The sequence below is a fragment of the Streptomyces tropicalis genome (assembly GCF_029269835.1).
In the GTDB taxonomy this organism is placed as follows: domain Bacteria; phylum Actinomycetota; class Actinomycetes; order Streptomycetales; family Streptomycetaceae; genus Streptomyces; species Streptomyces tropicalis.
Window position 1 is genome coordinate 1 of record NZ_JARJBB010000009.1, and the last position, 115,343, is coordinate 115,343.

A 115,343-nucleotide genomic window follows, 5' to 3' on the forward strand; every position below is an offset into this window, starting at 1 on the left:
CTACCAGGTCTTGGACGCACTCCAAGACCTGCTGAGGTGCTGGACCGGCACCTGCACCACCTGCGGCCGGACCCTGCCCGGAAAAAGCCGCAGAAGCAGAAGCAGAACCTAACGAAGCACTACTAGGGCCTTTCTTTCGGATCAGGTCGGCTTCCGCCGGCGTCGCCTTGCCGTGGGTCGAGCGGGGTCCGGTGCGTGCGGCTGCAAGGCGGAGGAGGGTGGCGACGCGGAGCGTCGACAACCGACGACAACGCCGCAGACGTGCGTGCCGGACCCCGCGCCCCCGGCAAGATCCGAAAGAGAGGCCCCAGGGCCGGTCCGCACCCCGCGAGCGGACGCGAAGCCGGACATGCGGAAGGGGCCGGTGCCCGAAGGCACCGGCCCCTTTCACGCGCCGTGGCGCTTACGCGTCCTTGCTCAGGTTCGGCCCGGCTCCGCCGGCCGCCTGCTCGATCGGCGGGACGTCGGGCAGCGCCGACTTCTCCTCACCCCGGAAGGTGAAGGTCTGGGACTCGCCCTCGCCCTCGGTGTCCACGACCACGATGTGGCCGGGACGCAGCTCGCCGAAGAGGATCTTCTCCGAGAGCGTGTCCTCGACCTCCCGCTGGATGGTCCGGCGCAGCGGCCGGGCGCCCAGCACGGGGTCGTAGCCCTTCTTGGCGAGCAGCTCCTTGGCGGACTGGGAGAGCTCGATGCCCATGTCCCGGTCCTTCAGGCGCTCGTCCACCTTGCCGATCATCAGGTCGACGATCCGCAGGATGTCCTCCTGCGTCAGCTGCGGGAAGACGACCACGTCGTCGACGCGGTTGAGGAACTCGGGGCGGAAGTGCTGCTTGAGCTCGTCCGAGACCTTGTTCTTCATGCGCTCGTAGTTGGACTTCGTGTCGCCGGAGGCGGCGAAGCCCAGGTTGAAGCCCTTGGAGATGTCCCGGGTGCCGAGGTTGGTCGTCATGATGATGACCGTGTTCTTGAAGTCCACGACCCGGCCCTGGGAGTCGGTCAGGCGACCGTCCTCCAGGATCTGCAGCAGCGAGTTGAAGATGTCCGGGTGGGCCTTCTCGACCTCGTCGAAGAGGACGACGGAGAACGGCTTGCGGCGGACCTTCTCGGTGAGCTGACCGCCCTCCTCGTAGCCCACGTAGCCGGGGGGCGAACCGAAGAGGCGGGAGACCGTGTGCTTCTCGCTGAACTCCGACATGTCGAGGGAGATCAGCGCGTCCTCGTCGCCGAAGAGGAACTCCGCGAGCGCCTTGGACAGCTCCGTCTTACCGACACCGGACGGGCCGGCGAAGATGAACGAGCCGCCGGGACGCTTCGGGTCCTTCAGGCCGGCACGGGTGCGGCGGATCGCCTTCGACAGCGCCTTGACGGCGTCGACCTGGCCGATGACCCGCTTGTGCAGCTCCTCCTCCATGCGGAGCAGGCGGCTGGACTCCTCCTCGGTCAGCTTGAAGACCGGGATGCCGGTGGCCGTGGCGAGGACCTCGGCGATCAGCTCGCCGTCGACCTCGGCGACGACGTCCATGTCGCCGGCCTTCCACTCCTTCTCGCGCTTGGCCTTGGCGGCCAGGAGCTGCTTCTCCTTGTCGCGCAGGGAGGCGGCCTTCTCGAAGTCCTGCGAGTCGATCGCGGACTCCTTGTCGCGGCGGACGCCGGCGATCTTCTCGTCGAACTCGCGGAGGTCCGGCGGCGCGGTCATCCGGCGGATGCGCATCCGGGAGCCGGCCTCGTCGATCAGGTCGATCGCCTTGTCCGGCAGGAAGCGGTCAGAGATGTACCGGTCGGCTAGGGTGGCGGCCTGGACCAGGGCCTCGTCCGTGATGGAGACCCGGTGGTGGGCCTCGTAGCGGTCGCGCAGGCCCTTGAGGATCTCGATCGTGTGCGGCAGGGACGGCTCGGCGACCTGGATGGGCTGGAAGCGGCGCTCGAGGGCCGCGTCCTTCTCCAGGTGCTTGCGGTACTCGTCCAGCGTGGTCGCACCGATGGTCTGCAGCTCACCGCGGGCCAGCATCGGCTTCAGGATGGAGGCCGCGTCGATGGCGCCCTCGGCGGCACCCGCACCGACCAGCGTGTGCAGCTCGTCGATGAACAGGATGATGTCGCCGCGGGTGCGGATCTCCTTGAGGACCTTCTTCAGGCGCTCCTCGAAGTCACCGCGGTAGCGGGAGCCGGCGACCAGGGCGCCGAGGTCCAGGGTGTAGAGGTGCTTGTCCTTGAGGGTCTCGGGCACCTCGCCCTTGACGATGGCCTGGGCGAGGCCCTCGACGACGGCGGTCTTGCCGACACCGGGCTCACCGATCAGGACCGGGTTGTTCTTGGTACGGCGGGACAGCACCTGCATGACCCGCTCGATCTCCTTCTCGCGCCCGATGACCGGGTCGAGCTTGGACTCACGAGCGGCCTGGGTGAGGTTCCGGCCGAACTGGTCGAGGACCAGGGACGTCGAGGGCGTGCCCTCGGCAGGGCCGCCGGCGGCGGCGGTCTCCTTGCCCTGGTAGCCGGAGAGCAGCTGGATGACCTGCTGCCGCACCCGGTTGAGGTCGGCGCCGAGCTTCACGAGGACCTGGGCGGCGACGCCCTCGCCCTCGCGGATCAGGCCGAGCAGGATGTGCTCCGTGCCGATGTAGTTGTGGCCCAGCTGCAGGGCCTCCCGGAGCGACAGCTCCAGGACCTTCTTGGCACGGGGGGTGAAGGGGATGTGGCCGGACGGGGCCTGCTGGCCCTGGCCGATGATCTCCTCCACCTGCTGGCGGACCGCCTCGAGCGAAATCCCGAGGCTCTCAAGGGCCTTGGCGGCGACACCCTCACCCTCGTGGATCAGGCCCAGGAGGATGTGCTCGGTGCCGATGTAGTTGTGGTTGAGCATCCGGGCTTCTTCCTGAGCCAGGACGACAACCCGCCGCGCGCGGTCGGTGAACCTCTCGAACATCGTTAATCGCTCCTCAGAGCGGTCAGGCAGTGGGGGGAACTTCCCCTCCCTGTCCTTCCGCAGCTTAGTCCCGCAAGCGGGGACCGCTCATTCCAACTGCCGACACCGTCCTTGGCCTCCTGACCCCGAACGCCGACATCTGCTCCAACCCGATGGTGCGAGACGATGTTCCCGCAGGCCAGGCAGTTACCCCAGTCGCCAGTACGCCGATGGCGAACGTGAGACGCCGCCGGGCTGCGTGTCGCCCCCTCCCACTAGGGATCTCTTACCCGCAGCCACGGACACTCCATGCCGCGGGCGCCGGTTCCCTCCGCTACGGGCGAACAACTTTGCGCCCCCTCGCACCCCCGGGCGGCCCCTCCTCGAAAACCCCGCGCACACGCACGGCGACCCAGCGTAACCCTGGAGTGATTTCCGCGGTTGCACCGGGCATGGTCGGCAGCGTCCCCACGGTCCCCTCCCCCCGTCCGCCGCTCGACCCCGGCGACCGGGCGCGGCACTGGTACGAGAGCACGCTGGGCTGGCGGACGGCGCCCGGAGCGCCACTGCGCCTGCTGGTGGGCCACCGCTTCGACGTCCTGGACGTGCCGGTGGAGGCGGGCCGGGCCGCGCTGCGCCACCTGGGGCCCTCGTCGCCGGTGGCGGTGCAGGGGGGCCGGATGCGGCTGCTGGTGGCCGCGGGCAGCGCGGAGGAGCTGCCGGGGCTGCTGGACTGGCTGGAATGGGGAGCAGTGGCGCTGGACCTGACCGCTCTCGGCGCGGGCGCGCTCATGGACGCCCCGCCGCCCCCGGACAGGGGCGCGGCGGCGGCGGGCACGCACCCGGCCGGGCTCCCCGGTTCTCAGGGGGCCGCCGTGTGGCTGCGGCCCCCCGGGCCCGGGGGCGGGGCCGAGGTCTCGCTGCCGACGCTGTCGGCAGCGGGGAGCCGTGCCGGCACCCCCGATCTCGTACGACTGGTGGACACGGTGGCCACCCAGTGCCACCGGATCCGACTGCTGTGCGCGTGCGCTCAGCCGTTGGCCTTCTCGTAGGCCTCGCGGATGGACGCGGGGACACGGCCGCGGTCGTTGACCTCGTAACCGTTCTCCTTGGCCCAGGCGCGGATCTGCGCGGTGTCCTGGCTGCCGCCCGACGCGGCGCGCGCCTTTCCGCGCCCGCCCGACGCACGGCCTCCGGTACGACGACCGCTCTTGGCGTACGGCTCGAGAAGTCCACGGAGCTTGTCCGCATTGGCGGTGGTGAGATCGATCTCGTACGTCTTGCCGTCCAGCGCGAACGTCACCGTCTCGTCCGCCTCGCCGCCATCGAGGTCGTCGACAAGAAGGACCTGAACCTTCTGTGCCACCGGATTTCCTTTCATCGAAAACATGAGGGCCGGGGGTCGCGGGCGTCCGCCGTTTCGCCATCCCCTGTTATATGCAGTACTGCACCACTGCGGAAAGCAAACCGCTTTTGCGGGAAAAACACAAACCCCTGGGGAGAGGCCGACCCACCGCACCCGGCCGGAAAGATACGCGTTTCGGACATAGGGAACGCGGGCAGGGCCGCGGCGCGGAATGCGGCTTCCGCCGCCGGGGCATCCCGGACGATCACAGATGCAGAAGCATCCGGCTGTTGCCCAAGGTGTTCGGTTTCACTCGTTCGAGACCGAGGAACTCCGCGACGCCCTCGTCATAGGAACGCAGCAGCTCGGCGTAGACATCGGCGTCGACCGGCGTCTCTCCGATCTCGACGAAGCCGTGCTTGACGAAGAAGTCGACTTCGAAGGTCAGGCAGAAAACGCGGCGAACACCGAGCCGCCGCGCGGTCTCCAGCAACTTCTCCAGCAGGTGATGGCCGACCCGGGCGCCCTTCAGGCCGGGCTTCACCGCGAGAGTGCGCACTTCCGCCAGGTCTTCCCACATCACGTGCAGGGCGCCGCAGCCGACGACCTCGGCGGTGTCGCCCCGTTCGGCGACCCAGAACTCCTGGATGTCCTCGTAAAGCGTCACCGTCGCTTTGTCGAGCAGGATGCCCTCGCGGACGTAGGCGTCGAGCAGCCGGCGGACGGCCGGGACATCGCCGGTCCGGGCCCGGCGGACGGTGACGGCTTTTGCGGGGACTTCGGTGTGCTCTGCGGACATGGGCGGACGCTATCGCCCGCGGCCGTCCCGCGCGGCGCCGGGGTTCTCCTCGGTGGTTTCGACGGGGACCCTATCCGCACTCCGCGCCCCGACTTCCCCGGCGACTTCCCCCACGGTCTCGACCACTTCTTCACCCGTGCGATCGGAAGTGCCTTCACGGACCTGTTCCGGGGTGCCTTCGCCGGCCTCTCCGGCCGTCTTCACGGCCCGGTCGGTGATGCCCCCGCGCGTACCTTCGACGATCCGCACGGCATCCCGGAGGGCCTGCCGCTGTTCCTCGCTCATCATCCCGAAGAACGCGACCAGGGCAGCGGCGGCGTTGTCGCTCTGCGCCCAGGCGTCGTTCATGAGCGCGGCCGCATAGGCGGGCCGGGTGGAGACCGCCTCGTAGCGATAGGCGCGGCCCTCCGCCTCGCGGCGCACCCAGCCCTTCTGATGGAGATTGTCCAGAACGGTCATCACCGTGGTGTACGCGATGGAGCGTTCCCGCTGGAGGTCCTCCAGGACTTCCCGAACGGTCACCGGGCGGTTCCACTTCCACACCCGCGTCATGACCGCGTCTTCGAGTTCTCCCAATGGGCGAGGCACAGCTCAGAACAATAGTGGGAGATCCGCACATCGGCGTGCCGGACGTGCGCTTTCGGCGCCAACAGGCACAAAAAGGGCGTACGACCGCGGGGCACGGCCGGGCCGTGCGGGCAGTCGTACGCCGCGTGCGGGGGGTGTCGCGCCCCGTCAGGCGTCGGTGGGGGTGCCGCCGGCGGCCGGGCGGCCGCCCTCCGTGCGCGCGAGGGCGGCGTCGACGGCCGCGTCCTCCTTGGCCTTGGCCGCCCCGCCCTGGGTCTTCACGATCACCCTGACCAGGCCGATGAAGAAGACGGCCATCACGACCGGGGGCAGCAGCGCGGAGACGTAGTCCATGGCACCAGGGTAGCCAGGACCCGGGGACAAACAGGGGCGGGGTGCCCCGGAAGCGTCACACCGCGACGAGCTGCTGCGGACGGTCGTCGCGCGGCGCGGGCTTGCGGCGCGGGAAGACCTCGCCCGGAGTGGGGACGGGGCGGCGGCCCGGTTTGGGGGCCCCCGGCGCCGGGGTCGGCCCGGACGGGGCGGGGGCCGGGCGCTCGGCGGGCTTCGGCGCCGGTTTGCGGGGTTCCCCGGCGGCGTCGTCCCGGCCGGCGCGGGCGCCCGGCAGGCGGGCCGCAGCGGTCCGGAGGGGAGTGCGGGAGGCCGGGACGGCCGGGACCGCGAGGATCCGGCAGCGGTCCAGGAGCGCCGCGGCGGCCGGATCGCCACCGAGGGCCCCCAGGGCCGCGAGGTCGTCGGGGCCGGGCCGGTGGCCGGCGGCGAGCGCCTCCCTCAGGAGGGTCGTGTAGCCGGAGGCGGCGCCGGGGAGGGCCGCCCGGTAGCGGGCGAGGTCGGCCAGCAGGAAGGCGCGCAGCCGGACACCCTCGCGCATCGCCTCGTCGAGCGACTCGGCGAGGCGGAGACAGTCCCGCGCGTCCTCGGGGGAGGCGGGACGACGGGGATGGAGGGCAAGGGCGAGGGCGCGGCGGAGCACACGCAGCTCCTCCACACCGAACGCCATGCCACCGCGGGTTCCGTAGGGCGTGGGCATAGACCGACGATACGCGCTAATCAGACAAATTCGACACAAGGCGCGGGTGTGGCGTGCGGGAAGTCCCCCGCACGCCCACCCGGCACCACCCCTCCGATCAGGCACTTCGCCCGCTGGCGGCGCCATGACGGGTCAGAGGCGGGAGGCGTTCCGTTCGTACACCAGACGGAGCCCGATCAGGGTCAGCCACGGCTCGTGCTCGTCGATCACCGCGGACTCGCCGAGCACCATCGGCGCGAGCCCGCCCGTCGCGATCACCGTGACGTCCTCCGGGTCCTCGGCCAGCTCCCGGGCCATCCGGCCGACCACGCCGTCGACCTGGCCGGCGAACCCGTAGACGATGCCGGCCTGCATGGCCTCCACCGTGTTCTTGCCGATCACGCTCCGCGGCCGCGCCACCTCGATCTTCCGCAGCTGCGCGCCCTTGACGCCCAGTGCCTCCACGGAGATCTCGATGCCGGGCGCGATGACCCCGCCGACGTACTCCCCGCGCGCGGACACCGCGTCGAAGGTCGTGGCCGTGCCGAAGTCGACGACGATCGCCGGGCCGCCGTACAGCTCGACCGCGGCGGCCGCGTTGATGATGCGGTCGGCGCCGACCTCCTTGGGGTTGTCGGTCAGGATGGGCACGCCCGTCTTGACGCCCGGCTCGACGAGCACCGCGGGCACGTCGCCGTAGTAGCGCCGGGTGACCTCGCGCAGCTCGTGCTGCACCGACGGCACGGTCGCGCAGATCGCGATGCCGTCGATGCCGTCGCCCAGCTCGTCCCCGAGCAGCGGGTGCATCCCCATCAGCCCGTGCAGCAGCACCGCCAGCTCGTCCGCGGTGCGGCGGGGGTCGGTGGAGATGCGCCAGTGCTCGACGATGTCCTCCCCGTCGAACAGGCCGAGCACGGTGTGGGTGTTGCCGACGTCGATCGTCAGGAGCATGGCCGTTACTCCGCTTCGCGCAGGTCCAGGCCGATGTCCAGGATCGGCGAGGAGTGGGTCAGGGATCCCACGGCCAGGTGGTCGACCCCGGTCTGTGCGTACGCCCGTGCGGTCTCCAGGGTGAGCCGGCCGGACGCCTCCAGCATCGCCCGCCCGCCGACGACGCCCACGGCCTGCTCGCACTCGGCGGGCGTGAAGTTGTCCAGCAGGATCAGGTCGGCACCGGCCTCCAGCGCCTCGCGCAGCTGCTCCAGGGTGTCCACCTCGACCTCGATCGGCACGTCGGGGAAGGTCTCCCGGACCGCCTTGAAGGCCTGGGCGACGCCGCCCGCGGCCACCACGTGGTTGTCCTTGACCAGGGCGGCGTCGGACAGCGACATGCGGTGGTTGACCCCGCCGCCGCAGCGCACGGCGAACTTCTCCAGCGCCCTCAGGCCCGGCGTGGTCTTGCGGGTGTCGCGCACCTTGGTCGTCGTACCCTCCAGGGCGTCCGCCCACGCGCGCGTGGCGGTCGCGATGCCGGACAGCCGGCACAGCAGGTTGAGGGCGCTGCGCTCGGCGGTCAGCAGGTCGCGGGTGCGCGTGGTGACCGACAGCAGCCGCTGCCCGGCCTCGACCCGGTCCCCGTCCTCGACGTGCCGCTCGACCTCGAACTCGTCGGTGCAGACGACCGAGAGCACCGCCTCGGCGACCCGCAGACCGGCCACCGTGCCGGACTCCCGCGCGGTGAAGTCCCCGGTGGCGACCGCGTCCCCGGGAATGGTCGCGACCGACGTCACGTCCACGCCGTGGTCGAGGTCCTCCTGGACGGCCAGGTTGGCGATGTCCTCGACCTCCACGGGGTCGAGGCCGGCGTCGGCCAGGAGCTGGGCGAGCGCAGGGTCCAGCCCGCACTCCAGGTACTCCTCGTCGCCGTCCGCGCCGCAGGCGCAGCCGTCGCCGCAGCCGCCGGTCGGGGCGAGGGGAAGGTCGTCGGTGCTCACGTGTTCACTGCTCCTGGGGACGCTGGTGGTGGGAGGTCGGGGGGAAGTCTGCGGTGTCCGTGGTGTGCACGGCCAGCGACCGGTCGGGATCCAGCCGTACGACGATGTGGCGGCGCCAGTCGGCGTCGTCGCGGTCGGGGCGGTCCTCGCGCCAGTGGCAGCCGCGCGTCTCCTCGCGCAGCCGGGCGGCGGAGACCAGGACGCGTGCCACGCAGAGGAGGTTGGTGGCCTCCCAGGTGTCGACGCCCGGCTCGGCGGTCTTGCCGTTCTCGTCGAGGGCGTCGCGGGCGTCGGTGTGCAGGCGCTGGAGCCGCTCGGCGGCCTCGGCCAGGGAGCCGGCGGAGCGCAGCACGCCCGCGCCCTCCGTCATGATCCGCTGGATCGCGAACCGGGTCTCGGGGGCGAGCAGGGGGTGCGCGGGCCGGTCCGGGTGCGGCACCGGCTGGGGCACGCGCGCGTGCAGGCCCTCGGCGGTCCGGGCGGCGGCAATGTCCGCGGCGATGCGCTCCGCGTAGACCAGGCCCTCCAGGAGCGAGTTCGAGGCCAGCCGGTTGGCGCCGTGCACGCCGGTGCAGGCGACCTCGCCGCACGCGTACAGCCCGGGGACGGTCGTCCGGCCGCGGGAGTCGGTGCGGACGCCCCCGGAGGCGTAGTGGGCGGCCGGGGCGACCGGGACGGGCTCGGTGACCGGATCGATGCCGTGGGCGCGGCAGGCGGCCAGGATCGTCGGGAAGCGGTGCTCCCACATCTCGGCGCCGAAGTGGCGGGCGTCGAGGAACATGTGCTCGGCGCCCTTCTCGTGCATGCGCCGCATGATGCCCTTGGCGACGATGTCCCGGGGCGCCAGCTCGGCCAGTTCGTGCCGGCCCACCATGAAGCGCACGCCGTCCGCGTCGACCAGGTGGGCGCCCTCGCCGCGCACCGCCTCGGACACCAGCGGCTGCTGGCCCTCGGCGTCGGCGCCGAGGAAGAGCACGGTCGGGTGGAACTGCACGAACTCCAGGTCGGACACCTCCGCGCCGGCCCGCAGGGCGAGCGCCACGCCGTCGCCGGTCGACACCGACGGGTTCGTGGTCGCGGAGAAGACCTGGCCCATGCCGCCGGTGGCGAGCACCACGGCCGGGGCGTGCACGGCGCCCACGCCGTCGTGCTGGCCCTCCCCCATGACGTGCAGGGTGACGCCGGCCGTCCGGCCCTCGGCGTCCGTGAGCAGGTCGAGCACCAGGGCGTTCTCGACGGTGCGCAGGCCGCGCGCGCGGACCGCTTCCACGAGCGCCCGGGAGATCTCCGCGCCGGTGGCGTCGCCGCCCGCGTGCGCGATGCGGCGGCGGTGGTGACCGCCCTCGCGGGTGAGCTGGATGCCGCCGGCGTCGTCGGTGTCGAAGTGCGCGCCGGTGGACATCAGCCGCCGCACGGCGTCGGGGCCCTCGGTGACGAGGATCCGGACGGCCTCCTCGTCGCACAGGCCGGCGCCCGCCACCAGCGTGTCGTCCAGGTGCTGCCCGGGGGTGTCGCCCTCGCCCAGGGCCGCGGCGATGCCGCCCTGCGCCCAGCGGGTGGAGCCGTCGTCGAGGCGGGCCTTGGTGACGACGACCGTGGTCAGGCCGGCGGCCTCGCAGCGCAGCGCGGCGGTCAGCCCGGCGACGCCGGAGCCGACGACCACGACGTCCGCCGTGAGGGCCCAGCCCGGTTCGGGCGCGTGCAGTCGTATGCCTGTGCTGGTCACAAGGCGGCTCCGAAGGTGAGTGGCAGGTTGTCGATCAGCCGGGTCGTGCCGACCCGGGCGGCGACGGCGAGGACGGCCTCGCCGGTGAAGTCGTCGCCGATCTCGGTGAAGTCGGAGGGGTCGACGAGGGCCAGGTAGTCCAGTTCGAGCGGCGGGTCCAGGCGGGCGGCCTCCTCCAGGACCAGGCGGGAGGCCGCACGGACGGCGGCGGGGCCGCAGGCGGCGGGGCGCCGGGCGTCCCCCTCGGGGTCGGCGGCGGACGCCGGGAGGGACTTGGCGACGGCCGCGGCGTCGGCGGCCGCACGGGACTCGCCGAGGGCGCTGAGGGCCTCGGCACGGGCGCGCGTGGAGGGCACCTCCCGGGCCCGGGCGCGCAGCGCCTCCTGGGCGGCGTGCCGGTCGCGGCCCGCGAAGAGGGCCTGGGACAGGGCCAGCGCGGTGGCCCGCTCGGCCGGGGAGAGGTAGCGGTTGCGGCTGGACAGGGCCAGCCCGTCGTCCTCGCGCGCGGTGGGCACGCCGACGATCTCCACGCCGAAGTTCAGATCGCGCACCATGCGGCGGATCAGGGCGAGCTGCTGGGCGTCCTTCTGGCCGTACAGCGCGACGTCGGGGCGGGTGAGGTGCAGCAGCTTGGCGACGACGGTGAGCATGCCGTCGAAGTGGCCCGGGCGCACCGAGCCCTCCAGACGGGCGCCCATGGGGCCCGCGCTGATGCGGACCTGCGGCTCGCCGCCGGGGTAGACCTCCTCCACGGCGGGGGCGAACACCGCGTCGGCGCCCGCCTTCCCGGCGATCTCGAGGTCGGCGTCCAGGGTCCGGGGGTAGCGGTCGAGGTCCTCGCCGGCGCCGAACTGCAGCGGGTTCACGAAGACCGTGACGACGACCTCCCCGCCGGGGCCGGCGATGCTCCGGGCGGCGCGGATCAGGGAGGCGTGGCCGTCGTGCAGGGCGCCCATGGTCATGACGACCGCACGGCGGCCCGCGCGCACGCGGGCGTGCAGCTCGTCGGCGGTGCGCAGCAGGGCTGTGGTCATCGGGCGTTCCCTTCCGTCCCGTCGGTTCCCCCGGCGAGGACGCCCAGCAGGTCCTCGGCCAGCTCCGGCTTGAGCAGGCCGTGGGCGAGCGCGCGGTCGGCGGTGGCGCGGGCCATCGCCAGATAGCCGGAGACGGTCTGCGGCGCATGCCGGCGCAGCTCGGCGATGTGGACGGCGACGGTGCCCGCGTCCCCGCGCGCGACGGGCCCGGTGAGCGCCGCGTCGCCGGAGCGCAGCGCGTTGTCCAGGGCGGCGCCGAGCAGCGGGCCGAGCATCCGGTCGGGTGCCGTGACACCGGCCTCGCGCAGCAGGTCCATGGACTGGGCGACCAGGGTGACCAGGTGGTTGGCGCCGAGTGCGAGGGCCGCGTGGTAGAGCGGGCGCCTCTCCTCGGCGACCCACTCCGGCTCGCCGCCCATCTCGATCACGAGGGCCTCCGCGGCCAGCCGCAGCTCCTCGGGGGCGGTGACGCCGAAGGAGCATCCGGCCAGCCGCTGCACGTCCACGGGGGTGCCGGTGAAGGTCATCGCGGGGTGCAGGGCCAGCGGCAGCGCGCCCGCGCGCAGGGCCGGGTCGAGCACCCGGGCGCCGTACCGCCCGGAGGTGTGCACGAGGAGCTGGCCGGGGCGCACGGCGCCGGTGTCGGCGAGGCCCGCGACGAGGCCGGGCAGGGTGTCGTCGGGCACGGTCAGCAGCACCAGGTCGGCCCGCCCCAGCACCTCGGCGGGTGCCACCAGCGGCACGCCGGGGAGCATCAGCTCGGCCCGGCGGCGGGACGTCTCGGACACCCCGGAGACGGCGACGGGGCGGTGCCCGGCGAGTTGCAGGGACGCGGCGAGCGCGGGGCCCACCCGGCCCGCGCCGACGACACCGACGGTGAGCCGCGCGGGGCGCTCGCTGGGGTCTGGCTGTTGGCTTGTACTCACGCGACGAGTGCCCTCCCGTTCCAGTCCGCTCGGGGTACCGGACGATTTCTCGTCATGTTAACGCGATTGGTTCGGGGGGCGTCCGGTCGTCCACAGGCTGGGGGTTCCCGCGGGGCCCGGCCGAGGGCCCTCGCTGTCGGTGGCGGGGTGCACCATGTGGGCATGAGCGTGCGCATCGACATCGGGGGGCTGCGGCCGGAGCAGGTCACCGCGGTGCCCTCCGCGCTGGCCGAGCTGGGCATGGCGCTGCACGCGCTGTCCGAGCCGGGCCACCACTTCGGCCTGCGGGACTGGGCGGCGGGGGTGACCGCCCGGCTGGACCCGCACCTGGCCGACCGGATGTGCGAGGCCGACTTCCTGTGGCGGACGACGTTCTCCGACCTGTTCCTGCCCTGCGCGGGCCTGCCGGGCGACGGCACCCTCCCCGGCCGGACCCTCGCCGGGGACCTGGACCTGCTGGACGAGCTGTCCGACGAGCAGTTCGTGGACGCGGCGCTGGAGTTCACCTGCGCCCAGGCCTACGGCTCTCCCGGCCCGGGCCCGCTCGCCGACGCCGGGCTGCGCCGCCGCGCCCTGGAGCTGGCCGCCGCCCGGGGCCCGCAGCAGGTGCGTTTCAGCGAGCGGCTGCTGGCCGATCCGCCGCGGATCCGGGCCTGGCTGCGGCAGTTCCTGGAGGACTGCGACGAGGTGTTCTTCGCCCAGACCTGGTCGCGGGTGGGGCAGGGGCTCGCGGCGGACGCCCGCCACAAGACGGAGCTGCTGCGCCGCAAGGGCCTGGCCGAGGCGCTGGGCGCGGTCTCCCCGGCGGTGGCGCTGGACGAGGCCGCCGCGCGGATCACCGTGGACAAGCTCGGCGCGGGCCGCACCGCCACCGCGGACCGCGGGCTGCTGCTGGTCCCGACGAGCCTGGGCTGGCCGCACCTGATGGTGCTGCACCGGTACGGCTGGCGGCCGGTACTGCACTACCCGGTCCGGTCCCCGGAGCTCGCCGCGCCGCCCTCGGTGGAGCAGCTGGCGCTGCGGATGACGGCGCTGTCGCACCCGGTGCGGATGCGGCTGTGCCGCAGTCTGGCCCGCAGCGCGTGCACCACCGGCGAGCTGGCCCGGGGCCAGGGCATGACGGCACCGGAGATATCCCGGCACCTGGCGGTGCTGAAGAAGGCCGGCCTGCTCACCACCCGCCGCCGCGGACGCTACGTCCTGCACCAGCTGGACGCCACGGCGGTGGCGCGGCTGGGCAGCGACTTCCTGGAGGGCATCCTCCGCTAGCGGAGGCGGGGGGAGCCGCCGGCGGAGGCGGGGCGGGGCCCCGGGAAGGGGCGGTCAGCCGTGTCCGCCGGCGCGGACCAGTCCCGTCTCGTACGCCAGGACCACCACCTGCACCCGGTCGCGCAGGCCGAGCTTGGTCAGGATGCGGCCCACGTGGGTCTTCACGGTCGCCTCGGAGAGCACGAGCCGGGCCGCGATCTCGCCGTTCGACAGTCCGTGCGCGACGAGCACCATGACCTCCCGCTCGCGGTCGGTGAGCCGCTCCAGCTCCTTGTGCCGGGGCTGCTGCGGACCGGCGGGCAGCATCGGCGCGAACCGGTCGAGCAGGCGGCGGGTGGTGGAGGGGGCGACGACGGCGTCGCCGCTGTGCACGGCGCGGATGGCGGCGAGCAGGTCGCCGGGCGGCACGTCCTTGAGCATGAAGCCGGAGGCGCCGGCCTTCAGTCCGGAGAAGGCGTACTCGTCGAGGTCGAAGGTGGTCAGGATGAGCACCTTCGGCGGGTCGGCCTCCGCGCAGACGCGGCGGGTGGTCTCCACGCCGTCCAGCTTCGGCATGCGCACGTCCATCAGGATCACGTCGACCTCGGTGGTGCGCAGCGCCTGCAGGGCCTCGACCCCGTCGCCCGCCTCGGCGACGACCTCCATGTCCGGCTGGGCGGCGAGCACCATCCGGAACCCGGTGCGCAGCAGCATCTGGTCGTCGACGAGCATCACGCGGATCGTCATCGGTCCTCTTCCGTGGTCTTCAAGGTCCAGCACGGCCGCCGCCGCGTAGGAGGGACGGGTCCCCGGCGCGGGGCCGGGCAGGGGGTCAGTGCGCCGGTTTGAGCGGCAGCAGGGCGCTGATGCGGAATCCTCCGCCGGGGCGCGGGCCGGCGTCCAGGGTGCCGCCGACCATGCCGATCCGCTCGCGCATGCCGATCAGGCCGTGGCCCCGGCCGTCGGCGCCGCCCTCCTCGTACAGCTCGTGCGGGGCGCCCTTGCCGTCGTCCTCCACGAGCAGGCCGAGCCCGTCGTCGAAGTAGACCAGCCGCACGCTCGCACCCGCGTTCGGGCCGCCGTGCTTGCGGGTGTTGGTGAGCGCCTCCTGCACGATGCGGTAGGCGGTGAGCTCCACCCCGCTGGGCAGGGGCCGCGGGGTGCCCTCGACACGGAAGTCGACGGGCAGCCCGGAGCCGCGGCACTGCTCCACGAGGTCCTCGATCTGCTCGACGTCGGGCTGCGGCACGTACTCTCCGCCCTCCTGGTGCTCGCCGGTGCGCAGCACGCCCAGCAGGCGGCGCATCTCGGCGAGGGCCTGGCGGCCGGTGGAGGAGATGGTCTCCAGGGCCTTCTTGGCCTGCTCGGGCGCCGCGTCGAGGACGTAGGCGGCGCCGTCGGCCTGCACCACCATCACCGAGACGTTGTGCGCGACGACGTCGTGCAGCTCGCGGGCGATGCGGGCGCGCTCGGCGGCGACCGCCACCTTGGACTGCGCCTCGCGCTCCTTCTCGAGCCGGGCGGCGCGCTCCTCCAGCTGTGCGAAGTACGCCCGCCGGGTGCGCATGGAGTCGCCGAGCACCCACGCCAGCGCGAACGGCACCGTCTGGAAGACGGCTATCGCGATGTCGCCCCCGACGCCCGAGTGCTGCTGCGGCCAGCGCACCTGGGCCAGCGCGGCCGCGCACAGGCCGCCGACCAGCGCGAACCGGGAGGCCCAGCGGGCACCGACCGCGGCGACCGTGTAGATGATCACCAGCATGGCGAAGTTGGCGACCGTGGTCTCGATGTTGAGGACGAGCTGCGCCACGCCCGTCGCCGCCGCCAGCACCAGCATCTTCTCGGGCAGCCGGCGCCGCAGCGCGACGACCACGGCGAGCACCGCGGAGACGGCCATCGCCCCGGCGAACGACCCGTGGCGGTCCGGCGCCCCGTTGATGTTCGACACACTCACGCCGGAGATCCCGAACAGGAAGAGGGCCCAGAAGCCGTCGACCCACATCGGGTGTCTGCGGAGGAAGTCATAGAGGCGCTGCACGTAACCCAGAGTAGGGAAGCGCCGGGTGCCCGGGGGTCAACCGGAGGGCCGATCCGGGCCCGCTTCCCGTACTCCCCAAGGTGGAGGCTGTGATCACCTGTACGGCTGGCCCGCCTCTAGTCTGGCCCGATGGCGATGCACACCCCGGACACCCCGGACGTCCCGGACACCGAGTGGCGGAGCTGGGAGGAGGCCGCGCGGGCGGCGCTCTACGGACCGGACGGCTTCTACCGGCGCCCCGAGGGCCCGGCCGGGCACTTCCGTACCTCCGTGCACGCCTCCCCGCTCTTCGCGGCGGCCGTGGCCCGGTTGCTGTGCCGGATCGACGACGCGCTCGGCCGCCCCGGCGCGCTGGACTTCGTGGACATGGCGGCCGGGCGCGGCGAGCTGGCGGCGGGCGTGCTCGGCGCGCTCCCCTCGGACGTGGCGGCACGCGCGCGCGTGCGGTGCGTCGAGCTCGCCGACCGACCGGCGGGTCTCGACCCGCGCATCGCCTGGTCCGCGCGGCCGCCGGAGGAGGTCACCGGGCTGCTGTTCGCCAACGAGTGGCTGGACAACGTGCCGGTGGAGGTGGCGGAGGTGGACGCCGCGGGCGTGGCCCGGCGGGTCCTCGTCCGGCACGACGGCGCCGAGCGCCTCGGGGAGCCGGTCGACGGCGCACGGGCGCGCTGGCTGGCACGGTGGTGGCCGCTGCCGTCCGAGCCCGGCGCACGCGCGGAGATCGGACTGCCCCGCGACACCGCCTGGGCGGACACGGTCGCCCGGATGCGCCGGGGAGTGGCCGTCGCGGCCGACTACGCCCACACCGCCGGCGCCCGGCCGCCCTTCGGGACGCTCACCGGCTTCCGCCAGGGGCGGCAGACGGCGCCCGTGCCGGACGGGTCGTGCGACCTGACGGCGCACGTGGCGCTCGACGCGTGTGCCGCGGCCGCGCCGTCCGGCGGGCGGCTGCTGTCCCAGCGCGAGGCCCTGCGTGCCCTCGGCGTCAGCGGCGCACGCCCCGCGGCGGCACTGGCCGCCACCGACCCGGCCGGGTACGTCCGCGCCCTCGCGCGCGCGGGCGAGGCGGCCGAGCTGACCGCGCCCGGCGGCCTCGGCGACTTCGGCTGGCTGGTCCAGCCCGTGGGCACGGCCGACCCCTTCGGCGGCTGACCCCGGCGGCCGCCCGCGCGGGGCTGCTCGCGCAAGGCCGCGCAGGCCCGCGCGGGGCTACTTGTCGATGTCGCCGACCACGAAGAACATCGAGCCCAGGATCGCCACCATGTCCGCGACCAGCGTCCCCGGCAGCAGCTCGGTCAGGGCCTGGATGTTGTTGTACGACGCCGAGCGCAGCTTCAGCCGGTACGGGGTCTTCTCGCCCTTGCTCACCAGGTAGTAGCCGTTGATGCCGAGGGGGTTCTCGGTCCACGCGTAGGTGTGCCCCTCGGGGGCCTTGAGGACCTTCGGCAGCCGCTGGTTGACGGGGCCGGGCGGCAGACCGGCGAGGCGGTCCAGGCAGGCGTCGGCGAGGTCGAGCGCGTTGTGGGTCTGCTCCAGCAGGCACTCGAAGCGGGCCAGGCAGTCGCCCTCGCCGCGGGTGACCACCTTCAGGGTGTCCTGGAGCTGCCCGTAGGCGAGGTAGGGCTCGTCGCGCCGCAGGTCGAAGTCGACGCCCGAGCCGCGGGCGATCGGCCCGCTCACGCCGTAGGCGTGCACCGCCCCGGGCGCGAGCACGCCCACGCCCCGGGTGCGGCCGCGGAAGATCTCGTTGCCGAGCACCAGGTCGTCGAAGACGTCCATGCGCGAGCGGACCGCGGCGACGGCGGCACGCGCGCGCGTGCTCCACCCGGCCGGCAGGTCCTCCTTGAGGCCGCCGACGCGGTTGAACATGTAGTGCATCCGGCCGCCGGAGACCTCCTCCATCACGTTCTGGAGGACCTCGCGCTCGCGGAACGCGTAGAAGACCGGGGTGATCCCGCCGAGCTCCAGCGGGTAGCTGCCGAGGAACATCAGGTGGTTGAGCACCCGGTTCAGCTCGGCGAGCAGCGTGCGCGTCCACACCGCGCGCTCCGGCACCTCCATGCCGAGCATGCGCTCGACCGCGAGGACCACGCCCAGCTCGTTGGAGAAGGCCGACAGCCAGTCGTGGCGGTTGGCGAGCATGACGATCTGGCGGTAGTCGCGCGCCTCGAACAGCTTCTCCGCACCGCGGTGCATGTAGCCGATCACCGGCTCCGCATGCCGGATGCGCTCGCCGTCCAGCACGAGCTTCAGCCGCAGCACGCCGTGCGTGGAGGGGTGCTGCGGGCCGATGTTGAGCACCATGTCGGTGCTCTCCGCGGCGCCGCCGATCCCGACCGTGGTCTCCGTCGTAGGAGTCATGGGGACAGTCTCCCCCACGTACGCCGGCCCCGTGGAGACGGGGAGCGGGGAGGGAGGACGCGGGGGCGTCGAGCGGGGGCTGCTGGACCGCGCCCACGGGACGGTGCCGCCGGAGCGGGTGCAGGCGGTGCGGATCGTGGAACCGCCGACGCGGCGGCCGGGGTGGGGGCGGGTCGAGCCGGACGCCGCCGGGTCGTCCGGCACCGTGCTCCTGCCGGTTGCTCCGCGCACGGGCGCCGCGGAGGTCGTCGCCCGGGTGCTGCCGGGAGTGCGCGTGCCGGAGGCGGACCCGGGAGCGCGCCCGCCGCGACGCGCCCGGTGGTGCGTGCCGGTGTGGTGGCGGGGCCATGGACTCGTCGTCACGGACGCGGTGTTCGCCGCGCGGTACGGCCCGGTGCCGCGGCGGCTCGCGCTGGTGCCGCACGCCCGGGTGCGCCGCGCCCGGCTGGTCCAGGGGCCTGGCAGCGCCGGTGGGGCGTCGCCGACGTGCGGGGGGACCGGGGGCGGGCAGGACGGTCACGGCGCGGCTGCGGGGCGCGCGGGAGGCGGCCGCGCTGCTGCGGACCCGGGCCGAACGCTCGAGGAGGGGGCGGAGGGACGCCCGGCCGGACGGCCCGAACACGACGGGCGCGGTGCCTCACGGCACCGCGCCCGTCCTGCGTTCCCTCGTCCACCGGCGGCCCCGCCGTCCACGGCCGCCCGTCAGGAGGCCGCGCTGCGCAGCCCCTGCACGTCGATCTGCTCGGTCTCGTCGTGCTCCGTCAGGTCGATGACCTGGCCCGCCTCGCGGGCGGTCGCGGCGGCCGGCTTGTACCGGGACTCGGCCTCGGCCTTGTGCAGGGCCAGGGCCTCCTGCCCCACCACGTCGGCCAGGTCCTCGTTCTGGACGGCCTCCAGCTCGGTGGCCGCCCCGCCCTTCTGGGTGCCGAAGAAGTCGAACCCGCCCTCGACGACCGGGCGCCGCGCGGGCGCGGCCGGCACGACGGCCACCGCGGTCGGCACGGTGAAGTGGCCCGAGGGCTGCGCCGCTGCGGAGGGAGTGGTGGCGGCGACCGCGTGCTCGTGCGCGCCGGCCGCCGTGGACTTCCCCTCCGCCTCGTCCTCCTGTACGGGGGCGGCCCCGGTACCGGGACCGCCGTCCGTGGGTCCGGCGGGCACGGTGCCCTCGGGGGCCGCGGCGGGGTCCGCGGATGCGGATCGCGTCGGGGCCGTGCGGCCGGCGTCCGCGATGGAGCGGGCGTCCGTGACGTGAGCCGCCGGACCGCCGTCCCGCGCGGGGGCGGACGCCCCGGCCGGGCGGGCCGTGTCCGGACCGGCCGTCGCCGTGCCGTCGGTCCCGGGCGCCTCGTCGCCGTCCGGGTCCGGAGCGGCGTCGCGGGATCCGTCCGCGTCCGGGGCGGCACCCTGGGATCCGTCCCCACCGGTGTCCGCCCGCACGTCCGCGTCGCTGCGGGTCTTGGCGTCCTCCGGCGCTTCCGCGTCCCGGTGCGCCTCGGTCTCCGTCTCCGCGTCGGCGTCGAGGCGGGACAGCGCCGCCCCCGCGCGCAGGAACAACTGGGAGCCCTCGGGCGAGAAGACGGGGGACGTCCGGGGGGACTCCTCCGCCTCCTCCGCGCGCGCCTCCCGCGGGCCCGGCGTACCGGCTCCGGCATCGATGTCGGACCCTGCGTCCGCCGTCCCGCCGGACGCCGTGGTCCCCTCGTGGGCGGGCGTGGGGGCTGCCGCCTGCGGGTCCGCCACCTCCTCGTCGCGCGCCGGGGGCACGTCCTCGTCGACCGCCGCGGGCCGCCCGGTCCGGTCGTCCGTCCCCGGGGGCAGCGCGCGCGCATCGGTGGACGCCTCGATCTCCAGCAGGCGCCGGCCCTCCAGGGCGGTCGCCCGCTCGGTCTCCGCCGTGGCGTACCGCCTCAGCAGCGAGGCGTGCTCGTTGCGCAGGCCCGCCAGCTCCGCACGCTTCGCGCGGAGCTTCTGCTCCAGGCGGCCGCGCAGTTCGCGGGACTCCTCCAGGTCGGTCTCCAGTTCGGCGACCCGCTCCTCGAAGCGCCACTCGTCACCCGCCCGCGCGCGCGTGAGGTCGGCGACCTGCTTGCCCGCCTGCACGTCCCAGCGGCGCATGACGAACGCGCCGAGCGCCGCCGTCGCCGCGCCGGCCGCCGCCAGGGAGCGCAGCACCATCGGTGCCGCGAACACCCAGGGGCCGAGGGCGCAGACGAGCGCGACACCGGCGATCGCCGAAGGAGGCAGAAGCCTGTGCAAGGGCGGGGAATGGCGGTGACGTCCACGTGGCATGGCCAGAAACTTACCGCGCGTAGGCGAATCGCGGAGCCCCGGGCCGCAAAAAGGCAGCCCTACCGAGTCCTTCACGCGACATCAGGAGTTCCGCGTGCATTTCCCCTCCCCAATCAAGATCATTTCAGAGGTCGCTCAGCCGTCCGCTCATCCACTGCAGCGCACCGGGGATCTCGCGCCGCCACGTGTTGAAGTTGTGGCCGCCGCTGGCGAGGATGATCGACGCGATCCGCGTCTTATTCGTGGCCCGCACCGCGTTGATGAAGGCCAGCGTCGCCTTGTAGTTGGTTTCGCCGAGACGGCTGCTGGTGACCAGCAGCGACGTGTTCGGAGCCGGCAGGTGCCTGATGCTCCATGCCAGGTCGGCGCGATTCTGCAGGGCCTTGTTCCGGTGGAAGAGATCGCCGGTCGTGGGGTCGATCGGCGCCTTGTAGTAAGGGGAAAGGCCGACGCCCGCGGCATACACCTCGGGATGGTGCACGGCGAGTTTCAACGCGCAGTAACCGCCGGTGGAATCACCGATGATGCCCCAGCTGCCGGGCTTCCTGCCGATCCGGTAGTGGGCGAGCAGCGCGTCGGGCAGGTCGCGGGCGAAGAACGACTCGGTGTGCGGGCCGCCGGGAATGTCGACGCACTCGGTGTCCCGCGGCGGCGCCACCGTCGGACGCAGCATCACCAGGATCATCGGCTGCATCCGGCCGTCCTTGGCGAGGTTCTGCGCCGTCTCCGGGTACTTGAGCTTCGACACCAGCGCCTGCGTCGTCCCCGGGTAGCCGGTGAGGACCACGGCCGCGGGGAACGTGCGGTTGCGGTACTGCGGCTGGAAGTACTCCGGCGGCAGGTAGACGGACGCGGGCGACGCTATGTGCGTCGTGCGGCCCACGATGTCGACCTTCTGGATCTGGCCGGACAGCTGCGGCCGCCCACCCCCCGACAACGACATCTGCTGCGTGCCGACCACCTGGAGCGGGCCGCCGGTGGAGCCGCCGTTGTTGTCGACGACGACGCCCTGGTCCGTCTCCTCGCCGAGGAGGTCCGCCCAGCTGGCGTAGAAGCCGAAGCTCTGGTTGGCGACCAGGCCCGCGCAGGCGAAGAGCGCGACCTGGGTGGCCAGCAGCATGCCGACGCGCCCGCTGACGGCCTGCCAGGTGCGGCGCGCCAGGTGTGGCCAAAGCCACACCGTGCCCGCAAACAGCAGCACGGCCAACAGGACCGCCAGTACCAGCACTTTGTTGCTCGTGAGACCCATGGGCCCTTCCCTGCCTGCACTTCCCGGCCGCTCCGCCGACGCTCCTTCGCGTGGACTTGCCCCGGCCTTTCCCTTGCCTTTGTCCCGACTTTCCGGTGGGGAGTGAACCTTCCTCCCCGAGACACCGTCCTAGAGGGCGCAATGTCGCCGGATGCCCGGATCGGCACCGGATTCAAGGTCTCTCGCAGAACTACGGGATGCGATGTCTGTCAGGATAGATGGGGAAATGTCTGACCGGGTTCCGAGCCGATCAACCCAAGTGCGGCGCGTACTGCGCGGTCCGCGCCCCGAAGCCGTTCCGGCACTGGTCGGCACCGCCTGCGCGGTCGTGGGTCTCCTCGACATCGCCGCGGGCGTCTTCCCGCGCTTCCGGCACAGCCGCATGCACGAGATCGCCGAGGTGCTGCCGGGCTCGTTCGGCCCGTTCGCCGCGGCGCTCTCACTCAGCGCGGGTGTCCTCCTGCTGCTGCTCGCGCACGGCCTGAAGCGCCGCAAGCGCCGGGCCTGGCGGGCGGCCGTGGCCCTGCTGCCGGCCGGCGCCGCCGCGGAGTTCGTCTACCGGCACTCCGTCATCGGCGTGGTCATCGCACTGGCGCTGCTCGCGCCCCTGCTGATCCACCGATCGGAGTTCGCCGCCCTGCCGGACCCGCGCAGCCGCTGGAAGGCACTGGCCAACTTCGTCCTCATGAGCGCCGGTTCGCTCGTCCTCGGGATGATCATCGTCAGCGTCCACCCGCACCGCATGGTGGGCAACCCGAGCGTCGCCGACCGCCTCACCCACGTCGTCTACGGCCTGTTCGGCTTCGAGGGCCCCGTCTACTACCAGGGCGCCACCTCCTGGACCGTCGCCATGTCCCTCGGCGCCCTCGGCTGGCTGACCGCGGTGACCACCGTCTACCTCGCCTTCCGGCCCGAGCACCCGGCCGCCCGCCTGACGGAGGAGGACGAGTCCCGGCTGCGCGCCCTGCTCGACAAGCACGGCGCCCGCGACTCCCTCGGCCACTTCGCGCTCCGCCGCGACAAGGCCGTCGTCTTCTCCCCCAGCGGCAAGGCCGCCGTGACCTACCGCGTCGTCTCCGGCGTGATGCTCGCCAGCGGCGACCCGATCGGCGACGTCGAGGCGTGGCCGGGCGCCATCGAGCGCTTCATGGACGAGGCCAAGGCCCACTCCTGGACGCCCGCGGTCGTGGGCTGCTCCGAGACCGGCGGCGAGGTGTGGACCCGGGAGACCGGCCTGGACGCCCTGGAACTGGGCGACGAGGCGGTGGTGGACGTCGCGGATTTCTCCCTCGCCGGACGCGCGATGCGCAACGTCCGTCAGATGGTCAAGCGCATCGAGCGGGCCGGCTACGAAACCCGGGTACGGCGCACCCGTGACATCGGCGAGGCCGAGCTGGACCGGATCCGGCACGCCGCGGAGGACTGGCGCGGCACCGACACCGAGCGCGGCTTCTCCATGGCCCTCGGCCGCATCGGCGACCCCGCCGACCAGGACTGCCTCATCGCCACCGCGCACAAGGCGGACGACGCGGCCGGCCCCTACGGCGACCTGAAGGCGGTCCTGCACTTCGTGCCCTGGGGCACGGACGGCGTCTCCCTGGACCTGATGCGCCGCGACCGCTCCGCCGACCCCGGCATGAACGAGCTGCTGATCGTCGCCGCGCTCCAGGCCTCGCCCAAGCTCGGCATCCAGCGCATCTCGCTGAACTTCGCGATGTTCCGCTCGGCCCTGGCCCGCGGCGAGAAGATCGGCGCCGGCCCGGTGCTGCGCGCCTGGCGCGGACTGCTGGTCTTCCTCTCCCGCTGGTTCCAGATCGAGTCGCTGTACAAGTTCAACGCCAAGTTCCAGCCCCGCTGGGAACCGCGGTTCGTGGTCTACCGGGCCTCCGCCGACCTGCCCCGCATCGGCTTCGCCGCCATGCAGGCCGAGGGCTTCGTCGACATCGCCCTGCCGCTGCCGCGCTTCCTGCGCCGCCGCTCCGCCGCCGCCCGCCCCTGCACCCACACGGTCGCCGAGCACGACATGCGCGCGGCCTGACCCCGGAGCCGGACCGCACGGCCGGCCTCCCCCCACAGCGCGAAGCCCCCGGTCCCCGGCCGGGGGCTTCGCGCTGGCCCCGGGATCGCGGCGGCACCCGGAACAGACCCTAGGCTGAACGTATGAGCAATCACAGCGCACGCGGCCGCGTGGCGGGCCTCCCTGCGTGGGACCGCTGCGCGGTCATGGGGGTGGTCAACGTCACCCCCGACTCCTTCTCCGACGGCGGCCGCTGGTTCGACACCACCGCGGCCGTCAAGCACGGCCTGCACCTGGTCGCGCAGGGCGCCGACCTCGTCGACGTGGGAGGCGAGTCCACCCGCCCCGGCGCCACCCGCGTGGACGAGGCCGAGGAGCTGCGGCGGGTCGTCCCCGTGGTCCGCGGGCTGGCCTCCGAGGGCGTCGCGGTCTCCGTGGACACCATGCGCGCCTCCGTCGCCGCCCAGGCGCTCGCCGCGGGCGCCGCGCTCGTCAACGACGTCAGCGGCGGCCTCGCCGACCCCGCCATGGTCCCCGTCGTCGCCGAGGCGGGCGCCCCCTTCGTCGTCATGCACTGGCGCGGCTTCCTGCAGGGCGGCGCCGTGCAGGGCGTGTACGAGGACGTCGTCACCGAGGTCGCCGACGAGCTGCGCGCACGCGTGGAGGCCGTCCTGGACGGCGGCGTCGCCCCGGAGCGGATCGTCGTCGACCCCGGCCTCGGCTTCTCCAAGGAGGCCGAGCACGACCTGGCGCTCCTGGCCCACCTCGACCGCCTGCTCGGCCTCGGCCACCCCGTGCTGGTCGCCGCCTCCCGCAAGCGGTTCCTCGGCCGGGTCCTGGCCGGCCCCGAGGGCGCCCCGCCACCGGCCCGGGAGCGCGACGCCGCCACGGCCGCCGTGTCCGCACTCGCGGCGCACGCCGGCGCGTGGGCGGTGCGCGTCCACGAGGTCCGCGCCACGGCGGACGCCGTACGGGTCGCACAGGCCGTGGAGGAGGCACGCGGCCATGCACACACGCCGGGCGGAATCACGCCGGGCGGGAGCACCCCGGAAGAGGCCCGGTGAGCGCGCCCCACACCGACGTCGAAGAGGTCGAGGCGGCCAACACCGCGTTCTACGAAGCACTGGAGCGGGGCGACTTCGACGCGCTGTCCTCGCTCTGGCTCACCCCCTCCGACCTGGGCGTCGACGAGGAGTGGCACGACCCCGCCGACACCGGCGTGATCTCCTGCGTGCACCCCGGCTGGCCGGTGCTCACCGGCCGCGGCGAGGTCCTCAGGTCGTACGCGCTGATCATGGCGAACACCGACTACATCCAGTTCTTCCTCACCGACGTCCATGTGTCCGTCACCGGCGACACCGCCCTGGTGACCTGCACCGAGAACATCCTCAGCGGCGGGCCCCCGCCGCAGGGCGAGGACGAGCTCGGCCCACTGGTGGGACAGCTCGTGGTCGCCACGAACGTGTTCCGGCGCACCGGCGCGGGCTGGAAGCTCTGGTCGCACCACGCCTCACCGGTTCTGGCCGAAAACAGCGGGGACGAGGACGACGAGACACCCACCTGAGTGGGTAGGCACCTCCGCAGGAGCGAAGAAGTGGTTGGAATCACGGTCTCGGGGTAGGGGCGGCTACCGAGCCGTGGCAGCCGGGTTCTCCAGGGGAAACGCACCGTGAACCCTTCCGGTCCGGGTGCCGGCCCGCCTCCCCGCGTCCCGGCTCTGTCCGTGCCCGCAGGTAGATTCGTTCGAGGCCGGTGCACCGCCCGCACGCGGTGACCACCGGTCGCCACCGACGATTGCAGGAGTGATTCGCGTGGATCGTGTCGCGCTGCGCGGCCTGAAGGCCCGCGGGCACCACGGAGTGTTCCCCAAGGAACGCGAAGAGGGGCAGACCTTCATCGTGGACCTGGTGCTGGGCCTGGACACCCGCCCGGCCGCGGCCGGCGACGACCTGGCGAAGACCGTCCACTACGGCATCGTGGCCGAGGAGGTCGTGGCCGCCGTCGAGGGCGAGCCCGTGAACCTCATCGAGACCCTGGCCGAGCGCATCGCCCAGGTGTGCCTGAAGCACGAGGGGGTCGAGGAGGTCGAGGTCTGCGTGCACAAGCCCGACGCGCCGATCACCGTCCCCTTCGACGACGTGACCGTCACCATCACCCGGAGCCGAGTATGACCGCACCGTTCACCAAGGGTCCCCACGACCCGACCGTCCAGCCGGTCCCCGCCTCCGTCGTCGACCAGGTCGACGCCGCCGACACGACGCTGTCCAACCCCAAACGCGCAGTGGTCTCCCTCGGCTCGAACCTCGGCAACCGCCTGGAGACCCTCCAGGGGGCCGTCGACGCCCTCGAGGACACCCCCGGGGTCCGCATCAAGGCCGTCTCCCCCGTCTACGAGACGGAGCCCTGGGGCGTCGAGCCCGGCACCCAGCCGTCGTACTTCAACGCGGTCGTGGTGCTGAAGACGACCCTCCCGCCGTCCTCGCTCCTGGAGCGCGCACACGCCATCGAGGAGGCCTTCAACCGGGTCCGGGACGAGCACTGGGGCCCGCGCACCATCGACGTCGACATCGTCTCCTACGCCGACGTCGTCTCCGACGACCCGCAGCTGACCCTCCCCCACCCGCGGGCCCACGAGCGCGCCTTCGTCCTGGCCCCCTGGCACGACGTCGACGTGGAGGCGCAGCTCCCCGGCCGCGGCCCCGTGGCCCACCTCCTCGGCACCGTCACCCGGTCCGGCGTCGCGCCGCGCGCCGACCTGGAACTCCGGCTGCCCGAGTAGTCGTTAAGGTCTAGGGCGTGCGCGCCGCACCGCCGGGCAGGCGGGACCTGCGCGCCACGCCCTGACGCCGGAGACACGTCACGGCACCAGACGACGCCCGCTCCGACCGGGTCGCGACCGGACCGGGACGAGCCGCCGACCCACAGTCCGGGGGAGCTGAAGGAAGACCGTGAAAGAGCTGCGCATCAGGGTGCTGGCCGGCGTGTTCGTCGTCGCCGGCGTGCTGTCGTGGGCGGGCGCCCGCCTGTGGAACTCCGTGGGGACCCTCCCCAGCGTCCCCCTGGCCGCCCCCATCGTCCTCGCACTGATCGCCGTGGTCCTGCTGTCCACGGCGCTCTCCCTGCGCGCCCGCCTGCGGGCCCAGCGCGAGCGCCGCCCCGGCGCCAAGGGCGTCGACCCGCTGATGGCCGCCCGCGCGGTCGTCTTCGGCCAGGCCAGCGCCCTGGTGGCCGCCCTGGTCGCCGGCATGTACGGCGGCACGGGCGTCTTCCTGCTCGAACTGCTGGACATCCCCGCCCGCCGCGACCAGGCCTTCTACGCCGGCTTCTCCGTCCTCGCGGGCATCGCCGTGATAGCGGCCGCCCTCTTCCTGGAGCGCGTCTGCAAACTCCCCGAGGACGACGACGAGGACCACAACGGCACGGAGCCGGCGGCCTGACCACCAGGGCCCGCGCACCGGACGGCCGGCCACCAGGAGTCCCGGGCAGGGGTCGAGGCGGCAGCCGTAGGGAGTGAGGGCTCGGGCCTATCGCGCCATGATCAGGCTCATCGCCTCGTTGCGCGTGGCAGAGTCCCGCAGCTGGCCGCGCACCGCCGACGTGATGGTCTTCGCACCCGGCTTCCGGACGCCCCGCATCGTCATGCACATGTGCTCGCACTCGATGACGACGATCACTCCGCGCGGCTCGAGGATCTTCATCAGCGAGTCGGCGATCTGCGTGGTGAGCCGCTCCTGCACCTGCGGGCGGCGCGCGTAGACGTCCACGAGCCGGGCGAGCTTCGAAAGGCCCGTGATCTTGCCGTCCACGGACGGGATGTAGCCGACGTGGGCCACGCCGACGAACGGCACGAGGTGATGTTCGCAGGAACTCAGCACCTCGATGTCCTTCACCAGCACCATCTCGTCGTGGCCCAGGTCGAAGGTCGTGGTCAGGACGTCCTCGGGCTGCTGGCGCAGGCCGGCGAATATCTCCTGGTAGGCCCGGGCCACCCGGGCGGGGGTCTCGCGCAGGCCCTCGCGGTCCGGGTCCTCGCCGACCGCGATCAGCAGCTCGCGGACGGCGTTCTCGGCGCGCTTCTCGTCGAACTCGCCGATGGTCCCCTCGCCGTCCAGCGTCACGGGGTCGGTCATCTGAAGCCTCGTTCCTGTGCGTGTCACGCGTGTGGGCCACGCGCCTCATCTGCGGACATACGGACATGCCGCGCCCCCCAAGGCTAGAACCTCGGGGGGCGCGGCATTCATTCCGGGGCCGGTAAGGGCCGGTCAGGTGTCCCGGCGGTCCTCCGGAGCCTGCTCGGTCGCCGGGCCGGGCTCCGTCGCCGTCGACTTCACGGTGCTGATCGCCGGGGAGGCGCCGTTCGCACCGTTGGTCAGTGCCAGCTCCTTGGGGGAGAGCACCGGCGGGCGGGTGGACGGCGTGCGCCGGGAGGAACCGGTCCAGGCGGGCCGGGGCGGGCGCTTGACGATCTGGGCGAAGATCTCGGCGATCTCCTCCTTGCCCAGGGTCTCCTTCTCCAGGAGGGCCAGGACGAGGTTGTCGAGGACGTCGCGGTTCTCGACCAGGATCTCCCAGGCCTCGTTGTGCGCATTCTCGATGAGCTTCTTGACTTCCTCGTCCACCAGGGCGGCGACCTCTTCCGAGTAGTCGCGCTGGTGGGCCATCTCACGGCCGAGGAAGGGCTCGGTGTTGTCGCCGCCGAACTTGATGGCGCCGAGCCGCTCGGTCATGCCGTACTGCGTGACCATCGCGCGGGCCGTGGAGGTGGCCTTCTCGATGTCGTTGGCCGCGCCGGTGGTCGGGTCGTGGAAGACGAGCTCCTCCGCCGCGCGCCCGCCCAGCATGTAGGCCAGCTGGTCGAGCATCTCGTTGCGGGTGGTGGAGTACTTGTCCTCGTCCGGCAGGACCATCGTGTAGCCGAGGGCACGGCCGCGCGAGAGGATCGTGATCTTGTGGACCGGGTCGGAGTTCGGCGAGGCCGCCGCGACCAGGGCGTGACCGCCCTCGTGGTACGCGGTGATCTTCTTCTCCTTGTCCGACATGATCCGGGTCCGCTTCTGCGGGCCCGCGACCACGCGGTCGATCGCCTCGTCCAGCATCTGGTTGTCGATCAGCTTCTTGTCCGAGCGGGCCGTCAGCAGCGCGGCCTCGTTCAGCACGTTGGAGAGATCGGCACCCGTGAAGCCGGGGGTACGACGGGCGACGGCGCTCAGGTCGACGTCGGGCGCGACCGGCTTGCCCTTCTGGTGGACCTTGAGGATCTCCAGGCGGCCCTGCATGTCCGGGCGGTCGACCGCGATCTGCCGGTCGAAGCGGCCGGGACGCAGCAGCGCCGGGTCCAGGATGTCCGGGCGGTTGGTCGCGGCGATGAGGATCACGCCGCCCTTGACGTCGAAGCCGTCCATCTCGACGAGCAGCTGGTTCAGCGTCTGCTCGCGCTCGTCGTGACCGCCGCCGAGGCCGGCGCCGCGGTGGCGGCCGACCGCGTCGATCTCGTCGACGAAGACGATGGCGGGCGCGTTGGCCTTGGCCTGCTCGAAGAGGTCACGGACCCGGGAGGCACCGACACCGACGAACATCTCGACGAAGTCGGAACCGGAGATCGAGTAGAAGGGGACGCCGGCCTCGCCCGCGACGGCGCGCGCGAGCAGGGTCTTGCCGGTGCCGGGCGGGCCGTACAGCAGCACACCCTTGGGGATCTTGGCGCCGACGGCCTGGAACTTGGCCGGCTCCTGCAGGAACTCCTTGATCTCGTGGAGCTCCTCGACGGCCTCGTCCGCGCCGGCGACGTCGGTGAACGTCGTCTTCGGGGTGTCCTTGGTGATGAGCTTGGCCTTGGACTTGCCGAAGTTCATGACCCGGGAGCCGCCGCCCTGCATCTGATTCATCAGGAACAGGAAGACGACGACGATGAGGACGAAGGGGAGCAGGGAGAGCAGGACGCCGACGAACGGGTTCTGCTTGGACGGCGAGACCGTGTAGCCGTCCGGGATCTGCTTGTCCTGGTACTTGGTCTGCAGCATGTTGGCGACGGTCACGCCCTGGTCGCCGATGTAGCTCGCCTGGATCTTCGAGCTGCCCTCGACCTTCTGCCCGTCCTTGAGCTCGACCTTGATGGTCTGCTCGTCGCCGGTGGTCAGCTTGGCCGACTGGGCCCTGTTGTCGTTGATCGCTGCAACGACCTGGCCGGTGTCAACCGTCTTGTAGCCGCCGGACGAGCCGACGACCTGCATCAACACGACCACGGCAAGGACGGCCAGCACGATCCACATGACCGGCCCACGGAAGTATCGCTTCACGTCCATCCATACGGAGCGGTGCCGCCCCGTCCCTCCTGCCACAGTGAGTTTGATAAGACAGTTCTTCTGACGGTACCCCAGCATGGTGACCCGAAGCCGCACGGGCGGCCCGGCGTTCCCGTCTGCATGCTCCAACGGCCGCAGGCCCCCCGAGGTTCCCGATCACCGTACGGCTCTTGGGCCCTCCGAGGGTCAGCCGCCGTACACGTGGGGCGCGAGCGTACCGACGAACGGCAGGTTCCGGTACTTCTCGGCGTAGTCCAGCCCGTAGCCGACGACGAACTCGTTGGGGATGTCGAAGCCCACCCACTCCACGTCGATGGCGACCTTGGCGGCCTCGGGCTTGCGCAGCAGCGTGCAGACCTTCAGCGAGGCGGGCTCGCGCGAGCCGAGGTTGGAGATCAGCCAGGACAGGGTCAGGCCCGAGTCGATGATGTCCTCGACGATCAGGACGTGGCGGCCCTTGATGTCGGTGTCGAGGTCCTTGAGGATCCGCACCACGCCGGAGGACTGGGTGCCCGCCCCGTAGGAGGACACCGCCATCCAGTCCATGGTGAGCGGGGTGGACAGCGCCCGGGCGAGGTCGGCCATGACCATCACCGCGCCCTTGAGGACGCCGACGATCAGCAGGTCCTTGCCCGCGTACTCCGCGTCGATCTTCGCGGCCAGCTCGGCCAGCTTGGCGTCGATCTCTTCCTTGGTGATGAGTACCTGCTGGAGGTCGGCACCCATGTCTTTCGCGTCCACCCGCATCACTTTCGGTCGTCCCACCGGCTGTCCCGGCCTCTCCCGCAGGAGGGGCCGACCGTCCGGACCGGCCCCCTCGGGGGCCGACCGGGCGCCTCCCGAGGGGGAGGGATTCAGCCTTGCCGGATCACCAGTCTGCCACCCTGCCGCTGGGCGACGACCCGGCCCGGCAGGTTGATGGCCCCCTGACCGCGCCAGCCGGTGATCAGCCGGTCGACTTCCTCGATGTGCCGGGCGAAGAGGGAACCGGCCGGAGCGCCGGCGTCGATGGCGGCACGGCGCAGGATCCGGCGGCGCACGGCGGGCGGCAGGGCGAAGAGCTTGTCGCACTGCAGGCGGCCGGCGGCGTCGCGGACGGATGCCTCGGCCTGGCCGGCCCAGATGTCGAGCGCGTCGGCGTCGTCGCGGGAGAGCTGGGCGGTGCGGGCCAGGGCCTCGACGACACCCTTGCCCAGGGCCTTCTCCAGGGCCGGCAGCCCTTCGTGGCGGAGGCGGGACCGGGTGTAGGCGGGGTCGGCGTTGTGCGGGTCGTCCCAGACGGGCAGGGACTGGACCATGCAGGCCTTGCGGGCGGTCTGCCGGTCGATGTGCAGGAAGGGGCGGCGGTAGCGGCCGCCGGTCCCCGAGACCGCGGCCATGCCCGACAGGGAGCGGATGCCGGATCCGCGGGCGAGGCCGAGCAGGACGGTCTCAGCCTGGTCGTCGCGGGTGTGGCCGAGCAGGACCGCGGCGGCGCCGTGGCGTTCGGCGGTGGCGTCGAGGGCCGCGTAGCGGGCGTCCCGGGCGGCGGCCTCGGGGCCGCCCTCGCGGCCGACGGCCACGGCGACCGACTCGACCGGGTCCAGGCCGAGCTCGCGCAGGCGCAGGGCGACTTCCTCGGCGCGCAGGTCCGAGCCGGGCTGCAGGCCGTGGTCGACGGTGATGCCGCCCGCGCGCAGACCCAGCTTGGGGGCTTCGAAGGCGAGGGCGGAGGCGAGCGCCATGGAGTCGGCGCCGCCGGAGCAGGCGACGAGCACGAGCGGTGCCGGTGGGCGCCCGGGCGGGGCGGGCCGGCGTCCGGGCCCGGCGCTCTGCGGCGCGGGCAGGACGCCGCGCGCGGGCTGTTCGCGCCGGGGGGCGTGCAGGGCGCCCTGCGCGGTGCGCGCGGGCGGCAGCGGCTCGGCGGCGTGGCCCGAGGTCTGCTCGTTGAGGATGTCGTGGAGGACGCGGCGTACCGCCAGGCGTATCGCCGCGACCGCAGGATGGGGACCCATGTCCGGTTCCCTTCACGGAGTTTTCGGGGGGTGAGCCCGAGGATCGGTCACTCAGAGTGTGTCGATGGTGACAGAAACGGGCCGTTCCCCGAGCATTGCACGCCTACGCATGGCCCACGGTCCCTCGGACGGGTGAATGGAGCGACGTTTACCTGCCGTCGGCCGGATCCGGTTCATGGCGCGCACGGGTCGCTCACGGCTCCGGGCGGCGGTGCACGCGGGCGATCCAGTCGGCGGGCTTGGCGATCTCCGCCTTGGTGGGGAGGGTGTTGGGCGAGGTCCAGACGCGGTTGAAGCCGTCCATGCCGACCTGGTCCACGACGGCGCGGACGAAGCGTTCGCCGTCCCGGTACTGGCGCAGCTTGGCGTCGAGGCCGAGCAGTTTGCGCAGGGCCGCGTCGAGGCGGGAGGCGCCCTTGGCGCGCCGCTGCTGGAACTTCTCGCGGATCTCCGCGACGCTCGGCACGACGTCGGGGCCGACGCCGTCCATGACGAAGTCGGCGTGTCCCTCCAGGAGGGACATGACGGCGGTGAGGCGGCCGAGGATCTCGCGCTGCGCCGGGCTCTGGACCAGTTCGACCAGGGAGCGGCCGCCGTCGCTCTCCTCGCCCTCGGGGCGGCCTCCGGCGAGCGACTGGGCGGCCTCACGGATGCGCTCCAGGAAGGCACCGGGGTCGACGTCGGTCTCGGCGAGGAAAGACTGGATCTCGCCCTCGAGGTGGTCGCGGAGCCAGGGCACCGCGGTGAACTGCGTGCGGTGGGTCTCCTCGTGCAGACACACCCAGAGGCGGAAGTCGTGCGGCTGCACGTCGAGTTCGCGCTCGATGTGGACGATGTTGGGGGCGACGAGCAGCAGCCGTCCCCCGCCGCCGTCACCGGCGGGCAGGTCGCGGGTGGAGGGGGCGAAGGTCTCGTACTGGCCGAGGACCCGGGAGGCGAGGAACGACAGCAGCATGCCCAGTTCGACGCCGGTGACCTTGCCGCCGACGGCGCCGAGGACCGAGCCGCCGGGGGTGGCACCGCGCCGTTCCTGCATCTTCTCCAGCAGCGGGCGGAGGATCTCGCGGAACCCGGCGACGTTGGCCCGCACCCAGCCCGGCCGGTCGACGACCAGGACGGGGGTGTCGTGGACGTCGCCGGTGCCCAGCCGGGTGAAGCCCCTCACGTGCTGCTCCGAGGCCTTGGCGTGCCGGCGCAGTTCGGCGACGACGGCCCCGGCCTCGTCGCGGCTGATCTCGGGGCCGGGCCGTACGAGCCGGGTCGCGGTCGCGACCGCGAGATTCCAGTCGACCATCCCGGAAGAGGCAGCACCACCGATGCTCGTCATGCGTCAACGGTACGTGAGCAGCGCCGCCCGGGGCAGGGCCCGCGGGTCCTGCACCGCCCGGACCGGCCGGTGCGCCGGAGGGCGCTGGGCCGGTGCGGGGCGGTGGGCGGCGCGGCGTGCGGGAGCCGCCGGGGGTCAGCGGCAGCCGCAGCCGGCGAGGGCGGTCGCGGTGCGGTCCAGGGCCGCCTGGGCGGTGTCGGGGCCGGTGGTGTCCTGGGCGAGGAAGGCGAAGGCGAGCAGCCGGCCGTCGCGGTCCACGACCGTGCCCGCGAGCGTGTTCACGCCGGTCAGGGTGCCCGTCTTGGCCCGGACGACCCCGGCGGCACCGCCCTTGTAGCGGCCGCTGAGGGTGCCGGTGAAGTGGGCGACGGGCAGGCCGGTGAGGACGGGGCGCAGCTCGGGGTGGGCGGGGTCGCCGGCCTTGGTCAGCAGGGCGGTGAGCAGGTCGGCCGTGAGCCGGTCGGAGCGGTCGAGTCCGCTGCCGTCGTGGAAGGCCGCGCCGGCGAGGGGCAGGTGGAGCCGGGCGAGCCGGTCGGCGATCGCGGCGGCGCCGCCCTGGAAGTCGGGGCGGCGCCCCGTCGCGGCGGCGGTCTGGCGGGCGAGGGCCTCGGCGATGTCGTTGTCGCTGTTGGTGAGCATCCGCTCGACCAGGGCGGACAGCGGCGGTGAGGACACGGCGGCCAGGGTGGTGGCGCGGGCGGTGGCCTTGGAGGGGCCGGGGGCCGTGGTCGTGATGCCCTGCGCGTTGAGGAACCGGCCGAAGCTGCGGGCGGCGTCGGCGGCCGGGTCGGCCGCGCGGGGGGCGGGACCGCTGGTGGAGCCGTCGGTGCGGGCCTCGTCGGCCGTCAGGGCGCTGACCGCGGCGAGGTTGTCGTTGACGCCGATGGGGTGGAGGCCGGTCCCGGCGTAGAGGGTGGTGTCGTAGGACAGGGTCACGCGGGACGTGCCGCGCTTCTTGAGGGCGGCGGCGGTGTTCGCGGCGAGGGTGCGCAGGGACGCCCAGCCCCGGGCGTCCTTCCGGGCGGTGAGCGTGGGGTCGCCGCCGCCGACGAGGACCAGCTCCCCGGTGCCGGGCTCCAGGGCGGCGCGGGTGGTGAGGCGGTGGTCGGCGCCGAGCGCGGACAGCGCGGCGGTCGCGGTGGCGATCTTGGTGGTGGAGGCGGGGGTGAGGGCGTCGTCCGTGCCCTCGCCGAAGAGCCGCCGGCCCGTGGCGATGTCGACGACGGCCGCGCCGTGGCGGGCGCCGAGCGCCGGGTCGGCGAGCAGCGGGCCGAGGACGTCGGCGAGCGCGGGGCCGCCCGAGGCGGACCTGACGGTGTTCGCCGACCGGCCGAGGCCGACCAGCACCGGGGCGGCGCTGATCGCGGTCTGCGGATCCCCGGCTCCGGACGAATCGGACCCGTCGCCGTGATCTGCGCCACCCGCGGGCCCCTGGGCGGCGGCCCGGTCCCGCTCGGCCGTACGCTGACCGGAGGAGTCCCAGGGACCGGCGACGGCGGCCACACCGGCGGCCAGCGCCAGCCCCGCGGAGACGGCACCCGCGGTGTACCGCCAGGCCCCCCGCCCGGCGGGCCGCGGCCGCACCGCGCGCGTCCACCGTGCGAGGCGCGGCCGGACGGTCCGTGCGGCCCGTACGACATGCGGCCGAGCGGTCCGCGCGACCCGCGCCAGGCGCGGCCTCGCGGCACGCCATGCCTTCAGCTCCGGCACGACCACCAGCCCCTTTCGCGATCACACACGTGCGTGAGGGACACTTAACCACCAGAACTATGTGTTGATCATGGAGGAGCCACCGGTGGAGTTCGACGTCACGATCGAGATCCCGAAGGGTTCGCGGAACAAGTACGAGGTGGACCACGAGACCGGTCGGATCCGCCTGGACCGTCGACTCTTCACCTCGACCAGCTACCCGGCCGACTACGGCTTCGTCGAGAACACGCTCGGCGAGGACGGCGACCCGCTGGACGCGCTGGTGATCCTGGACGAGCCGACGTTCCCCGGCTGCCTCATCAAGTGCCGTGCGATCGGCATGTTCCGGATGACGGACGAGGCCGGCGGCGACGACAAGCTGCTGTGCGTGCCGGCGTCCGACCCGCGCGTGGAGCACCTGCGGGACATCCACCACGTGTCGGAGTTCGACCGCCTGGAGATCCAGCACTTCTTCGAGGTCTACAAGGACCTGGAGCCCGGCAAGTCGGTCGAGGGCGCCAACTGGGTGGGCCGGACCGAGGCCGAGGCCGAGATCGAGCGGTCGATCAAGCGCGCCCAGGAGCACGGTCACTGATCCGTCCGGCGTCCGGGGCCGCGCGCACCTCTTGATCACGGGGGGCGACGCGGCCCTTTCGCGTTCCGGTGCGCATACTGAGGCTTACGGAAGGTGTCGTTCAGGGAGCGTTGCTCAGTGACGGATGCGGAGGACCGCAAGCCGCAGTCGGACGAGGCGAGGAGTGCGTTCCGGCCTCCCGCCCGGGCGGCCGTGGCGTCCTCGGTCGACGGCGAGTCGTCCACGACCTCGGAGTTCGCGCTCCCCCAGGGGCTGGTCGTCCCCAGAACCGGGGGGGAGTCGCCGGAGACGACCTCGGAGTTCGCGGTCCCGGACGGGCTCGACGTCTCCTCTCACGCCGCGGAGAGCGAGGGGTCGGCGTTCAGCACGCCGAGCCTGTACAGCAGCAGCGGGGCGCCCGCCGCCTTCACTCCGCCGAACGGCATCCCCCTGGTCAGCCTGACCAAGGACGCCCCCTGGCAGGACCGGATGCGCACGATGCTGCGCATGCCGGTCACCGAGCGTCCGGCGCTGGAGCCGGTGCAGAAGGCGGAGGAGGAGGGCCCGGCCGTCCCGCGCGTGCTGGACCTGACGCTGCGTATCGGCGAGCTGCTGCTCGCGGGCGGCGAGGGCGCCGAGGACGTGGAGGCGGCGATGTTCGCGGTCTGCCGCTCCTACGGCCTGGACCGCTGCGAGCCGACCGTCACCTTCACGCTGCTGTCGATCTCCTACCAGCCGTCGCTGGTGGACGACCCGGTGACGGCGGCGCGCACGGTCCGCCGCCGCGGCACCGACTACACCCGCCTCGCGGCCGTGTTCCGGCTCGTCGACGACCTGAGCGACCCGGAGAACCACCTGTCGCTGGAGGAGTCCTACCGGCGGCTCGCGGAGATCCGCCGAAACCGTCACCCGTACCCGGGCTGGGCCCTCACCGCTGCCGCCGGGCTGCTGGCCGGTGCGGCCTCGGTGCTGGTCGGCGGCGATCTGATCGTGTTCGTCGCGGCCGCGCTCGGCGCGATGCTCGGCGACCGGCTGGCGTGGCTGTGCGCGGGGCGCGGACTTCCGGAGTTCTACCAGTTCACGGTCGCGGCGATGCCCCCGGCGGCGCTCGGGGTCGCGCTGACGGTGGCGCACGTCGAGGTGAACGCGTCCGCGGTCATCACCGGTGGGCTGTTCGCGCTGCTGCCCGGCCGGGCGCTGGTGGCGGGCGTGCAGGACGGCCTGACCGGCTTCTACATCACCGCCTCCGCGCGTCTGCTGGAGGTCATGTACTTCTTCGTCGGCATCGTCGCCGGCGTGCTGCTGGTGCTGTACTTCGGCGTGAAGGTGGGCGCCCAGCTCGACCCGGACGTGGCGCTGAGCGTCAGCGAGCGGCCGGTGCTGCAGATCGTGGCGTCGATGCTGCTGTCGCTGACCTTCGCGGTGCTGCTCCAGCAGGAGCGCTCCACGGTCCTGTGGGTGACCCTCAACGGCGGCGTCGCCTGGACGGTGTACGGCGCGATGCACTACGTCGGCGATCTGTCGCCGGTGGCCTCCACGGCGGCGGCCGCGGGCCTGGTGGGCCTCTTCGGGCAGTTGCTGTCGCGCTACCGCTTCGCGTCCGCGCTGCCGTTCACCACGGCGGCGATCGGTCCGCTGCTGCCCGGTTCGGCGACCTACTTCGGGCTGCTGTCCATCGCGCAGAACAACGTGGACAAGGGGCTCGTGTCGCTGGCCAAGGCGGTGTCGCTGGCCATGGCGATCGCGATCGGCGTGAACCTCGGGTCGGAGATCTCCCGGCTGTTCCTCAGGCTGCCCGGCGGTTCGGCCGAGGGGCGGCGGGCGGCCAAGCGCACCAGGGGTTTCTGACCGCCCGCGCCGGTCTCACGTCCGGTAGGGGTCCTGGCCGTGCGGGTGGGGCCGGCCGCCCCGCCCGTCGCCGTCCTGGCCGCCGTACGGCTGCCGGGGGTACTGCTGCTGCGGATACGCCTGCTCCGGGGGCTGCGGGTACGCCTGCTGCGGGCTCTGCCGGTCCGGGTGCTGCCCCTGCGTGTACGACGGGTCTCCGCCGTGCCGGCCCGGGTACTGCGGCCGGGCGTACGCCTGCGGGTCCGCGTACTGCGGGTCCGCGTGTCCCCGGTCCGCGTACTGCGGGTCCGCGTACCCCTGGCCGGCGTGTCCCCGGTCCGCGTGCTGCGGGTCCGCGTACCCCTGGCCGGCGTGGCCCTGGTCCGCGTACTGCTGCCCGGGGTACTGCGGCCGCGCGTACCGGCCGCCTTCGTGGTGCTGCCGGTCGCCGTACCCCTGATCGCCGTAGGCCCGGTCCCCGTAGGCCTGATTTCCGTAGGCCTGATTCCCGTGGGTGCGGTCTCCGTACGCCTGGTCCGGGTACGCCCGGTCCCCGTAAGCCTGGCCGGGACCGCCGTACGGCTGCTGCTCCTGGCGCGGGTACGGGCGGGCGCCGCCGCGGGGCGCGCCGGGGGCCTGCGCGGGATCCGGGGAGGCCGGCTCGACGCGGCGCAGCCGGGTCGTCGCGTCGTCCAGGGTGGGCTGCTGCGGCCCTGCGGGGGCGGCCGGCTCCTCCCGAGGGGCCTTGGCGGCCTTGGAGCGGGCCCGCAGGACCTCGATGGCGACCGGGACCACCGAGACGAGGACGATCAGGATCAGGATCGCCTCGATGTTGTCCTTCACGACCGCGATGTTGCCGAGCCAGGAGCCGAGCAGGGTGACGCCCGCGCCCCACAGGGCACCGCCGATGACGTTGAAGATCAGGAACGAGCGGTACTTCATGCCGCTGACGCCGGCGATGATCGGCGTGAAGGTGCGCACGATGGGCACGAATCGGGCCAGGATCAGGGACTTCGGGCCGTACTTCTCGAAGAACTCGTGCGCCTTGACCACGTTCTCCTGCTTGAAGAGGCGTGAGTCGGGGCGGGAGAAGAGGGACGGGCCGACCTTCCTGCCGAACATGTAGCCCGCCTGGTCGCCCAGGACCGCGGCGAGGCAGATCAGGGCGATGGCACCCCACAGCGGGAAGTGCAGCTGGCCCGAGGTGATCAGCAGGCCGCAGGTGAAGAGCAGGGAGTCGCCCGGCAGGAAGAAGCCGACGAGCAGGCCCGACTCGGCGAAGACCACCAGGAGCAGGCCCCATATGCCGAACGATTGGAGGAGGTGGTTCGGATCGAGCCAGCTCGGGCCGAGGGCAAGCGTCGTCACGGTTCCGGGCTCCTGGGGGTGGGCTGGTGCGGTGTCGGGGGGTGGGGCCGCACAAAGCTATCAACGCTCGGTGTACGGCCCGGGTTCCACGGGTGCCGACAGGATGCACGGCGGGCTGCGGGGGCCCAGGCTGTGAGCCATGGGTATCGAGGACTACGGCGGCGGGCAGGGCCCGCGCGCGGACGTGCTGGTCGTGACGACGAACGACGTGCCCGGCTACCGGGTGGAGCAGGTCGTGGGCGAGGTCTTCGGGCTGACCGTGCGCTCGCGGCACCTGGGCAGCCAGATCGGCGCGGGCCTGAAGGCGATGATCGGCGGCGAGCTCAAGGGGCTCACCAAGACCCTGGTGGAGACCCGCAACCAGGCCATGGAGCGGCTGGTGGAGCAGGCACGCGCGCGGGGCGCCAACGCGGTGCTGGCCTTCCGCTTCGACGTGAGCGAGGCGGCGGACGTGGGCACGGAGGTGTGCGCGTACGGCACGGCGGTGGTCCTGGCCCGGGAGTGACGTCCGCCACACCCGGGCCGGGGCGTCAGGCGCCGTGCCGGGCGGCGTTGGCGAGGATCGCGTCCCTGAGGTGCGCGGCCAGGCCCGGCGCCAGGGCGTCGTAGTGGGCCGTGAAGCGCGCGTCGGCGACGTACATCTCCCCCAGGCAGCGGTGCATGGCGTGGGGGCAGTCGTAGAACCACCGGCCCATGTGCCGCCGGTGCTCCTCGGCGAGGTCCATGGCCTCCTCGCCGGCCGCCGGGTGCCCGGCGGTCACCAGGGCGGCGTAACGGGCGTTCCAGTCGTCCGTCTCCGCCTGGATGCGCTTCCAGTCGTCCTTCGTGTACCGGGCGGCGCGGCGCTGCGACTCGGCGTACGCCTCCGTGCCGCCCCAGCGCTGCCGCGCCTCGTCGGCGTACTGCTCCGGGTCCTGGTCGCCGAAGACCTCGAACCGCTCCTCGGGGGTGAGGTTGATGCCCATCCTGCGTGCCTCCATGGCGTGTTCCACGGCCGCGGCCATCTTCTGCAGCTTCTCGATCCGGGTGCTCAGCAGGTCGTGCTGGCGGCGCAGGTGGACCTGCGGGTCCGCGTCCGGATCGTCGAGCAGGGCCGCGACCTCCTCGAGCGGGAAGCCGAGCTCCCGGTAGAACAGGATCTGCTGAAGCCGCTCCAGGTCGGCGTCGGTGTACCGCCGGTGGCCCGCGTGGCTGCGCCCGCCGGGGACGAGCAGTCCGATGCCGTCCCAGTGGTGCAGCGCGCGCACCGTCACCCCGGCGAAACGGGCGACCTGTCCCACGGAGTAGCCCATGTCCGCTCCTTTCTCTCCGTCGCCGTCCACCGTCGGCCCTGACGCCGCGTGAGGTGCAAGCCCGGCTCCCCCGGCCCCGGGCCGGGCACTCCCGGGGGGCAAGCGCGTCCCGCCTTCCGGATGTTGTGTCGCTTTTGCCCGTTTATCGTGAGCGGGTGGCCCAGGACACCGCTCAGGAGGCCGCCGGCACCCCCGCGGCCCCGGCGCGCGTCCTGCTGCCGCTGATCGTGCCCGCCGTCGCTGTCGGCGTCGGCGCCAGTCTGCTCTATCTGCTGGTGAGCGGGCTGGCCGAGCGGCTGCAGCGGGTGCTGTGGGGCACCCTGCCCGAGGCCCTCGGGATCGGCCCGTACTCGGCCGCCTGGATCATGATCATGCTCACCGCGACCGGCGTCGCGGTGGGCCTGGTGGTCTGGAAGGCCCCGGGGCACGCGGGCCCCGACCCGGCCACCATGGGACTGGCCGCGCCCCCCATGCCCCCGCGCGTGCTGCCCGGGCTGCTGGTGGCGGCCGCGCTGATGCTGGCGGGCGGCCCCAGCCTGGGCCCGGAGAACCCCGTCATCGCCGTCAACGTGGGACTCGCCTTCTGGCTGGGCCGGAAGCTGCTGCCCCGGCTGCCGGGCGGGGTGTGGTCGTCGCTGGCGGAGGCGGCCACCATCGGCGCGCTGTTCGGTACCCCGGTGGCGGCGGCGCTGGTCATCTCCGAGGCGCTGGCCGGCAAGCCCCTGAAGGGGGCCCTGTGGGACAACGTCTTCGCACCGCTGGCCGCCGCGGCGGTCGGGTCCGTGACCGCCACCCTGGTGGCCCATCCGACCTTCGACCTGCACCTGCCCGAACCGGGAAGGCCGCACTGGGTCGACCTGCTGGCCGTGCTGGTGGTCGCGCCCCTGGCCGCCCTGCTCGGCATGTGCGCGGTGCGCGCCTTCCCGCACGTGCACCGGGCCTTCGGGCGGCTGGGCCACCCGATGCTGGCACTGCCGCTCGGCGGCGTGGCGCTGGGCCTGCTGGGGGTGCTGGGCGGCCGCCTGACGCTCTTCAAGGGACTGTCCGAGGTGGAGGAGCTGGCCCGCGACCCCGGCGGCTGGTCGGCGGGCCAGTTCGCCGCCATGACGGTGGTCAAGCTGGCCGCGCTCGTCGTCGCCGCGTCCTGCGGCTTCCGCGGCGGCCGGATCTTCCCGTCCGTCTTCATCGGCACCGCCTTCGGTCTGTGCGCGCACGCCCTGGTGCCCGCGGTGGACCCCGCTCTGGGCGTGGCGGCGGGCGTGCTGGGACTCCTCCTCGCCATCACCCGGCAGGGTTGGCTGAGCCTGTTCACGGCCGCGGTCCTGGTGGCCTCGCCGACGATCCTCACCCTGCTGTGCGTGGCCACGCTGCCGGCCTGGCTGCTGGTGACGGGGCGGCCGCAGATGCAGCTGAAGGAGGACGGAACGTCGGTGCGATGAGACCCGGCGGGCCGCCGGCGGCCCGCCCACCGCCGCGGGACGGCATCCCGCACCGGGCCGGTGCGCCCGGCCGCGGCCCCGGCCGTCCCTTCCGGCCGGGCACCGGGACGCAGTAGGACGACACCAGCCGAGAACGCCGATCCGCCAGGAGGCCCGTTCATGCCGCTCCACCAAGGACCCCGCAAGCCCGACGAACGCCCCGCGTCCGTCAACCCCTTCTACGGGGAGGCGAACCCGGCCGTCGAGATGACCGAGGCCCCGCCCAAGCACCGGCTCCCGGACGGGCCCCTGCCGCCCACCGCGGCGGCGCAGCTCGTGCACGACGAGCTGATGCTGGACGGCAATTCCCGCCTGAACCTGGCCACCTTCGTCACCACCTGGATGGAGCCGCAGGCCGGGGTGCTGATGAACGAGTGCCGCGACAAGAACATGATCGACAAGGACGAGTACCCGCGCACCGCCGAGCTGGAGAAGCGCTGCGTGGCGATGCTCGCCGACCTGTGGAACGCCCCGGACCCGTCCGCCGCCGTGGGCTGTTCCACGACCGGTTCGAGCGAGGCGTGCATGCTTGCGGGGATGGCCCTGAAGCGGCGCTGGACGCGGCGCAACGCGGACCGCTACCCCGGGCGCGACGCACGGCCGAACCTGGTGATGGGCGTCAACGTCCAGGTCTGCTGGGAGAAGTTCTGCAACTTCTGGGAGGTGGAGGCCCGCCAGGTCCCGATGGAGGGCGACCGGTACCACCTCGACCCGCAGGCCGCGGCGGAGCTGTGCGACGAGAACACCATCGGGGTCGTCGGCATCCTCGGGTCCACCTTCGACGGCTCCTACGAGCCGATCGCGGAGCTGTGCGCGGCCCTGGACGCGCTCCAGGAGCGGACCGGGCTCGACATCCCCGTGCACGTGGACGGCGCCTCCGGCGCCATGGTCGCGCCGTTCCTCGACCCGGACCTGGTCTGGGACTTCCGCCTGCCGCGGGTGGCGTCCGTCAACACCTCCGGGCACAAGTACGGCCTCGTCTACCCCGGCGTCGGCTGGGCGCTGTGGCGCGACGCGGACGCCCTGCCCGAGGAGCTGGTGTTCCGGGTCAACTACCTGGGCGGCGACATGCCGACCTTCGCGCTCAACTTCTCCCGGCCGGGCGCCCAGGTCGTCGCGCAGTACTACACGTTCCTGCGGCTGGGCCGCGAGGGCTACCGGATGGTGCAGCAGACCACGCGGGACGTGGCGGGCGGGCTCGCCGAACGGGTGGAGGCGCTGGGCGACTTCCGGCTGCTGACCCGCGGCGACGAGCTGCCCGTGTTCGCCTTCACCACCGGCCCGGACGTCTCGGCGTACGACGTCTTCGACGTCTCCCGGCGGATGCGCGAGAACGGGTGGCTGCTGCCCGCCTACACCTTCCCGCCGAACCGGGAGGACCTGTCGGTGCTGCGGGTGGTCTGCCGCAACGGGTTCTCGTCGGACCTCGCCGAGCTGTTCCTGGAGGACCTCAACCGGCTGCTGCCCGAGCTGCGCCGGCAGCCGCATCCGCTGACCCGGGACCGGCAGGCGGCGACCGGCTTCCACCACTGACGGGGTGCGGGCCGCCGGCGGCGGCCCGCTCCCGGCCGGGTCCTCCCGGTCAGCCCCAGGGGCTGCCCTGCTCCTCCGCCACCAGCTCGAACGCCGTTTTCCCGTCCAGCGACTCCCGGATGACGTCGGCGTGGCCGGCGTGCCGGGCGGTCTCGCGGATCAGGTGCAGGCAGAGCCAGCGCACGGAGACCTGCTCGTCCGGCGGGAACCAGGGGTCGTTCGGCAGCGGGAAGGTGTCGTCGAGGCTGGGCACCGAGCGGACGTACGCCTCCGTCTCGGCGGCGATCTTCTCCCAGTGGGCGAGCTGCCCGGCGAGCGTCTCGTCGCCGACGAGCCGGAAGCACTCGTGCCAGTTCGCCTGGGTGCGCTGCACCGCGGGCGGCTCCTGCCGGGCCCGGGCCAGCCACGCCTGCTCGACCTCGGCGCAGTGCTTGACCAGCCCCGCCAGGGTCAGCTCGCTGGCGCTGGGGCGGCTGCGCGCCTGCTCCTCGGTCAGCCCGAGCACCGCCCGGCGGACGCCGCCGCGCTGCTCGGCGATGAAGGCGAGCAGCGCTCCCCGCTCGTCGCCCGGGGCCTCGGCTCGCACGTGCATGACCATGACCGGCCGCCTTTCGTCGGAAGTCCACGGGGCGGGGATCAGGCCCCCGCCTCCACACCGACGACGCTACGGCCCCTTGAGGACAGATTCTGTCCTCAAGGGGCCGCCGGCAGGTCGATCCGCGATCCGCCGGATCCTCAGAAGGGGAACGCGCTCCGGCCGTGCTGCACCGAGACCCACTTCACGGTCGTGAAGGCCTCCAGGGTGGTCTCGCCGTTCAGCCGGCCGAGGCCGGAGTGCTTCTCACCGCCGAAGGGCACCAGCGGCTCGTCGTGCACGGTGCCGTCGTTCACGTGGAACATGCCCGTGTCGATCTGCCGGGCGAAGCGCACACCCCGCTCCACGTCGCCGGTGTGGACGGCCCCGCTCAGGCCGTACGGGGTGTCGTTGACGATCCGGACGGCCTCCTCCTCGCCGTCGAACGGGACGACGAAGGCGACGGGGCCGAAGATCTCCTGCCGCAGCAGGGCGGAGTCCGCCGGGAGCCCCGTCAGCACGGACGGGGCGACCAGGTTGTCGGTCGCGGTGCCGTGCAGCAGCGCCGTGGCCCCCTCGGCGAGCGCCTGCTCGACGGCGGCCGAGACGGCGTCCGCCTGCGAGGAGTTGATCAGCGGGCCGATGACCGTCTCCGGGTCGCGGGGGTCGCCGACCTTCAGGGACGCGACCTTGGCGACGAACCTCGCGGTGAACTCCTCGGCGACCGAGCGGTCCACGAGCACCCGGTTCGCGGCCATGCAGACCTGGCCCTGGTGGACGTAGCGGCTGAAGACCGCCGCGTCCACGGCGTAGTCGACGTCCGCGTCGTCCAGCACCACCAGCGCGCTGTTGCCGCCCAGTTCGAGCACCGAGCGCTTGAACTGCGCCGCGCACACGGTGGCGACGTGCCGGCCGACCTGGTCGGAGCCGGTGAAGGAGATGACCTTGGGGACGGGGTGCTCGATGAAGGCGTCGCCGATCTCCGCGATGTCGGTGATCACCACGTTCAGCAGGCCGCCCGGGAGTCCCGCGTCCTCGAAGATCTTCGCGATCAGGGAGCCGCCGGTGACCGGCGTGTTCTGGTGCGGCTTGAGCACCACGGCGTTGCCGAGCGCGAGCGCCGGGGCGACCGACTTGATCGACAGCAGGAAGGGGAAGTTGAAGGGGCTGATCACACCCACCACGCCGACCGGCTCGCGGTAGACGCGGTTCTCCTTGCCGTCGACCGGGGACGGGAGGATCCGGCCCTCGGGGCGCAGCGCCAGGTGGACCGACTCCCGCAGGAACTCCTTGGCGAGGTGCAGCTCGAAGCCGGCCTTCAGCCGGGTGCCGCCCAGCTCGGCGGTGATCGCGTCGGCGATCTCCTGCTCGCGCTCCTCGATCAGGCGCAGCGCCCGCTCGAAGACGCCCCGCCGGGTGTAGGGGTTGGTGGCGGCCCACTCCTTCTGCGCGCGGGCGGCGGCCCGGTAGGCCTCGTCGACCTCGTCGACCGTGGCTATCGTGATCGAGGCGAGCTTCTCGCTGTCGTACGGATTGAAGTCGATGATGTCCCAGGAGCCGGTACCCGGACGCCACGCGCCGTCGATGTACTGCTGTGCCAGGTCGGTGAAGTAGGACGACATGTGCTCCCTTTCCCCCTGCTGCCGAGGCGGTCGAAGCAGTCGGAACGCGGTCGACTCCCGATCACTTCACGGTCTGATCAGGCGTCATCGTACTTGTGTGACACGTGGGTTGGACCGTGCGTACGCCGGAAAGGACCACCTGCGCCGTGCCGGGGCGGTGCCGAGGGGGCGGGTCAGGACAGGGTGAGCAGACCGCGCAGCAGGTCGCGGCTCTCGTCCGGGCCCGGGCTGTCCTGCTGGAGCTCCTTGAGCGCCCGCTCGTACAGCGCGACGTCCTCGCGCTTGTCCAGGTAGAGCGCGCTGGTGAGCTGCTCCAGGTAGACGACGTCCGAGAGGTCGGACTCCGGGAAGCTCAGGATCGTGAAGGCGCCGGACTCGCCGGAGTGCCCGCCGAAGCCGAACGGCATGACCTGCAGCCGCACGTTGGGCCGCTCGGAGACGTCGATCAGGTGCTGGAGCTGGCCGCGCATGACATCGCGGTCGCCGTACGGCCGGCGCAGCGCGGCCTCGTCCAGGACGATGTGGAGCTCCGGGGCGTTCTCCGAGACGAGGTACTTCTGCCGCTCCAGGCGCAGCGCCACGCGCCGCTCCACGTCCGCCTCGCTCGCGCCCTGCATGCCCCGCCGGACGACCGCGCGCGCGTACTCCTCGGTCTGGAGCAGGCCGTGCACGAACTGCACCTCGTAGACCCGGATCAGCGACGCGGCGCCCTCCAGGCCCACATAGGTGGGGAACCAGCTGGGCAGGACGTCGGAGTAACTGTGCCACCAGCCGGCGACGTTGGCCTCCTTGGCGAGGGAGAGAAGCGAGGTGCGCTCCGCCTCGTCCGTGATGCCGTACAGCGTCAGCAGGTCCTCCACGTCCCTGGTCTTGAAGCTCACCCGGCCCAGCTCCATACGGCTGATCTTGGATTCCGAGGCGCGGATCGAGTAGCCCGCCGCCTCACGCGTGATCCCCCGGGCCTCACGCAGTCGCCTGAGTTGCGAGCCGAGCAGCATGCGCCGCACCACCGATCCGGGCTCTCCCGCGCTCACGTTCGCCAGCCTCCCCAACCGTCTTCAGGGGCCGCAGTCTGCCACTAAATCACTCCGAGCAGTACTCGTGCGATTACGGAAACGAAAAGAGATCGCGGACTTCGGGCAGCGGACGGCAAGAAGCAGGCATGCGGCAGGCGAGAAGATGGCGGAAAAAATGGCCAGTAAGCGGTACGGGAGGGTCCAATTCGGTCGCGTGCACGTGCATCTGCCCTTGCATCTGCTGTACGCATCCGAAACCATGGTCCCGCGCCACCGCTGCATCGCAACGACCGCGAATTCCCGGGAGTGCCTCGCATGGGGACGAATGGATCGACCATGCTCGAGCCGTTACGGCAGGGCCTTCCGCCGCTCGACCCCGCGGCCGTGTCCAACGCCGCCTCCTGCGCCCTGCCGGCCCGCTACGAGGCCGTGGGCGAGGCGCGCAGGTTCACCCGCAGGACACTCGACCAGTGGGACACCGGCGACCGCTTCGACGACGCCTGCCTGGTGGTCTCCGAGCTGGTGACCAACGCCCTGCGGCACGCGCTGCCCGCGGCCGCGCCCCAGGATCCCGCACAGGGGCCGCCCGTGCGCCTGCATCTGCTGCGCTGGACCGAGCGGCTGGTGTGCGCGGTGCGCGACCCCAGTCAGGACAGCCCGGTCGCCCGCGACCCCGACGACTGCTCCGCGGAGTCCGGACGCGGCCTGTTCCTGGTCGACTCCTTCAGCGACAGCTGGGGCTGGCACCCGCTGTCGGGCACGTTCGGCGGCAAGGTCGTCTGGGCGCTGTTCCGGCTCCGAACCTCCACATGAGAGGACCGCGGCTCTCAGCGACGCCCAGGTTCTACGCGCGTCACACGCGCGGACGCGGTTCCGGGTCCGGGCCGGCGCCCGACCCGGCCGGCCTCAGCCGGCGATCAGGTGGTCGAACTCGCCGTCCTTGATGCCGAGCAGCATCGCCTCGATCTCCGCCCGCGTGTAGACGAGCGCGGGGCCGTCGGGGAAGCGCGAGTTGCGCACCGCCACCTCCCCGCCCGGCAGCCGGGCGAACTCCACGCAGGATCCCTGCGAGTTGCTGTGCCGGCTCTTCTGCCAGGCCGCCCCGCTCAGTCGCGTGGCCGCCATGCCGTTGTGCACGTCGTCTCCCCCGTGCACGGCCTCAACGTCGTGGTCCACAGGTCGCTCCCCGGTGGTGCACTGGCTGGTGTGGCCATTGATGCATCGGTCAACTGACCCGGATCATAACCCCGTCCATGTGCAGATGCATGAGCAGATGCACGTGCACGCGCAGTGGTGCGACAGTCACAGCCGCGGTTCCCGGCTCGTCGCCGATCGGAACCGCTTCGACGTCCGGCTGCCCGGACTGTTCCCTCGCCTGCCCCGGAACCCGCAGGACATGCGGCCCTCCGCCCCCGTTCGCGATCCCGGCCACCGCCTGCCGCGAGAGCCCGCCCTCCCGTGGTCCCGGCGGGCCGGGGCCGACGGGCACGCACCCTTCGCCGGGCTGAACGCGCCGTCCGCCGTGCAGGCTTCGGACGCGCGCGGGCCCTCCGCCCTGCACGGGACGTCCGGCCCGGAGCGGCCGTGCACGAGGAAGAGACGCACGCCGGGGCGTTCCTGTTCCAGGGATCCGGAAATTGCCCGGCGCGTCGGCGCGACGGACGGCGTCCGGTGGCTCGTGGGACCCCGGGCCCGGGACGCCTCCCGGTACTCCTGGTAGCTTGCTGCGGTCGTCTCGGCCAAAGCTTGGGAGCTTCCTGTGACTTCGGCGTCCTCCTCGTGTGCCCCCCGTACCGCTGCCCGCCGCCGTCTGCGCGTCGGGGCCGCGGCGGCCGGCGTGGCCTGCGCGTTCGCGCTGTCCGCGTGCAGCAACAGCGGCGGCGGTTCCGGGGACGGCGCCTCGTCCGCGCCCAGCGGATCCTCGACCGCCGGCACGGGCAGCGGCTCCGGCAGCGCGCCGACCGCGTCCGCCCTGGCGGGCAGCTGGCTCGCCACCACCGACGGCAAGGCCGTCGCGCTGGTGATCACCGGCACCAAGGCGGGGCTCTTCGCCACCGGCGGCACCGTGTGCAGCGGGACCGCGGGCGAGGAGGCCGGAATGCAGATGCTCCACCTGAAGTGCACGGACGGAAGCCAGAAGCGCAGCACCGGCATGGTGGAGTCCGTCAACAAGACCACGCTCAAGGTGACCTGGGAGGGTGGTCTCGGCAAGGAGACGTACACCCGGTCGGAGGGCGGGACGCTTCCGTCCGGCCTGCCCACGGCGAGCCTCGGCTCCTGACGTTCGCTGAGGTCGGCGTGGTGCCGCGGCCCCCGGCCGCCGCGCCACGGCCGCACCGGCCGTGCGGGGCTCCGGCCCGGCGGCGGGAAGTGGCCGCGCGTCGCACCCTCATGCGTGATGATCCTTGAGCATCGTCACGACCCCAAGGAACCACCTCATGCGCGCCATTCCCCTCAGCGTCACCGCCGCCACCGCCGTCGCGGCGGCCCTCGTGCTCACCGCCTGCAGCAGCGGCGGGGGCGACGGCAAGGAGACCGGAAACAAGAACACCGACCGCACCGCCTGCCGGATCGGCCAGGTCGGGGTGCAGGTCGGCCCCGCCAACGCGGCCCCCTCCGCGGGCGACAACGGCGACGTGCCCGTCACGATCACCAACCGCGGCGCCCAGTGCACCCTGGACGGCTTCCCCGGCGTCGTCCTGGCCGCCGGCGGCAGCACGGCGACCGTGCCCGCGGACAAGGCCGGCACGCCGCAGAAGCTGACCCTGCCGAAGGACGGCACCGCGACCTTCACGCTCAGCTACGTGCGGGGCAAGGACGGCGACGCGGCGAGCCTCCCGGCGAAGACGCTCCGGCTCAGCCTGCCCGGCGCGTCCGACAGCCAGAACTTCACCTGGTCCTACGGTCCCGTCCAGGGCAAGAAGGACGCGAAGGACCCGAACGCGTCCGTGACCGCCTTCACCCAGGCCGGGGACTGACGGGCGGCATCGGGCGGCTCGGGCCGCTCGGGTGACTCGGGCGGCTCGGGCCGCTGGGGCCGCTGGGGCGCGAACGCCCAGGCCCGGTGGCTCCGGGGTGCCGGCTTCGGCGCGGCGGCTCGGGGCGGTGACCCCGGCACGGCGGCCCCGGTACAGCGACTCCGGGCAGCAGCCCCGGCACGGTGGATCCTGGGCGGCAGCCGCCGTCGCGGTGGCCCCGGGCCGCAGCCCGGCGGTCGGCCGCGGGGGCGTCAGCCCAGCCGGGGACGGGACCGGACCTGCGCCCGGTCCGCGGCCCGGGAGCCCTCGGTCCAGCCCGCCGCGTCGCTGACGCCGCGCATCCGCGTGGTGGTCGTCTCCGGGAACATGCGGTCCAGGTGGTCGGTGACCGCGACGTCCCGGGTCGCCAGCACCGGCAGCAGGTCCTCGGCGACCTGGGCCTGGGCGACGGCCGTGAGACGGGTGCCGATCCGGTGGGCGTAGGCGGCGAGGAAGGACTGCCGGAAGGTCTTCGTCCGTCTGCGGCCGCCGGCCCTCTGCGCCGGCTCGGCGCGGGTCATCGCGGTCGACGCCTGGACGAGCAGCGAGGTGTGGAGGAGCTCGACCGCCTCCAGGTCGGCCTCGAAGCCGACGACGGTCGAGAAGCCGAGGGGTTCGTTCCACACGGCGCGGCAGTGGTTGGCCGTCGCGACCGCGTCGAGCAGGACGGCCTTGGCCTGCTCGTACGGCGGTTCCACGCCGATGCGGCAGGCTCCGGGGGCGTCCGCTGCCGGGGCGCCGGCCGCGAGCAGCGCCTCGTCGACGCTGTGCCGGGCCATCAGCTCCTGGGCCTTGGCACTGAGCGCCTCGGCCTCCTCCGGGTAAGCGGTCGCCTCCGCCTTGGCGAGCAGCGCCCGGATCCGGGTGAGCGTGCGGGACTCGGCCCGGGGTGCCCGCGCGGGCTCGTCCAGCGGCTCCAGCGCGGGCAGGCGGAGCAGCAGCCGGTACAGCTCCAGGACGGCGGTGGCGTGCGAGAAGCGGTCGGTCCCGCCGGGCGCCTCGACGGGCAGCGCGGCGAGCTGGGCCGCCCAGCGCGGACCGCGCGGCCGGTCGTCCGGGACCTGCGCCCGGATCAGCGCGGCCACGAGGTTCAGGTGCGGCCCGTCCAGCTCACGGCGCACGAACCGGGCGAGGTCGGCGGGCTGCCAGCCGCGCCGCCATGCCGCGGCCACGAAGTCGCGCCCGCGCCGGTCCCGTTCGGCGTCGGCCGCCGGATCGGCCGCGAGTATCGAGGCGCCGGTGTCGAGGGCGTCGTCGGCCGGGGCGTACAGCGCGGCCGCGAAGGCGCGGTCGACCGTCCCGGCGGTGCTGGGGTCGCTCACCCGTCGATGGTGCCATGCGGGGCGCGCGGGCCGGCCGTCCGTCCACACCCTGTGGACAGTCGCCGGCTCGACGGCCCGGACCTCGGCGCCCGACTTCGCGACTCAAGTGTCAACTTCCAGTTGACACCCTCCGATCGTCAACCTATGGTTGACGCATGACGCATCCTGCCATCAGGTCGACCGTCCGTCTGGACGACCTCGTCTCGGCCATCAAGACGGTCCACGAAGAGCCCCTCCAGCAGCTCCAGGACGCCGTGCTCGCCGCCGAGCACCTCGACGAGGTGGCGGACCACCTCATCGGGCACTTCGTCGACCAGGCGAGGCGGTCGGGCGCCTCCTGGACCGACATCGGCAGGAGCATGGGCGTCACCCGGCAGGCCGCGCAGAAGCGGTTCGTGCCGAAGGAGTCGCCCGACCTCGACCTCTCCCAGGGGTTCAGCCGGTACACGCCCCGCGCGCGGAGCGTCGTCATGGCCGCCCACGAGGAGGCCAAGGCGGCCCACAGCCCCGAGGGCGCCCCCGCCCACCTCGTGCTCGGACTGCTCGCCGAACCGGGGGGCCTGGCCGTGAAGGCGATCGAGGAGCAGGGCGTCGGCCGGGACGCGGTCCGCGCGGCCGCCACCGCCGCGCTGCCCCCGGCCGCCGCGGACGCCCCCGAGCTCGTCCCGTACGGCCCGGCCGCGAAGAAGGCACTGGAGCTGACCTTCCGGGAGGCCCTGCGGCTCGGCCACCATTACATCGGCACCGAGCACATCCTGCTGGCCCTGCTGGAGCAGGAGAACGGCGAGGGCGTCCTGAGCGGCCTCGGCCTCGAGAAGGCGCGCACCGAGGAGTACGTCGCCACGGTCCTCGCGCAACTCTCCGGGACCTCCGCGCAGGACGACGCTCCCCGGGCCGGCGAATCCGGCACCTGACGTCCGGCGGCCGCGCGCACACCGGCAGGGGCCGGTGCGCGCGCCGCCTCGACACGGGCCGGCTCGACGCACATCGAGCGACGCGTGTCGGGCGGCGCGGACGGCGGGGCCGCCGCACGATGCGGGCCGGGGCGACGCGCATCGAGCGACGCGCATCGGGCAGCGGGGATCGGGGCACCGCGGGCCGGGACCCGCGCCGTGACCCGGGCCGTTGTCGTACCCGGCTGCGAGACTCGCGGTGTGACCGACCGGTGGGCGCTGGCTCCGACCGAGGACGGCGGCGCGGAGGTCGCCCCCCTCGGTCCGGACGGGCTGCCCGCCGGGCCGGAGCGCAGGGAGGCGGACCTCGCCGAGGCGGTGCGCGCCCGCCCGGGCGTCACCCGGTGGGTGTGGCGGTCCACCGCCGAGGTGTATCCGCGCCTGCTCGCCGCGGGCGTGCGCGTGGAGCGGTGCTACGACGTCGAGGACGCCGAGACCCTCCTGCTCGGCCACGAGGGCCGCTCGGGCCTGCCCCGATCGGCGGCGGCCGCCCTGGCCCGGCTGCGCGGCGGGCCCGTACCCCCCGATCCGCCGCCGCGGTCCACCGCGCCCGGTGCGCAGTCGGCGCTCTTCGAGACGCAGGGCGTGCGCCTGCCGCTGGCCGACCTCCTCGCGGTCTACGCCGAGCAGCAGCGGCGGCACGACCGGGCCGCCCATCCCGACCGGATGCGCCTGCTGACGGCCGCCGAGTCGGCGGGGATGCTGATCGCCGCCGAGATGAACCGTGCGGGCCTGCCCTGGCGCGCGGACGTGCACCGCGAGGTGCTCCGGGAACTGCTCGGCGAGCGGTACGCGGGCGGCGGCGAGCCCCGCCGTCTGGCCGAGCTCGCCGACGAGGTCTCGGCCGCCTTCGGCCACCGGGTGCGGCCCGACCTGCCCGCCGAGGTGGTCCGGGCCTTCGCGCGGGCCGGGATCAGGGTCGGGTCCACCCGCCGCTGGGAGCTGGAGTCCGTCGACCATCCGGCGGTCGCCCCCCTGCTCGCGTACAAGCGGCTGTACCGCATCTGGGTCGCGCACGGCTGGTCCTGGCTGCAGGACTGGGTGCGCGAGGGCCGCTTCCGGCCGGAGTTCCTGGCCGGCGGCACGGTCACCGGGCGCTGGGTGACCCACGGCGGGGGCGCCCTGCAGATCCCCAAGGTCATCCGCCGCGCCGTGGTCGCCGACCCCGGGTGGCGGCTCGTCGTCGCCGACGCCGACCAGATGGAGCCGCGCGTGCTCGCCGCGATCTCCCGCGACCCCGGCCTGATGGAGGTGGCCGGCCGGGACACCGACCTGTACCAGTCGGTGTCGGACCGCGCCTTCTCCGGGGACCGCGGCCAGGCCAAGCTCGCCGTCCTCGGCGCGGTCTACGGCCAGACCTCCGGCGACGGCCTGAAGAACCTCGCCGCGCTCAGACGCCGTTTCCCGCTGGCGGTGGCGTACGTCGACGAGGCGGCACGGGCGGGCGAGGAGGGGCGCCTCGTGCGGACCTGGCTGGGCCGCACCTGCCCGCCGGCCGCCGAAGCGGGCGACGACGGCGAGGCGGGCCTGCCGCAGGAGGACCCCGGCGACACCTCCGCCGACCGGGGCCGGGTGCCGGGCCGCGCCTCGACCGACGCCCGCGCCCGGGGCCGTTTCGCGCGGAACTTCGTCGTCCAGGGCAGCGCGGCCGACTGGGCCCTGCTGATGCTCGCGGCGCTGCGCCGGTCCTGCCGGGACATGGCGGCCGAGCTGGTCTTCTTCCAGCACGACGAGGTGATCGTGCACTGCCCGCGGGACGAGGCCGACGCGGTCGTCGAGGCGATCCGGGAGGCGGCGGAGCTGGCCGGGCGGCTGACCTTCGGGCGGACGCCGGTGCGCTTTCCGTTCACCACGGCGGTGGTGGAGTGCTACGCGGACGCGAAGTGAACGGATCCGTCGGCCCGGGGCGTTCGCCTCGCGGGTCGCCACGGGCCCTCGCCGGGGTGCGGGGCCGCCGCGCCCACCGCCCCGCGGCGCACCCGGAGGCGGCCGCCCGCCGGGGCCGCGATCCCCGGCCCGCCCGTCACCCGGTGCCGGACCCCGCCTCCAGGAGCTCCCGCAGCTCCCCCGCCACCGCCCTCTCGTCCGTCCCGTCCAGCGCCACCAGCGCCGCGCGCCACTGGGTGCGCGCCTCGTCCAGGTCCCCCCGGTCCCGCAGCACCAGGCCGAGTTGGTGCCGGGCGAGGCCGCCCGTGTAGCGGTCCGCCCGGGTGTCGGCGCGGTGCAGCAGGACGCCGCACTCGTGGTGGGCGCGGTCGGGGCGGCCCAGTTCCCGCAGGGCGCGCACCAGGCCGAGCCGGGTCTGGGACTCCCCGTGCCAGTCGCCGTGGGCGCCGAGGATGCCGAGGCTCTCCTCGAAGTGCCCGGCGGCCGCCTCCGGTTCGCCGAGGGTGAGATGCGCGTAGCCGATGTTGCAGTGCGCGGTGTGCTGCACGATGACGGCGCCGATCTCGTGGCCGATGGCGAGGGAGCGCCGGTGCTGCCCGATGGCGGCCCGGGGGTCGGTGTGCTCGTAGAGGTTGCCGAGGTGGCTGTGGGTGACGGCCTCGCCGTAGGGGTCGTTGAGCTGCCGGGAGCACTCCAGGCTCTGCCGCAGTGCGTCGCCGGACTCGTCGTGCCGGCCGAGGCTCTGCAGCAGCAGGCCCCGGTTGTTGAGGCAGCGCCGGATGCGGGAGGGGACGCCGAGCCGCCGCCAGATCTCCAGTGAGCGGTCGTTGAGGGCGAGGGCCTCGTTCTGGCGGCCGGTGAGGAAGTGCAGTCCGGCCAGGTCGCCCAGCGCATACGCCTCGGCGCCCTCGTCGCCCAGGGCGCGCGCCGCTTCGAGCCCGGCCCCGCCGAGCACCTCCATCTCGGCGACCCGCCCGCTGCGCTGGGCGTAGGGGAAGAAGAGCCGGATCAGCGTGGACAGGTGGGCGGTCCTGCGGTCGCCGGCCGCCGTCCCGCCGTCCTCCCGGGCGGAGGGCGCCGCGCCGCAGCGCCCGGCGAGCGCGACGACGTTCTCCAGCTCGACGTCGCCCCACGCGAAGGCCTCCTCCGCACCGGCGAACGGCGCGACGGAACGCACGTCCGCGGTGTGCTCCGGCGGCTGCGCCACCGTGGGACGCAACCGGTCCTCCCGGTCGAGCCCCGGTTCCACGATCGCGGCCAGCGCGTGCTCGGCGACGGCCGCGTACCAGCGCAGCGCGGCCTCGGCGGCGTCCGCGCCCGGCGCCGTCTCGGCGAGTTCGCGGGCGAAGTCGCGCACCAGGTCGTGCGGGACGTACCGGCCGTACGCCGACTCCTCCAGGAGCGCCACGTCGACGAGGCGGTCGAGGGCGGCCTCGGCGCGCGGCTCGTCGGTGCCGGTGAGGCGGGCGAGCAGGGCGGCCCCGTACACGGGCAGGTCGAGCGCGCCGATGCGGTTCAGGGCGTGGGCCGCGTCCCGGTCGGCCTCGCGGTCGGAGGCGCCGAGGGCGTCGTGGGCGACGGCGAGGGAGCGGCGCACGCTCAGGTCGTCGTACTCCAGGTGCCGCAACCGCCCTCCGGTCGCGGTCAGCTGGCCGGCGAGCACGTCGGGGGCGAGGGCCCGGCGGGCGGCCAGCCGGGCGGCGACGACCCGCAGCGCCAGCGGCAGCCGGCCGGTGAGCTCGACGAGCGGATGCCCGGCGTCGAGCCCGTCGCGCCCGGAGACCGCCCGCAGCAGCGCCGCGCTGTCCTCCCCGGACAGCGGGGCGAGCGGGAAGCGGCGGGCGCCGTCGAGCGCGGTCAGCGGCGAACGGCTGGTGACGATCACCGCGCAGCCGGCCCCGGCGGGCAGCAGCGGCCGCACCTGCGCCGCGCTCTCGGCGTCGTCGAGGACGAGGAGCGTGCGCGTCGGAGCGAGCAGGGTCCGCAGCAGGGCGGCGGCCGCGTCCGGGTGCTCGGGGATCCGGCGGGGCTCGGCGCCGAGGTCCCGGAGCAGGGCGCGCAGCGCGGCACCGGGGGTGAGCGGGGTCATGCCGGGGGTGGCGCCGTGCAGGTGGACGTAGAGCTGACCGTCGGGGAAACGTTCCCGCAGCCCGTGCGCCGCATGCAGGGCCAGCGCGCTCTTGCCGACCCCGGCCATGCCGCTCACCACGGCGACCGGGGTGCTTTTGCCGGGCGGGCCGGCCAGCGTCCGGCGCAGCGCCCGCACCTCCTCGCCCCGTCCGGTGAAGTGCGCCGGGGGCGGCGGCAGCTGGGCCGGGCTGGGCTGCGCCGTCATGTCGTCCTCCGGTGCCGGGGACTGACCGTGGACGGCCGGTTCCCCGCCCTCGGCGGCCGGTCCCCGGAGCACCTCCAGATGGGCCTCCCGCACGGCCGGGCCCGGCTCGACGCCGAGCTCCCCGACCAGCCGGGCCCGCAGGTCCCGGTGGACCGCCAGCGCCTCGGCCCGGCGTCCGGTGCGGTGCAGGGCGAGCATCAGCTGACGGTGGTACGCCTCCCGCAGCGGGTACTCGGCGGCCAGCGCCGCCAGTTCCGGGACCAGCCCGCCGAGCCGGGGGCCGCCGAGGGCCAGTTCGGCGTCGTAGCGCCACTCCAGGAGGAGCAGTCGCGCCTCGTCCAGGCGCTGCACGACGGCGTAGCCGCCGAGTTCGGCGGGCAGCCCGCTCAGCGGCTCGCCCCGCCACAGCGCGAGCGCCGCCGTGCAGGCGCGCAGCACCCGCGCCCACGCGCCGTCGGAGTGCGCGGCGCGCGCCTCGGTGAGCCGGTCCTCGAAGACATGGAGGTCGAGTTCGCCCCGGTCGACCCGGAGCACGTAGCCGGTCGGCACGGCGCGCAGCCGGTCCGGGTCGTCGAGGAGGCGGCGCAGCCTGGCCACGTGGTTGTGCAGCGAGGCCTGCGCGGAGACCGGCGGCGCGCCGCCCCACAGCGCGTCCTTGAGCGTCTCGACCGGGACCACGCGGCCGGCCTCCAGGAGCAGGGCGGCCAGCAGGGCACGCACCTTGGGGCTGCCGATCGGGCGCACGGGGGGCAGGGGGCAACCGGCCTCGGCGCAGGGTGTCCGGTCGGCCTCGGCGGAGGATGCCCTTCCGGCCCCGGTGGATGTCCGCCCGGCCTCGGCGCCGGACGTGCGGCCCGCCCCGGCCCCGGGCGGCCGCTCCCCCTCGGTCCCTGCCGCCCGGTACAGCACGGGCGGCCCCAGCAGTCCGAACCGCAGCTCGCACCGCATCACGCGCCCACTGCCCTTCCGTACGCCCACTGCCTTCCCGCGCGGCCACCCGCCGGCCGCACCGTCCGACGGAGGCCGCCGCCGGGGCGGATCACCGCTCCGTGCACAGCAGCCGGCCGCCCTGGACGACGACTTCACGCCATCACGCCGGCGACCGCCGGGAAAAGCGTTCGCCACATGTTAGCGATCCGTTGGCGTGGCCTGATGTGATCACTGCATCGGATACGGCCCGTCGGTGCGCGCGTACGACGCGCAACTCGGGGGAGTGTCGCCGCCGGCCGGATCCGGGGACGCGAGGGGCTCCGGTCGGCAGAGGTGAACGACCGGGGCCCTCGTCCGCGTTCCCTTCGGTGCCTCCCGCCCGGTCTCGCCGGGGCGAGGCGGCCCGCCGTACGGCTCTCGGAGGTCAGATGACCGGGGGCCGGCCCAGCCGGGTGAGCCGCCAGACCGTGCGCCAGCGCATCGGCCGCCGCTCACCGGCCGGCTCCCGCAGCCCCTCCGCGAAACCGCCGCACCAGGCCCGGAGCCCGGCGAGCGACCGGGTGCGCAGCAGGGTGAGCAGCGCCCAGACCCCCAGATGCACCGGGACGAGCAGCAGCGGCAGCCGCCGCCGGACCAGCCACACCCGGTTGCGGGCGGTGACCCGGTAGTAGATCGCGTGCCGGGCGGGCGAGGTCTTCGGGTGCTGGAGCAGCAGCTCGGGCGCGTAGAGGATGCGCCAGCCCGCGTCGGCGGCCCGCCAGGCGAGGTCGGTCTCCTCGTGCGCGAAGAAGAACTCGGCGGGCCAGTCGCCGGTCTGCTCCAGCATCGCCATGCGCAGCGCGTGCCCGCCGCCCAGGAACCCGGTCACGTAGCCGCCGCGCATCGGATCGGACGCGCCGACCCGGGGCACGTGCCGCTGCTGGGTCTCGCCCAGCTCGTCGGCGATGCGGAATCCGACGATCCCGAGCCGGGGATCGGCCGCGTACAGGTCCCGGACCCGGCGCAGCACGTCCGGGTCGACGAGCAGCCCGTCGTCGTCGAGCTCCACGACGACGTCGACGTCGCCGAACTCCCGCAGCCGGGCGAGGGCGACGTTGCGCCCGCCGGGGCAGCCGAGGTTCTCGTCGACGTCGACGGTGGTGACCTCGCCGGGCAGGGAGAGTCTGCGGGCGAACTCGGGAAGCCGGCAGCCGTTGCCGACGATCACGATGCGGGCCGGCGCGACGTCCTGCTTGGCCACGGACTCCAGCAGCGCGTCGACCTCGACGGGCCGGTTGCCCATGGTCACCACGGCGACGGCGATCCTCGGCTGCACCGGTTCGACCACGGCTTCCCTCACCTCATCCGGCGACTGCGGCGTCCCGCTCCGATCGCGCGGCGCCCCTCGTTCACCAAGATGTTGCCCCAGCCTCCCGGGTTGTCCGACCGCGGACGCACTTTGCACCCTCTTTGCGGCCGATATCCCCACGCCGCCCCCGCGCGGGGCGTCACTCCGGGGCGCGGCCGCCCGTATGCCTCCAGCGCCCCCCGGCGCACCCGTGCGGCGGAGACCACGGGGTGCCGATCACATCGGGGTCACGGGTACCGGGAACGGTCCCGGCCCTGGCCGGGAACCGCCGCACCGTCCCTTACCGCTCCTCCCCCGGGCCACGCACCCCCTGTGGACCGGAAGGGCCTCGCCGGCGGGCTGCCCCGGCGCCGGCCGGACGGGCCTCCGGCTCGGTGCCGGGGGCGAAAGCGCCGCCGGCGCATCCAGCGCCCCGGCATCCGGGACGGCCCGGGGCACGCATGCGTACCCCGCTCCCGGAGGGGCGCCCGCCCGATCCCCCCGGTTCCGCGCGACGGACCTGCCCTCCGGCCGCGTAGAGCAGACGAACGGATTCACCCACGGAGGGGATGCACAGTGACAGCGCGTGCACTCGAAGGGGCGCTGAAGGGTGCCAGGGGTACGGCGATCGCGGTGGCGGTGACGGCCGTGCTGACCGCGTCGCAGGCGCCGAGCGCGGTCTCGGCCGGAGTGGAGTCGGCGCGGAGGGCGGCACCCGCCGCGCACCCCCTCAGCGTGTCCGGCGACACCCCGTATCGCATCGGCCTTCCCCCGCTGCGGACGCGGAGGAAGGGCTCGGCACGGGGAGTGACGGACGGTGGTGGTGTCCTGCCCGTGAGCGTGTTCGCCGCGTACCGGCGTGCGGAGGAGGAGTTGGCGCGTAGCGCGCCGCGCTGCGGGCTGCGTTGGCAGGTGCTGGCCGCGATCGGGCAGGTGGAGTCCGGGCAGGCACGGGGCGGCCGGGTGACCGGGGACGGTACGACCGTGACGCCCATTCTCGGCCCGCGGCTGACCGGCGGTGCCTTCGCCGTCGTGGCGGACACCGACGGCGGTGCGTACGACGGGGACGCGGCGTACGACCGTGCGGTCGGCCCGATGCAGTTCATCCCGTCCACCTGGGCGCGCTGGGGAGCGGACGGCAACGGCGACGGACGGGCGGACCCGAACAACGTCTACGACGCGGCGCTCGCCGCCGGCCGATACCTGTGCGCGGGAGGCCGGGACCTGTCGAACCCCGCCGACCTGGACGCGGCGATCCTGGGCTACAACCACTCGGACGCCTATCTCCGCACCGTCGAGGCGTGGTACGCGTACTACCTGACCGGACACCGCGTGGTGCCGGACGCGTCCGGCGGATCCGGGTCGGAGCGGCCGAAGCCGTCCCGCCCGAAGCGGCCTCACCCGTCGCCGCCGAAGCGGTCGGAGAACCGGACGCCGGGCCCCGGTCGTTCGCGTGCGCCGTCGGAGCCCTCCCCCTCCTCCTCCCCCGGCCCGTCCCCCACGGCCGGCCTCGCGAAGGGGTCCGGAACGCCGCCGATTCCGGTCCCCAAAGCGACCCTCACGCTGCCGGGCGGTGGTCTGCTGCCCCACGCGGGGCCGCTGACCACGGGCAACGGCTGGAACACGATGGGCGTCTCCCCCTCCACAACTGCCACTACTCGGCGGTAATGTCGCCCCCGTCGGAAGCACAAAACCGGCGGGTGAGTGCGAAGGGGCCCTCATGGCGACGGACATGCCTGCGGACACAGCGGTCGCCGACGAGCGTTGGCGGCGCATGTGGAGCCATCGCGAGCAGCTGCTCAAGGTGGCCCGGCGGCGATCCATGAGCCGGGAGGACGCCGAGGACGCCGTTCACGAGGCGATGCTCCGAGCCGCGGAGCGCCCGGACCTCGACGACGAGCGGCTGGGCGCCTGGTTGACGACGGTGACGATGCGGCTGTGCGTCGACCGGTACCGGCAGGTCAACCGCGAGGCCGAGGTGGGCAGTCGTCCCACACTCGTCGCACCGGGCCCGGTACCCGTCGAGGAGGCGGTGTGCGACCGGGCCGAGGCGAGGTGGCTCGCCGTGCGCAGCGGCGAGTTGCCCGCCCGGCAGGCGGAGGCGCTTCGGCTGAGGTCCGAGGACCTGGACGTGAGCCAGGTCGCGGTGCGGATGGGGCTCAGCTACCGGACCGTCGAGTCGCTGCTCGCCCGGGCCCGGCGGACGCTGCGCGCCTCGCTGGCCGGGACGCTCGGGCTGGTGCTGTTCCTGGTCGGGCGCGGGCGGCTGCGCGGGAGCGGCAACGTCCAGGCGGTCGCGGTCACCTCGACGGCGGCGACCCTGGTGGTGGCGGTGTTCGTACTGCCGTACGCGTTCGACGGGGGCGGGGGCGGTCCGGTGCCGCGGCCGGCCGTCTCCGGTCACCAGCGGGTCCTGGACGGCGAGGCCACGGGCCGGGGGAGCGTCCCCAGGACGCCCCCGTCCTCGCGCCCGGCGCCCCGGACCCGGAGTCGGACGCCCTCGTCCACCGGGAAGACGTCCCTGCCACTGCGGGTGCCGTCCCTGCCGAACGTGTCCGCGTCCGCGCTCTCGGACCTGTCGGTGCCACAGGTGCCCGAGGCGCCGAAGGTGCCGGTGCTTCCGGCCGCCGTTCCGGGCGCGCCGGCCGCCGTGCCGGGCCTGCCGACGAAGGCGGCCCCCTCGGCGATCCCGTCGCTCCCCCCGGCCCCGGCCCCGACTCCGGCCCTGCCGTCCGCCCCGCCGTCCGTCCCCGCCCCGCCGGCGCCTTCGCGCACACCGTCGCCGCAGCTGCCGTAGCGCCCCGAACACGCGTCCGCAAAGAATTCTGCGTCCGCCGCGACGGACGCCCCTCCCCTCCCCGTAGAGCAGATGTCGCAGCTGCTCCACGGGCGAAGGGCGGAACCGGATGGGTGTCGAGATCTGTGTGGAAGGGCTGACCAAGTCCTTCGGCCACCAGGTCATCTGGCAGGACGTCTCGCTGACGCTGCCCGCCGGGGAGGTCTCGGTGATGCTCGGCCCCTCGGGGACGGGCAAGTCGGTGTTCCTCAAGACGCTCGTGGGACTGCTGAAGCCGGATCGGGGCTCGGTGAAGATCGCGGGCCGGGACATCACCCGCCTGCGCGAGCACGACCTGTACGAGGTGCGGAAGCTGTTCGGCGTGCTGTTCCAGGACGGCGCGCTGTTCGGCTCGATGAACCTCTACGACAACATCGCCTTCCCGCTCCGCGAGCACACCCGCAAGTCCGAGAGCGAGATCAAGCGGATCGTCCTCGAGAAGATGGACATGGTCGGGCTGATCGGCGCCGAGGGGAAGCTGCCCGGCGAGATCTCCGGCGGTATGCGCAAGCGGGCCGGGCTCGCCCGTGCCCTGGTCCTCGACCCGGAAATCATCCTGTTCGACGAACCGGACTCGGGCCTGGACCCGGTCCGCGTGGCCTACCTCAATCAGCTCATCGTCGATCTCAACGCACAGATCGACGCGACCTTCCTGATCGTCACCCACGACATCGCCTCGGCCCGCCAGGTCCCGGACAACATCGGGCTGCTGTTCCGGCGCGAGCTGGTGATGTTCGGGCCCCGCGAGGAGCTGCTGGCCAGTGACGAGCCCGTCGTACGGCAGTTCCTGAACGGCCGGATGCAGGGGCCGATCGGCATGGCGGAGGAGAAGGACGCGGCCCAGGTCGAGCAGGAGCTGGCCCAGATCGACGAGGGCGGCCCGGCCGATGCGCTGACTCCCCGCCTGCTCCCCGGCGCCGGCATCGCCCGCCCGCCCCGCTGGGAGGTGATCGCGAGGCGCGAGGCAGAGCGGCACGGGACGGGGGTGACGAGCGCATGAGGATCTCCCCGACGGGTGCGCTCCGGCAGTCGGGCAACCTCTTCGCGATGGCGCTGGACGTCGTCCGGTCCCTCCCCCGCCGGCCTTTCCAGGCACGGGAGTTCATCCAGCAGGCGTGGTTCGTCGCGAGCGTCACGATCCTGCCGACGGCCTTGGTGTCGATCCCCTTCGGAGCGGTCATCGCGCTGCAGATCGGCAGCCTGACACGGCAGTTGGGCGCGCAGTCCTTCTCCGGTGCCGCGTCCGTGCTCGCCGTGCTGCGGGAGGCCTCGCCGATCGTCACCGCGCTGCTGATCGCGGGCGCGGGTGGCACGGCGATCTGCGCGGACCTCGGGGCGCGCAAGATCCGGGACGAGATCGACGCGATGCAGGTGCTCGGCATCGACCCGATCCACCGGCTCGTCGTACCGCGGGTGCTGGCCTCGATGGTCGTGGCCGTGCTCCTCAACGGCCTGGTCTCGGTGGTCGGCGTCGCGGGCGGCTACTTCTTCAACGTCGTCCTCCAGCACGGCACGCCCGGCGCCTACCTGGCGTCCTTCACCACCCTCGCCCAGTTGTCCGACCTGTGGGCGGCGGAGATCAAGGCGCTGGTGTTCGGGGCCATCGCAGCGATCGTCGCCTCCTACAAGGGGCTGACGGCGCAGGGCGGGCCGAAGGGCGTGGGCGATGCCGTCAACCAGTCCGTGGTGATCACCTTCATGCTGCTGTTCGTGACCAACTTCGTGATGACCGCCGTGTACTTCCAGGTCGTCCCGCAGAGGGGTTAGCCGATGAGACCGCACAAACTCCTCGACCGCCCCTTGCGCTCGCTCGAAGAGCTGGGCGCCCAGTTGTCCTTCTACGGGCGGTCCTTGGCCTGGACGGGCCGCACCCTGCGCCGCTACAAGAAGGAGATCCTGCGGCTGCTCGCCGAGGTGAGCTTCGGGCGCGGCGCGCTCGCCGTCGTCGGTGGCACGGTCGGCGTGATCGCGTTCCTGTCCTTCTTCACCGGCACCGAGGTCGGCCTCCAGGGCTACGCGGCCCTCAACCAGCTCGGCACCTCCAACTTCGTGGCGTTCCTGTCGGCGTACTTCAACACCCGGGAGATCGCCCCGCTGGTGGCCGGACTCGCCCTGTCCGCGACGGTCGGCGCGGGGTTCACCGCGCAGCTCGGTGCGATGCGGATCAGCGAGGAGACCGACGCGCTGGAGGTGATGGGCGTCCCGTCGCTGCCGTTCCTGGTGACGACGCGGATGATCGCCGGCTTCGTCGCGGTGATCCCGCTGTACGTGATCGGGCTGCTGTCCTCGTACCTGGCCGCCCGCACCATCACCACCGCCTACTACGGACAGTCGACCGGCACGTACGACCACTACTTCCACCAGTACCTGCCGCCCGTCGACGTGTTCTGGTCCTTCGGCAAGGTGATCGTCTTCGCCCTGCTGATCATCCTGGTGCACTGCTACTACGGCTACCACGCGAGCGGCGGCCCGGCCGGTGTCGGCGTCGCGGTGGGCCGGGCGGTGCGGACCTCGATCGTCGCCGTCAACGTCCTGGACTTCTTCCTGAGCCTCGCGATCTGGGGCGCCACCACGACGGTACGGATAGCGGGGTGACAGCGGTGCACACGCACAGAATGAGACTCAGGCTGTACGGCATGGCGTTCCTGGCCGTGCTCGCGCTGCTGCTGTCACTCGCGGTGGCCGTCTACCAGCAGGCGTTCACCACCGTGGTGCCCATCACCCTGGAGGCCGACACCCTCGGCAACCAGCTCGATCCGCGCGCCGACGTCAAGCTGCGCGGGCTGCTCGTCGGCGAGGTGCGCGACGTGCACGCCGACGGCACGAAGGCGACCCTCGACATCGCGCTCAACCCGCAGTACGTGTCGTCCATCCCCTCGGACGTGCACGCGCGGCTGCTGCCCAAGACACTGTTCGGCGAGAAGTACGTCGACCTGGTCGCTCCCTCCGGTACCGCGCACGCGCCGGCCCGGCCGATCCGTGCGGGCGATGTCATCACCCAGGACCGCACGAAGGTCGGCATCGAGGTGCAGCAGCTGATGAACGACCTGCTGCCGCTGCTGCGCACGGTCCAGCCGGGTGAACTCAACGCCACACTCTCGGCGTTCGCCACCGCGCTGGAGGGCCGCGGCGACCGGATCGGCGACAACCTCACCCGGGTCGACGGCTATCTGCGCCGCCTCAACCCGCACATGCCCTCCCTCAAGGAGGACATCACGCGGTTCGCGGACGTCGCCGAGGTGTACGGCGACGCCGCGCCCGACCTGATGCGGATCCTGCGCAACACGGTCACCACCAGCCGAACGATCGTCGAAAAGAAGGACCAGTTGGCCTCGGCTCTGCGTACGACCGCCACCGTGGCGGGCACGGCGAACGACTTCCTGTCCGAGAACGGCGACCGGCTGATCACCCTGGGCCGGGTCTCCCGCCCCACGCTGGAGCTGTTCGCCCGCTACTCCCCCGAGTACCCGTGCCTGTTCCAGGGCCTGGTCCGGCAGGAGCAGGCGTCGCAGGACGCGTTCCGGGGCGGCGAGATGCGGATCACCCTCGAGGTCGTCCGGCCGCAGGGGGCGTACCAGCCCGGTGAGGAGCCGGTGTACGGCGAGCGGTCCGGTCCGAACTGCCGCGGCCTGCCGCATCCGCAGGTGCCCGGGCCGAAGCCGCATCTCGACGACGGCACGTCGGCCGGAGGTTCCGGCGGCGCACTCCCCGGAGGTACCGACGTGTCCGCCACCCGGGCCGAGCAGCGGACCGTCGGCTCGCTCGTGGCCCCCGTCATGGGCGTCCCCGCGGACCAGGTGCCGCCCGTGGCGACGCTCCTGTTCGGTCCACTCGCGCGCGGAACGGCGGTGAGTGTCGCATGAGCGGGTCAGGAGCCCGGCAGACCGTCGCCCCGCTGGTCAAGTTCAGCCTCTTCGCGCTGGTCACGATCGCGGCGACGGCGCTGCTCGCCGCCACCATCGTCAACGTCTCCTTCACCCCCAAGGACACCTATCACGCGGTGTTCACCGACGTCACCGGGCTGGAGACCGGCGACGACATCCGGGTGGCCGGCGTACGGGTGGGAGAGGTCGAGGACATCCGGATCAAGGACCGGACCCTGGCGGAGGTCACGTTCACCGTCGGCGCGGACCGGCCGCTGCTCGCCGGGACCCACGCGGTCGTCCGCTACCGCAACCTGGTCGGGCAGAGGTACATCGCCCTCACCGAGGGCACGGGCGACGTCACCGCCCGGCTGCGGCCGGGCGGCACCATCCCGCTGTCCCGGACCCAGCCGGCTCTGGACCTCAACGCCCTGCTGAACGGCTTCAAGCCGCTGTTCGCCGCGCTCAGCCCGAACGACGTCAACCAGCTCGCGACCGAGATCGTCCAGACCCTCCAGGGCGAGGACGGCACGGTGAACAGCCTGCTCGCGCACACGGCCTCACTCACCAGCACCCTCGCCGACCGCGACAAGCTGATCGGTTCGGTGGTCGACAACCTCAACACCGTCCTGGAGACGCTCGACCAGCGCGGCTCCCGCTTCTCCGCGCTGCTCACGCAGCTGCGCCGGCTGGTCGCCGGGCTGTCCGCCGACCGCAAGCCCATCGGGGAGTCGCTGGTGAGCATCGGCGACCTCACGGACGTCACGTCGGGGCTGCTGAAGGACGCGCGTCCACCGCTGAAGGACGACATCGCCGGGCTCGGCGATCTCACCGGAACGCTGAACAAGAACGACAACACCGTGGAGGGCGTCCTGAAGCGGCTGCCGAACAAGCTCGAGAAGCTGACGGGGACCGCCTCGTACGGCTCGTGGTTCAACTTCTACCTCTGCGACTTCGACGGCCGGATCGTGCTGCCGAAGACCAAGCAGGTGATCTCCCCGGAGATGCACGTGGCGCGGGCGAGGTGCGGCGGATGAGCATGCGCACCAGGCGGCGCACCGTCCGCCGCCCCGAGCCGCTGGTCAGGGTCCGGGTCCTGCGGCCGAAGCTGCCGAGACTCCCCAGGCTGCTGCCCACACGCACACCCCGCCCCCAGCCCCTCGTCAAGGTGCACGTCCTGCCACCCAGGCTGCCGAGACTCCCCAGGCTGCTGCCCACACGCACACCCCGCCCCCAGCCCCTCGTCAAGGTGCACGTCCTGCCACCCAGGCTGCCGAGACTCCCCAGGCTGCTGCCCACACGCACACCCCGCCCCCGACCCCTCGTCAAGGTGCACGTCCTGCCACCCAGGCTGCCCAGGATCCGGCTCCGGCGCCCACGCCTGAAGCCCTTCCGCGAGCGCAACCCGGTCGTCGTGGGCGCCGTCGGCCTCACCGTCCTGGCGCTGCTCACCGTGGCCGCCTTCAACGCCGACAGCCTGCCGCTGATCGGCGGCGGCGACACCTACAGCGCGGCCTTCTCCGAGGCCGGCGGCCTCAAGCCGGGCGACGAGGTGCGGATCGCCGGGGTCAAGGTCGGCAAGGTCGACGACGTCGACCTGGACGGCGACCACGTCAAGGTGACCTTCAAGGTGAAGGGCCACCCGGGGTTCGGTACCGACACGGGTGCGTCGATCCGTGTCAAGACGATCCTCGGCGCGAAGTACCTGGCCCTGTACCCGAAGGGGCCCGGCCAGTTGGAACCGGGCAGCGAGATCCCGCTGGGGCGGACCGTGTCGGCGTACGACGTCGTCCAGGCCTTCAGCGACCTGACGACCACCACCGAGGAGGTCGACACCAGCCGGCTCGCGAAGGCACTGGACACGATCTCCGTCACCTTCCAGGACTCCCCCGAGGAGGTGCGGGCGTCGATCAAGGGGCTGTCGCGGATCTCCCGCACCGTCGCCGCCCGTGACAAGGCGCTGCGCGGGCTCCTGGACCATGCGAACGGAGTCACCAAGGTGCTGGCCGGTCACACGAAGGACTTCACCACGCTGGTGAAGGACGGCGACGCCCTGTTCAAGGAGATCAGCAAGCGGCGCGCGGCGATCCACAAGCTGCTCAAGAGCTCCGCGCTGCTGGGCATCGAGCTGTCCGGCCTGGTCGAGGACAACAGCAAGGAGATTGGACCCGCGCTGAAGAACCTCAACACCTTCGTGACGATGCTCGAACGCAACCAGGCGAGCCTCGACCGCAGCGTCGGGCTGCTCGCCCCCTACGTACGGCTCTTCACCAACACCCTCGGCAACGGCCGCTGGTTCGACTCCTACATCCAGAACGTGGTCCCTGCCCCGGTCACGCCGCGGACGGGGGGCACCCGATGACCCGCAGACTCCTGGCCCTGTTCACCGCGCTCGCGGTCGTCGTCGGCCTCGCCGTCGTCCTCTGGCCGGGCCCCGCCCCCGTCCACGTCACGGCGTACTTCCCCCGCACCGTCGGCGTCTACCCCGGCTCCGACGTGCGCGTCCTCGGCGTCCGCATCGGCGAGGTCAGGAACGTCACGCCGGAGGGCGACCGGGTACGGGTGGAGCTGGAATACGACCGGGGCCGCAAGGTCCCCGCCGACGCCCAGGCCGCCATCATCAACTCGACGGTGGTCAGCGACCGTTACGTGCAGCTGCTGCCGGTGTACCGCAAGGGCGCCGTACTGCAGGACGGAGACGTCATCCCCGAGTCCCGTACGGCCGTCCCCGTCGAGCTGGACCGGGTCTTCGACAGCCTGCACACCACGGCCGACGCGCTCGGCCCGAACGGTGCCAACAAGAAGGGCTCGCTGTCCCGGCTGCTCGGGGTGAGCGCGGACAACCTCCGGGGGCAGGGCGCGAACATCAACCAGACGGTGGAGGACCTGTCCCAGGCGGTCACCACGCTGTCCGACGGACGCGGCGACCTGTTCGGGACCGTGCGGAACCTCCAGGTGTTCACGGCCGCACTGGCCGCGGACGACACCAGCGTGCGGTCGTTCAACACCGACCTCGCCGACGTGGCCGGGCAACTCGCCGGGGAGCGCAAGGATCTCGCGGCCGCGCTGAAGTACCTGGCCGCCGCACTCGGCGACGTGTCCGGATTCGTGAAGGGCAACAAGAAGGAGCTGACCTCGGACGTGAAGGGCCTGGCCAAGGTCACCAAGGTCCTTGTCACCCAACGGGACGCCCTGGAGGAGCTGTTGACCGTCGCCCCCACGGGCCTGTCGAACCTGCAGAACGCCTACAACCCCGCCGCCGGCACCCTCGACACCCGCAACAACGCGCAGACCCCGCAGGATCCGTCCTCCCTTCTCTGCTCGATCCTGAAGACGACCGGCGACGACCACGACAACTGTGCCGGGCTGAAGAAGCTCCTCGACTCCCTGCCCAAGGTTCCCTCGGCCCCGGCGTCGACGGGCACGGTCGACAAGACCCTCGGCGGAATTCTGGGGGCACCGGCATGAGCGTGCAGCGCACGGCCCGGGTGGCGGCCTGGACGGCGATCGGCTCGCTGCTGCTGACCGGCTGCGAGTTCAACGGTTGGTACGACGTCCCGCTCCCCGGCGGCGCCGCCTCGGACGGTCACGCCTACCACGTCACCGTCGATTTCCGGGACGTCCTGGACCTGGTGCCGCAGTCGGCGGTCAAGGTCAACGACGTCACCGTCGGCACGGTCGAGAAGGTGGAACTGGACGGCTGGCACGCCCGCGTGCGGCTCAGGATCGCCGACTCGGTGAAGCTGCCCGGCAACGCGGTCGCCGATCTGAGGCAGACCAGCATGCTCGGCGAGAAGTACGTCGCCCTGTCCGCGCCGGCCGGCCTGCGGCCCGTCGGACGGCTCCACGACGGCGACCGCATCCCGCTGTCCCGCAGCGGCCGCAACCCGGAGGTCGAGGAGGTGCTGTCGGCCCTGTCCGCGCTGCTCAACGGCGGCGGGGTGGCCCAGCTGAAGACGATCACCGTCGAGTTGAACAAGGCCCTCAGCGGCCGCGAGGACCGGGTCAGGTCCCTGTTGAAGCAGCTCGACACGTTCCTCGGAGGCCTCGACGACCAGCGGGCGGAGATCGTGCGCGCGCTGAAGGGCGTCGACCGGCTCGCACGGCGGCTGAAGAAGGAGAAGAGGACGATCGCCCTGGCCGTCGACACCATGCCGCCCGCCCTGAAGGCCCTCGCCGACCAGCGCAAGGACCTGACGAAGATGCTCACCGCCCTGTCCAGGCTCGGCAGGACCGGCACCAAGGTGGTGAACGCCTCCCACGACGACACCGTCGCCGACCTGAAGAACCTCCGGCCCATCCTGCAGGAGCTGAACAAGGCCGGCGACGACCTGCCCAACTCCCTCGAACTCCTGACCACGTACCCGTTCCCGCGCAACGCGACGGACGCCGTCAAGGGCGACTACGTCAACCTGAAGATCACCGCCGACCTCGATCTGGCCGGCCTCTACGGCAACGTCACCGGCAAGCCCGGCAAACCCGGGAAGTCCCCGTCCCCCGGGACACCGCATCTTCCCGGAGTCCCCACTCCCACCCCTCTCCCGTCCCTCCCGCCCCTGCCGAGCACCCCGCCCGTGCCCTCCGTGCCGCCCGTGCCCTCGACGCCCGCCGTGCCCTCGACGCCCTCCGACGGCAGCACCCTGCTGTGCCCGCCGGTGTGCACCGCCGCCTACGGCACCGGGGGCGGCTCGCGTCGCCTCCCGCCGGGGGTCGATCCCGGCCTCGCCGAGCTGATGCTGAAGGGGATACTGCCGTGATCACACGTACGGTCAAGGCCCAGCTGCTCGCCTTCGCGACCGTCACCGCCCTCGGGGTGTCGTACGTCGGCGCCCGGTACACGGGCCTGGTGGACGACGTCCTGCACCGCGGGTACACCGTGCGCGCCGACTTCGCCGAGTCCGGGGGCGTCTTCCCCGGCGCCGAGGTCACCTACCGGGGGGTGCCGGTGGGCCGCGTGGGCGATCTTCGGCTGACCGGCTCAGGGGTCTCGGTGGCGCTGAAGATCGAGGACGGCGCCCCGAGGATCCCGGCCGACACGCTCGCGGTGATCGCCGACCGCTCGGCGGTGGGCGAGCAGTACGTCGACCTCCAGCCACGGCGGTCGGGCGGGCCGTACCTCACGGCGGCCAGCCCGATCCCGCGCAGCCGCACCCGGACCCCGCTGCCGGTCACCGACCTGGTCCTCAGCCTCGACCGGCTGGTCAACTCGGTAGGCAAGGACGATCTGCGGGTCACCGTCGACGAGCTGGGGAAGGCGTTCGCCGGCACCGGACCGAACCTGAGCCGGCTGGTGGACTCCGGCGACACGCTGGTGGAGTCGGCATCCGAGTCGCTCCCCCAGACGGTCTCGCTGATCGAGAACTCGCGGACGGTGCTCAAGACGCAGGCCGACCAGGGCTCGGCCATCAAGTCGTTCTCCCGCGATCTCGCCACGCTCACCGGGCAGCTGAAGTCGAGCGACGGCGACCTGCGCCGGCTGATCGGCTCCACGGTGCCCGCCGGGCAGGAGATCGACTCCCTGCTGAAGTCCACGCGGCCGCACGTGCCGGTCCTGCTGGCCAACCTCATCAGCGGCGGCCAGATCACCGTGGCCCGGCTGCCCGGCGTCGAACAGGCCCTGGTCACGCTCCCGCTCACGGTCGCGGGCAGCTACACGGTCATCCCCGGCGACGGCACCACCCACTTCGGGCTGACCGTGAACGCCGACGACCCTCCCGCGTGCACCCAGGGCTACGGCACCCAGCGGCGCGACCCCGCCGACACCAGCACGCGCCCGGCGAACACCGGCGCGCACTGCACGGCACCGCGCGGCAGCAAGACCTCGGTGCGCGGAGCACAGAACGCGCCCGGCGCGACGACCGGGCGGCACAGCGCCGGCCAGTCCGCGTTCGTGGCCCCGTACGACCCGGAGACCGGCACCGTCACCGGCCCGGACGGAACGCCCCTCGAGATCGGCTCGACGGGCGGCGAACAGACCGTGTTCGGAAAGGAGTCGTGGCAATGGCTGCTCGTGGGACCGATGGCGTGAGAGGCGGACGCATGAGGCTGCTGTCGGCGGGGCTCGCCGCCGCGATCGTGCTGACGACCGTGCCGTGCGTCTGGCTGGGCTGGAAGCTGTCCGACCAGCGCGCGACGGAACAGCGCCGTCAGGACATCCTGGCGGCGGCCCGCCAGTCGGCGCTGAGCTTCACCTCGCTCGACTACCGGCACTACGGCCGGGACAGCGGCAACGTGCTGAAGGGCGCCACCGGCGAGTTCAAGAAGCAGTTCGCCGCGCAGACCGCACAACTGACCAAGCTGGTCGCGCAGAACAAGTCGGTGTCCGAGGGGCAGGTCCTGGAAGCGGGCATCGTGCGGTCCGACGCGCGCTCGGCCCGGGTCCTGGTCGTGGCCGACAGCAAGGTGACCAACACCGCCGCGCCCGAGGGCCAGGCGCGCACCTACCGGCTCCAGCTCGACCTCGCGCGCGTGGCCGGCCGCTGGCTGACCTCCGACGTCGCGTTCGTGGGCTGACCCACCCGTGAGGCCATCGATGAGAAGAGACACCGTGGCGAACCCGCCCTCCCGTACCCGAGGCACCGGCTCACCGGCCCGCCGCACCATGACCGCGGCCGCCCGTGCGGCAGCCAAGCGCGCCAGGCGGCCCGCGCACCCCGAGCGCGATGCCCGCCAGGAGGAGCAGACTCCCTCCGCGCGCTCCCTGCTCATCGAGCCCCCGGAGCACGGCGGGGAGGACCCGCCGGAGCCCGAGTCGCCCGAGTCGCCCGAGTCGTTCGAGCCACCCGAGTCGCCCGAGGGGGAGCAGGAGGACGGCACGCCCCCGCGCAGGGCCGGGTGGAGCGTGCTCACCGCGGCGCTGGGCGTCGTCCTCGTGGCGGCCCTGGTCGCGGTCGCCGTGCTCGGGTGGCAGTACCGGCAGGAGCGGCAGGCGGAGCAGGCCCGCGACGAGGCCCTCGCGGCCGCGCGGAAGGCGGCGCCGGTCGTGCTGTCCTACGACTACCGGCACCTGGACCGGGACTTCGCCCGGGCCCGCGCCCTGCTGACCGGGCACTTCCGCGACCAGTACGGCAAAACCACGAAGGCCGTGGTCGCGCCGACCGCGACGAAGTACCACGGCGTGGTGAAGGCGGTCGTGGCCGCACCCACCGACGGCGGAGCCCCGGCGGTCTCCGTGGTGTCGGCCGCACCCGACCGGGCCGTCGTCCTGCTCTTCGTCAACCAGGTCACCCGGAGCACTCAGGTCGCGCAGCCCCGGCTGGACCTGAACCGGGTGCGCATGACGCTCACCCGCACCCCCGACGGCTGGAAGGTGAGCGGCGTCGACGCCCTCTGACCGGAGGTGACGCAAGTGCCCTCGCGCAGTCGCGCGGGGGCACTTTTCGGTTTCTCGCGACGGACGCCGCCCGCCTCCCCGTAGAGCAGACGAAGGCATCAACCGTACCGCCACACGCCCCTGCCCTTCGTCCGACTCGCGAACCCACGAGGTACCTGTGGCTCTTCTCTCCGTACTCCGTCTTCACCACCACCCGCGATCGCGGGGACGTCTCGCCGTCGGGTTGCTGGCGCTCGTCGCCGGAACCCTGCCGAGCGTGGCTGCCAACGCCGCCACCCCGTCCTCCGGATCCGTCAGCGACACCGCGCCCACGACCACGTGGAGCGCCGGTCCCTTCGCCTCTCCGAACGCCTCCGGCGCTACCGGGACGGTGAGCTGCGGGAATGCGCAGCCCTGCGACGACTACGCCCTGAAGGTGTCGGTGCCCGCGGGCTACGACGCCGGTCACAGCCTGCGCATCGACGTCAAATGGCCGGACTCCGCCGCCGACTTCGACCTGTACGTCCTCGATGCGGGCGGCCGGGAGGTGGCCGCCTCGGCCTCCTCCAGCGACCCCGAGACCGTGCTCCTTCCGGCGGTGTCGGCGTCGTACACCGTGCGCGTGGTGCCGTACGCGCCGCTCGGCGACAGCTTCACCGGCACCGCGAGCCTGGTCACCGCTCCGGCCGATCCCCCACCGAGTACGGCCACACCGCCGACGTACGCGAACTCCTGGGCACCCGACAGCATCAAGGACGCGCACAACGCCGGTGAGCCCTCGATCGGCGTCGACCGTTCGAGCGGCGCCGCGATGTTCCAGGCGTACACGTCGACGCTCAAGGTCACCTACGACGGTGCCGGTGCCGCCACGTGGCAGGACAAGAGCGCGACCGCGGCCAACGGGTGCCCCCAGGGCAGCAGCACCAGCCTCGACCCGATCCTGTTCACCGACCCGGCGACCCACCGCACCTTCGAGTCGCAGCTCGCCGGCAAGACCGCCCTGACCTGCTACACCGACGACGACGGTGAAACGTGGACGCCGACGGGCGGCTCGGGCATCAACTCCGGTGTGGACCACCAGACCATCGGCGGCGGCCCCTTCGCCCCGGGCGGTCCGGGCGCCGTCACGTCGTACCCGAACGCCGTCTACTACTGTTCCCAGGACATCGCCGACGCCTCCTGCGCGGTCAGCCGGGACGGCGGTCTGACGTACGGGCCCGCCGTTGCGATGTACTCGCTGCTGGACTGCGGCGGCCTGCACGGGCATGTGAAGGTCGCCCCGGACGGCACGGTGTACGTGCCCAACAAGGGCTGCGGCGGCCATCAGGCCGTGGCCGTCTCCGAGGACAACGGGCTGACGTGGAACGTCCGCGACAACCCGTCCAGCACCCCCGGTGACTCGGACCCGAGCGTGGGTGTCGGGGCCGGCGGGACCGCCTACATGGGCTACCAGAACAGCGACGGCACGCCGCGTATCTCCGTCAGCCACGACAAGGGCAGGACGTGGCTGTACGACCAGAACGTCGGCGCGGCCCTCGGCATCAAGAACATCGTCTTCCCCACCGTGACCGCGGGCGACGACAACCGCGCCGCCTTCGCCTTCCTCGGCACCACCACGGGCGGCAACTACCAGGACGCGTCCTTCACCGGCGTGTGGCACCTGTACGTGGCCACCACCTACGACGGCGGCCAGTCCTGGGTCACCGCCGACGCCACCCCCACCGACCCCGTCCAGAGGGGGTCGATCTGCACGGGCGGCACCACCTGCGGCAAGGACCGCAATCTCCTGGACTTCATCGACGTCACCACCGACGCCCAGGGCCGCGTGCTCGTCGCCTACGCCGACGGCTGCACCGGCGCCTGCGCGACCGGAGGTGCGCAGAACTACGACGCGCTGGCCTCCATCGCCCGCCAGTCCTCCGGCAACACGCTGTACGGCGCGTACGACGCCGGGGTCCGCAGCGCGCGCAAGAAGCCCGGAGGAAGCCGGTAGATGAAGCCATCGCCCTCGGCTGCCGTTCTGGCAGGAGCCGTCCTCGGCCTGGCCGCGGTCACCGGATGCTCGGCTGCGGACAAGCACGCCAAGCCCCCGGGGGCGGCGACGTACGCGGCGGAGCAGGCCACCGATCAGCCGACCGGGAGTGCGGCCGGTGCCGCGCCCGGCGGCTGTCCCACCGCCGCCTCACTGCCGCTCCCCAAGGACTTCCCGGAGAGCCTGCCGGTGCCCGACGGCGCGGTCGTGACCTCGGTGGAGCACCGCACCGGCGGCCGGCTCGTCGTCGCCACCGTCGTACGGGGCGGCTTCGACACCACCCTGGCGTTCCTGCACAAGCGGCTCCCCACGGCCGGCTACACCCCTGAGCAGGGCGAAGTGGAGGAGGACGACGCCGAGTCGAACTTCTCCTCCACGACCGTCCGGGGCCGCTGGACCCTGCGGAAGATGCCCCACTGCGAGGGAGGGGTGTACCTGACGTACCTGACGTCCGCGGTCCCCTGAACCCGGCCCGGTGAAGCAGGCAGCCGAGCGTGAGGACGCCCTGGGGGAGGGCGACCGGCGGCTACCAGGTCCGCGGACCGCGGGCCCACCGGGCACCGTGCCGCCCCCCTCAGGCCCCATGTCCCGTCCCAGAGGGCAGTGCCCCAGACCGCGCACCGATCAAGGAAATGGGAAAGGCCCAGGTCAGAAGCTATGACCTGGGCCTTTCCAGTGGAGCCGCTTTCGGGATTCGAACCCGAGACCTACGCATTACGAGTGCGTTGCTCTGGCCATCTGAGCTAAAGCGGCGCGCTGCCGGCACCATGGTGCGATCGGCAACGTCCGTAAGTCTACACAGGTCCCGAGGGTGCTTCGTACCCGCCCCGGAGGCCGGGTTCCGGGGCGGGTGAGGCGTCAGGAGCAGCTCTTGCCGGGGGCTGGCGGGGTGCCGCGGAGCAGGTACGTGTCGATCGCGGAGTCGATGCAGGCGCTGCCGCGGCCGAAGGCGGTGTGACCGTCGCCGTCGAAGGTGAGCAGCCGGGCCGAGGAGAGCTGGCCGGCCAGGGACTGCGCCCAGCGGTACGGGGTCGCCGGGTCGCGGGTGGTGCCGACGACCACGATCGGGGCGGCGCCCTTCGCCTCGATGCGGTGCGGTTCCCCGGTGGGTGCGACCGGCCAGTACGCGCAGTTCAGGGAGGCCCAGGCGAGGGTGCGGCCGAAGACCGGGGAGGCCTTCTCGAAGGTGGGCAGCGACTGCTCCACCTGCTCCGGGGAGGAGAAGGACGGGGGGCTGTCGAGGCAGTTGACGGCGGCGTTGGCGAACATCAGGTTGCTGTAGTGGCCGGAGGCGTCGCGCTCGTAGTAGCTGTCGGACAGGACCAGCAGGCCGGCGCCGTCGTTCTCCTTCATGGCCGAGGTCAGGGCCTCGCGCAGCTGCGGCCAGGACGACTGGTCGTACATCGCCGCGATCACCCCGGTGGTCGCGAGGGCCTCGCCGAGCTTGCGGCCGCTCGCGTCACCGGTCGGCAGCGGGTGCGCGTCCAGCTTGCGGAAGAACGCCTGGAGCGTCGCCCCGACCTGCTCGGGGGTCGCGCCCCGGCCGCCGAGCGGGCAGTCGCTCTGCCGCACGCAGTCCTTCGCGAACGAGCGGAACGCCGTCTCGAACCCCTCGGTCTGCCCCAGGTTCATCTCGCGCGCGGAGAGGGCGGGGTCCATCGCGCCGTCCAGGACCATCCGGCCGACCCGCTCGGGGTAGAGCCCGGCGTAGGTGGCACCCAGGAAGGTGCCGTACGACGCCCCCACGTAGTTCAGCTTCGGATCGCCCAGAACCGCCCGCAGGATGTCCATGTCCCGGGCCGCCTCGACGGTGGAGACGTGGCGCAGCAGGGACGGTGCGTGGGCGCCGCAGCCCTCGGCGAACGTCCGGAACGCGCCGCTCAGCGCCTCGGTCTCCTTGCGGTCGTCCGGCGTCAGGTCGGTCTGCGTGTAGGCGTCCATGGCGCGGTCGCCGAGGCACTCGACGGGCTCGCTGCGGGCGACGCCGCGCGGGTCCACGGCCACCATGTCGTAGCGGGCGCGGACCGAGGCCGGGTAGCCGACGCCTGCGTACTGCTGGAGGTACCCGATCGCCGAGCCGCCCGGCCCGCCCGGGTTGACCACCAGGGAGCCCAGCGCCTTGCCCTTGCCCGTCGCCTTCTTGCGGGCCACCGCCAGCCGGACATCGCCCGCGCCCGGCTTCGCGTAGTCCAGCGGCGCCTTCATCGTGGCGCACTGGAAGCCGGGGACACCGCAGTCGCGCCAGCTCGGCTTCTGCGCGTAGTAGGGCTCCAGGGCGGCGGGCGTGGCCGGGGGCAGCGCGGCCAGTACCTGCGCCGCGGAGGTGGTGTGGGTCGCGGGACCGGGGGCGGAGCAGGCCGACACCAGCAGGGCGGCGACCGCGAGGACGATGCCTCCGGCCCGGGTGGTGCGGGCGGAGGCGGTCCGGATACTCCGGCCTGTCGGGCGCAGGGCGCGGCTGAGGTGCATGGGGCGATGGTAACGGTGCGCGATCGGCCATGTGCGCCGTGTGCGGGGCGTGGCCCCGGACGAGTTACCGCCGCCGCCCCGGGCCCGCTCCCGCGGCCCGGCCGGCTCCGCCGGCTCCACGGCTCAGCCGGCTCTCAGCGCCATCGTCATGGCCTCGACGGCCAGCAGCGGGGCCACATTGCGGTCGAGGGCGTCACGGCAGGCGGCGATGGCCTCGATGCGGCGCAGCGTGGACTCCGCGGAACCGCCCCGCACCAGGCGCTCCAGGGTGTCCTCCACGTCCGCGTTGGCGATCGCGACCCGGGAGCCGAGCTGAAGGGCCAGGACGTCCCGGTACAGGCCGGTGAGGTCGGTCAGGGCGAGGTCGAGGCTGTCGCGCTGCGTGCGGGTGCGCCGCCGCTTCTGCTTGTCCTCCAGGTCCTTCATCACACCCGCCGTACCGCGCGGCATGCGGCCGCCCTGGGCCGCGCCGAGCGCCGCCTTCAGCTCCTCGGTCTCCTTGACGTCCACCTCCTCGGCGAGCGCCTTGGCGTCCTCGGCCGCCGCGTCGACCAGCTCCTGGGCCGCTCTCAGGCAGGCGCCGATCTCGTCGAGCCGGAGCGGGAGCTTCAGCACGGTCGCGCGGCGCTCCCGTGCGGCCGGGTCCGTGGCCAGACGGCGGGCCCGTTCCACGTGGCCCTGGGTGGCCCGGGCCGCGGCGGCCGCGACGGCGGGCTCGACGCCCTCCCTGCGGACCAGCATGTCCGCCACGGCGTCCACCGACGGCGTGCTCAGGTTGAGATGGCGGCAGCGGGAGCGGATCGTGGGCAGCACGTCCTCGACGGAGGGCGCGCACAGCAGCCACACCGTGCGCGGGGCCGGCTCCTCGACGGCTTTGAGGACGGCGTTCGCCGACTTCTCGTTCAGCCGCTCCGCGTCCTCGACGAGGATGACCTGCCACCGGCCGTTCGCCGGGGAGGTGTACGACTTGCGGACGGTGTCCCGCATGTCGTCGGCGAGGATCTGTGTGCCGACGGCGGCGACCGTGGTGACGTCGGCGTGCGTGCCGACCAGGGCCGTGTGGCAGCCGTCGCAGAAGCCGCAGCCGGGGGTGCCGCCGAGGGCGCGGTCGGGGCCGACGCACTGCAGGGCGGCGGCGAAGGCGCGCGCGGTCTGCGTGGTGCCGGCGCCGGGAGGCCCGGTGAAGAGCCAGGCGTGCGTCATCTTCGACGCCTCGGGCGGCGGGGTGCCGGTGGTGGCCGCCGTGACCTGGGCGTCGGCGTCCCGGGCGGCGGCGTTCAGGTGCCCGCCGACCCTTTCCTGTCCGACGAGGTCGTCCCACACGCTCATGGGTCACGCCGCCCTTTCGTCCCGTCCTTCGGTGCGCTTTCCATTGTGCGGGGCGGCACTGACAGCGGGGGCGGCGGCCACCGTGTCCGGCATGGGGGCCGTCTCTTTGTCCTACGGTCCTACGGTCCGACAGTCCGGGAAGCCGAGGAGCCTACGACCTGGTGAGCCCATGACCCGAGGGTCCGAGAAACCGAAGGCCCGAGAAGTCGGGAGTCCGACGAGAGACCGGTGCGACGGGTCGGTGAGGCCGGTGGACCTGCGCGGGGCCGACCCGTTGCCCGACAAGCCGCTTGCCCGCTGAACCACTGAGCCGCTCAGCGGGCAACACGATGACCCGACAGACAGGTGACCGGGTGACCCGCTGAGCGGGTCACCCGGTCACCTGATCGATCAGCCTGCGCTCCGCGTCAGCCGCGGCGCCCCCGGCCGCCGTCGCGCCCCGCGCCGCGGTCGCCGCCGCGGCTCTCCTCGGCGTCGTCCTCGCGCGGGCCCAGCAGCTCGTCCGCCAGCGACGGCAGATCGTCGAGCGGGGTCTCCTCGGCCCAGTCCGGCCGCTGCCTGGTCCGCCGTCCGGCGCCCTGGGCCCCGGTGTCGGTACGCCGTCCGCCGTCGCCGGAGTCCCGGGCCGCGTCGAACTGCGGGAGCTCGCGGGTGCGGTCGTCCGAGCCGTCGGGGCGGGCGGCCGACGGCCGCTCGTCGCGGAAGTAACCCGGCGGCAGCCGGTGGTCGCCGCCCTCCTCACGCACCGGCGGCAGCACCGCCGTGTCGTCGACGGCCCCCTCGGGAGCGACGGGCGGCAGCACCGCCGTCTCGTCGGCCGCGCCCGGCACGGGCGGCTGCGGCAGCCTCGCCGTGACCTCGGACGCGGACTCGGTCCGCCCCGCCGGCCGGGACGGTCCGCCGCCGGCCCGCTCGTCGCGCACCGGCGGCAGCACCGCGGTCTCGTCGGCGGCGCCGGACGGCGCGCGGTCCGGCTCCACGGCCGGCGTGGCCAGGGTCGCCGCGTCGGACGGGTCGGCCTCGGGGGTCTTCGGCTTGCGGGGGCCCGCCTGCGCGGCGGCCGTCGCCTGCTCGGCCGCCCGGCGGGCCTCCTCGGCGCGCAGCAGGGCCTGCTCGGCCTTCTGCTGCTTCTCCAGGCGCCGCTCCTCGGCCTCGGCCCGCAGCCGGGCCTCCTCCTCGGCCTGCCGGCGCCGGCGCTCCTCGTCGGCCTTGCGGCGCGCCTCCTCCTCGGCGCGCGCCTGCTCCTCGGCGAGGAGGCGGGCCTTCTCCTCCTCCGCGCGCCGGCGCGCCTCCTCGGCGCGGAGGCGGGCCTCCTCGGCCTGGCGCTCGGCCTCGCGCCGCTGCGCCTCCTCCAGCTCGCGCCGCTTGCGCTCCTCCTCCTCGGCGCGCAGGCGGGCCAGCTGCTCCTGGCGCTCGCGCTCGAGGCGCTCCTCCTCGGCCTTGCGGGCGGCCTCCTCCTCCGCCTTGCGGCGGGCCTCCTCCTCGGCCTTCCGGCGGGCCTCCTCCTGGGCCTTCACCTCGGCCTCGGACAGCGGCAGCATCTGGTCGAGGCGGTGCCGGACGACGGTCGTGACGGCCTCGGGCTCCTGGCCCGCGTCCACGACGAGGTACCGCCCGGGGTCGGCGGCGGCCAGTGTCAGGAATCCGGACCGCACGCGCCCGTGGAACTCGGCGGGCTCGGACTCCAGGCGGTCGGGTGCCTCCGTGAACCGCTCCCTGGCGGTCTCCGGGGAGACGTCCAGCAGCACCGTGAGGTGCGGGACCAGTCCGTTCGTCGCCCAGCGGGAGATGCGGGCGATCTCCGTCGGGGACAGATCGCGGCCCGCGCCCTGGTAGGCGACGGAGGAGTCGATGTAGCGGTCCGAGATCACGACGGCGCCGCGCTCCAGCGCGGGCCGGACGACCGTGTCGACGTGCTCGGCGCGGTCCGCGGCGTAGAGCAGGGCCTCCGCCCGGTGCGACAGGCCCTGCGAGGACACGTCCAGCAGGATCGACCGCAGCCGCTTGCCGACCGGCGTGGCGCCGGGCTCGCGGGTGAGGACGACCTCGTGGCCCTTGGCCCGGATCCACTCGGCGAGCGCCTCGGCCTGGGTGGACTTGCCGGCGCCGTCGCCGCCCTCCAGGGCGATGAAGAACCCGGTGGCCGACGGCACCGTGGCGGGCTCGTCGCCGCCGCGCAGCGCGTCCAGGAGGTCGTTGCGCAGCGGAACTCCGGAGCGGTCGTCGACCTTGGCCAGCACCAGCGCGGCGACCGGCAGCAACAGCGCACCGACCAGCATCAGGGTGAAGGCGGCGCCTCCGTGCGCGAACACGAACCGGCCGTGCTCCAGGCGGTGCGGGCCGATCGCGGCCGCGACGACCGGGGCGATCACGGCACCGAGGGCGACGAGGACCCGGACGACCGCGTGGAGGTGCTCGGTCATGCGCGGCCGGCGGTAGTCCTCGGCCTCCTGGTCGAGCAGCGCGTGCCCGGTATTGGCGGCCACGCCCGCGCCGACGCCGGCCAGGGCGAGGATCAGCAGGACGGTGGTGACGTCCGGGACGAGCCCGGCGGCGAGCAGCGCGATGCCGGTGAAGGCGATCGCCAGGGCCAGCAGCCGACGCCGCGACAGCGACACGAGCACCTTCGGCGCCGTACGGATGCCGACGACGACCCCACCGGTCAGCGCGAGCACCGCGAGGCCGTACAGCACGGGTCCGCCGCCCAGGTCACGGGCGTGCAGCGCGCAGACGGAGACGGCGGCGGCGACCGCTCCGGCGACCGCCGCGGAGGCGAGGATCAGCAGCGGGACGGCGCCGGTGCGGCCCTTGTCGACACCGGTGCCGGTCTTCGGGCGGCGCAGGCCCTCGAGCGGGGACCGGGCGCGCGGGGTGCGGGTGCCGGGCAGGTCCAGCGAGATCAGCACGGACAGCGACGCGGCGAACAGCCCGGCCGCCACGTACGAGGCGAGGGCGGCCTGGTGCTGGGCGAACCAGGCGATGCCGGTGCCCAGCAGGTTGTTGAACAGTCCCGCGAGGACGAGGGCGGCGGCCGCCGCGGGGATCGCGACGAAACCGGTGCGCAGCGACAGGCGGCGCAGGGCGTCCATGTGGTCGGGCAGCGGGCGCACCGTGGCGCCCTCGGGGGGCGGCGCGGGCAGCAGCGCCGGCGCCGCGCTCTCCCTGCACACGCCCCAGAAGCGCTCGGCGATGCCGGTGACGAAGACGGTGACCAGCAGGAGGACGGACGCGTCGGCGGGCACCCAGTCGATCCACAGGGGGGCCACGATCAGCAGCGCGGCCCGGACGCCGTCGGCGCCGACCATGGTCCAGCGCCGGTCGAGCGGCCCCTCCTGGGCGGTGAGGGAGCTGAGCGGTCCGAGCAGGACCGCGCCGAAGAGCAGCGTGGCCAGAATGCGCGCCCCGAAGACGGCCGCCACGGCGAACGCGGCGCCCCGGTAGCCGCCGCCGAAGGTGCCCTGGGCGACCGCCGCCTGCAGGGCGAGGACGACCAGCACCAGGAGGGCCAGGGCATCTCCGATGCCTCCGACCAGCTGTGCGCTCCACAACCGCTTCATCTGCGGCCGGCGCAACAGCGCACGGACGGCACGTTCGCGGGAGTCCGCCAGAAGGGCGTCGTCGGGGGCGGGTGGGGGGGCCGTCGGCTGCTCGGCTCGCGTCATGCATTCAGCCTATCGGCACGCACCGGCAACCTGTGGTGACCGTCCGAACGTGCGCACGCCCCGACACCAAAGTGATGCCGAGGCGTTTCGTGATCTTGCGCGTGGACGCCGCCGACCGGGGAAGGCCCCCGGGCCCCGGGGAGGACCGGCCTTTCGGGAGGCCCCCGAAGGGCCCTCCCGGACCAGAGCCGCCCGGACCGGAGCTTCCCGGCCGAGCCCGGCCGGGGGTCGCCGGGTCAGTCCTCGGCGGCCGAGGTCTTGGCGGCGGCCGTCTTCTTCGCCGCCGTCTTCTTGGTGGTCGTCTTCTTCGCCGCGGTCTTCTTCGCCGCCGTGGACGCCGTCTTCTTCGCAGCCGTCTTCTTGGCCGCCGTCTTCTTCGCGGGGGCCTTCTTGGCGGTCTTCTTGGCCGGGCCCTTGGCGCGCTTCTCGGCGAGCAGCTCGAAACCGCGCTCCGCGGTGATCTCCTCGACGCTGTCGCCGGAGCGGAGGGTCGCGTTGGTCTCGCCGTCGGTGACGTACGGGCCGAAGCGGCCGTCCTTGACCACGACCGGCTTGCCGCTGACCGGGTCCTCGCCCAGCTCCCTCAGCGGCGGCTTGGCGGCCGCCCGGCCCCGCTGCTTGGGCTGAGCGTAGATCGCCAGCGCCTCGTCCAGCGTGATCGTGAAGAGCTGGTCCTCGGTCTGCAGCGAGCGCGAGTCCGTGCCCTTCTTCAGGTACGGGCCGTAGCGGCCGTTCTGCGCGGTGATCTCCTGGCCCTCGGCGTCGGTGCCGACGACCCGCGGGAGCGACATGAGCTTCAGCGCGTCCTGCAGCGTCACCGTGTCCAGCGACATGGACTTGAAGAGGGAGGCGGTGCGCGGCTTGACCGCGTTCTTGCCCGTCTTCGGGGTGCCCTCGGGCAGCACCTCGGTGACGTAGGGGCCGTAGCGGCCGTCCTTGGCGATGATCTGGTGGCCGGTCTCCGGGTCGGCGCCCAGTTCGAAGTCGCCGCTCGGCTTGGCGAGCAGCTCCTCGGCGAGCTCGACGCTCAGCTCGTCCGGGGCCAGGTCGTCGGGGATGTCGGCGCGCTGGTGGGTGTCGGTGTCCTTCTCGCCGCGCTCGATGTACGGGCCGTAGCGGCCGACGCGCAGCACGATGTCGCTGCTCACCGGGAACGACGACACCTCGCGTGCGTCGATCGCGCCGAGGTCGGTCACCAGCTCCTTGAGGCCGCCCAGGTGGTCCCCGTCGCCGTTCCCGGCGTCGGCGGCGGCGCCCTCGACGGTGCCCTCGCCGAAGTAGAAACGCTTCAGCCACGGCACGGCCTGCGCCTCGCCGCGCGCGATGCGGTCGAGGTCGTCCTCCATCTTCGCGGTGAAGTCGTAGTCGACGAGCCGCCCGAAGTGCTTCTCCAGGAGGTTGACCACGGCGAAGGACAGGAAGGACGGCACGAGGGCCGTGCCCTTCTTGAACACGTAGCCGCGGTCGAGGATGGTGCCGATGATCGACGCGTACGTCGACGGCCGGCCGATCTCGCGCTCCTCCAGCTCCTTGACCAGGCTGGCCTCGGTGTAGCGGGCCGGCGGCTTGGTGGAGTGGCCGTCGGCGGTGATCTCCTCGGCCGTGAGGCCGTCGCCCTCCGCGACCTGCGGCAGCCGGCGCTCGCGGTCGTCGAGCTCCGCGTTCGGGTCGTCGGCGCCCTCGACGTAGGCCTTCAGGAAGCCGTGGAAGGTGATCGTCTTGCCGGACGCACTGAACTCGACGTCGCGGCCGTCGGCGGCGGTGCCGCCGATCTTCACCGTGACGCTGTTCCCGGTCGCGTCCTTCATCTGGGAGGCGACGGTGCGCTTCCAGATCAGCTCGTAGAGCTTGAACTGGTCACCGGTCAGGCCGGTCTCGGCGGGCGTGCGGAAACGATCACCCGAGGGGCGGATCGCCTCGTGCGCCTCCTGCGCGTTCTTGACCTTGCCGGCGTACGTACGCGGCTGGGCCGGCAGGTAGTCGGCGCCGTACAGCTGCGTCACCTGGGCGCGGGCGGCCGAGACCGCCGTGTCGCTCAGGGTCGTCGAGTCCGTACGCATGTAGGTGATGTAGCCGTTCTCGTACAGCTTCTGCGCGACCTGCATGGTGGCCTTCGCGCCGAAGCCGAGCTTGCGGCTCGCCTCCTGCTGCAGCGTCGTCGTACGGAACGGGGCGTACGGCGAGCGGCGGTAGGGCTTGGACTCGACGGAGCGGACCGCGAAGCGGGTGGCCTCCAGCGCCGTGACCAGGGCGCGCGCGGCGCTCTCGTCCAGGTGGAGGGTGTTGGCGGACTTCAGTCGGCCGAGGGAGTCGAAGTCGCGGCCCTGGGCCACGCGCCGCCCGTCGACCGTCTGGAGCCGGGCGACCAGCGTCGACGGGTCCGAGGAGTCCCCGGCGCGGCCGGTGCCGAAGGTGCCCGTCAGGTCCCAGTACTCGGCCGAGCGGAACGCGATGCGCTCGCGCTCCCGCTCCACCACGAGCCGGGTCGCCACCGACTGGACACGGCCGGCCGACAGGCGGGGCATGACCTTCTTCCACAGGACCGGCGAGACCTCGTAGCCGTAGAGGCGGTCGAGGATGCGGCGGGTCTCCTGGGCGTCGACCATGCGCTGGTTCAGGTCGCGCGGGTTGGCCACCGCCTCGCGGATCGCGTCCTTGGTGATCTCGTGGAAGACCATCCGCTTGACCGGGACCTTGGGCTTGAGGACCTCCAGGAGGTGCCAGGCGATGGCCTCGCCCTCGCGGTCCTCATCGGTGGCGAGGAAGAGTTCGTCGGAGTCCTTGAGCAGGTCCTTGAGTTTCTTGACCTGGGCCTTCTTGTCGGCGTTGACGACATAGATCGGCTCGAAGTCGTGTTCGACGTCGACGCCGAGGCGGCGGACCTCGCCGGTGTACTTCTCCGGCACCTCGGCGGCGCCGTTGGGGAGGTCACGGATGTGCCCGACGCTCGCTTCGACGACGTAGCCGGGGCCGAGGTAGCCCTTGATCGTCTTCGCCTTGGCAGGCGACTCGACGATGACGAGTCGGCGGCCGCCCTGTGCGGTCTCGCTGGTCGGGGACAACTTCGCTCTTCTCTCCGGTCGACGCTGAGGCTCCCCGGGTTCGATTCCCGGGGGCGGGTCGTGCTGACGCTGCGGAGTGTGACGGTACATCCCGCCCCCGTGTCAAACGGGAAAAGCCCGCAACGGCCACTCGAACGGTAACCCGACTACCGCCCTTCCTGCCGCCCGGAGTGTCCACCGGACGGCCCCGGGGTACGCGGAGGGTGATTCCTCAGTTACGTGGACCGGAGCGCTGCGGCCGTTGTCACAGGCGGGTCAGGCACCACGTCCCGAGGGCCAGGGCGGCAAGGGCGACCACGGCCGCGACGGTCGCCGAGGTGATCCGGTTCATACCGGCGCCGACGGGCTCGCGGTGCCGCACCCGGACCGCCGTCCACCCCAGCAGTGCCCCTCCGAACAGGGCGAACACCACACCCGTGAAGATCGCCGGCCCGCTTTCCATCCCCGTCCCCTCCCATCCCGGATACTCCGGTCGGGGAGGCTGGCACCCGCGGGCGACGGCCCGGCCAACCCCGGGTGAACTCCGGGCGCGCCCCCCTCGGGCGACGTGACCGGGGCCACGGTCGGCCGGGAGCGGCCGCGACGGATTTTTTACTCCCCCGAGTGGCGCGGGGAAGTCGGCGCGAACTCACCGCCGGGCCGTCCGCCCGGCCCGGCGGCGCACCGTGCCGGACCTCGGCGGCTCACTGCAGCGGGTCGAGGAAGCCCTGTTCCACCAGCAGCCGGATCTGCGCGGGCGTGCGGTCCCGCAGCACCACCGGATCCTCGCCGACCAGCTGCGCGATCGCGTCCAGGATGCGGCCGGCGCTGAGCGAGCCGTCGCACACGCCGGCGAAGCCCGCGCCGACGGTGTCGACGGTGGTGGCCCGGCGCATCCCGCGGTTCTGGCGCAGCACCACGTGCTCCGGGTCCTCCGCACCCGGCAGCCCGACCTGCTCCTGCACGATCTCGGGGGTCAGCCGGAAGCGGCCGTCGAGCAGGGCGGCGTCGTCGTGGCCGCGCAGGTAGTCGAGGCGGGCGAAGTGCGCCTGCACCGTGCCGCCGAGCGGCTGCTCGACCGGGTGCGGCCACTCCTCCACGAGGATCGAGGGCTCGGCGGCCGCCGTCCGGCGCAGGGTGATCCACCCGAAGCCCACGGCCTTCACCTTGCGCGCCTCGAACTCGTCGAGCCAGGCGTCGTACCGCGCCTGGTACTCGGCGAGGTCGCCGCGGTGGTCTCCGGCGTCCCGGAGCCACAGCTCGGCGTACTGCGTGACGTCCTGCACCTCGCGCTGCACGATCCAGGCGTCGCAGCCGCGCGGCACCCACGACCTGAGCCGGTCCTGCCAGTCCTCCCCCTCCACGTGCTGCCAGTTGGCGAGGAACTGCGCGAACCCGCCCTCGCTCAGCCGCTCCCCCGCTTCCTGAACGAGCGTGCGGCACAGATCGTCCCCGCCCATGCCCCCGTCGCGGTAGGTCAGCCGGGCGCCGGGAGAGATCACGAACGGCGGGTTCGAGACGATCAGGTCGAAGGTCTCGTCCGGACGCAGCGGCTGGAACAGCGAGCCCTCGCGCAGGTCCGCGGCGGGGGCGCCGGACAGCGCGAGCGTGAGCGCGGTGATGTGCAGGGCGCGCGGGTTGAGGTCCGTCGCGGTCACGCGCGTGGCGTGCCGCGCGGCGTGCAGCGCCTGGATCCCGGAGCCGGTGCCGAGGTCGAGCGCGGCGCCGACGGGCGCGCGGACGGTGATCCCTGCGAGCGTCGTGGAGGCGCCGCCGACGCCGAGGACGACGCCCTCCTCGCGGCTGCCGATACCGCCCGCGCCGCCGACCGCGCAGCCGAGGTCGGAGACGATGAACCAGTCCTCGCCGTCGGGACCGCCGTAGGGCCGGACGTCCACGGACGCGGCGATCCCGTCGCTCCCGACGCTCCGGAGCCAGCCCGCGTCCAGGCACTCCCGGACGGGCAGCACGTCCGCCACGCGCGCGTGCGGCACGGGCTGCTGCAGCAGGAACAGTCTGACCAGGGTCTCCAGCGGCGTGTCGCCGCGCGTGGCGCGGAGCGCGGGCACCGTCTCGCTGCGGGCCAGCGCCGCGTACGCGGGTGCACCGAGGAGGTCGAGCAGTCCGTCGGCGGTGAAGGAGGCGCCGAGCAGGGCGTCACGGAGCCGGGCGGCGACGTCGGGACGGTCGGCTGCGGGAAGGGCGGGCAGGCTGGAGTCACTCACGCACCCATTGTGTCGGCTCGCACCGACATCGCACCCCAGGCGTGCGTCGGCGGACGCCGGGGCGGGCCGGATCCGGCGGCGGTGGCCCCGGTTCCGGTCCGCGTCGCCGGGCCTCGGCCGCGCTGCCCGCCCCGGGAACGGCCACCGCCCGGCGGCCCGGGCTCGGGGAGCCGACGGGGCCGCCGGGCGGGCCGAGCGGTGCGGCGCGCCACGGGGCGGCCGCGCGGGGGTGCCCCGTCAGGGGTGGGTCGACCCGCCCGCGTCAGGGCGCGTCGACCGTCAGGACGACGGGGGAGCGAACGTCAGGACGACGGGGCGGGCGCGGGTGCGGAGGCGGACTTGCAGCTCGGCTGCTGCGCCATCGCCTTGCCGACGTCGCCCTCCTCCAGGTTCTTCAGGGCGTCGTTGCCGCTCTTGCTGAGCTTGTCGAGCTGGGTCGCGATGCCCTTGAGGCCGTCCGCGAACTTGCCCTGGTCCTTGGTGTCCAGCCCGTCGACCTGCTTCTTCAGGGTGGCGTACGACGCGGAGAGGCCGTTGAGCTCCTTGACCGCGTCCTGCTGCTTCTTCTTGCCGTTGTCGACATTGGGCGCGCCGGCGCTGTTCACGGCCGCACCGATCGCCTTGTAGGCGTCGGACATGTCCTGGAAGGCCTGCGCATCCGTCTTCCGGACCTCGGTGGTCGGGCTGTTGTCCGAGGTCTGCTTCTGGATCGCGGCGCTGGCGGCCTCGACCTTCTGCGCCTGCGGCTGCACGGCGGTGCACACCTGCTTGGCCCAGGAGTCCAGCGCGTCGTTCTTGTTGTCCGCGCTGCCGCTGGAACATCCCGTCAGCGCCAGTCCCAGTACCGCACCGCCGGACACTGCGGCCGCGAGCTTCTTGTTCACCGGTTTGGTCCCTTCCGTGGCTCTCGGCCCCGGAACATACACGGGGAGCGGGTGGCGACCACGATTCGGGAGCCCGATATGACATTTCTTATATCTATTTGCACCAAGCGAGAGAAGGCTCACGGCCGGGGGCGCACCCACGGACGACGGGCGGACGGCGCGGTGTGCGCGCCGTCCGCCCGTCGTCCTGAGCCGGTCCTCTCGACCGGAACCGGTTACGACACCACCGCGGGGTCGGCCGGCTTGGAGACGCGCTCGGCGCTGTCTTCGTCACCCACGGCGATGCCGCGGCGCTTGGAGACGTAGACGGAACCGACGATCACCAGGAGGGCCACGATCGCGATCAGGATGCGGACCCCGATGCTCTGGTGGTCTCCGTAGCTGAACCTGATGACCGCGGGCGCGATCAGCAGCGACACCAGGTTCATGACCTTCAGCAGCGGGTTGATCGCGGGCCCGGCAGTGTCCTTGAAGGGGTCGCCGACGGTGTCGCCGATCACCGTGGCGGCGTGGGCCTCGCTGCCCTTGCCGCCGTGGTGGCCGTCCTCCACGAGCTTCTTGGCGTTGTCCCAGGCACCGCCGGAGTTGGCGAGGAACACGGCCATGAGGGTGCCCGCGCCGATCGCCCCCGCGAGATAGGCGCCGAGCGCGCCCACGCCGAGGGTGAAACCGAGGAAGATCGGCGCCATGACGGCGAGCAGTCCGGGCGTGGCCAGTTCGCGCAGGGCGTCCTTGGTGCAGATGTCGACGACCTTGCCGTACTCCGGCTTCTCGCTGAAGTCCATGATCCCGGGCTTCTCGCGGAACTGGCGGCGCACCTCGAAGACCACCGAGCCCGCCGACCGCGACACCGCGTTGATCGCCAGCCCCGAGAAGAGGAAGACGACCGCGGCGCCGGCGATCAGGCCGACGAGGTTGTTGGGCTGGGAGATGTCCATCGTCAGGGTCATGGGGGAACCCGCTCCGGAGAGCTTGGCCCCCACGTCCTGCGCGCCGGTGGTGATCGCGTCGCGGTAGGACCCGAAGAGCGCCGACGCCGCCAGGACCGCGGTGGCGATGGCGATGCCCTTGGTGATGGCCTTGGTGGTGTTGCCGACCGCGTCCAGGTTGGTGAGCACCTGGGCGCCCGCCCCCTCGACGTCGCCGGACATCTCGGCGATGCCCTGCGCGTTGTCGGAGACCGGACCGAAGGTGTCCATGGCCACGATGACGCCGACCGTGGTGAGCAGACCGGTGCCGGCCAGCGCCACCGCGAACAGGGCGAGCATGATCGACGTGCCGCCGAGCAGGAACGCGCCGTAGACGCTGAGGCCGATCAGCAGCGCGGTGTAGACGGCCGACTCCAGGCCGACGGAGATGCCGGCGAGGACGACGGTGGCCGGACCGGTCAGCGAGGTCTTGCCGATGTCCCGCACCGGGCGCCGGCTGGTCTCGGTGAAGTAGCCGGTGAGCTGCTGGATCACGGCGGCGAGCAGGATGCCGATGGCCACCGCGACCAGGGCGAGGATCCGCGGGTCGCCGTGCTTGGCCTTGATCGCCGCGTCGCCGATGCCGCGGAGGGCCCCGTACGACGAGGGCAGATAGGTGTAGACGGCGACCGCGACCAGGCCGAGCGAGATCACCGCAGAGATGAAGAAGCCGCGGTTGATCGCGGACATCCCACTGCGGTCGGACCGGCGCGGCGCGACCGCGAAGATGCCGATCATCGCCGTGATCACGCCGATCGCGGGGACCAGCAGCGGGAAGGCCAGCCCGTCGTTGCCGAAGGCCGCCTTGCCGAGGATCAGTGCGGCGACCAGCGTGACGGCGTACGACTCGAAGAGGTCGGCCGCCATCCCGGCGCAGTCGCCGACGTTGTCGCCCACGTTGTCGGCGATGGTCGCGGCATTGCGCGGATCGTCCTCCGGAATGCCCTGCTCGACCTTGCCGACCAGGTCGGCGCCGACGTCGGCGGCCTTGGTGAAGATGCCGCCGCCGACACGCATGAACATCGCGATCAGCGCCGCGCCGAGGCCGAAGCCCTCCAGCACCTTCGGCGCGTCGGCCGCGTACACGAGCACCACACAGGAGGCGCCCAGCAGGCCGAGCCCCACCGTGAACATGCCGACGACGCCGCCCGTACGGAAAGCGATCTTCATGGCCTTGTGCGAGACGGTGGTGAGATCCTTTTCCGGCTCGCCCTCCGCCGGAGTCGCCTCCCGGGCTGCCGCGGCGACGCGCACATTGCTGCGCACGGCGAGCCACATGCCGATATAGCCGGTGGCCGCCGAGAACACCGCTCCGATCAGGAAGAAGATCGATCGTCCGGCGCGCTGATTCCAGTCGTCCGCGGGCAGCAGCATGAGCAGGAAGAACACGACCACGGCGAATACGCCGAGCGTGCGCAACTGCCGGGCCAGATAGGCGTTGGCGCCTTCCTGGACCGCCGACGCGATCGACTTCATGCTGTCGGTGCCCTCGCCCGCCGCGAGCACCTGGCGTACCAGGACTCCGGCCAGCACGAGCGCGGCGACCGCGACCGCCGCGATCACAGCGATGATGATCCGATTGTCATCGGTCAGCACTGCGGCTGCGAAGGTTGTGGTGTGGCCCAACTGATGAGGGGTAGAAAGCCCCGCCATTCGTCCTCCTTGACGCTTGACCTGAGCTCAAGATGTGGACGGATTGTAGGTAGCGGAACCTGATCTAAACAGAGTGCAGTAAGTGGAATTAGCCTTCACCTGCTCTTCAGCAAATGATCGACATCACGCCACTGAACCCGAAAGAAGTAATGCCTCAAAACCATTGACCCTTGATCAAATGATGGGTCATTGATCGTGAATTCCTTCACGAATGAGAATGTGTCCGGGTGAAAATACGAGAAGGGCCCTGCTGAGCAGGGCCCTCACGATGACGCCGTACGGGTGGGACGTCAGGGAAGCACGACCACCGACGGGGTCGCCGGCCAGGTCATCCTGATCGACCCGCCGTGCTCCCCGGCCATGACCTCCACGTCGTCGACGAGGCCGCTGATGACCGCGAGGCCCATCTCGTCCTCCTCGGCCTCCACGTCGCCACCGGCGCCGACGGCGCTGCCGTCGGTGCGGTGCGCGTGCGGTGCCTCGTCCCCGACCTCGATGGAGAACTGTTTCTCCTCCTCGATCAGCATCACCTTCACCGGTGCCGAGATCCCGCCGCTCTGGTGCAGCCCGACGGCTCGGGTGCAGGCTTCACCGACGGCCAGTCTGACCTCGTCGAGGACGGCCTCGTCCACCCCGGCCCTGCGCGCCACCGCTGCCGCCACCAGGCGGGCGGTCCGGACGTGCTCGGGCAGCGCGCTGAAGCGGAGTTCGACGGTGGCCATGCATCCCCCTCGGAGCTATGGGCGTGCTGTCGGAGGACCGGGCCGCCGAAAGCCCGGCCCTCCGCTGGTGCGTCCTCCGCGCCGGGCACCGCCCGGCCCGGAGGGTCAGTCGGTGGCCGCCACCGCTTCCTCGACCGAGGTGTGAATCGGGAACACCTTGGTGAGGCCGGTGATACGGAAGATCTTGAGAATGCGCTCCTGGTTGCACACCAGGCGCAGCGAGCCCTCATGGGCCCGCACTCGCTTCAGGCCGCCGACCAGTACGCCGAGCCCGGTGGAGTCGAGGAAGTCCACGCCCTCCATGTCGACGACGAGGTGGAAATTCCCGTCGTTCACCAGCTCGACCAGCTGCTCGCGCAGCTTGGGCGCGGTATATACGTCGATTTCGCCACCGACCTCGACGACCGTACGATCGCCGACGGTACGGGTCGACAGAGACAGGTCCACGGATCCTCCAGCACCTTGCTATCGAGCGGTCGCCCCTCGGGACACCTCGGCTTGCAGCCCCAGGGCGGTTCGCCAGCCGCGATGGCATTCAATCACTTACCGGCAGGCGTGCACGACGCCTTGGCTCCATTGTCCGTCACGCCGGTGACACACTCGGTGCCAATGGCCGAGAAACAACGATCCGATCGAACCCCGACGGACCCTGCATCCCGACCGGCGCCGGACACGGTCCTGGCCCGGCTGGCCTCGGGACCGAACCGGGCTGCGCGCATCACTCATACGGAGCACTTGCCCCCACGTGCGGGCCGCCATGCCGTCTGGCCCGACCGGATTCGCCCGGAGGTCGTCGCCGCGGTGCAGGCCCACGGCATCGCGCACCCCTGGGCCCACCAGGCGCTCGCCGCCGAACACGCCCTCGACGGCGACTCCGTCGTGGTCGCCACCGGCACCGCGTCGGGCAAGTCCCTGGCCTACCTGGCACCCGTCCTGTCCACTCTGCTGGACGGCGCCGAGGCGCCGAACGGGCGCGGCGCCACCGCCCTCTACCTGGCCCCCACGAAGGCCCTCGCGGCCGACCAGTGCCGCGCGGTGAAGGAACTCGCCCGGCCGCTGGGCAAGGCCGTACGCCCCGCGGTGTACGACGGGGACACGCCGCTGGAGGAGCGCGAGTGGATCCGCCAGTACGCCAACTACGTCCTCACCAACCCCGACATGCTGCACCGCGGCGTCCTGCCCTCGCACCCGCGCTGGTCCTCCTTCCTGCGCACCCTGAAGTACGTGGTCATCGACGAGTGCCACACCTACCGGGGCGTCTTCGGGTCCCACGTCGCCCAGGTGCTGCGCCGGCTGCGCCGCCTGTGCGCGCGCTACGGCGCCTCCCCCGTCTTCCTCCTCGCCTCCGCCACCGCCGCCGAACCCGCGGTCGCCGCCCGCCGGCTGACGGGCGTGCCGGTGGTCGAGGTCGCCGACGACGCCTCACCCCGCGGTGAACTGGTGTTCGCGCTCTGGGAGCCGCCGCTCACCGAACTCCAGGGCGAGAAGGGCGCACCCGTGCGCCGCACCGCGACCGCGGAGACCGCCGACCTGCTGACCGACCTCACCGTCCAGGGGGTGCGCTCGGTCGCCTTCGTCCGCTCCCGGCGGGGCGCCGAGCTGATCTCGGTCATCGCCCAGGAGCGGCTGACGGAGATCGACCGGTCACTGGCCCGGCGTGTCGCGGCGTACCGCGGTGGTTACCTCCCCGAGGAGCGCCGCGCGCTCGAACGCTCCCTGCACTCCGGCGAACTCCTCGGCCTGGCGGCCACGACCGCCCTGGAGCTGGGCGTCGACGTGTCCGGCCTGGACGCCGTGGTGATCGCCGGCTATCCGGGCACCCGGGCCTCCCTGTGGCAGCAGGCGGGCCGGGCGGGCCGCGCCGGACAGGGCGCCCTGGCGGTGCTGGTCGCCCGCGACGACCCACTGGACACCTTCCTCGTCCACCACCCCGAGGCCCTGTTCGACCAGCCGGTGGAGTCCACCGTGCTCGACCCGGACAACCCCTACGTCCTCGCTCCGCACCTGTGCGCGGCGGCCGCCGAGCTGCCGCTCACCGAGGACGACGCCGAGCTGTTCGGCCCCGCGGGCATGGAGCTCCTGCCGCAACTGGAGGCCGCGAAGCTGCTGCGCCGCCGCACCCTGGCCTGGCACTGGACGCGCCGGGAGCGCGCCGCGGACCTGACCGACATCCGGGGCGAGGGCGGACGCCCGGTGCAGATCGTCGAGGCGGGCACCGGGCGGCTGCTCGGCACGGTCGACGAGGGCGCCGCCCACACCACGGTCCACGAGGGCGCGGTCCACCTGCACCAGGGCCGCACCTACCTGGTGCGCTCCCTCGATCTGGAGGACTCGGTCGCCCTGGTCGAGGAGGCCGCGCCGCCGTACACGACCGTCGCCCGGGACACGACCGCGGTCTCCGTCCTGGAGACGGACGTCGAGGTGCCCTGGGGCGGCGGCCGCCTCTGCTACGGCTCCGTCGAGGTCACCAACCAGGTGGTCTCCTTCCTGCGCCGGCGGGTCATCACCGGCGAAGTGCTGGGCGAGACGAAGCTCGACCTCCCTCCTCGTACGCTGCGGACCCGCGCGGTGTGGTGGACGGTCACCGAGGACCAGTTGGACACCGCCCGGATCAACCCGGAGATCCTCGGCGGGGCCCTGCACGCCGCCGAGCACGCGTCGATCGGCATGCTGCCCCTCTTCGCCACCTGCGACCGCTGGGACATCGGCGGCGTCTCCGTCCCCCTGCACCCGGACACGCTCCTGCCGACGGTCTTCGTCTACGACGGCCACCCCGGCGGCGCGGGCTTCGCGGAGCGCGCCTTCCACACCGCCCGTGCCTGGCTCGCCGCCACCCGGGAGGCCATCGCCTCCTGCGAGTGCGACGCCGGCTGCCCCTCCTGCATCCAGTCCCCCAAATGCGGCAACGGCAACGATCCACTGCACAAGCGGGGCGCCGTGCGGTTGCTGACCGTGCTGCTGGAGGGGGCCCCGGAGGAGCCGGAGGCAGGCGGGGCGGCGGCCGCTGCGGAGGGCGGGAAGACGGAGGGGGCGGCCTAGGCCGTTCGCGGGAGGCGACGGGTGCGGTGGGAGGCCGCGGCGGCGGCCCCTACCGCGCCGCCGGAGCGGGCGGTGGTGCCGGAGCCGACGGCGGGGGCGCCGGAGTGAGCGGGGGCGCCGAATCCGGCGGCCCGGCCGGCCCCGCTCTCGCTCTCACCTCCGCGGTGAACGGGCCCCGTTCCGACACCGCCGTGACGTCCGAGGTGTCGCCCACGATCGCGCACCGGACCAGCCGGGCGCCCTGGACCCGCGCCAGGCGGGCCGCCCGGGCGCAGGCCGAGGCGGAACCGTCCGGCCAGTGTCCCGCCGCCGCCAGCGCCGCGAGGTCGGCCGCGGCCGCGGCCCGGTGCCGGGTCACGACGGCCTGCCCGAGGGCCACCCCGACGCCGAACACCACGCACAGCACGGCGATCCCTCCGACGCTCCACACGGTCGCGGAGCCACGGTCCGAGCAACGCTGCCGCAGTCGGGCGGCGGCACCGTCGACGGCCCGGTGCAGCCACCGCAGGCGTCGACCGGTGCGCAGGCGCGTCCGGAATCCGGGACCGGTACCCGGGCGCGCACCGCATTCGTGGCCGACGACCCTGCCCGACTCGCATCCCGCGCCCGTGCCGGTACCCGACTCGCATCCCGCGCCCGTGCCCGTGCCCGACTCGCGTCCCGCACCTCGGCGCCACCGCCGTCCGCCGGCGACCTCGCCGAGGGCGCGGCGACCCTTGACGAGGGCCCCGGGCCGCCGGAGGCGTGGAGCAGGGCCCCCGGCGGATCGCCGCCCCCGGTCGGCGGCGAGGGCCGGCAGGCCCGTCACGGCACCGCTCCAGCCGTACGCCCGGTTCCCCCGGGCCGCGCTTCCGGCGCGGCGCCGGTCCCGACCGACTCCTCCGTCTCCGCCACGGCCTCCTCCCGCAGTTCCACGGGCAGGACGCCCATTCCCGGGGGATGCGCCACGACGACCACGTGCACGTCCGCGCCCTCCCGGGTCACCGTGATCCGTGCTCCGTGCGGTGCCGCCTCCCGGGCCACCGCGGTGACCGCGCCGTCGGGATCCTGGCGGGCCGCGGCCCGGGCACCCGAGCGGGCCGCGTCAACGCACTGGATCTGGGCGAGCACCACCAGCAGCCCCCACGCCAGCACTGTCACGAACAGCACCAGCACCGGAAGGGCCATCGCCGTCTCCGCGGTCACGAACCCCCTGTCGCGGCCGCGTTCACATCCGCGCACTGAGGGCCCGCTTCACGATGGCCTGCAACTCGGCCTTGACCTGGCCGCTCGTGACCACCTCGTACAGCAGGACGGCGAAGGCCACCGCGGCGATGATGCCCATCGCGTACTCCGACGTGACCATGCCCGCGTCCCTGCGCCCGAGCGTCCGAACCCGTACCACCAGGGCACGCATCCGTGCCCGTGCCTTTCCGTACATCACAACCCCCGTGAGGTAGTCGTCCACTGTTTCGCCCGTGCCGCGCACGGCCTGTACCGGGCGTCGCCTGCATGCCGTTCCGTGTGCTGCCGTTCTTCTTCCGTGCTGCTCCTCTCCCGACGGACGCGCCCTCGTCTCCTCCCGGCCGCCTCTCCGTCGCCACTCCGTCTCAGCCACCGCCTCCTTCCAGGACCCCGCCCGCGAGACCGATCACCACCGGCAGCACCCCCACCGCGACGAAGGCGGGCAGGAAGCACAGCCCCACAGGTGCCGTGACCAGCACCGCCGCCCGGCGGGCGCGGACGGTGGCGGCCCGGCCCCGCTCGGCGCGGGCGTCGGCCGCGAGACGGGCGACCGGACCTGCCGCCGGGAGCCCGGACTCGTCGGCCCGCTCCAGCAGCCGTGCGAGGGCGGCAGCGCCTGGCAGGGCGGCAAGCCCGCGCCAGGCGTCGGCCGGTTCGCCTCCGAGCCGCACTTCGGCCGCGCCCCGTGCCAGCCGCTCCCCGACGGGACCCGAGAGGGCCTCGCCGACGGCGCGGGCGGCGACCACCGTCCCGGCTCCGGCCGTGATGCAGGCCGCCAGGAGGTCGGCGGCCAGCGGGAACTGACGAGCCGCTTCGACGGGGTCGAAGTCCCGCGCCGGCTCCGCCGCCGCCCGCCGCCGGAGCCACCACCGCAGCGCCGCCGCCCCGGCCAGTCCGACCAGGGGTCCGGGGATCCCTCCGACCAGCGCCCATCCGGCGCCGGCCACGGCCGCCAGGGAAAGCCACTGCCGGACGGCGCCCCGCACGCGCAGCGACGGATGTGCTCCTCCGGGCTCGGGGAGGGCCCCGGCGTCGAGCAGGACGGCCAGCCGCCGCTGCGTTCTTCGTGCGCGGCGGCCCGGACCCGCCCGGCGGACGGCCGCCCACAGAAGCAGCACAGCCGCCGCCAACGTCCCCAGCCTGTGGACGACTTCCCCGCTCATGCCGCCTCCGCTCCGCGCACGATCCTCAGCGCCCACCACATCCCCGCCCCCTCGAACGCCCCGCCGACGACCAGGCACCCGAGGCCCGCCCCGGTGTGCAGCAGCACGTGCAGCGGGTCCGCCCCCATGGCCGTGCCGAGCAGAAGCCCCAGGGCAGGCAGCCCGGCGAGCATCAGCGCCGTGGCCCGGGCACCGGACAACTGCGCCCACAGGTCGGCCCGTTGGTCCCGCTCCGCCCGGAGCGCCGCCTCCAGCCGGTCCAGGCCCGCCGCCAGCCCGGCACCCCGGTCCACGGCCACCCGCCAGCAGGCGGCGAGACCGCGCAGCCCTTCGGCGCCCGGCTCCCGCGCGGCCACAGCGAGCGCACCGGACACGTCACCGCCGAACCGGGCCGCCGCCAGCACCGCCGCCTGCGCCTGCCCCAGGCCGTCCGAGTCCCCGGCGGCACGCACCATCGCCTCGCCCGGCTGCCGCCCTGCGCGCACCTCCCCGGCCAGCACCCCGCACAGTGCGATCACCGCATCGGCCCGCCCCTCCCGGGCCCGGCGCTCGGCCCGCGCGATCCGCGCCCGCCGCAGCAGCGGCACCCCGGCCGCCCCCGCGGCGACCGGCAGCACCGAACCACCCATCACCCCCAGCGCCAGACCGGCGGCCAGAGCCCACCACTCGGCCCGCAACCCCGCACGGATCCGCCGGAGTTCGTCCAGGACCCGTTCCCAGGCCGGCGGTCCGGTGCCGACCGCCCCGCCGCCTGCGAGCAGCAGCCGCGCCCGCCGTGCACCCGCACCTCGGCTCCCGATCAGCCAGACCGCCGCTCCGGCGCACGCCGTCGCCACGCCGGAACACACCTGGCTCCAGCTCATCCCCTGCACCGTGCTCACTCCTTCCCTTCCGTGCGGAGCAGCTCCCGCAGCCGCTCCCAGCCCCGCTCGGCCCTGAACGCCGTCTCACCCCAGCGCAGCGCCGGCACCGTCCGGACGAGACCGGACTCCTCGCGCTCCAGCACCCGTACCTCGGCGATCCGGCGCCGCCCGGAGCCGTCCCGGACCAGATGCAGCACCACCGACAGCGCGGCCGCGAGCTGGCTGTGCAGGGCGGCCCGGTCGAGCCCGGCGGCCGTGCCCAGCGCCTCCAGACGGGCCGGGACGTCCGCGGCGGCGTTGGCGTGGACGGTGCCGCAGCCGCCCTCATGGCCGGTGTTCAGCGCGGCCAGCAGGTGGACGACCTCGGCTCCGCGCACCTCTCCCACGACGAGCCGGTCCGGCCGCATCCGCAGCGCCTGGCGCACCAGGTCCTCGAGCGTGACGAGGCCGGCACCCTCCTGATTGGCCGGTCTGGTCTCCAGGCGGACCACGTGGGGATGGTCGGGGCGCAGTTCCGCGGAGTCCTCGGCGAGGACGATCCGTTCGCGCGGGCCGACCAGCCCCAGCAGCACGCTCAGCAACGTGGTCTTGCCGGTGCCCGTGCCGCCGCTGATGAGGAAGGACAGCCGCGCCTCCACCAGCGCCCGCAGCACCCGGTCGCCGCCCGGTGGCACGGTGCCCGCCGCCACCAGTTCGTCGAGCGTGAAGGCGCGGGGCCGGACGACCCGCAGGGACAGGCAGGTGCAGCCGACGGCGACCGGCGGGAGCACCGCGTGCAGCCGGGTGCCGTCCGGCAGCCGGGCGTCGACCCAGGGCCGGGCGTCGTCGAGCCGGCGCCCCGCCACCGCGGCCAGCCGCTGGGCCAGGCGGCGCACGGCCTGGGCGTCCGGAAAGACGACCGGGACCCGCTCCAGCCCGCCGCCGCGGTCCACCCACACCCGGTCCGGGGCCGAGACGAGGACGTCGGTCACGGCAGGATCCGCGAGCAGTGGCTCCAGCGGGCCACTGCCGATCAGCTCGGACCGCAACTGCTCGGCCGCACCGAGCACTTCCGCGTCGCCGAGCACCCGGCCCTGTTCCCGCAGGGCCTGCGCCACGCGCGCGGGTGTGGGTTCGGCACCGCTCTCCGCCAGCCGCTGCCGCACCCCGTCCAGCAGATCGGCCGGGGTCACCGGGCCCGCGGTCCCACGAGCGGCCCCGCCCCGCCCGGCGACCCCGTGCATCGCGGTGTCCGGCGTCCCGCGGTGGTCGGCGGGCGGCCTCATGCGGCGCCCGCCTCGGTCAGGGCCCGCTCCCAGAAGGCGGTGCAGAAGCGGGCCAGTGGCGTGCGGGACGACGCGCCGGGAGGGGTCCTGCCCTCGCCCGGGCGCAGCAAGGCCGTCTCCACCGGCACCTCCCCCGCCAGCGGAAGGCCGAGCAGCCGGGACACTTCGCGGTCGTCCAGCCCGGGGGCGTAAGGGCCTCGGACCGCGACACGCAGATCGCGCAGCACCATGCCGACGGCGGCGGCGACGCGTGTCGCGGCCGCGACGGCGCGAAGCTCGGCGGGGACCACGAGCAACCCGATGTCGACCTGGGCGAGGGCCTCCGCGACCCCTTCGTCGACACGGCGGGGCAGGTCGACGACGACGGCGCCGCCACGCCTTCTGGCGGCGGCCAGCACCGCCCTGACGGCCTGCGGCGGGACGGCGGCGCAATCGCCGCGGTCCCAGCTGAGCAGTCTCAGCGAGTGCAGTTCGGGCAGCGACTCCTCCAGGGCGCTGCCGCCCACCCGCCCGCGCGACGCCGCGAAGGCCGGCCAGCGCAGCCCCTCGGCCGTCTCCCCGCCGAGCAGGACGTCGAGCCCCCCGCCCAGCGGATCGGCGTCGACGAGGAGGGTGCGCAGGCCCTCCCTCGCGGAGGTCACGCCGAGCGCGCAGGCCAGGGTGGATGCCCCGGCCCCGCCGCGCCCGCCGACGACCCCCACGGTGAGCGCGGGCCGGCCCACCCCTTCGACGACGTCGGCGATGCGGTCGACCAGCCACTGCTCGCCGTCGGGCAGGACCAGGACGTGGTCGGCGCCGGCCTCGACGGCGCGCCGCCAGACACCGGAGTCGTCCTGGTCGCGGCCGACCAGCACCACGTGGCGCCGTCGCGGGGCGCCGCGCACCCGGCATGCCACGTCGTCGCCGACGAGCACGAGCGGCGCGGACTCCCATGCGCCGCCGCGGCCGTCCGCCCCTGGGCGGACCTCGGGCGTGGCGCCGGCCGCCGCGCACAGGCGCAGCAGGTCGTCGAGGATGTCCGGGTCCTCGGTGACGATCAGTGGACCGGCTGGGCGGCCCCCTGCGGTGGGCGGTGGATCGTGTGCGACGGCTCCGTTCATGGGCTCGTCCCCCTTCGCTGCGTCTCTCGCGCTGCCCCTGCGGCCCCGCGAATCCGAAAGATGTGAAGAACCGGCAAGCGGCCTTCATATGGGCGGCCGATACGAACCGGCCATACGCGCCCGACAAACGGGAACCGGCCATGAACGGGCCGCGAGCGGTGCGCGTCGGAATCACGATGCGGCGATACGGGAAATCGTGTGGATCTTGGTCGATAACTGTGGACAACTCGACCTCTGTGAATATCGCCGTCACCCATACCGGTGACCCGCGTACCGGCTCCCGTGAGACTTCCGCAGAGCAGCGCGACGACTACGCACAGTCGCGAATCCTGGGGGGAGGGCCGGGCGCCCGGCCCGGGGCCGTACGGGGCACCGCGACCACGAGGGAGAAGGGGAAAACGCGTCCGGACATGCGACGACCCCCGCCGGGGGGGAGAGCGGGGGTCGTCTCCACGGCCGACTCGGGGGGGGAGGAGTCGGACCGGGTTAGCACGGTCGCGAACGATCCGTGACTTCCATGGTGTACCCGAGAGCCTTCTCAGGCAAACCCACACGCCCACCTTACGCCGAATGGGCTGCCCCTATGCTCAGGGGTGTGGAAAACCACTCCTTGCCCCGCACCGCGGCCTTCTTTGATCTGGACAAGACGGTCATTGCGAAGTCGAGCACGCTCACGTTCAGCAAGTCGTTCTACCAAGGCGGCCTGATCAACCGGCGGGCCGTCCTGCGCACCGCATATGCCCAGTTCGTCTTCCTCGCCGGCGGCGCCGACCACGACCAGATGGAGCGCATGCGCGCGTACTTGTCCGCGCTGTGCCGCGGCTGGAACGTGCAGCAGGTCAAGGCCCTGGTCGCGGAGACGCTGCACGATCTCATCGACCCGATCATCTACGACGAGGCCGCCTCCCTCATCGAGGAGCACCACACCGCCGGACGCGACGTCGTCATCGTGTCCACGTCGGGCGCGGAGGTGGTCGAGCCGATCGGCGAACTGCTGGGCGCGGACCGGGTGGTGGCCACCCGGATGGTGGTCGGCGACGACGGCTGCTTCACCGGCGAGGTGGAGTACTACGCCTACGGCCCGACCAAGGCCGAGGCGATCCGGGAGCTGGCCGAGTCCGAGGGCTACGACCTGGCCCGCTGCTACGCCTACAGCGACTCCATCACCGACGTGCCGATGCTGGAGTCGGTGGGCCATCCGCACGCGGTGAACCCGGACCGGGCGCTGCGCCGGGAGGCCGGCGCGCGCGACTGGCCGGTTCTCGACTTCCACCGGCCGGTCCCGCTCAAGCAGCGGCTGCCCACGTTCTCCGTGCCGCCGCGGCCGGTACTCGTCGCGGCCGCCGCGGTCGGGGCGGCCGCGGCCACCGCGGGCCTCGTCTGGTACGCCAGCCGACGCCGGACCGCGCTCTCCTGACACGTCGCTTTCAGCCGTTCGGCCGCCGGCACTACTTCGCTTTACGTCCCGTTTGAACCCAAAAGTAAAGAACTGCAAGCAGGGGTTCCGCTTGTTCCCGGCGTGCAGTACAAAGGACTCAACGGCCCGCGAGACCGAAGGACATCCGAGAGGATCCCCTTTCCAACGCATTTGGCCCACGGACCGAGCATGAACACCGGGCACCCACGCGACGTCGACCCGTCGATTACGGGCCAGCCGCACCAGGTCACGGGCAAAGTTCCCGGCCTGATGGGCACATATCGAGGACGCTTGGTAACCCGGTGAACATGCCAGCGGCGGTACGAGATCTCGTACCGCCGCAACCTTGTGCGGACCCCTGACGGGGCCCTTTCCCTCCCGCGCTACGCGGCCCCGCGCTGCAGGGCCTCGCACACGGCCGTCGACTCCCGCGCCCCCAGCTCGACCGCCCTGCCGCAGTGGGCGATCCAGGCGGCCATGCCCTCGGGGGTGCCGGAGACATAGCCCTCCAGGGCTGCCAGGTAGCCCGCCCGGCCCTGTTCGGCGTGCCCCACCTCGGGCGGGCAGACCGACTTGGGGTCCAGGCCGCTGCCGATCAGGACGATGCGCTCGGCCGCCCGCGCCACCAGCCCGTTGTGCGAGGTGAACGGCCGCAGCGCGAGCAGTTCGCCGTGCACGACGGCCGCCGTGACCAGTGCGGGTGCGGAACTGCCGGCGATGATCAGCTCGGCGAGCCCCTCCAGGCGCCCGGAGACCTCGGCGGCGCCCGGCAACGGCAGCTCGATCAGCGGCTCGTCGACGCCCTCGCCCTCCTGGCGCGGCCGGCCGACCGCGTCGTCCTGACGGGCGGCGGCCACCAGATGCAGCCGGGCCAGCACCCGGAGCGGCGACTGCCGCCAGACGGAGAGCAGTTGTCCCGCCTCCGCGGTCAGCCGCAGGGCGGCACCCACCACGCGGGCCTCGTCGTCGCCACTGAAGTCGGTGCGCCGGCGGACCTCCTCCAGCGCCCAGTCCGCGCCGGACAGCGCCGCGGAGCCGCGTGCGCCGCGCAGCGCCGCCTCGGCGGTGATCGCATTGCTCCGGCGCCGCATGATCCGGTGTCCGTAGACCCGGTCCACGGCCTTGCGCACGGACTCCACGGAGTCGGCCACGCCGGGCAGCGAGCCCAGGGCCGCAAGGGGGTCCCCCCTGCCCGAGTCCGTTCGAGAGCTTGGGGGAGGATCTGCGGTCGCGCCTGTCGAACTCATGAGTACGACAGTACGCACCCCGGCGCCCCGCCCCACGAAGGAGTGGTCTTCTTCACGCATTCCCGTTACACATGGCAACTACAAGACTACCCTTCGTGAGCATGAAAATTGCCTTCGTCGGGAAGGGCGGCAGCGGCAAGACCACGTTGTCCTCCCTGTTCATCCGCCACCTGGCGACGGCCGGCGCGCCGGTCGTCGCCGTCGACGCCGACATCAACCAGCACCTCGGGACGGCACTTGGCCTGGAGGAGGCCGAGGCCGCCGCGCTGCCGGCGATGGGCGACCACCTGGCCCTGATCAAGGACCACCTGCGGGGCACCAACCCGCGCATCTCCTCCACCGAGACCATGATCAAGACCACCCCGCCCGGCGAGGGGTCGCGCCTGCTGCGCGCCCATGGGGACAACCCGGTGTACGACGCGTGCGCACGGCCGGTGGAACTCGACGGCGGTGCCGTCCGTCTGATGGTCACGGGCCCCTTCACGGACGCCGACCTCGGGGTCTCCTGCTACCACTCCAAGACCGGAGCGGTGGAGCTGTTCCTGAACCACCTGGTGGACGGCCGCGACGAGTACGTCGTGGTCGACATGACCGCGGGCTCGGACTCCTTCGCATCGGGCATGTTCACCCGCTTCGACATCACGTTCCTCGTCGCCGAGCCGACCCGGAAGGGAGTCTCCGTCTACCGCCAGTACAAGGAGTACGCCCGCGACTTCGGCGTCACCCTCCGCGTCGTCGGCAACAAGGTCCAGGGCCCGGACGATCTCGACTTCCTCCGCTCCGAGGTCGGCGAGGACCTGCTCGTGGCGGTCGGGCACTCGGACTGGGTGCGCGCCATGGAGAAGGGCCGGCCGCCGCGGTTCGACACCCTGGACGTCACCGACCGGGCGGCCCTGCGCACCCTCCAGGCCGCCGCCGACGCCACCTACCCGGCACGCGACTGGGAGCACTACACGCGCCAGATGGTGCACTTCCACCTGAAGAACGCCGCCTCCTGGGGCAACGAACGCACCGGGGCCGACCTGGCCGCGCAGGTCGACCCCGGCTTCGTCCTCACGGAAGGCGTCACCGCCGGGGTGTGACGGCGTGCGTCACGGCCTGGGCGCTCCCGGGACGCCCTTCGGGGCCGGAGCCGGACGCGCCGACAGGTAGGACGCCCAGCCCTCCTTGGGGGACTCGCCCACCTCCAGGCCGCGCAGCCGCGCGAGGATCTGCGGGTCCTGGGCGTCCAGCCAGTCGGCCAGCTGATGGAAGGAGACGCAGCGCACGTCGGGCTTGTTGCACACCTCCTTCACGACGTCCTCGACGGCACGCATGTAGGTGCCGCCGTTCCAGGACTCGAAGTGGTTGCCGAGGACGAGCGGCGCGCGGTTGCCGTCATAGGCGCGGTAGAAGCCCTGCAGAAGGCCGTCGCGCATCTGGTCGCCCCAGTAGCCGAACTTGTCGGGGTCGCCCTGGGTGAGGGTGCCGGACTGGTTGACCATGAAGTTGTAGTCCATGGTGAGCTGCTCGTAGGTGTGGCCGGGGAAGGGGACGAGCTGCATCGACAGGTCCCACAGGCCGTACTTCTTCTTCGGCCACACCTGGTTGTTCACGCCGCTGGTGTCGTAGCGGAAGCCCAGGTCGCGGGCCGCCTTCATGAAGTTCGTCTGACCCTCGAGGCAGGGCGTGCGGGCGCCGATGAGCTCCTTGTCGTAGTCGAACGGCAGCGGGGCGGCGTTCCTCAGCCCGGTGTTCGTCTTCCAGGTCTTGACGAAGGTCTTGGCCTGGTCGATCTCGCTCTTCCACTCGTCCACCGACCACTTGCCGACGCCGCCGTTCTCGCCGCAGAAGTGGCCGTTGAAGTGGGTGCCGATCTCGTTGCCCTCGAGCCACGCCAGGCGCACCTGCCTGGCGGTGTCGGTGATGCCCTGCTCGTCGTTGAAGCCGATCTCGGAGCTGCCGACGTCGTGCTGCGGCGGGTGGTACAGGTCCCGCTTCTCCTTCGGCAGCATGTACACGCCGCTGAGGAAGTAGGTCATCGTCGCGTTGTTGGCCTTGGCCACCTTGCGGAAGTGCGAGAAGAGCTTCTGGCTGTCCTCGCCCGCGCCGTCCCACGAGAAGACCACGAACTGCGGCGGCTTCTGGCCCGGGCGCAGCCGCTCCGGCCTGGGCAGGTGCGGCTGGGCCCCGGTGTAGGCGGTGGAGCCGTCGCCGATGAGCCGGACGACGCTCCCCGGTGCCTGGAATCCCTTCTGGGGGCCGTGCGCCCCCTGTTTGACGCCGTCGCCGCCCGTGCAACCGGCGAGCGACGAGGCACAGGCCGCGGCGGCGGCGACGCCCACGGCGATCCTCTGGGTGACGGCCATGTTCCGCCCACCTTCTTCCTTCTCTCGTCCAACGCCGAGACGGCGTGTGCTGGTGCTGCACCGGACGTGCCGCCGGAAGCAGCGCCGTCAAGGTCGCACGAGGTCAGGAAGGAATTAGTACGACAAGCCGATAGAAAGCTCACTTCACTCAACGGAGTGACTTAATGCCCCATTTGCGTCGAACATTCAGAGAAGTGCTTTACGTTGAATTACAGTTGCTTTGCCAAGCTTTGATTCAGTTGTTCCAGTTGATCCATCCCGCCGCTGCACGCCGTGACCCACGGCCGCGACCCGACCCCGCCCCTGGGCGGGAACCCCAGTTCCGCGACCGCGCCGCCCGGAGGAGACGGGAAACATGTCGACCTGCACCCCCACCCACGCCGCCGACCCTGCTCGGCCCCAGCACTCCCGGGAGCCCCACAGCCCCCCACGTCGTCCGCGCCGCTTCCCCCTCGCGGGCGCCGATCTGTCGGCCTCCGTCGCCGTCTTCCTGATCGCGCTCCCGCTGTCCCTCGGCATCGCCCTGGCCACCGGCGCCCCGCTCCAGGCGGGCCTGGTCGCCGCGGCGGTGGGCGGGCTCGTGGCCGGCCGGCTCGGCGGGTCGCCGCTCCAGGTCAGCGGCCCGGCCGCCGGACTCACCGTCGTCACCGCCGACCTGATCCACCGCTACGGGTGGAAGGCCACCTGCGGCATCACCGTGCTCGCCGGACTCGCCCAACTCGGGCTGGGGTGCCTGCGCGTGGCGCGCGGCGCGCTCGCCGTCAGTCCCGCCGTCGTACACGGGATGCTCGCCGGAATCGGTGTCACCATCGCCGTCGCCCAGCTGCACATCGTGCTCGGCGGCAGCCCGCAGAGCTCGGTCGTCGAAAATCTCCTGGCCCTGCCCGCCCAGTTGGCGGGGATGAAGCCCGCCGCCGTCTCCGTCAGCGTTCTGACGCTGGCCCTGCTCCTGCTGTGGCCGCGCCTGCCCGGACGTGCCGGCGGCCTCCTGCGCAGGGTCCCGGCCGCGCTCGTCGCCGTCGCCGGGGCCACCGCGGCAGCCTCCGCGACCGGGCTGCACCTGGCCCGGGTCGACCTGCCGTCCTGGAGCAGCCACGCCCTGGCCGGTCTGCCCGAGGAGCCGGTGCTCGGTCTCGCCGCCGCCGTGGTCACCACCACGCTCGTGTGCAGTGTGCAGTCGCTCCTCGGAGCCGTCGCCGTGGACAAGCTGGTCGCGGGCCGTCCCGCGTCCGGCCCCGGGGTCCCCCGCTCCGACCTGGACCGCGAGCTGCTGGGGCAGGGCGCCGCCAACGTGGTCTCCGGAGCGCTCGGCGGGCTGCCGGTCGCCGGGGTCGCCGTGCGGAGTTCGGCGAATGTGCGCGCAGGTGCCGTCAGCCGGAACTCCACGATGCTGCACGGCGTTCTCGTAGTGATCGCCGCGCTGCTGATGGTCCCGATCCTGGAGCTCATTCCGCTCGCCTCGCTCGCCGCCCTGGTGATGGCCGTCGGCATCCAGATGGTGTCCCTGCACCACATCCGCACGGTGACCCGCCACCGAGAGGTCCTGGTGTACGCCGTCACCACCCTCGGAGTGGTGGCCCTCGGAGTGCTGGAGGGCGTCGCGCTCGGTGTCGCCGTCGCCGTCGGCGTCGCCCTCAACCGCCTCGCCCATACCCGCATCACCCACGACGAGCAGGAAGGAGTCCATCACGTCCACGTCAGGGGGCAGTTGACGTTCCTGGCCGTGCCGCGCCTCAGCCGTGCGCTGCACCTCGTGCCCCAGGGCACCGATGCGGTCGTCACGCTGGACGGCTCCTTCATGGACCACGCGGCCTACGAGGCACTGCAGGACTGGCAGCGGACGCACACCGCGCGGGGAGGGTCCGTCGAGCTGACCGGGCGCCGGTCGGGCGTCGCCCTCGCCGAGCCCGCCGGGACCGGCGGCTGCCGCTGCCGGCCCTGGACACCCTGGCGCAACCACCAGTGCGGGGTGCCGCACGGACCACCGGCGTCCGCCGGCCGGGCGGCCCCGGCAAGGTCCGCCGCGACCGCGCCGAGCGGGCAGCAACTCGCCCGCGGGATCAGCGTGTTCCAGGCCCACACGGCACCCCTGGTGCGCGGCGAACTGGCCCGACTGGCCCGGGAGGGGCAGCAGCCGTCCCAGCTGTTCCTCACCTGTGCCGACTCGCGCCTGGTGACCTCCATGATCACATCCAGTGGCCCGGGCGACCTGTTCGTCGTGCGCAACGTGGGCAACCTGGTGCCGCCGCCCGGTGCCGAGGGCGGCGACGACTCCGTGGCCGCGGCCGTCGAGTACGCGGTGGACGTGCTCGGGGTGCGCTCCATCACGGTGTGCGGGCACTCCGGTTGCGGGGCGATGCAGGCGCTGCTCGACTCCGGCGCCGAAGCGCCCGCCGCAGCCGGGGAACCGGCCGGGCCCACGGCCGCCGACGGCGGCGACGCCGGCACGGACGCCGTCGCCGCCCGCGCCCGGACCGCCGGGGTCAGGACGCCGGCGGTCCGGACGCCGCTGCAGCGGTGGCTGCGGCACGGGGTACCGAGCCTGGCACGGCTGGCCGGGGACGGCCGCGCCGGGCCGGGGCTGGCCGGGCGGCCGCCCGCCGACCGGGTCGAGCACCTGTGCCTGACCAACGTCGTCCAGCAGTTGGAGCACCTGCGGGCGCACGGGGCGGTCGACCGAGCCCTGCGCCAGGGAACGCTCGACCTGCACGGCATGTACTTCCACGTGGGCGAGGCCCAGGCCTACCTGCTGACGGGCGGCCCCGGGAAGGAGGTGTTCACCGGAGTGGCGGCGGCGTCGGGGGGTCCCGCGACACGCCCGTAGGCCGTCCGGCCCGCCGCTGCGGGCGCGGCGCACGCCGAACCCGCGCGGCCCGGTGTCCGTGGAGACGGGTGGGTGACCGGCCGTCCGGGGCGCCGTGTGCGCCGCCGATGCGCGCCCGCACGCCGAGCGAGCAGCAGCGCCTCTCCCGGCTCACAGGTCTACACCAATATGGAGTCGGCCCTTGTCAGCGGGCCCTCCGGTCTGATGAGCTGTGGCCTGGGACACAACGGACACCCTGGGAAAGGGAGATGTCGTGAGCAACGAAAGCCTGGCCAACCTCTTGAAGGAGGAGCGACGCTTCGCGCCGCCCGCTGACCTGGCCGCGGGCGCCAACGTCACGGCGGAGGCGTACGAACAGGCCACGGCTGACCGGCTCGGCTTCTGGGCCGAACAGGCCCGGCGGCTGGCCTGGGCACAGGAACCGACCGAGACACTCGACTGGTCGAACCCGCCGTTCGCGAAGTGGTTCAAGGACGGCACGCTCAACGTCGCGTACAACTGCGTCGACCGGCACGTCGAGGCCGGGCACGGCGACCGCGTCGCCATCCACTTCGAGGGCGAGCCCGGCGACAGCCGGTCGATCACCTACGCCGAGCTGAAGGACGAGGTCTCCCGGGCCGCGAACGCCCTGCTGGAACTGGGTGTCCGCAAGGGCGACCGGGTCGCGATCTACATGCCGATGATCGCCGAGACGGCCGTCGCCATGCTGGCCTGCGCCCGGATCGGCGCCGCCCACTCCGTCGTCTTCGGCGGCTTCTCCGCGGACGCGCTCGCGACCCGTATCCAGGACGCCGACGCCCGCGTCGTGATCACGTCCGACGGCGGCTACCGGCGCGGCAAGCCGTCCGCGCTCAAGCCGGCCGTCGACGAGGCGGTCGAGCGCTCGGAGAACGTCGCGCACGTGCTCGTGGTGCGTCGCACTGGCCAGGACGTCGCCTGGACCGAGGGCCGGGACGTGTGGTGGCACGAGATCGTCGACCGCCAGCCGGCCGAGCACACCCCGGAGGCGTTCGAGGCCGAGCACCCGCTGTTCATCCTGTACACCTCGGGCACCACGGGGAAGCCGAAGGGCATCCTGCACACCTCCGGCGGCTACCTGACCCAGACGGCGTACACGCACTGGGCGGTCTTCGACCTCAAGCCGGAGACCGACGTCTACTGGTGCACCGCCGACGTCGGCTGGGTCACCGGCCACTCGTACATCGTGTACGGACCGCTGGCCAACGGCGCGACACAGGTGATGTACGAGGGCACCCCCGACACCCCGCACCAGGGCCGCTTCTGGGAGATCGTGCAGAAGTACGGTGTGACGATCCTGTACACGGCGCCGACCGCCATCCGCACGTTCATGAAGTGGGGCGACGACATCCCCGCGAAGTTCGACCTGTCCTCGCTGCGGGTGCTCGGTTCGGTCGGCGAGCCGATCAACCCCGAGGCCTGGGTCTGGTACCGCAAGAACATCGGCGCGGACGCCACCCCCGTCGTCGACACCTGGTGGCAGACCGAGACCGGCGCCATGATGATCTCCCCGCTGCCCGGTGTGACCGAGGCCAAGCCCGGCTCGGCCCAGCGGCCGCTGCCCGGCATCTCGGCCACGGTCGTGGACGACGAGGCCAACGAGGTGCCGAACGGCGGCGGTGGCTACCTGGTGCTGACCGAGCCATGGCCGTCGATGCTGCGCACCATCTGGGGCGACGACCAGCGATTCGTCGACACCTACTGGTCCCGCTTCGCGGGCCGCTACTTCGCGGGCGACGGCGCCAAGAAGGACGACGACGGCGACATCTGGCTGCTGGGCCGCGTCGACGACGTGATGCTGGTGTCGGGGCACAACATCTCCACGACCGAGGTCGAGTCGGCGCTGGTGTCGCACCCGTCGGTCGCCGAGGCCGCCGTGGTCGGCGCCGCGGACGAGACGACCGGGCAGGCGATCGTGGCCTTCGTGATCCTGCGCGGCGCGGCCGCGGAGAGCGACGACCTGGTCGCGGAGCTGCGCAACCACGTCGGCTCCGCGCTCGGCCCCATCGCCAAGCCGAAGCGGATCCTGCCGGTGGCGGAGCTGCCCAAGACGCGGTCCGGAAAGATCATGCGGCGCCTGCTGCGCGACGTGGCGGAGAACCGCCAGCTCGGAGACGTCACGACGCTCACCGACTCCACGGTGATGGACTTCATCCAGGCCAAGCTCCCGACCACGTCGAGCGAGGACTGAGGCGGGCCCGGTACGGAGTCGACGGTCCGGCCCGGCGCTGCCGCAGCACCGCGGCAGCGCCGGGTCAGGACTGAATCGGGGCGGACAGGGGCACCCGGCGGCTGCGCCGGGTGCCCCTCCGCGCGCCCCGGGGCGGTCGGCAGCGCGGTGCACCCGTCCGGCGGGCCCGCCCGCCGCATCTTAGGTAAACTAAGCAAAACAGTGTGCACCACACCTTCACAGGGGCGCCGGGAAGTCTGGTCGGCATGTGATCCGTCCTGCCCACCGACCGGAGGTCTCCTCGTGGCCGCGCCCCGCACCAGCAACCCCGCCCGCAAGGTCCTCGGCCGCCTGTCGCTGCCGGAGCGGACGTTCGTGGCGGACGCGCTGCGCACCGAGACGGTCGGCGGCGTGCTGCTCCTCCTCGCCGCGGTCGCGGCCCTGGCCTGGGCGAACATCCCCGCGCTGCACGCGAGCTACGAGGCCGTCGCGCACGCCAGCTTCGGCCCCGCGGCCCTCGGGCTCGACCTCTCCGTGGAGCACTGGGCCGCCGACGGACTGCTCGCGGTCTTCTTCTTCGTCGCCGGGATCGAGCTCAAGCGCGAACTCGTCGCGGGCGACCTGCGGGAGCCGAAGGCCGCCGCCCTGCCGGTGATCGCCGCGCTGTGCGGGATGGCGGTCCCGGCCGTGGTCTACGCGCTCACCAACGCCGCGGGCGGCGGCTCGCTCGCCGGCTGGGCGGTGCCGACGGCGACGGACATCGCCTTCGCCCTCGCCGTCCTCGCGGTCATCGGCACCTCGCTGCCGAGCGCCCTGCGCGCCTTCCTGCTGACGCTGGCCGTCGTGGACGACCTCTTCGCCATCCTGATCATCGCCGTCTTCTTCACGGACCGGCTGAACTTCGCCGCGCTGGGCGGGGCGGCGGCCGGACTCGTGGTCTTCTGGCTGCTGCTGCGCAGGGGGGTGCGCGGCTGGTACGTGTACGTGCCGCTCGCCGTGGTCGTGTGGGCGCTGATGTACAACAGCGGCGTGCACGCGACCATCGCCGGCGTCGCGATGGGCCTGATGCTGCGCTGCACCACCCGCGAGGGCGAGGAGCACTCCCCCGGCGAGCACATCGAGCACCTGGTGCGGCCCCTGTCGGCGGGCCTGGCGGTGCCGCTGTTCGCTCTGTTCAGCGCGGGGGTCTCGGTCACCGGCGGAGCACTCGCCGACGTGTTCACCCGGCCCGAGACGCTCGGAGTCGTCCTCGGTCTCGTGGTCGGCAAGACGGTCGGCATATTCGGCGGCACCTGGGCGACCGCCCGCTTCACCCGTGCCTCCCTCAGCGAGGACCTGGCCTGGGCGGACGTGTTCGCCGTCGCCTCGCTCGCCGGGATCGGCTTCACCGTCTCGCTGCTCATCGGCGAGCTGGCCTTCGCCGGCGACGCGGCCATGACGGACGAGGTCAAGGCCGCCGTGCTGTGCGGATCCCTCATAGCGGCCACGCTGGCGACCGTCCTGCTGAAGGTGCGGAACGCCAAGTACCGCAGCCTGTACGAGGCGGAGAACCGGGACGACGACCGCGACGGCATCCCGGACGTCTACGAGGAGGACGACCCTGCGTACCACCTCCGCATGGCCGACATCCACGCCCGGAAGGCCGCCGAGCACCGCCGGATCGCCGCCGAGAAGGCAGCCGAACGGGCACGGCGGCTTGCCGAAGTGCAGGGCGGGGCAGGCGAGGGGAACGACAGTCCGGCATGATCTGACGGGACGGTACAAAAGTGTGGGACCGTGTCCCGTCGGGCTCGGGCCGGCCACCGCGGCCGGACCGAGGCCACGCCGGGGAAGCCATGTCAGGCAGGAGAGGAAGACCGCGATGAGCGCACCCGACGGCAGCCCGGTCGGCGCCGAACGCAGCATCGGCCAGCTGTTCGCCTCGGCGACGACCGAATTGTCGTCGCTGGTGCATGACGAGATCGCGCTGGCCAAGGCGCAGCTGAAGCAGGACGTCAGGCGGGGCGCGACCAGCGGGGGTGCCTTCACCGTGGCCGCCGCGGTGCTGCTGTTCTCGCTTCCGATGCTCAACTTCGCCCTCGCGTACGGCATTCGGACCTGGAGCGGCTGGAATCTCGCGATCTGCTTCCTGCTGTCCTTCGCGGCCAACGTGCTCGTCGCCGCCGTCCTCGCACTGATCGGCCTGGTCTTCGCCAAGAAGGCCAAGCAGAGCCAGGGGCCGCAGAAGGTCGCGGCGTCGGTCAAGGAGACGGCGAACGTGCTGCAGAAGGCCAAGCCGCACCCGCGCTCGGAGACCCCGGCCCTGGAGGACCGGGCGCCCCAGGCCATCGAGGCTGTGGCACGCTCGTCGTCATGACGGATCCCGCCACCCCTCCGGCGCAGCCCGCCTCGGTCGTCCGGCTCGACCTGCCCGGCGGGAGGAAGGTCACCCACCGCGACGTCGCCGCCAACGGCGCCCGCTTCCACATCGCAGAGCTCGGCGACGGACCGCTGGTGCTGCTGCTGCACGGCTTCCCGCAGTTCTGGTGGACCTGGCGGCACCAGTTGGCCGCGCTCGCCGACGCCGGATTCCGGGCCGTCGCGATGGACCTGCGGGGGGTGGGCGGCAGCGACCGCACACCCCGCGGCTACGACCCCGCCAACCTCGCCCTGGACATCACCGGGGTCATCCGCTCGCTCGGCGAGCCGGACGCCGCGCTCGTCGGGCACGACCTGGGCGGCTATCTGGCGTGGACGGCGGCCGCGATGCGCCCGAAGCTGGTGCGGCGCCTGGCCGTCGCCTCGATGCCGCACCCGCGGCGCTGGCGCTCGTCGATGCTCACCGACGTCCGGCAGACCGCCGCCGGCTCCTACATCTGGGGCTTCCAGCGGCCGTGGATCCCCGAGCGGCAGCTGACCGCGGAGGACGGCGCCCTGGTGGCCCGTCTGGTGCGGGACTGGTCGGGGCCCCGCCTGCCGGACGACGAGGCGGTGGAGATGTACCGTCGCGCGATCTGCATCCCGTCCACCGCACACTGCGCCGTGGAGCCCTACCGCTGGATGGTGCGGTCGCTGGCCCGCCCCGACGGCATCCAGTTCTACCGCCGCATGAAGCGGCCGGTGCGGGTGCCGACGCTGCATCTGCACGGTTCCCTCGACCCGGTGCAGCGCACGCGGAGCGCGGCGGGCTCCGGGGAGTACGTGGAGGCGCCGTACCGCTGGCGGCTCTTCGACGGGTTGGGGCACTTCCCGCACGAGGAGGACCCGGTCGCTTTCTCCACCGAACTGATCAGCTGGCTGAAGGATTCCGAACCCGATCGGTGACCGTTCCGGCGCGCCCCGTGTCCGTTCGGGAACATCTGTCCGACGACCGGCCACTTGCCTGGCGCATAGGCCAATTGGGGAGCCCGCGCACGGTTATCGACCTTGGGGCCCGGGCAGACGTCGGTGTATGGGCTGGACGCACGACTACAGTGACGCCGCACGCAGCCGCCGTTCGAACGGCGGGCTCACTTCCCACCAGCGGGGCACGACCCCGCCGCTGACGGGCACCGATCCCCGGGTGGGCATTCCGCGCATCCTGCGCCGGCGGGCGCGCTGGGTCTCGGTGCGCCTGCGCCACACCCGCGACTGAGCCACGGGCCGCCGCGGCGTCCGCGCCCGTGCCCGCGCACCTCGCGCGGGCCGGCCCGTCCCCGCCACGCCGGCTCGGGCACACGCCACCGGATTCACTCCCGCACAGCCGGAGCCGTCCCCGGCGGCCGGGCACGCCTCGGCACCGTCCGCACGGACCGGCAGGGGCCCGCGCGGGTGTTCCGGACCCCCGAGGGCGCTCGGAGGGCCTTCAGAGGGCGCAGCTGTCGCTGTCCACCTGCTGGTTCGCGCTCCGCCCCCGGGCGATGTCCTGTCGGATCTCGTCCGCGGTGAGCGCGTAGCCGGTGTCGGCGTCGTCCAGGGACTTGGCGAACACCACGCCGTAGACCCTGCCGTCGGTGGTGAGCAGCGGGCCGCCGGAGTTGCCCTGGCGGACGGTCGCGTAGAGCGAGTAGACGTCGCGGCGGACCGTGCCGCGGTGGTAGATGTCCGGTCCGTTGGCCGTGATGCGGCCGCGTACACGCGCGGCCCGGACGTCGTACGACCCGTTCTCCGGGAAGCCGGCCACGATCGCGCTGTCGCCGCCGTGCGCGTCGGCACCGGCGAACCGCAGCACGGGCGCCTTCAGGTCCGGTACGTCGAGGACGGCGATGTCGCGCTGCCAGTCGTAGAGGACGACCTTGGCGTCGTACCTGCGGCCCTCGCCGCCTATCTGGACGGTGGGTTCGTCGACGCCGCCGACGACGTGCGCGTTGGTCACGACGCGGCGGTCGCCGAAGACGAAGCCGCTGCCCTCCAGGACCTTGCCGCAACTGCGGGCGGTGCCCACGACCTTGACGACGGACCGCTGGGCGCGGGCGGCCACCTTGCTGTGCACGAGAGTCGGGTCCGGGGGCCGGACGTCGTTGATGGGCTCGTTGGCGAAGGGGCTGAAGACCTGCGGGAAGCCGTTCTGCGCCAGGACGGAGGAGAAGTCGGCGAACCAGGTGTCGGCCTGCGCGGGCAGCGCCCGGGAGACCCCGAGCAGCACCTTGGAGCTGCGCACCTCCTTGCCGAGGGTCGGCAGCGTCGTCCCGGCCAGGGCAGAGCCGATCAGCCAGGCCACGAGCAGCATGGCGACGACGTTGACCAGGGCGCCGCCGGTCGCGTCCAGCGCGCGGGCAGGGGACCAGGTGATGTGGACCCGGAGCTTGTTGCCCAGATGGGTGGTCAGGGCCTGGCCGACGGAGGCGCAGACGATGACGACGACGACCGCGACGACGGCGGCCGTGGTGCTCACCGGCGAGTCGTCCGTAAGGGCGTCCCAGATGACCGGGAGCACGTACACGGCGACGAGTCCGCCGCCCAGGAAGCCGATCACCGACAGGATGCCGACGACGAAACCCTGGCGGTAGCCGACGACGGCGAACCACACGGCGGCCACCAGCAGCAGGATGTCCAGCACGTTCACCGCTTCGAGCCTCGCCTCGTCGTCTTCCGGTCACCTCGGACCGGCCGGGTGGCCGGTCCGCCGCGCCGCTCCCCACCGGACCCGCTGTCCTGCGGGGGAACACAGCACGGCGCCCACCCTGTCACGACCGCCAGTCGAGCGGGACCTGCTTCTCCCGGTCCCAGGGCACCTCCCAGCCCGCGAAGTGCAGCAGACGGTCGATGATTCCGGCCGTGAACCCCCACACGAGGGCCGATTCGACCAGGAATGCCGGGCCGCGGTGGCCGCGGGGGTGCACGGCCGTGGCGCGGTTCTCCGGGTTCGTGAGATCCGCCACGGGGACCGTGAACACCCGGGCGGTCTCCCCCGGGTCGACGACTCCGACCGGGCTGGGCTCGCGCCACCAGCCCAGCACCGGTGTGACGACGAAGCCGCTCACCGGGATGTACAGCCGGGGCAGCACGCCGAAGAGCTGCACCCCGGCCGGATCGAGTCCGGTCTCCTCCTGCGCCTCGCGCAGCGCGGCACGCAGCGGCCCGTCGGCCGCGGGGTCGCCGTCGACCGGGTCGAGGGCGCCGCCGGGGAAGGACGGCTGGCCGGCGTGGGAGCGCAGCGAGCCGGAGCGCTCCATCAGCAGCAGTTCCGGCCCGCGCGCGCCCTCGCCGAAGAGGATCAGCACCGCGGACTGGCGCCCCGCGCCGTCCTCGGGCGGCAGGAAGCGGCTCAGCTGCACCGGCCGGACCGTCTCCACGGCACGCACGACCGGGTGCAGCCAGCCCGGCAGCCCCTCCCTGCTGAGCGCCACGGGACCGTCCTGCGTCCCACTCGC

94 protein-coding genes, 1 tRNA gene and 2 pseudogenes (1 of these 97 running past the window's edge) are annotated in these 115,343 nt (G+C 73.1%); 44 read left to right on the forward strand and 53 right to left on the reverse strand.

Going from position 1 to position 115,343, the window contains the following annotated elements:
• Nucleotides 1-403: 403 nt before the first annotated feature.
• Nucleotides 404-2,929, reverse strand: a complete 2,526-nt coding sequence (locus P3H78_RS18600) for an ATP-dependent Clp protease ATP-binding subunit (RefSeq protein WP_276110160.1) — start codon at nt 2,927-2,929, stop codon at nt 404-406.
• A 431-nt stretch (nt 2,930-3,360) separates the two neighbouring features.
• On the opposite strand from P3H78_RS18600, the gene P3H78_RS18605 reads away from it, so the two are divergent.
• Entirely contained in the window at nt 3,361-3,960 is a 600-nt protein-coding gene (locus P3H78_RS18605; RefSeq protein WP_276110161.1) for an SCO3374 family protein, read from the forward strand.
• Here P3H78_RS18605 and P3H78_RS18610 read toward each other — a convergent pair.
• From P3H78_RS18610 to P3H78_RS18655, 10 genes are all read right to left on the reverse strand, one after another.
• Nucleotides 3,939-4,274 (reverse strand): histone-like nucleoid-structuring protein Lsr2, encoded by a 336-nt coding sequence (locus tag P3H78_RS18610; protein WP_276110162.1) that lies wholly within the window; start codon nt 4,272-4,274, stop codon nt 3,939-3,941. The two genes, P3H78_RS18605 and P3H78_RS18610, sit on opposite strands and share 22 nt — an antisense overlap.
• Before the next feature lie 244 nt (nt 4,275-4,518).
• Nucleotides 4,519-5,052, reverse strand: coding sequence for an amino-acid N-acetyltransferase (locus tag P3H78_RS18615; RefSeq protein ID WP_276110163.1), 534 nt, complete (start codon nt 5,050-5,052; stop codon nt 4,519-4,521).
• Between the two features lie 9 nt (nt 5,053-5,061).
• Entirely contained in the window at nt 5,062-5,604 is a 543-nt protein-coding gene (locus P3H78_RS18620; RefSeq protein ID WP_438827997.1) for a BlaI/MecI/CopY family transcriptional regulator, read from the reverse strand.
• A gap of 183 nt (nt 5,605-5,787) precedes the next feature.
• Nucleotides 5,788-5,973 carry a hypothetical protein gene (locus tag P3H78_RS18625; protein ID WP_276110165.1) on the reverse strand — a complete coding sequence of 62 codons (186 nt, stop codon included), beginning with the start codon at nt 5,971-5,973 and terminating at the stop codon, nt 5,788-5,790.
• A 55-nt stretch (nt 5,974-6,028) separates the two neighbouring features.
• Nucleotides 6,029-6,670: a hypothetical protein gene (locus tag P3H78_RS18630; RefSeq protein ID WP_276110166.1), complete on the reverse strand. Its 642-nt coding sequence runs from the start codon at nt 6,668-6,670 to the stop codon at nt 6,029-6,031.
• A 132-nt stretch (nt 6,671-6,802) separates the two neighbouring features.
• Nucleotides 6,803-7,600, reverse strand: coding sequence for a type III pantothenate kinase (locus P3H78_RS18635; protein ID WP_276110167.1), 798 nt, complete (start codon nt 7,598-7,600; stop codon nt 6,803-6,805).
• 5 nt (nt 7,601-7,605) lie between these two features.
• Nucleotides 7,606-8,583 carry a carboxylating nicotinate-nucleotide diphosphorylase gene (gene nadC, locus P3H78_RS18640; protein ID WP_276110168.1) on the reverse strand — a complete coding sequence of 326 codons (978 nt, stop codon included), beginning with the start codon at nt 8,581-8,583 and terminating at the stop codon, nt 7,606-7,608.
• Between the two features lie 4 nt (nt 8,584-8,587).
• Nucleotides 8,588-10,309, reverse strand: a complete 1,722-nt coding sequence (locus tag P3H78_RS18645; RefSeq protein ID WP_276110169.1) for an L-aspartate oxidase — start codon at nt 10,307-10,309, stop codon at nt 8,588-8,590.
• Nucleotides 10,306-11,343, reverse strand: a complete 1,038-nt coding sequence (panC, locus tag P3H78_RS18650; RefSeq protein WP_276110170.1) for a pantoate--beta-alanine ligase — start codon at nt 11,341-11,343, stop codon at nt 10,306-10,308. The genes P3H78_RS18645 and panC overlap by 4 nt, the downstream gene beginning before the upstream one ends.
• Nucleotides 11,340-12,269 carry a Rossmann-like and DUF2520 domain-containing protein gene (locus P3H78_RS18655; RefSeq protein ID WP_276110171.1) on the reverse strand — a complete coding sequence of 310 codons (930 nt, stop codon included), beginning with the start codon at nt 12,267-12,269 and terminating at the stop codon, nt 11,340-11,342. Before P3H78_RS18655 ends, panC begins: the two co-directional genes overlap by 4 nt.
• A gap of 162 nt (nt 12,270-12,431) precedes the next feature.
• Here P3H78_RS18655 and P3H78_RS18660 point away from each other — a divergent pair, with 162 nt between their 5' ends.
• Nucleotides 12,432-13,538, forward strand: a complete 1,107-nt coding sequence (locus tag P3H78_RS18660) for a DUF5937 family protein (RefSeq protein ID WP_276110173.1) — start codon at nt 12,432-12,434, stop codon at nt 13,536-13,538.
• 54 nt (nt 13,539-13,592) lie between these two features.
• Here the strand turns inward: P3H78_RS18660 and P3H78_RS18665 are convergent, their stop codons facing one another.
• Together P3H78_RS18665 and P3H78_RS18670 are read right to left on the reverse strand one after the other, a co-directional pair.
• Nucleotides 13,593-14,264 carry a response regulator gene (locus tag P3H78_RS18665; RefSeq protein ID WP_276110174.1) on the reverse strand — a complete coding sequence of 224 codons (672 nt, stop codon included), beginning with the start codon at nt 14,262-14,264 and terminating at the stop codon, nt 13,593-13,595.
• A gap of 85 nt (nt 14,265-14,349) precedes the next feature.
• Nucleotides 14,350-15,555 (reverse strand): sensor histidine kinase, encoded by a 1,206-nt coding sequence (locus P3H78_RS18670; protein WP_276110175.1) that lies wholly within the window; start codon nt 15,553-15,555, stop codon nt 14,350-14,352.
• A gap of 135 nt (nt 15,556-15,690) precedes the next feature.
• On the opposite strand from P3H78_RS18670, the gene P3H78_RS18675 reads away from it, so the two are divergent.
• Nucleotides 15,691-16,707 (forward strand): SAM-dependent methyltransferase, encoded by a 1,017-nt coding sequence (locus P3H78_RS18675; RefSeq protein ID WP_276110393.1) that lies wholly within the window; start codon nt 15,691-15,693, stop codon nt 16,705-16,707.
• A 57-nt stretch (nt 16,708-16,764) separates the two neighbouring features.
• On the opposite strand, the gene P3H78_RS18680 is transcribed toward P3H78_RS18675, so the two are convergent.
• A complete protein-coding gene (locus tag P3H78_RS18680; RefSeq protein ID WP_276110176.1) occupies nt 16,765-17,916 on the reverse strand; it encodes an NADH-quinone oxidoreductase subunit D in 1,152 nt (383 codons plus the stop codon).
• A gap of 73 nt (nt 17,917-17,989) precedes the next feature.
• Here P3H78_RS18680 and P3H78_RS18685 point away from each other — a divergent pair.
• A pseudogene (locus tag P3H78_RS18685) lies at nt 17,990-18,689 on the forward strand (PH domain-containing protein); the annotation flags it as partial.
• Here the strand turns inward: P3H78_RS18685 and P3H78_RS18690 are convergent.
• Both P3H78_RS18690 and P3H78_RS18695 read right to left on the reverse strand, forming a co-directional pair.
• Nucleotides 18,619-20,205 carry a hypothetical protein gene (locus P3H78_RS18690; protein WP_276110177.1) on the reverse strand — a complete coding sequence of 529 codons (1,587 nt, stop codon included), beginning with the start codon at nt 20,203-20,205 and terminating at the stop codon, nt 18,619-18,621. The pseudogene P3H78_RS18685 and the gene P3H78_RS18690 sit on opposite strands and share 71 nt — an antisense overlap.
• A gap of 124 nt (nt 20,206-20,329) precedes the next feature.
• Nucleotides 20,330-21,454, reverse strand: coding sequence for an alpha/beta hydrolase (locus P3H78_RS18695; protein WP_276110178.1), 1,125 nt, complete (start codon nt 21,452-21,454; stop codon nt 20,330-20,332).
• A gap of 226 nt (nt 21,455-21,680) precedes the next feature.
• On the opposite strand from P3H78_RS18695, the gene P3H78_RS18700 reads away from it, so the two are divergent.
• The 6 genes from P3H78_RS18700 to P3H78_RS18725 all read left to right on the forward strand — a co-directional run bounded on the left by P3H78_RS18700 (nt 21,681) and on the right by P3H78_RS18725 (nt 26,908).
• A complete protein-coding gene (locus P3H78_RS18700) occupies nt 21,681-23,492 on the forward strand; it encodes a phosphatidylglycerol lysyltransferase domain-containing protein (protein ID WP_276110179.1) in 1,812 nt (603 codons plus the stop codon).
• Nucleotides 23,493-23,614: 122 nt separating this feature from the next.
• A complete protein-coding gene (folP, locus tag P3H78_RS18705; protein ID WP_276110180.1) occupies nt 23,615-24,535 on the forward strand; it encodes a dihydropteroate synthase in 921 nt (306 codons plus the stop codon).
• Nucleotides 24,532-25,035, forward strand: coding sequence for a nuclear transport factor 2 family protein (locus P3H78_RS18710; protein WP_276110182.1), 504 nt, complete (start codon nt 24,532-24,534; stop codon nt 25,033-25,035). Before folP ends, P3H78_RS18710 begins: the two co-directional genes overlap by 4 nt.
• Nucleotides 25,036-25,282: 247 nt before the next feature.
• Complete coding sequence (gene folB / locus P3H78_RS18715; protein ID WP_276110183.1) at nt 25,283-25,642, forward strand: dihydroneopterin aldolase; 360 nt, start codon at nt 25,283-25,285, stop codon at nt 25,640-25,642.
• A complete protein-coding gene (gene folK, locus P3H78_RS18720) occupies nt 25,639-26,250 on the forward strand; it encodes a 2-amino-4-hydroxy-6-hydroxymethyldihydropteridine diphosphokinase (RefSeq protein WP_276110184.1) in 612 nt (203 codons plus the stop codon). The genes folB and folK overlap by 4 nt, the downstream gene beginning before the upstream one ends.
• A gap of 169 nt (nt 26,251-26,419) precedes the next feature.
• Nucleotides 26,420-26,908, forward strand: a complete 489-nt coding sequence (locus tag P3H78_RS18725) for a DUF3180 domain-containing protein (RefSeq protein ID WP_276110185.1) — start codon at nt 26,420-26,422, stop codon at nt 26,906-26,908.
• Nucleotides 26,909-26,995: 87 nt separating this feature from the next.
• Here P3H78_RS18725 and folE read toward each other — a convergent pair whose 3' ends face one another.
• The 6 genes from folE to dacB all read right to left on the reverse strand — a co-directional run bounded on the left by folE (nt 26,996) and on the right by dacB (nt 34,810).
• Nucleotides 26,996-27,601, reverse strand: a complete 606-nt coding sequence (gene folE / locus P3H78_RS18730; RefSeq protein WP_276110186.1) for a GTP cyclohydrolase I FolE — start codon at nt 27,599-27,601, stop codon at nt 26,996-26,998.
• A gap of 132 nt (nt 27,602-27,733) precedes the next feature.
• Nucleotides 27,734-29,773, reverse strand: coding sequence for an ATP-dependent zinc metalloprotease FtsH (ftsH, locus tag P3H78_RS18735; protein WP_276110187.1), 2,040 nt, complete (start codon nt 29,771-29,773; stop codon nt 27,734-27,736).
• 186 nt (nt 29,774-29,959) lie between these two features.
• Nucleotides 29,960-30,520 carry a hypoxanthine phosphoribosyltransferase gene (gene hpt, locus P3H78_RS18740; RefSeq protein WP_276110394.1) on the reverse strand — a complete coding sequence of 187 codons (561 nt, stop codon included), beginning with the start codon at nt 30,518-30,520 and terminating at the stop codon, nt 29,960-29,962.
• A gap of 107 nt (nt 30,521-30,627) precedes the next feature.
• Nucleotides 30,628-31,767, reverse strand: coding sequence for a tRNA lysidine(34) synthetase TilS (gene tilS / locus P3H78_RS18745; RefSeq protein ID WP_276110188.1), 1,140 nt, complete (start codon nt 31,765-31,767; stop codon nt 30,628-30,630).
• 193 nt (nt 31,768-31,960) lie between these two features.
• Nucleotides 31,961-33,094: a zinc-dependent metalloprotease gene (locus P3H78_RS18750; protein WP_276110189.1), complete on the reverse strand. Its 1,134-nt coding sequence runs from the start codon at nt 33,092-33,094 to the stop codon at nt 31,961-31,963.
• 135 nt (nt 33,095-33,229) lie between these two features.
• Nucleotides 33,230-34,810: a D-alanyl-D-alanine carboxypeptidase/D-alanyl-D-alanine endopeptidase gene (gene dacB, locus P3H78_RS18755; RefSeq protein ID WP_276110190.1), complete on the reverse strand. Its 1,581-nt coding sequence runs from the start codon at nt 34,808-34,810 to the stop codon at nt 33,230-33,232.
• A 79-nt stretch (nt 34,811-34,889) separates the two neighbouring features.
• Here dacB and P3H78_RS18760 point away from each other — a divergent pair, with 79 nt between their 5' ends.
• Nucleotides 34,890-35,378 (forward strand): inorganic diphosphatase, encoded by a 489-nt coding sequence (locus P3H78_RS18760; protein WP_276110395.1) that lies wholly within the window; start codon nt 34,890-34,892, stop codon nt 35,376-35,378.
• Between the two features lie 117 nt (nt 35,379-35,495).
• Entirely contained in the window at nt 35,496-37,205 is a 1,710-nt protein-coding gene (locus P3H78_RS18765; RefSeq protein ID WP_276110191.1) for a threonine/serine exporter family protein, read from the forward strand.
• Between the two features lie 306 nt (nt 37,206-37,511).
• On the opposite strand, the pseudogene P3H78_RS18770 reads toward P3H78_RS18765, so the two are convergent.
• Nucleotides 37,512-38,552, reverse strand: a pseudogene (locus P3H78_RS18770) (DedA family protein); the annotation flags it as partial.
• 139 nt (nt 38,553-38,691) lie between these two features.
• Here P3H78_RS18770 and P3H78_RS18775 point away from each other — a divergent pair.
• Nucleotides 38,692-39,057: a YbjQ family protein gene (locus P3H78_RS18775; protein ID WP_276110193.1), complete on the forward strand. Its 366-nt coding sequence runs from the start codon at nt 38,692-38,694 to the stop codon at nt 39,055-39,057.
• Between the two features lie 25 nt (nt 39,058-39,082).
• Here the strand turns inward: P3H78_RS18775 and P3H78_RS18780 are convergent, their stop codons facing one another.
• Nucleotides 39,083-39,844: a MerR family transcriptional regulator gene (locus tag P3H78_RS18780; RefSeq protein ID WP_276110194.1), complete on the reverse strand. Its 762-nt coding sequence runs from the start codon at nt 39,842-39,844 to the stop codon at nt 39,083-39,085.
• 155 nt (nt 39,845-39,999) lie between these two features.
• Here P3H78_RS18780 and P3H78_RS18785 point away from each other — a divergent pair, with 155 nt between their 5' ends.
• Together P3H78_RS18785 and gad are read left to right on the forward strand one after the other, a co-directional pair.
• Nucleotides 40,000-41,283 carry an ion channel protein gene (locus P3H78_RS18785; protein ID WP_276110195.1) on the forward strand — a complete coding sequence of 428 codons (1,284 nt, stop codon included), beginning with the start codon at nt 40,000-40,002 and terminating at the stop codon, nt 41,281-41,283.
• Nucleotides 41,284-41,442: 159 nt separating this feature from the next.
• The gene (gad, locus tag P3H78_RS18790) at nt 41,443-42,855 is read left to right on the forward strand and encodes a glutamate decarboxylase (protein ID WP_276110196.1); all 1,413 of its coding nucleotides are present in this window, start codon (nt 41,443-41,445) and stop codon (nt 42,853-42,855) included.
• A 49-nt stretch (nt 42,856-42,904) separates the two neighbouring features.
• On the opposite strand, the gene P3H78_RS18795 is transcribed toward gad, so the two are convergent.
• The 3 genes from P3H78_RS18795 to P3H78_RS18805 all read right to left on the reverse strand — a co-directional run bounded on the left by P3H78_RS18795 (nt 42,905) and on the right by P3H78_RS18805 (nt 46,061).
• Nucleotides 42,905-43,453 (reverse strand): DinB family protein, encoded by a 549-nt coding sequence (locus P3H78_RS18795; RefSeq protein WP_276110197.1) that lies wholly within the window; start codon nt 43,451-43,453, stop codon nt 42,905-42,907.
• A 137-nt stretch (nt 43,454-43,590) separates the two neighbouring features.
• Entirely contained in the window at nt 43,591-45,051 is a 1,461-nt protein-coding gene (locus P3H78_RS18800; protein WP_276110198.1) for an aldehyde dehydrogenase family protein, read from the reverse strand.
• Between the two features lie 173 nt (nt 45,052-45,224).
• The gene (locus tag P3H78_RS18805; protein ID WP_498073049.1) at nt 45,225-46,061 is read right to left on the reverse strand and encodes a Sco1979 family transcriptional regulator; all 837 of its coding nucleotides are present in this window, start codon (nt 46,059-46,061) and stop codon (nt 45,225-45,227) included.
• Between the two features lie 342 nt (nt 46,062-46,403).
• Between P3H78_RS18805 and P3H78_RS18810 the strand changes: the two genes are divergently transcribed.
• Nucleotides 46,404-46,880, forward strand: coding sequence for an ATP-binding protein (locus P3H78_RS18810; RefSeq protein ID WP_276110199.1), 477 nt, complete (start codon nt 46,404-46,406; stop codon nt 46,878-46,880).
• A gap of 93 nt (nt 46,881-46,973) precedes the next feature.
• Here the strand turns inward: P3H78_RS18810 and P3H78_RS18815 are convergent, their stop codons facing one another.
• Complete coding sequence (locus P3H78_RS18815) at nt 46,974-47,243, reverse strand: DUF397 domain-containing protein (RefSeq protein ID WP_276110200.1); 270 nt, start codon at nt 47,241-47,243, stop codon at nt 46,974-46,976.
• Between the two features lie 583 nt (nt 47,244-47,826).
• Between P3H78_RS18815 and P3H78_RS18820 the strand changes: the two genes are divergently transcribed.
• Complete coding sequence (locus P3H78_RS18820; protein WP_438827992.1) at nt 47,827-48,348, forward strand: hypothetical protein; 522 nt, start codon at nt 47,827-47,829, stop codon at nt 48,346-48,348.
• A gap of 157 nt (nt 48,349-48,505) precedes the next feature.
• Complete coding sequence (locus tag P3H78_RS18825; protein ID WP_276110201.1) at nt 48,506-49,045, forward strand: DUF4232 domain-containing protein; 540 nt, start codon at nt 48,506-48,508, stop codon at nt 49,043-49,045.
• Nucleotides 49,046-49,296: 251 nt separating this feature from the next.
• Here the strand turns inward: P3H78_RS18825 and P3H78_RS18830 are convergent, their stop codons facing one another.
• Nucleotides 49,297-50,406: a DUF2786 domain-containing protein gene (locus tag P3H78_RS18830; RefSeq protein ID WP_276110202.1), complete on the reverse strand. Its 1,110-nt coding sequence runs from the start codon at nt 50,404-50,406 to the stop codon at nt 49,297-49,299.
• A gap of 155 nt (nt 50,407-50,561) precedes the next feature.
• Here P3H78_RS18830 and P3H78_RS18835 point away from each other — a divergent pair, with 155 nt between their 5' ends.
• Nucleotides 50,562-51,320, forward strand: coding sequence for a Clp protease N-terminal domain-containing protein (locus P3H78_RS18835; protein ID WP_276110203.1), 759 nt, complete (start codon nt 50,562-50,564; stop codon nt 51,318-51,320).
• A gap of 240 nt (nt 51,321-51,560) precedes the next feature.
• Nucleotides 51,561-53,246, forward strand: a complete 1,686-nt coding sequence (locus tag P3H78_RS18840; protein WP_276110204.1) for a bifunctional 3'-5' exonuclease/DNA polymerase — start codon at nt 51,561-51,563, stop codon at nt 53,244-53,246.
• A gap of 136 nt (nt 53,247-53,382) precedes the next feature.
• Here the strand turns inward: P3H78_RS18840 and P3H78_RS18845 are convergent, their stop codons facing one another.
• Nucleotides 53,383-56,529, reverse strand: coding sequence for an AfsR/SARP family transcriptional regulator (locus tag P3H78_RS18845; protein ID WP_276110398.1), 3,147 nt, complete (start codon nt 56,527-56,529; stop codon nt 53,383-53,385).
• A gap of 406 nt (nt 56,530-56,935) precedes the next feature.
• Entirely contained in the window at nt 56,936-57,838 is a 903-nt protein-coding gene (locus P3H78_RS18850) for a glycosyltransferase family 2 protein (protein ID WP_276110205.1), read from the reverse strand.
• 576 nt (nt 57,839-58,414) lie between these two features.
• Between P3H78_RS18850 and P3H78_RS18855 the strand changes: the two genes are divergently transcribed.
• From P3H78_RS18855 to P3H78_RS18925, 15 genes are all read left to right on the forward strand, one after another.
• On the forward strand, nt 58,415-59,506 hold the full coding sequence (locus P3H78_RS18855) for a lytic transglycosylase domain-containing protein (protein ID WP_276110206.1): 1,092 nt from the start codon (nt 58,415-58,417) through the stop codon (nt 59,504-59,506).
• 64 nt (nt 59,507-59,570) lie between these two features.
• On the forward strand, nt 59,571-60,635 hold the full coding sequence (locus P3H78_RS18860) for a sigma-70 family RNA polymerase sigma factor (RefSeq protein ID WP_276110207.1): 1,065 nt from the start codon (nt 59,571-59,573) through the stop codon (nt 60,633-60,635).
• A gap of 109 nt (nt 60,636-60,744) precedes the next feature.
• On the forward strand, nt 60,745-61,674 hold the full coding sequence (locus tag P3H78_RS18865; RefSeq protein WP_276110208.1) for an ABC transporter ATP-binding protein: 930 nt from the start codon (nt 60,745-60,747) through the stop codon (nt 61,672-61,674).
• The gene (locus tag P3H78_RS18870) at nt 61,671-62,441 is read left to right on the forward strand and encodes an MlaE family ABC transporter permease (protein WP_276110209.1); all 771 of its coding nucleotides are present in this window, start codon (nt 61,671-61,673) and stop codon (nt 62,439-62,441) included. The genes P3H78_RS18865 and P3H78_RS18870 overlap by 4 nt, the downstream gene beginning before the upstream one ends.
• A gap of 3 nt (nt 62,442-62,444) precedes the next feature.
• The gene (locus tag P3H78_RS18875) at nt 62,445-63,269 is read left to right on the forward strand and encodes an MlaE family ABC transporter permease (RefSeq protein WP_276110210.1); all 825 of its coding nucleotides are present in this window, start codon (nt 62,445-62,447) and stop codon (nt 63,267-63,269) included.
• 20 nt (nt 63,270-63,289) lie between these two features.
• Nucleotides 63,290-64,537: an MCE family protein gene (locus P3H78_RS18880; RefSeq protein ID WP_276110211.1), complete on the forward strand. Its 1,248-nt coding sequence runs from the start codon at nt 63,290-63,292 to the stop codon at nt 64,535-64,537.
• Nucleotides 64,534-65,574 (forward strand): MCE family protein, encoded by a 1,041-nt coding sequence (locus P3H78_RS18885; protein ID WP_276110212.1) that lies wholly within the window; start codon nt 64,534-64,536, stop codon nt 65,572-65,574. The genes P3H78_RS18880 and P3H78_RS18885 overlap by 4 nt, the downstream gene beginning before the upstream one ends.
• 344 nt (nt 65,575-65,918) lie before the next feature.
• A complete protein-coding gene (locus P3H78_RS18890; protein ID WP_276110399.1) occupies nt 65,919-66,899 on the forward strand; it encodes an MCE family protein in 981 nt (326 codons plus the stop codon).
• Nucleotides 66,896-68,005: an MCE family protein gene (locus P3H78_RS18895; protein WP_276110213.1), complete on the forward strand. Its 1,110-nt coding sequence runs from the start codon at nt 66,896-66,898 to the stop codon at nt 68,003-68,005. The genes P3H78_RS18890 and P3H78_RS18895 overlap by 4 nt, the downstream gene beginning before the upstream one ends.
• Entirely contained in the window at nt 68,002-69,294 is a 1,293-nt protein-coding gene (locus P3H78_RS18900) for an MCE family protein (RefSeq protein ID WP_276110214.1), read from the forward strand. Before P3H78_RS18895 ends, P3H78_RS18900 begins: the two co-directional genes overlap by 4 nt.
• Nucleotides 69,291-70,565, forward strand: a complete 1,275-nt coding sequence (locus P3H78_RS18905) for an MCE family protein (protein ID WP_276110215.1) — start codon at nt 69,291-69,293, stop codon at nt 70,563-70,565. Before P3H78_RS18900 ends, P3H78_RS18905 begins: the two co-directional genes overlap by 4 nt.
• Before the next feature lie 11 nt (nt 70,566-70,576).
• Nucleotides 70,577-71,050, forward strand: a complete 474-nt coding sequence (locus P3H78_RS18910; protein WP_276110216.1) for an Rv1363c family protein — start codon at nt 70,577-70,579, stop codon at nt 71,048-71,050.
• Nucleotides 71,051-71,084: 34 nt separating this feature from the next.
• Entirely contained in the window at nt 71,085-71,870 is a 786-nt protein-coding gene (locus P3H78_RS18915) for an Rv1363c family protein (RefSeq protein WP_276110217.1), read from the forward strand.
• Nucleotides 71,871-72,126: 256 nt separating this feature from the next.
• Complete coding sequence (locus tag P3H78_RS18920; RefSeq protein ID WP_276110218.1) at nt 72,127-73,842, forward strand: sialidase family protein; 1,716 nt, start codon at nt 72,127-72,129, stop codon at nt 73,840-73,842.
• A complete protein-coding gene (locus P3H78_RS18925; protein ID WP_276110219.1) occupies nt 73,843-74,346 on the forward strand; it encodes a hypothetical protein in 504 nt (167 codons plus the stop codon). It begins immediately after the preceding gene.
• Nucleotides 74,347-74,557: 211 nt separating this feature from the next.
• On the opposite strand, the gene P3H78_RS18930 is transcribed toward P3H78_RS18925, so the two are convergent.
• From P3H78_RS18930 to bldG, 11 genes are all read right to left on the reverse strand, one after another.
• Nucleotides 74,558-74,634, reverse strand: a tRNA-Thr gene (locus tag P3H78_RS18930).
• A gap of 105 nt (nt 74,635-74,739) precedes the next feature.
• A complete protein-coding gene (locus P3H78_RS18935) occupies nt 74,740-76,350 on the reverse strand; it encodes an alpha/beta hydrolase (protein WP_276110220.1) in 1,611 nt (536 codons plus the stop codon).
• A gap of 123 nt (nt 76,351-76,473) precedes the next feature.
• A complete protein-coding gene (locus P3H78_RS18940; protein WP_276110221.1) occupies nt 76,474-77,679 on the reverse strand; it encodes a DNA polymerase III subunit delta' in 1,206 nt (401 codons plus the stop codon).
• 407 nt (nt 77,680-78,086) lie between these two features.
• Nucleotides 78,087-81,341, reverse strand: a complete 3,255-nt coding sequence (gene tmk, locus P3H78_RS18945) for a dTMP kinase (RefSeq protein ID WP_276110222.1) — start codon at nt 81,339-81,341, stop codon at nt 78,087-78,089.
• A gap of 236 nt (nt 81,342-81,577) precedes the next feature.
• The gene (topA, locus tag P3H78_RS18950) at nt 81,578-84,403 is read right to left on the reverse strand and encodes a type I DNA topoisomerase (RefSeq protein WP_276110223.1); all 2,826 of its coding nucleotides are present in this window, start codon (nt 84,401-84,403) and stop codon (nt 81,578-81,580) included.
• 244 nt (nt 84,404-84,647) lie between these two features.
• Nucleotides 84,648-84,845, reverse strand: a complete 198-nt coding sequence (locus tag P3H78_RS18955) for a hypothetical protein (RefSeq protein ID WP_276110224.1) — start codon at nt 84,843-84,845, stop codon at nt 84,648-84,650.
• Nucleotides 84,846-85,086: 241 nt separating this feature from the next.
• Nucleotides 85,087-86,607 carry a DUF7059 domain-containing protein gene (locus tag P3H78_RS18960; RefSeq protein WP_276110225.1) on the reverse strand — a complete coding sequence of 507 codons (1,521 nt, stop codon included), beginning with the start codon at nt 86,605-86,607 and terminating at the stop codon, nt 85,087-85,089.
• 302 nt (nt 86,608-86,909) lie between these two features.
• The gene (locus P3H78_RS18965; RefSeq protein ID WP_276110226.1) at nt 86,910-87,491 is read right to left on the reverse strand and encodes a small secreted protein; all 582 of its coding nucleotides are present in this window, start codon (nt 87,489-87,491) and stop codon (nt 86,910-86,912) included.
• A gap of 215 nt (nt 87,492-87,706) precedes the next feature.
• Nucleotides 87,707-90,112, reverse strand: coding sequence for a sodium-translocating pyrophosphatase (locus tag P3H78_RS18970; RefSeq protein ID WP_276110227.1), 2,406 nt, complete (start codon nt 90,110-90,112; stop codon nt 87,707-87,709).
• Between the two features lie 290 nt (nt 90,113-90,402).
• Nucleotides 90,403-90,834: an ATP-binding protein gene (locus P3H78_RS18975; RefSeq protein ID WP_276110228.1), complete on the reverse strand. Its 432-nt coding sequence runs from the start codon at nt 90,832-90,834 to the stop codon at nt 90,403-90,405.
• A 105-nt stretch (nt 90,835-90,939) separates the two neighbouring features.
• Nucleotides 90,940-91,281, reverse strand: coding sequence for an anti-sigma factor antagonist BldG (gene bldG / locus P3H78_RS18980; RefSeq protein ID WP_010986038.1), 342 nt, complete (start codon nt 91,279-91,281; stop codon nt 90,940-90,942).
• Between the two features lie 81 nt (nt 91,282-91,362).
• Between bldG and P3H78_RS18985 the strand changes: the two genes are divergently transcribed.
• Nucleotides 91,363-93,873 (forward strand): DEAD/DEAH box helicase, encoded by a 2,511-nt coding sequence (locus tag P3H78_RS18985; protein ID WP_276110229.1) that lies wholly within the window; start codon nt 91,363-91,365, stop codon nt 93,871-93,873.
• 49 nt (nt 93,874-93,922) lie between these two features.
• On the opposite strand, the gene P3H78_RS18990 is transcribed toward P3H78_RS18985, so the two are convergent.
• The 7 genes from P3H78_RS18990 to ssd all read right to left on the reverse strand — a co-directional run bounded on the left by P3H78_RS18990 (nt 93,923) and on the right by ssd (nt 99,488).
• Complete coding sequence (locus P3H78_RS18990; protein ID WP_276110400.1) at nt 93,923-94,339, reverse strand: Rv3654c family TadE-like protein; 417 nt, start codon at nt 94,337-94,339, stop codon at nt 93,923-93,925.
• A 338-nt stretch (nt 94,340-94,677) separates the two neighbouring features.
• Nucleotides 94,678-95,094, reverse strand: coding sequence for a TadE family type IV pilus minor pilin (locus P3H78_RS18995; protein ID WP_276110230.1), 417 nt, complete (start codon nt 95,092-95,094; stop codon nt 94,678-94,680).
• Entirely contained in the window at nt 95,081-95,293 is a 213-nt protein-coding gene (locus P3H78_RS19000; protein ID WP_276110231.1) for a DUF4244 domain-containing protein, read from the reverse strand. The genes P3H78_RS18995 and P3H78_RS19000 overlap by 14 nt, the downstream gene beginning before the upstream one ends.
• Before the next feature lie 169 nt (nt 95,294-95,462).
• Nucleotides 95,463-96,260, reverse strand: coding sequence for a type II secretion system F family protein (locus P3H78_RS19005; protein WP_276110232.1), 798 nt, complete (start codon nt 96,258-96,260; stop codon nt 95,463-95,465).
• Nucleotides 96,257-97,123 (reverse strand): type II secretion system F family protein, encoded by an 867-nt coding sequence (locus tag P3H78_RS19010; RefSeq protein WP_276110233.1) that lies wholly within the window; start codon nt 97,121-97,123, stop codon nt 96,257-96,259. Before P3H78_RS19010 ends, P3H78_RS19005 begins: the two co-directional genes overlap by 4 nt.
• Nucleotides 97,124-97,137: 14 nt before the next feature.
• Entirely contained in the window at nt 97,138-98,346 is a 1,209-nt protein-coding gene (locus tag P3H78_RS19015; protein ID WP_276110401.1) for a TadA family conjugal transfer-associated ATPase, read from the reverse strand.
• Nucleotides 98,347-98,384: 38 nt separating this feature from the next.
• Nucleotides 98,385-99,488 carry a septum site-determining protein Ssd gene (gene ssd / locus P3H78_RS19020; RefSeq protein WP_276110234.1) on the reverse strand — a complete coding sequence of 368 codons (1,104 nt, stop codon included), beginning with the start codon at nt 99,486-99,488 and terminating at the stop codon, nt 98,385-98,387.
• A 583-nt stretch (nt 99,489-100,071) separates the two neighbouring features.
• Between ssd and P3H78_RS19025 the strand changes: the two genes are divergently transcribed.
• Entirely contained in the window at nt 100,072-100,905 is an 834-nt protein-coding gene (locus tag P3H78_RS19025) for an HAD family hydrolase (protein WP_276110235.1), read from the forward strand.
• Between the two features lie 383 nt (nt 100,906-101,288).
• Here P3H78_RS19025 and P3H78_RS19030 read toward each other — a convergent pair whose 3' ends face one another.
• Nucleotides 101,289-102,152, reverse strand: coding sequence for a Fic family protein (locus P3H78_RS19030; protein ID WP_438827993.1), 864 nt, complete (start codon nt 102,150-102,152; stop codon nt 101,289-101,291).
• A 101-nt stretch (nt 102,153-102,253) separates the two neighbouring features.
• Between P3H78_RS19030 and P3H78_RS19035 the strand changes: the two genes are divergently transcribed.
• Nucleotides 102,254-103,234, forward strand: coding sequence for an ATP-binding protein (locus P3H78_RS19035; RefSeq protein ID WP_276110402.1), 981 nt, complete (start codon nt 102,254-102,256; stop codon nt 103,232-103,234).
• Between the two features lie 9 nt (nt 103,235-103,243).
• On the opposite strand, the gene P3H78_RS19040 is transcribed toward P3H78_RS19035, so the two are convergent.
• A complete protein-coding gene (locus P3H78_RS19040; protein ID WP_276110237.1) occupies nt 103,244-104,500 on the reverse strand; it encodes a polysaccharide deacetylase family protein in 1,257 nt (418 codons plus the stop codon).
• A gap of 355 nt (nt 104,501-104,855) precedes the next feature.
• On the opposite strand from P3H78_RS19040, the gene P3H78_RS19045 reads away from it, so the two are divergent.
• The 6 genes from P3H78_RS19045 to P3H78_RS19070 all read left to right on the forward strand — a co-directional run bounded on the left by P3H78_RS19045 (nt 104,856) and on the right by P3H78_RS19070 (nt 113,125).
• The gene (locus tag P3H78_RS19045) at nt 104,856-107,324 is read left to right on the forward strand and encodes a bifunctional SulP family inorganic anion transporter/carbonic anhydrase (protein WP_276110238.1); all 2,469 of its coding nucleotides are present in this window, start codon (nt 104,856-104,858) and stop codon (nt 107,322-107,324) included.
• A gap of 253 nt (nt 107,325-107,577) precedes the next feature.
• Nucleotides 107,578-109,533: an acetate--CoA ligase gene (gene acs / locus P3H78_RS19050; protein ID WP_276110239.1), complete on the forward strand. Its 1,956-nt coding sequence runs from the start codon at nt 107,578-107,580 to the stop codon at nt 109,531-109,533.
• A gap of 282 nt (nt 109,534-109,815) precedes the next feature.
• The gene (nhaA, locus tag P3H78_RS19055) at nt 109,816-111,258 is read left to right on the forward strand and encodes a Na+/H+ antiporter NhaA (protein ID WP_276110240.1); all 1,443 of its coding nucleotides are present in this window, start codon (nt 109,816-109,818) and stop codon (nt 111,256-111,258) included.
• 115 nt (nt 111,259-111,373) lie between these two features.
• On the forward strand, nt 111,374-111,868 hold the full coding sequence (locus tag P3H78_RS19060; protein ID WP_276110241.1) for a phage holin family protein: 495 nt from the start codon (nt 111,374-111,376) through the stop codon (nt 111,866-111,868).
• Nucleotides 111,865-112,815, forward strand: coding sequence for an alpha/beta fold hydrolase (locus P3H78_RS19065; protein WP_276110242.1), 951 nt, complete (start codon nt 111,865-111,867; stop codon nt 112,813-112,815). Before P3H78_RS19060 ends, P3H78_RS19065 begins: the two co-directional genes overlap by 4 nt.
• A 127-nt stretch (nt 112,816-112,942) precedes the next feature.
• Nucleotides 112,943-113,125, forward strand: a complete 183-nt coding sequence (locus P3H78_RS19070) for a hypothetical protein (protein WP_276110243.1) — start codon at nt 112,943-112,945, stop codon at nt 113,123-113,125.
• A gap of 210 nt (nt 113,126-113,335) precedes the next feature.
• Here the strand turns inward: P3H78_RS19070 and P3H78_RS19075 are convergent, their stop codons facing one another.
• Nucleotides 113,336-114,535, reverse strand: a complete 1,200-nt coding sequence (locus tag P3H78_RS19075) for a MarP family serine protease (RefSeq protein WP_276110244.1) — start codon at nt 114,533-114,535, stop codon at nt 113,336-113,338.
• A gap of 121 nt (nt 114,536-114,656) precedes the next feature.
• On the reverse strand, nt 114,657-115,343 hold the 3' portion of the coding sequence (locus P3H78_RS19080; protein WP_276110245.1) for an NUDIX hydrolase. It continues 9 nt past the right edge of the window; 687 of the gene's 696 nt are visible here — the last part of the coding sequence; its start codon lies beyond the right edge, outside the window; it ends in the stop codon at nt 114,657-114,659.

Bases quoted from the DNA above. Each gene is read 5' to 3' on its own strand.
- P3H78_RS18970 (WP_276110227.1), bottom strand. From the start codon at position 90,112: ATGGCGGGGCTTTCTACCCCTCATCAGTTGGGCCACACCACAACCTTC.
- gad (WP_276110196.1), top strand. From the start codon at position 41,443: ATGCCGCTCCACCAAGGACCCCGCAAGCCCGACGAACGCCCCGCGTCC.
- panC (WP_276110170.1), bottom strand. From the start codon at position 11,343: ATGACCACAGCCCTGCTGCGCACCGCCGACGAGCTGCACGCCCGCGTG.
- P3H78_RS18615 (WP_276110163.1), bottom strand. From the start codon at position 5,052: ATGTCCGCAGAGCACACCGAAGTCCCCGCAAAAGCCGTCACCGTCCGC.
- P3H78_RS18875 (WP_276110210.1), top strand. From the start codon at position 62,445: ATGAGACCGCACAAACTCCTCGACCGCCCCTTGCGCTCGCTCGAAGAG.
- folP (WP_276110180.1), top strand. From the start codon at position 23,615: ATGAGCAATCACAGCGCACGCGGCCGCGTGGCGGGCCTCCCTGCGTGG.
- P3H78_RS19000 (WP_276110231.1), bottom strand. From the start codon at position 95,293: ATGTACGGAAAGGCACGGGCACGGATGCGTGCCCTGGTGGTACGGGTT.
- P3H78_RS19035 (WP_276110402.1), top strand. From the start codon at position 102,254: ATGAAAATTGCCTTCGTCGGGAAGGGCGGCAGCGGCAAGACCACGTTG.
- P3H78_RS19070 (WP_276110243.1), top strand. From the start codon at position 112,943: ATGGGCTGGACGCACGACTACAGTGACGCCGCACGCAGCCGCCGTTCG.
- P3H78_RS18635 (WP_276110167.1), bottom strand. From the start codon at position 7,600: ATGCTCCTGACGATCGACGTCGGCAACACCCACACCGTGCTCGGCCTG.
- folK (WP_276110184.1), top strand. From the start codon at position 25,639: ATGACCGCACCGTTCACCAAGGGTCCCCACGACCCGACCGTCCAGCCG.
- P3H78_RS18665 (WP_276110174.1), bottom strand. From the start codon at position 14,264: ATGACGATCCGCGTGATGCTCGTCGACGACCAGATGCTGCTGCGCACC.
- ssd (WP_276110234.1), bottom strand. From the start codon at position 99,488: ATGAACGGAGCCGTCGCACACGATCCACCGCCCACCGCAGGGGGCCGC.
- P3H78_RS19045 (WP_276110238.1), top strand. From the start codon at position 104,856: ATGTCGACCTGCACCCCCACCCACGCCGCCGACCCTGCTCGGCCCCAG.
- P3H78_RS18845 (WP_276110398.1), bottom strand. From the start codon at position 56,529: ATGCGGTGCGAGCTGCGGTTCGGACTGCTGGGGCCGCCCGTGCTGTAC.
- tmk (WP_276110222.1), bottom strand. From the start codon at position 81,341: ATGACGCGAGCCGAGCAGCCGACGGCCCCCCCACCCGCCCCCGACGAC.
- P3H78_RS19030 (WP_438827993.1), bottom strand. From the start codon at position 102,152: ATGAGTTCGACAGGCGCGACCGCAGATCCTCCCCCAAGCTCTCGAACG.
- P3H78_RS18795 (WP_276110197.1), bottom strand. From the start codon at position 43,453: ATGGTCATGCACGTGCGAGCCGAGGCCCCGGGCGACGAGCGGGGAGCG.
- P3H78_RS18675 (WP_276110393.1), top strand. From the start codon at position 15,691: ATGCACACCCCGGACACCCCGGACGTCCCGGACACCGAGTGGCGGAGC.
- P3H78_RS18810 (WP_276110199.1), top strand. From the start codon at position 46,404: ATGCTCGAGCCGTTACGGCAGGGCCTTCCGCCGCTCGACCCCGCGGCC.
- P3H78_RS18870 (WP_276110209.1), top strand. From the start codon at position 61,671: ATGAGGATCTCCCCGACGGGTGCGCTCCGGCAGTCGGGCAACCTCTTC.
- P3H78_RS18955 (WP_276110224.1), bottom strand. From the start codon at position 84,845: ATGGAAAGCGGGCCGGCGATCTTCACGGGTGTGGTGTTCGCCCTGTTC.
- P3H78_RS18975 (WP_276110228.1), bottom strand. From the start codon at position 90,834: ATGGCCACCGTCGAACTCCGCTTCAGCGCGCTGCCCGAGCACGTCCGG.
- P3H78_RS18700 (WP_276110179.1), top strand. From the start codon at position 21,681: ATGTCTGACCGGGTTCCGAGCCGATCAACCCAAGTGCGGCGCGTACTG.
- P3H78_RS18625 (WP_276110165.1), bottom strand. From the start codon at position 5,973: ATGGACTACGTCTCCGCGCTGCTGCCCCCGGTCGTGATGGCCGTCTTC.
- P3H78_RS18680 (WP_276110176.1), bottom strand. From the start codon at position 17,916: ATGACTCCTACGACGGAGACCACGGTCGGGATCGGCGGCGCCGCGGAG.
- P3H78_RS19060 (WP_276110241.1), top strand. From the start codon at position 111,374: ATGAGCGCACCCGACGGCAGCCCGGTCGGCGCCGAACGCAGCATCGGC.
- P3H78_RS18880 (WP_276110211.1), top strand. From the start codon at position 63,290: ATGAGACTCAGGCTGTACGGCATGGCGTTCCTGGCCGTGCTCGCGCTG.
- P3H78_RS18690 (WP_276110177.1), bottom strand. From the start codon at position 20,205: ATGCCACGTGGACGTCACCGCCATTCCCCGCCCTTGCACAGGCTTCTG.
- P3H78_RS18630 (WP_276110166.1), bottom strand. From the start codon at position 6,670: ATGCCCACGCCCTACGGAACCCGCGGTGGCATGGCGTTCGGTGTGGAG.
- P3H78_RS18885 (WP_276110212.1), top strand. From the start codon at position 64,534: ATGAGCGGGTCAGGAGCCCGGCAGACCGTCGCCCCGCTGGTCAAGTTC.
- P3H78_RS19015 (WP_276110401.1), bottom strand. From the start codon at position 98,346: ATGCACGGGGTCGCCGGGCGGGGCGGGGCCGCTCGTGGGACCGCGGGC.
- P3H78_RS18605 (WP_276110161.1), top strand. From the start codon at position 3,361: ATGGTCGGCAGCGTCCCCACGGTCCCCTCCCCCCGTCCGCCGCTCGAC.
- P3H78_RS19025 (WP_276110235.1), top strand. From the start codon at position 100,072: ATGCTCAGGGGTGTGGAAAACCACTCCTTGCCCCGCACCGCGGCCTTC.
- ftsH (WP_276110187.1), bottom strand. From the start codon at position 29,773: ATGGACGTGAAGCGATACTTCCGTGGGCCGGTCATGTGGATCGTGCTG.
- P3H78_RS18660 (WP_276110173.1), top strand. From the start codon at position 12,432: ATGAGCGTGCGCATCGACATCGGGGGGCTGCGGCCGGAGCAGGTCACC.
- P3H78_RS18910 (WP_276110216.1), top strand. From the start codon at position 70,577: ATGAGGCTGCTGTCGGCGGGGCTCGCCGCCGCGATCGTGCTGACGACC.
- P3H78_RS18800 (WP_276110198.1), bottom strand. From the start codon at position 45,051: ATGTCGTCCTACTTCACCGACCTGGCACAGCAGTACATCGACGGCGCG.
- P3H78_RS18620 (WP_438827997.1), bottom strand. From the start codon at position 5,604: ATGACGCGGGTGTGGAAGTGGAACCGCCCGGTGACCGTTCGGGAAGTC.
- P3H78_RS19065 (WP_276110242.1), top strand. From the start codon at position 111,865: ATGACGGATCCCGCCACCCCTCCGGCGCAGCCCGCCTCGGTCGTCCGG.
- P3H78_RS18780 (WP_276110194.1), bottom strand. From the start codon at position 39,844: ATGGGCTACTCCGTGGGACAGGTCGCCCGTTTCGCCGGGGTGACGGTG.
- folE (WP_276110186.1), bottom strand. From the start codon at position 27,601: ATGACCGACCCCGTGACGCTGGACGGCGAGGGGACCATCGGCGAGTTC.
- P3H78_RS18935 (WP_276110220.1), bottom strand. From the start codon at position 76,350: ATGCACCTCAGCCGCGCCCTGCGCCCGACAGGCCGGAGTATCCGGACC.
- hpt (WP_276110394.1), bottom strand. From the start codon at position 30,520: ATGCGGGTGGACGCGAAAGACATGGGTGCCGACCTCCAGCAGGTACTC.
- P3H78_RS18750 (WP_276110189.1), bottom strand. From the start codon at position 33,094: ATGACGAGCATCGGTGGTGCTGCCTCTTCCGGGATGGTCGACTGGAAT.
- P3H78_RS18895 (WP_276110213.1), top strand. From the start codon at position 66,896: ATGACCCGCAGACTCCTGGCCCTGTTCACCGCGCTCGCGGTCGTCGTC.
- P3H78_RS18925 (WP_276110219.1), top strand. From the start codon at position 73,843: ATGAAGCCATCGCCCTCGGCTGCCGTTCTGGCAGGAGCCGTCCTCGGC.
- P3H78_RS18860 (WP_276110207.1), top strand. From the start codon at position 59,571: ATGCCTGCGGACACAGCGGTCGCCGACGAGCGTTGGCGGCGCATGTGG.
- P3H78_RS18940 (WP_276110221.1), bottom strand. From the start codon at position 77,679: ATGAGCGTGTGGGACGACCTCGTCGGACAGGAAAGGGTCGGCGGGCAC.
- P3H78_RS19040 (WP_276110237.1), bottom strand. From the start codon at position 104,500: ATGGCCGTCACCCAGAGGATCGCCGTGGGCGTCGCCGCCGCCGCGGCC.
- P3H78_RS18775 (WP_276110193.1), top strand. From the start codon at position 38,692: ATGGGTATCGAGGACTACGGCGGCGGGCAGGGCCCGCGCGCGGACGTG.
- P3H78_RS18600 (WP_276110160.1), bottom strand. From the start codon at position 2,929: ATGTTCGAGAGGTTCACCGACCGCGCGCGGCGGGTTGTCGTCCTGGCT.
- P3H78_RS18695 (WP_276110178.1), bottom strand. From the start codon at position 21,454: ATGGGTCTCACGAGCAACAAAGTGCTGGTACTGGCGGTCCTGTTGGCC.
- P3H78_RS18865 (WP_276110208.1), top strand. From the start codon at position 60,745: ATGGGTGTCGAGATCTGTGTGGAAGGGCTGACCAAGTCCTTCGGCCAC.
- P3H78_RS18900 (WP_276110214.1), top strand. From the start codon at position 68,002: ATGAGCGTGCAGCGCACGGCCCGGGTGGCGGCCTGGACGGCGATCGGC.
- P3H78_RS19010 (WP_276110233.1), bottom strand. From the start codon at position 97,123: ATGAGCTGGAGCCAGGTGTGTTCCGGCGTGGCGACGGCGTGCGCCGGA.
- P3H78_RS18825 (WP_276110201.1), top strand. From the start codon at position 48,506: ATGCGCGCCATTCCCCTCAGCGTCACCGCCGCCACCGCCGTCGCGGCG.
- P3H78_RS18985 (WP_276110229.1), top strand. From the start codon at position 91,363: ATGGCATTCAATCACTTACCGGCAGGCGTGCACGACGCCTTGGCTCCA.
- P3H78_RS19005 (WP_276110232.1), bottom strand. From the start codon at position 96,260: ATGAGCGGGGAAGTCGTCCACAGGCTGGGGACGTTGGCGGCGGCTGTG.
- P3H78_RS18835 (WP_276110203.1), top strand. From the start codon at position 50,562: ATGACGCATCCTGCCATCAGGTCGACCGTCCGTCTGGACGACCTCGTC.
- tilS (WP_276110188.1), bottom strand. From the start codon at position 31,767: ATGGGTCCCCATCCTGCGGTCGCGGCGATACGCCTGGCGGTACGCCGC.